Below are 115,343 nucleotides of genomic sequence, written 5' to 3' on the forward strand. Positions count from 1 at the left end.
GTCCGCCACTCGTCAGCGAAGCAGCAAGCTGCTTCCTGTTACCGTTCGACTTGCATGTGTTAGGCCTGCCGCCAGCGTTCAATCTGAGCCATGATCAAACTCTTCAATTTAAAAGTTTGATGCTCAATGAATTAAACTTCGTAATGAATTACGTGTTCACTCGTTGAGACTTGGTATTCATTTAGTGTCCGAAGACATTAAGAATCCATGTCACTTTGAGTGCCCACACAGATTGTCTGATAAATTGTTAAAGAGCAGTTGCGACGCGCTTCAGCGCTCTGTCGCGAGGTGGCGTATATTACGCTTTCCTCTTTCAGAGTCAACCCGTTATTTCAGGATTTTTTCTCTTCAACCGACCGGGTTGTTTGTGAAGTGATTCACATCCGCCGTGTCGATGGAGGCGCATTATAGGGAGCCGCCGAGGAATGACAAGCGGAAAAATGCATTTTTATTTCAACCGCTCACCTTTTCGCCAAAACGCCTATTTTTGGTGCTTTTTAATCTCTTTTGGCAGTTCTGCCAGACTAGTTATCACCCAGTCGGCTGCATTTTCTGCTTCTGTGGTGACCGGTTTACCGGTACGCACTAATACCTTGGTACCTACACCAGCCGCCGCTGCTGCCTGCATATCTTCCAGTTTATCGCCCACCATATAAGATGCGGCCATATCAATGTGCAGGAATTCCTGTGCAGAGATAAACATGCCCGGGTGTGGCTTACGGCAATCACAGGTCTGACGATACGCCTCTACACTTCCCTGCGGGTGATGCGGACAATAATAGATGCCATCAAGATCGACGCCACGATCGGCCAGAGACCAGTCCATCCATTCCGTCAGCGTCTCGAATTGCGCTTCGGTGAATTTACCCCGGGCGATACCGGACTGGTTAGTTACCACCACCAGCGCATAGCCCATCTCTTTCAACTGGCGCATGGCATCTATTACGCCCTCGATAAACTCGAACTTATCAATCTCATGGACGTAACCGTGATCCACATTAATAGTGCCGTCACGATCGAGAAAAATTGCGGGTACAGATTTTGCCACCGGTTTGCTCCTGAAAAAGGCTTGTTCAGCTAGTATCTCATGAATCGCAGCGCAATAAAGTGCTCATCGCACAGAGGTGGATTGATTTAGACGTCTGGATGCCTTAACATCCATTTTGTTTACGGTCATTCCCCGTATCTGGCAGAAGAAAATGCCACGGCTAACTTACTTACGATAAAAATAATCTAATGATTAAACTTTCCAATATCACCAAAGTGTTCCAGCAGGGGAACCGAACCATTCAGGCGCTGAACAACGTCAGCCTGCATGTGCCTGCTGGTCAGATTTATGGCGTCATTGGCGCATCGGGTGCGGGTAAAAGTACGCTGATCCGTTGTGTTAACCTGCTTGAGCGCCCAACCCAGGGCAGCGTAGAAGTTGGCGGCCAGGAGCTTACCGCTCTCTCAGAAAAAGAACTCACCAAAGCGCGTCGCCAGATTGGCATGATTTTCCAGCACTTTAACCTGCTGGCATCCCGCACCGTGTTCGGCAACGTTGCCCTGCCGCTTGAGCTGGATAACACGCCGAAAGAAGAAGTTACGCGTCGCGTCACCGAACTGCTCGACCTTGTTGGTCTGGGCGACAAGCATGATAGCTACCCGGCAAATCTGTCCGGTGGGCAAAAACAGCGTGTGGCCATTGCCCGCGCGCTGGCAAGCAATCCTAAGGTGCTGCTGTGCGATGAAGCCACCAGCGCGTTAGACCCGGCCACCACGCGCTCTATTCTGGAACTGTTAAAAGACATTAACCGTCGCCTGGGCCTGACGATTCTCCTTATTACGCATGAAATGGATGTAGTGAAACGCATCTGCGACTGCGTGGCGGTCATCAGCAACGGTGAGCTGATTGAGCAGGACACGGTGAGTGAAGTCTTCTCACACCCGAAAACGCCGCTGGCTCAGCAGTTCATTCAGTCCACACTGCATCTGGATATTCCGGAAGATTATCTGGAACGTTTAAAAACAGACGCAACGCCTGACAGCGTCCCGATGCTGCGCATGGAGTTCACGGGCCAGTCCGTTGACGCACCGCTGCTGTCCGAAACCGCGCGTCGCTTTAACGTGAATAACAACATTATTAGCGCGCAGATGGACTACGCCGGTGGCGTGAAGTTCGGCATTATGCTGACGGAAATGCACGGCACACAGGAAGAAACCCAGGCGGCAATTGCCTGGCTGCAAGAACATCACGTAAAAGTAGAGGTACTGGGTTATGTCTGAGCCGATGATGTGGCTACTGGTTCGCGGCGTTTGGGAAACGCTGGCAATGACCTTCGTATCGGGCTTCTTTGGTTTTGTGATTGGGCTGCCGGTCGGCGTGCTGCTGTACGTTACGCGCCCGGGTCAAATTATTGAAAACGCGAAGCTGTATCGTACGCTCTCTGCGCTGGTGAACATTTTCCGGTCTATTCCGTTCATTATTCTGCTGGTGTGGATGATTCCGTTTACGCGCGTGATCGTCGGGACGTCGATTGGTTTGCAGGCAGCTATTGTCCCGCTGACCGTAGGCGCGGCACCGTTTATCGCCCGTATGGTGGAAAACGCCCTGCTGGAAATCCCAACCGGCCTGATCGAAGCTTCCCGCGCTATGGGTGCGACGCCAATGCAGATCGTTCGCAAAGTTCTGCTGCCAGAGGCGCTGCCTGGGCTGGTGAACGCAGCAACCATCACGCTTATCACCCTGGTCGGTTATTCCGCAATGGGCGGCGCCGTAGGTGCTGGCGGTTTAGGCCAGATTGGATATCAGTACGGCTATATTGGCTATAACGCTACCGTAATGAATACCGTTCTGGTATTGCTGGTTGTGCTGGTTTACTTAATTCAATTCTCTGGCGATCGTATCGTCCGGGCTGTTACGCATAAATAACGTTACAAACAACACAAACTCGACGAGTTAAGGATATAACATGGCGTTTAAATTTAAGACCTTCGCAGCAGTAGGCGCACTGATTGGCTCGCTGGCACTGGTGGGTTGCGGTCAGGACGAAAAAGATCCAAACCACATCAAAGTAGGCGTTATCGTCGGTGCAGAACAGCAGGTTGCTGAGGCCGCGCAGAAAATCGCTAAAGAGAAATATGGCCTGGACGTTGAACTGGTGACTTTCAACGATTACGTTCTGCCGAACGAAGCGCTGAGCAAAGGCGACATTGACGCTAACGCCTTCCAGCATAAACCGTACCTGGATCAGCAGATCAAAGATCGCGGCTACAAACTGGTTGCTGTCGGTAACACCTTCGTTTACCCGATTGCCGGTTACTCCAAGAAAATTAAATCTCTGGATGAACTCCAGCCGGGTTCACAGGTTGCCGTCCCTAACGACCCAACCAACCTTGGCCGTTCCCTGCTTCTGCTACAGAAAGTGGGCCTGATTAAACTGAAAGAAGGCGTTGGCTTGTTACCGACCGTTCTGGACGTAACCGAAAACCCGAAAAATCTGAAAATTGTTGAGCTGGAAGCACCACAGCTGCCACGTTCTCTGGACGATGCGCAGATCGCCCTGGCCGTGATCAACACCACTTACGCCAGCCAGATCGGCCTGACCCCAGCGAAAGATGGCATCTTCGTTGAAGATAAAGATTCCCCGTACGTCAACCTGATCGTGACTCGCGAAGACAACAAAGACGCGGAGAATGTGAAGAAATTCATACAGGCATATCAGTCTGAAGAAGTGTACCAGGAAGCCAATAAGGTGTTTAACGGCGGCGCGGTTAAAGGCTGGTAATCTCCCGGCAGTGTAATATCATCAAGACGGGCATTTGCCCGTCTTGTCATTTGTGCGGTCAACTGCTTCAATATCTGACGTTTTGATTATCCACTGAGGAATTATTATGCGTGCTTTACCGATCTGTTTTTTAGCACTGATGCTGAGCGGCTGTTCTATGCTAAGCAGATCTCCTGTTGAACCTGTTCAAAGCACTGCAACCCCGCCAAAAGCGGAGCCAGCAAAACCGAAAGCGCCTCGCGCTGCGCCGGTACGTATTATTACCAAAGCCGACGAGCTGGTCGGTAAGCCATTCCGTGAACTGGGCGAAGTGAGCGGCGAATCCTGCCAGGCAACGAATCAGGACTCCCCACCCAATATTCCGACAGCCCGCAAGCGTATGCAAATCAACGCGTCGAAAATGAAAGCCAACGCGGTGCTGCTGCACAGCTGCGAAGTCACCAGCGGCACACCAGGTTGCTATCGCCAGGCGGTATGTATCGGTTCTGCGCTTAATATTACGGCGAAATGAGTTCATTTCAGTTCGAGCAGATAGGCGTTATTCGCTCCCCTTATAAAGAAAAGTTCGCCGTGCCGCGTCAGCCGGGTCTGGTCATTAACGGCGGCGGCGAGCTTCATCTTGTCGCGCCGTATAATCAGGCCGATGCAGTGCGCGGGCTTGAGGCGTTCAGCCATTTATGGGTGGTCTTTGTATTTCACCAGACCATGGAAGGCGGCTGGCGTCCCACCGTGCGTCCGCCTCGTCTGGGCGGAAATGCCAGAATGGGTGTCTTTGCCACCCGCTCAACCTTTCGTCCCAACCCCATCGGGATGTCGCTGGTCGAGCTGAAAGGCATACGTTGTCAGAAAGATCAGGTGATCCTGGAGTTAGGTAGCCTTGACCTGGTTGATGGCACGCCGGTCATAGATATTAAGCCTTACCTGCCCTTCGCCGAAGCGCTGCCGGATGCCCGGGCAAGCTATGCTCAGGACGCACCGCAGGCAGATATGGCGGTTCACTTCACGTCTGAAATTACAACGCAAATCAGCGAGCTGGAAAAGCGTTATCCTCGCCTGCGTGACTTTATCGTTGAAGTGCTGGCCCAGGACCCCCGTCCCGCCTACCGCAAAGAAGAGGAAGCCGGGAATACGTACGCCGTCTGGCTGCTGGACTTTAACGTGCGCTGGCGCGTGACTGCGGCGGGTTTTGAAGTGTTTGCCCTGGAACCCAGGTAATTTTGTTCTCCTCTCTTTTGGCATCTTTGCCACACTGGTAAACTAAACCACTTTTTTTGTGTCAGGCTGGTGTTTCAGCCTGTTCCAATCGTCGAAATGGAACCGTAACAACATGCGTACTAGCCAATATCTGCTCTCCACTCTGAAGGAGACACCTGCCGACGCCGAGGTGATCAGCCACCAGCTGATGCTGCGCGCCGGGATGATCCGCAAGCTGGCCTCCGGGTTATACACCTGGCTGCCGACCGGCGTGCGCGTCCTGAAAAAAGTCGAAAACATCGTGCGTGAAGAGATGAACAACGCCGGTGCTATCGAGGTGTTAATGCCGGTCGTTCAGCCCTCTGAACTGTGGCAGGAGAGCGGTCGCTGGGAGCAGTACGGTCCTGAACTGCTGCGTATTGCCGATCGTGGCGATCGTCCATTCGTTCTCGGTCCAACGCATGAAGAAGTGATCACCGATCTGATCCGTAACGAGCTGAGCTCTTACAAACAGCTGCCGCTGAACTTCTTCCAGATCCAGACTAAGTTCCGTGACGAAGTGCGTCCACGCTTTGGCGTCATGCGTTCTCGCGAGTTCCTGATGAAAGATGCTTACTCTTTCCATACTTCTCAGGAATCGCTGCAAGAGACCTACGACAAAATGTACGCGGCCTACAGCAAAATCTTCTCCCGCATGGGGCTGGATTTCCGTGCTGTACAGGCTGATACCGGTTCAATCGGCGGTAGCGCCTCCCATGAATTCCAGGTTCTGGCGCAGAGCGGCGAAGACGATGTGATCTTCTCTGACTCCTCTGATTACGCCGCGAACATCGAATTTGCAGAAGCGCTGGCACCAAAAGAACCACGCGGCGCGGCAACGCAAGAGATGACGCTGGTTGATACGCCAAACGCGAAAACTATCGCCGAGCTGGTTGAGCAGTTTACTCTGCCGATCGAAAAAACCGTGAAAACCCTGCTGGTGAAATCGGCTGAAGGTAGCGCTTATCCACTGGTTGCCCTGCTGGTACGAGGCGATCACGAGCTGAACGAAGTGAAAGCCGAGAAGCTGCCGCAGGTTGCCAGCCCGCTGACCTTCGCAACGGAAGCGGAGATCTGCGCCGTTGTGAATGCAGGTCCTGGTTCTCTGGGTCCGGTGAACATGCCTGTTCCGGTGGTCATTGACCGCACCGTTGCGGCGATGAGCGACTTCGCTGCGGGCGCAAACATCGACGGTAAACACTACTTCGGCATCAACTGGGATCGTGACGTGGCGACGCCGGAAGTGGCTGACATCCGTAACGTGGTCGCAGGCGATCCAAGCCCGGACGGCAAGGGTACCCTGATGATCAAACGCGGTATCGAAGTAGGCCACATCTTCCAGCTGGGCGATAAGTACTCGCGCGCAATGAACACTGCCGTTCAGGGCGAAGATGGCCGTAACCAGGTTCTGACCATGGGCTGCTACGGCATTGGCGTAACGCGCGTTGTTGCTGCCGCTATCGAGCAGAACTATGACGAACGCGGAATCGTCTGGCCGGATAACATCGCGCCGTTCCAGGTGGCGATCCTGCCAATGAACATGCACAAGTCTTACCGCGTGCAGGAGCTGGCTGAGAAACTCTACGCTGAGCTGAGCGCGAAAGGTATCGACGTGCTGATGGATGACCGTAAAGAGCGTCCTGGCGTGATGTTTGCTGACATGGAACTGATCGGTATTCCACACACCATCGTCATTGGCGACCGTAACCTCGACAGCGACGAGATTGAATACAAATACCGTCGCACCGGCGAAAAACAGATGATCAAGACGGGCGATATTCTTGATTACCTGGTGAAAGCCATCAAAGGTTAAGAAACAAAAAACCCCGCCAGTGCGGGGTTTTTTAATGGCTATATCTTATTTGCTTTCGCAGTCTTTCCCCGCAGCAAACTTCGCGTCTTTATCTGCCACCAGCGTTTTCACCAGCTCGCCGCTATCCGGGTTTGGCTCCAGCGTAAAGTGCCCTTCAACCGTCAGCAACACTGGCTTACTGTCGTTGCCGCGCGCGACGGCATAGTCTCGCTCCAGCTGGGCATTGTTCGCCACGCTGACTTTCTTCCCGGTTGCACAGTCAGTGAAGATCGCCGCATCCGCCATGTAGAAATACATCCCTCGCATCGCCATTGGGGTGGCTGGCAGGGTCGCTTTTACCGGGGCCAACGTGTAGTTGAACTGGGATTCAATCGGATTACCTTCGCGATCGAGCATCTCCATCCCCTCGCCTTTGGCGCGGAAGAAGGTTTTATCGCCCGTGGTATCCGTCAATACCAGCTTCTCAGCCGTACGCGCCCATGTTCCGTAAGATGCAAAAGAAGACGGTTCTTTCGCCCCCTGGTAACGCTGGTTCATGACCCAGGTGCCATCTTTTTGCAGAAACAGAGAGGTTTCGATGCCCTCGCAATCTGCACACGGTAATACGCCGCGCCAGCTTTGCTGCATCGGCTTTAATTCTTCATTTTGCGTTGGCTGTAGTACCTGCGTTTCTGAACGGTTATTACAGCCAAAAAGCGCGAACAGGCTTGTCACGGCCAGCGCTGATAATAATGCTTTTTTCACAATACTTTCCTTATGAAAAAGGGTATCCCTTTCGTCACATTATGGGTGACGGACTTTGCCACGCAGTGATTTTACGGTGGATTTCTGCGCCTTCGATGACAACCGACGTTCTTTCGATGCCCGCGTTGGACGTGTTGCCCGGCGACTTTTTTGTACAGCCGTCAGCTCTTTGATGACCGCGACCAGCCGGGCTATTGCCGCTTCCCGGTTAAGCTCCTGGCTGCGATACTCCTGCGCTTTAATCACCATCACACCCTCGCTGGTGATCAGGTGATGGCTGGCGGCAAGCAGGCTTTCTTTATAATACTCTGGCAGGCTGGAGGCCCGAATGTCAAAGCGCAAATGGATAGCCGTTGAGGCCTTGTTAACGTGCTGTCCCCCTGCTCCCTGGGCCCGGATGGCGGTGATCTCCAGCTCGTTATCAGGGATGCTGACGTTTCGGGACAATACAATCATGATGCGGGCTGCCAGGCTGTGAGATGAATTTCCAGATTATTCTGAGAATCGGAAAGCCAGATGGCGCCGTCCTGAATCGTCGCCTGTAGCGCCATCGTCCGGCTGGCGAACGCACTCAGCTGCGCCAGCTGTTCATCATCCAGATACCAGACGGTAAGATTTTTGAACAGCGCACATTTATTTTTATTTTGTTGCCACCAGATCTCCGCCGCTCGCTGGTTGTAGGCAAACAACGCCACTTCAGCAGACTGGGTGCAGGCCTTTTTGATCCGGCGTTCATCCGGCAGGCCAAGCTCAATCCATAAATCGATACCCAGATGATCGTTGCGCAGCCAGGCTTCCGGTTCATCTTCCGCGCTTAAACCACGGGTAAATTGCAGACGCTCGTCGGCATACTTAATCCACGCCAGCAGGCGCAGCATCATGCGCTCCTGGGTTTCAGAAGGATGACGCGCCAGCGTCAATGACGCATCCAGAAACTGGTTACGGTCAAGATCCGCCACATTGACCACAGCTTTATAAATTGTCGCTTTCAGCGCCATGAGAGAACTCCTTTCGAATCAGGCGTACATTGTAGCGAAAACCGCGGCAAAAGGCTGTTACGAGGTGGTGGCGCCCTCTTATCAAGGCGCTGATATTGCTTAAATGAGTATGGTATAGTCACCTTGCTAAACCGAGTTTAACTTCGTAGGCTTAATGATATCTCACAGTAAGTCAGTACGCTGGCAGGAGGTGATGTGAATAATTATTGTGAGTTGATTCGCAGACGGTATGCGGAGATCGCCAGCGGAGATCTGGGGTACATTCCGGATGCGTTGGGCTGTGTATTGAACGTGCTAAATGAAGTGGCCTCTGATGAGAGCCTTTCTGAATCGGTCAGGGAAAAAGCAGCGTATGCTGCGGCGAATTTACTGGTGAGCGATTATGTCGATGAATGATACCTATCAACCCATCAATTGTGATGACTATGACAACCTCGAACTCGCCTGCCAGCATCATTTAATACTGACGCTGGAGCTAAAAGATGGCGAAGTGCTAAAGGCAAAGGCCAGCGATCTGGTTTCCCGTAAAAATGTGGAATACCTGGTTGTGGAAGATGCAGGTGCAACGCGTGAGCTACGCCTCGACAAAATTGCCAGTTTCAGCCATCCGGAAATCGGCACCGTTGTGGTGAGCGAATCCTGATAACCAACGGGCAGCCAGGCTGCCCGTTACGCTTTCCATTCAAAATTAACTCCCGCTTCAGCCCACCCCTCTTCAGTGATGAAAACCCCTGCCGCCGCGATGAGCGTGTCGCCGTAAAACAGAAGCGGCGTGGTATCACGTCGCCAGGGCGGAACGTTCTGTTCCTGCCAGATTTTCTTCAGCTTACGCCCGCCGTTACGCCCGACGATATGCAGCATGCCGCTGGCCCTGAAGCGTATAGTGACGTTCTCGTCCGGCTCAGGTAGACGCACATTGCCCGAATGGCTTAACGCAACGACACCGGCATTCATCGGTAGCGTTAATGCTTTTTCCGGCGACGGCCAGTCGAGCACAACGTCAGCCAGCGACGGCACAGATTTTACCCACCAGAGTTGCCCTTTATAGCGCCTGACGTCATAACCATTCAGGTGTATACACGGGGCAGCATCTTCCCTCGCCTGTGCAACTTCCTCCCAGATACGGTTGAGCATCGCCCGGGACGGCATAACCGCACGGTGGTAAGCCAGCCAGCGACGAATCAGAGCAGCCCGGCGCACGGGGCTCATCACCTTCAACGGCGCAATGTTCAGGGCACCGTCAGCGGTAGTCAGCGTATCCAGCTCCTCGCTCAGCAACTCATCCAGCAAGCTTTCCTGTTCAGCACACAGCATGGCGCTTCTGGCCGCCGCTTCGGAAAAATGCGCCCAGCGCTCACTCAGCAGCGGTAAGACGCGCAGGCGCAGGAAGTTACGGTCGTAACTGTCGTCCTGATTGCTCTCGTCTTCAATCCAGAACAGATGATGCTGCTGCGCCCAGGCTTCCAGTGATGCGCGCGTCTCACCCAGCAGCGGGCGGATGAGCTCTGTTTCAGCAAAATCTGCGCGCTCAGGCATGGCAGATAACCCCGCAGGCCCGCTGCCCCTCTTGAGCGCCAGTAAAAACGTCTCGCACTGGTCGTCCAGATGCTGCGCGGTGACCAACGCTTCCCCTTGCTGTAATGCGCCAGAAAACGCGGCGTAGCGGGCTTTCCGCGCCTGCGCCTCAATACCCAGCCCCTCATCCTCAAGCGTGACGCGTTCAACGATCAGCGGGATTGCCCACCCTGAACACACCGCTTCGCAGTGCGCTACCCAGTCGTCGGCATGGGGGCTTAAGCCGTGATGGATATGCATCGCCCGCAGCTGGACGTCAGGCTCACGGTCGCGCCAGAGCTTAAGGCGGTGCAGCAAAACGGTGGAATCCAGGCCACCGCTGAACCCCACCAGCAGCTGGCGATAGGGTGAAACGGCGTGCGCGATAGCAGGTAAGGTCATAGGAAATTACACATAAAAAATGCCCGAACTGAACGGGCATTATCACACATGACGGCGATTACTGCTGGTAAAGCTCCAGCGGCAGGCCGTCCGGATCGTTGAAAAAAGTGAAACGTTTATCGGTAAAGGGATCGACACGAATCGCTTCGCAGGCCACGCCGTGGGCTTCCAGATGTTTTACCGCGCTGTCCAGGTCATCGACGCTGAAGGCCAGGTGGCGCAGGCCGCAGGCTTCCGGGCGTGAAGGACGCGCTGGCGGGAAAGGAAAAGAGAACAGTTCAATCACATATTGTCCGTTTAAAGCCAGATCGCCTTTCCAGGAGTCGCGCTCCTCACGGTAAGCCTCGCTCAACAGCGTAAAGCCGAGAACGTCGCAGTAGAATGCCTTACTTTTCGCGTAATCGGTGGCAATGATCGCAATATGATGAACCGCTTTTAAACCCAGCATAGTTTCTCCTTTTTATGATGCTCTGAACGTTACAACCGACAACCCGCCCCTGGCAAGCAGACCCTTTTATTTTAGGACTCTCACCCAGTACACGCCGTTATCATCGCGTTTCGCGCCATGAATGTCCGTTTCAAAGCCCGGATAGTGGCGCCCTACCGAACAGAGCATCAGCAGGAAATCGAGCACCGCCCGGCTCTCCTCGGTGATCATTTCACCCGGCATCAGCAGCGGCACGCCCGGCGGATAAGGCAGGATCATGTTGGCCGATACCCGCCCGACCAGGTTCTCCAGCTCAACGGTTTCAACCTCCCCTTTCACCTGGCGCTGCCACGCCCTGTGCGGCGTCAGCTTCATTTCAGGCAGAACATCAAATGCCTGCAACATCAGGCGCGGCAGATCGTGCTGGCGGATCAGCCTGTGGATCCCCTGGGCCAGATCCTGAATACGCATATTGCGATAGAAGTCAGGATCTTCCGCGTAGAGATCCGGCAGCATATTCTTCACCCGCAGGTTCAGATCATATGCACGCTTAAACTCCATCAGTCCGCGCAACAGCCCCATCGCGCGGGTTTTATCGATCCCGATGCTGAACAGGAACAGCAAATTATAGGGGCCGGTTTTCTCCACCACCACGCCGCGCTCATCAAGGAACTTCGCCACCAGCGCAGCCGGGATCCCTTCCTCACCCATCACACCCTGCTCATCCATGCCCGGCGTCAGGATCGTCACCTTAACCGGATCGAGGAACATGTGGTCCGCATCGGCATCCCGAAAACCGTGCCAGCTCTCCCCCGGCGCGACGGGCCAGCATTCTGCCTCATCAATCTCTTCCGGCTGCCAGATATCAAAGAACCAGCCGTCCGCTTCATCTTTAAGCCGCTGAACCTCTTTTCGGAAATGCAGCGCCCGTTCCACCGAACGATTGATCAGGCGTTTACCCGGATTACCGCGCAGCATCGCCGCCGCCGTTTCGATGGACGCCACCAGCGGGTAGCTCGGCGACGTGGTCGTGTGCATCATAAAGGCTTCGTTGAAGGTGTCCTCGTCGTACTCGCCCTTGATGTGAATGAGAGACGCCTGGGAAAACGCGGCCAGCATTTTGTGCGTCGACTGCGTTTCGAAGAACACCTTGCCCGGCACCCGCTCGCCGCTCATCCCACTTTTACCCGAGTAAATCGGGTGGAAATTGGTGTAAGGCACCCACGCGGAGTCAAAGTGGATCGACGGCACGTCGAGCGTCTGCTTGATCCAGTTCGTGTTGTAAAGCAGCCCGTCATAGGTGGAGTTGGTGATCACCGCGTGCACAGGCCAGCTTGCCTCGGGGATCGCCGCGATCTTATTTTCAATGGCTTCATGCGCGAACTCACGGCGAGGAATGCCGCCGAGAATACCCAGCGCATTACGCGTAGGCGACAGCCAGAGCGGCACCACGTCGCTCATCATCAGCAAATGCGCCAGTGATTTATGGCAGTTGCGGTCAATCAGCAGCGTACTGCCGGCAGGCGCGGCGTACATCCCGACGATTTTGTTCGAGGTTGAGGTACCGTTGGTCACCATGTAGCTTTGCTCGGCGCCAAAGGTCCGGGCGATGTACTCTTCGGCTTCCAGATGCGGGCCGGTATGATCCAGCAGAGAGCCTAACTCGGTGACCGAAATCGACACATCCGCCTTCAGCGTGTTACCGCCGAAGAAATCGTAGAACAGACATCCCACCGGGCTTTTTTGATAGGCTGTTCCCGCCATGTGGCCTGGCGTACAGAAGGTGTACTTCCCTTCATTCACATAGGTGAACAGCGCGCGCGTGAACGGCGGTGTGATGTTATCGAGGTATTCACCGGTGTACTGCTGAATGCGGGTCGCAATGTCCTCGGCAACGCCGAGTGAGTATTCGAAGAACCACAGCGCCATACGCATATCATGCGCGCTCACGTCCATGGTCGAGTGAGTGTTGATAAACGCGTACAGCGGAAGATATTCGTTGAGCTTATTGATATCGCTGCACAACTCCATGTCGTATTCGTCCCAGTCGAATATTACGCCACAGATGCGCGGATTGTGTTCGATAAATTTCAGCAGGTCGGCGCTGTTTTGCGGCCAGATCAGCTGGTATCCACGTGCTTTAAGGGCTTGCTCCAGCTCCTTGATGGGTTCGTCTTTATAAAAGACGCCATGTGGCCCCATGATGGCAATGATGTTCATGGTTTACCTCCTTGAAAAACATCAGATAAGCATAGTTAAGGTAAACGGCAGGTATAAAAAAAGCCGCAACAATGTGCGGCTTTTAGGATAATTGTGAGGCTTACGCGTAACCGTAGGTCATCAGACGCTGATAACGACGGTTGAGCAGATCTTCTGTGCTCAGCACGTCCAGGTCCGCCAGATCTGCCAGCAGCTGCGCTTTCAGGGAAGCAGCCATCACTTCCGGCTTACGATGCGCGCCACCCAGCGGTTCAGGGATAACGGTGTCGATCAGCTTCAGCTCTTTCAGACGTGGGGCAATGATGCCCATCGCTTCAGCAGCCAGCGGCGCTTTATCGGCACTTTTCCACAGAATGGAGGCACAGCCTTCCGGAGAGATAACGGAATAGGTACTGTACTGTAGCATATTCACTTTATCGCCCACGCCAATTGCCAGCGCACCGCCGGACCCACCTTCACCGATAACGGTACAGATGACCGGCACTTTCAGGCGAGACATCTCACGCAGGTTGCGTGCGATGGCTTCAGACTGACCGCGCTCTTCAGCGCCAACACCCGGGTAAGCACCCGGCGTGTCGATGAAGGTGATGATAGGCATATTGAAACGCTCAGCCATCTCCATCAGGCGCAGGGCCTTACGGTAGCCTTCTGGCGCTGGCATACCGAAGTTACGACGGATTTTCTCTTTGGTTTCACGGCCTTTCTGATGACCAATAATCATCACCGGACGTCCATCCAGACGCGCGATACCGCCGACGATAGCTTTATCGTCAGCGTATGCGCGGTCGCCTGCCAGTTCGTCAAATTCGTCAAACGCCAGGCGGACATAATCCAGGGTGTACGGACGCTGTGGATGACGCGCCAGCTGGGCGATCTGCCATGCGCCGAGATCGGCAAAGATTTTGCGCGTCAGTTCTACGCTTTTTTCGCGCAGACGATGCACTTCTTCGTCGATGTTAATATCCAGTTTTTCATCCTGACGGCTCACGGCTGTCAGAGAATCGATTTTCGCTTCCAGCTCTGCAATCGGCTGTTCGAAATCAAGGAAATTCAGACTCATAGTATTCCTGTATTAGTCAAACTCCAGTTCCACCTGCTCCGAACCAATGAGGCCACGGAGATCGTTCAGTAAACGATCGCTCGGAGAGACACGCCACGTTGCACCAAAGCGCAACCGCGCACGTGCATCCGCCCTCTGATAGTAGAGATGTACTGGAATGGTCCCCGAGCGGTGGGGTTCCAGAGACTGACGGAGTCGGTTTAAAAGCTGGTCATCAATTTGCCTGTCCGTCAGCGAGATAGCAAGCCCGCGAGCATATTTTTCCCGGGCTTCGTCAATGTCCATCACTTCGCGGGCGGTCATTTTAAGCCCCCCGCTGAAGTCATCAAAGCTGACCTGTCCGCTGACGATAAGTATGCGGTCTTTTTCCAGCAATTGCTGGTATTTATCCAGCGCGTCGGTGAACAACATCACCTCCAGACGCCCGGAACGGTCATCCAGGGTACAGATGCCGATACGATTGCCGCGCTTGGTGACCATTACCCTTGCAGCAATCACGAGCCCCGCAGCCGTGGTGATTTTACCACGTTCTGTCGGATGCATGTCTTTAAGCCTGTGGCCGCCGACATAGCGCTCAATTTCTTTCAGATACTGGTTGATCGGGTGCCCCGTCAGGTACAGGCCTAACGTTTCCCGCTCCCCATCCAGCACCACCTGTTCTGGCCAGGGCTGGCAGTTGGAATAAGACTGCTCAATCTGCTCTGGCTCTTCCGCCAGCACGCCGAACATATCTGCCTGGCCAATGGCTTCCGCTTTCGCGTGCTGATCGGCTGCTTTCAGCGCATCGGCGAGCGAGTTCATCAGCGCGGCGCGGTGTGGCCCCAGCCGATCAAACGCGCCGGACATGATCAGTTTTTCCAGCACCCGGCGGTTCAGTTTTTTGGTATCGGTGCGGGCACACAGATCGAACAGCTCGCGGAAATAGCCGCCGTTGTTACGCGCTTCGATGATCGCCTCGATCGGCCCCTCTCCTACGCCCTTGATCGCGCCGATCCCATAGACGATTTCCCCGTCATCGTTAACGTGGAAATGGTACAAGCCAGAGTTAATATCCGGCGGCAGGATCTTCAGCCCCATGCGCCAGCACTCGTCCACCAGGCCAACCACCTTCTCGGTGTTGTCCATATCGGCGGTCATTACCGCCGCCATAAACTCAGCGGGATAGTGAGCCTTCAGCCACAGCGTTTGATACGAAACCAAAGCATAGGCGGCGGAGTGGGATTTGTTAAATCCGTACCCGGCGAATTTCTCCACCAGGTCGAAGATTTTCATCGCCAGTTCGCCATCGACGCCGTTTTTCTTCGCCCCATCCTCAAAGATGGAACGCTGCTTGGCCATCTCTTCCGGCTTTTTCTTACCCATCGCACGACGCAGCATGTCTGCGCCGCCAAGGGTATAACCAGAAAGCACCTGGGCGATCTGCATGACCTGTTCCTGATACAGGATGATGCCATAGGTTGGCTCCAGTACCGGTTTCAGGCTTTCATGCTGCCACTGCACGTCCGGGTAGGAAATCTCTTCGCGCCCGTGTTTACGGTCGATAAAGTTATCTACCATCCCCGACTGCAACGGCCCCGGACGGAACAGGGCCACCAGCGCGATCATATCTTCGAAGCAGTCTGGTTGCAGACGCTTAATCAAATCTTTCATGCCGCGGGATTCAAGCTGGAAGACGGCTGTCGTCTCCGAGCGTTGCAGCATGTCGAAACTTTTCTTGTCATCAAGCGGGATAGCCGCGATATCCAGCGGAGGCTCGCCGTTCTTCTCGCGACGGGCGTTGATCATCTCCAGCGCCCAGTTGATGATGGTCAGCGTACGCAGGCCGAGGAAGTCGAACTTCACCAGCCCGGCGTATTCTACGTCGTTCTTGTCGAACTGGGTGACCGGATGCTGGCCCGCTTCGTCGCAGTACAGCGGCGCAAAGTCGGTGATTTTGGTCGGGGCGATAACCACACCCCCCGCATGCTTACCGGCGTTACGCGTGACGCCTTCCAGCTTGCGCGCCATGTCGATCAGCGCTTTGACCTCTTCGTCGGCTTCGTAGATTTCCGGCAGCTGAGGTTCAGCTTCAAAGGCTTTCGCCAGAGTCATGCCCGGATCGGGCGGCACCAGCTTAGAGATACGATCGACAAAACCGTACGGGTGGCCCAGAACGCGGCCCACGTCGCGGATAACCGCTTTCGCGGCCATCGTACCGAAGGTGATGATCTGCGAAACCGCATCACGACCGTACATATCGGCCACGTGCTCAATCACCTGGTCGCGTTTTTCCATGCAGAAGTCGACGTCAAAGTCGGGCATGGAGACACGTTCCGGGTTGAGGAAACGTTCGAACAGCAGGTCAAATTCCAGCGGATCGAGATCGGTGATTTTCAGGGCATACGCCACCAGCGAGCCGGCACCAGAACCACGGCCCGGACCTACCGGCACGCCGTTATCTTTCGACCACTGGATGAACTCCATCACGATCAGGAAGTAGCCTGGGAACCCCATCTGGTTGATCACCTGGAGTTCAATATCCAGGCGCTCGTCATATTCAGGACGTTTCTCTTTACGGACCGCTTCATCCGGGAAGAGGAATTCCAGACGCTCTTCCAGACCCTCTTTCGATTTCATGACCAGGAAATCTTCGGTGGTCATGTCGCCCGTCGGGAACTGCGGCAGGAAGTATTCGCCGAGACGCACGGTGACGTTACAGCGCTTGGCAATCTCTACGCTGTTTTCCAGCGCTTCCGGGATGTCCGAGAAGAGCTCACACATCTCCTCTTCGCTGCGCATGTACTGCTGCGATGAGTAGTTGCGCGGACGTTTCGGATCGTCGAGGGTGAAGCCGTCGTGGATGGCGACGCGAATTTCATGCGCGTCAAAATCACCCGCCTCAAGGAAGCGCACATCGTTGGTGGCCACCACAGGCAGGCCACGCGCTTCCGCCAGGGCGACGGCCGCATGCAGGTAGCTCTCTTCATCCGCACGCCCGGTACGGATCAGCTCCAGGTAATAACGATCCGGGAAATACTCTTCGTAGAACGAGACGCACTGATCCACCAGCGCGTTGTTACCGCGCAGCAGACATTTGCCGACATCCCCCATACGGCCACCGGAGATCAGCAGCAGACCTTCGTTCAGCTCCGCCAGCCAGTCGCGGTCAATCCATGGACCCAGTGCGCCGTAACCGCGTTGGTAGGCTTTTGAGATCAGCAGAGTGAGGTTCTGATAACCCGTGTTATTCATAGCTAACACGGAAATCTGCGTCATCTCATCGCCGAGCAGCTCGCTCTGCACATGAAAATCCGCGCCGACGATGGGCTTTAATCCTGCGCCATGCGCCGTTCCGTAGAACTTCACCAGGCCACACAGGTTGGTAAAATCGGTGATCGCCAGCGCAGGCATGCCAAGCGAGGCCGCCTTTTTTACCAGCGGCCCGGTCTTTGCCAGCCCATCGATCATGGAGTAGTCGCTATGCACCCGCAGGTGTACGAAACGTGGTTCAGCCATCTTCAGATCCCGCGTTACTTAATTGCTTGCGTCTTGATTCAGGACACCAGTCCCAGCGAGCGTTTCACCGGGCCAAAGCTGCGCCGATGATGTTCAGTTGCGCCATGTTCAGCCAGCTTTTCCAGATGGAAAGCCGTTGGATATCCCTTGTGCTGGGCGAAACCATACGCGGGATAAGTGAGGTCCAGCGCGGCCATTTCGGCATCGCGCGTCACTTTGGCAATGATTGACGCCGCACTGATTTCTGCGACGCGGCTATCGCCTTTAACAACAGCCATGGAAGGCATCGGCAGCGCCGGGCAACGGTTACCGTCGATCAGCACATACTCAGGCACAATCTTCAGGCCAGCAACGGCACGCTGCATCGCCAGCATGGTGGCGTGCAGAATGTTCAGATCGTCGATCTCATCCGGCTCTGCGCGCCCGAGACTCCAGGCCAGCGCCTTTTCTTTAATTTCATCGAACAGCGCCAGGCGACGCTTTTCACTCAGTTTTTTCGAGTCGTTCAGGCCAACGATCGGGCGGGCTGGATCGAGGATCACCGCCGCGGTCACAACGGCACCCACTAACGGGCCACGACCGACTTCATCCACACCTGCAACGAGGTGGGTATGGGGATAAATAAATTCCATCATTGTGCTAACTCCAGCACCGCATCGGCCGCCTGCTCATCAGCATTACAGCGGATCAGTTGATGCAGTTCACGGAAGGTATCATGCATCTGGTGGCTGGTTTTACCGTTGGCCAGCAGCGGCAGTAATGCATCAGCCAGTGCCTGCGGCTGGCATTCATCCTGCAAGAGCTCTTTCACCAGTTCGCGACCCGCAAGCAGGTTTGGCAGGGATACGTAATCTGTTTTTACCAGACGTTTTGCCAGCCAGAAGGTAAACGGCTTCATGCGATAACCGACCACCATTGGGCATTTTGCCAGCATACACTCCAGCGCAGCCGTGCCGGAAGCCAGTAGTGCGGCGTCGCTCGCAAACATGGCTTGCCGCCCTTTCCCGTCCAGCAGGCGGACGTGAAGATCCGGGGCGACGTCAGCTTTGATACGCTCAAACTGCTCGCGGCGTTTGGCATTCACCAGCGGCACGACCACTTCAAGATCGGGGTAAGTCTTGCGAAGAATTTGCGCCGTTTTCAGGAAATCGGCACTGAGCATTTCAACTTCCGCACCCCGGCTCCCTGGCAGCAGCGCCAGACAGTGCACATCATGCGGGATGCCCAGTTCGTCACGCGCCGCGTTTTTATCCGGATCCAGCGGCATGGCATCCGCCATGGTATGACCGATAAAACGGCACGGGACATTAAATCTGTCGTAAAACGCTTTTTCGAAAGGCAGAAAAGCCAGCACCAGATTAGTGGATCGTCCGATTTTGAAAACGCGTTTCTGTCGCCACGCCCACACGGACGGACTGACGTAATGGATAGTTTTGATCCCCTGCTTTTTCAGGTTCCCTTCAAGGGTAATATTGAAATCAGGCGCATCAATGCCGACAAATACATCGGGCTTAAGGTCGGTAAAGCGGCGGGTAAGGTCGGCGCGAATATGCAGCAGGCGACGCAAGCGCCCCAACACCTCGACGATGCCCATCACAGCCAGCTCTTCCATTTCATACCAGGCTTCACAGCCTTCGGCCTGCATCAGCGGCCCAGCCACGCCCACAAAGCGGGCATTGGGTACACGGGCTTTAAGCGCGCGGATAAGACCTGCACCAAGAATATCGCCGGAGGTTTCTCCGGCGACCAGGGCGATGGTAAGCGGACGACTGTCGACCATTAACGAATCAGACCACGGGTTGAACGTTCAAAGAATTCCATGAACGTTTTCACTTCAGGGTGCTTATTCGCCAGCTCGGCAATTTCCGGCTTAGCCTCTTCCAGCGTTTTACCGCTACGGTACAGCAGTTTGTACGCGTTGCGGATGGCAGTAATCGCTTCGCGACTAAAACCACGACGCTTGAGACCTTCGATGTTCACGCCAAACGGCGTGGCATGGTTGCCCTGCGCAATCACAAACGGTGGGACGTCCTGCGCCACACCGGAGCATCCGCCGACCATCACGTGTGCACCAATGATGCAGAACTGATGGACTGCGGTCATGCCGCCAATAATGGCGAAATCATCAACCGATACGTGTCCCGCCAGCGTTGCGTTGTTGGCGAGAATACAGCGGCTACCCACGGTACAGTCGTGCGCAATATGCGCATTAACCATAAACAGGTTGTCGCTGCCCACCTTCGTCAATCCACCGCCTTGCGTTGTACCACGATGAATGGTGACGCTTTCGCGAATGCGGTTACGATCGCCGATTTCCACGCGGGTCGGTTCGCCAGCATACTTAAGATCCTGGTTAACTTCGCCGATGGAGGCGAACTGATAGATCTCATTGTTGCAGCCAATGGTGGTATGACCATTCACGACAACGTGAGATTTCAGTACTGTACCCTCACCAATTTCGACATGGGGTCCAACAATACAAAACGGGCCAATGTGGACGTTGGCACCAATGATGGCACCCGTTTCCACAATGGCGGTAGGATGAATAAAGGCGGATTTATCAATCACGTATCAGGCCTCCCGGCTACGCGCACACATCATTGTCGCTTCGCAAACAACTTTGCCGTCAACCATAGCTACGCCTTTGAAGCGAGTCAGGCCGCGACGCGTTTTTTCAAAAGTGACTTCCATGATCATTTGATCACCAGGCACGACCGGACGCTTGAAGCGCGCTTCATCGATACCCGCGAAGTAATAGAGTTCACCCGGTTCCAGTTTACCTACGCTTTTAAACGCCAGAATACCGGTAGCCTGTGCCATCGCTTCCAGGATCAATACACCCGGGAAGATAGGCTTACCAGGGAAGTGCCCCTGGAAGAACGGCTCGTTAACGGAGACATTTTTCACTGCGCGCAGAAAACGACCTTCTTCAAAATCCAGCACACGGTCTACCAGTAAAAACGGATAGCGGTGCGGCAGAAGTTCTAAAATCTCTTCAATATGCAGAGTATGAGTGTCAGTAGTCAAAATACTCTTCCTGTCAAATGTACTAAGTAGCAATAATAACACGGCCTGCCGGTTTATAAACAAAGCCGACAGGCCGGGAAATTTAGCGTTAAACGGATGAACGCTTAGTCTTGTTGATCGATTTTGCGCTCAATCGCTTTGAGTCGCTTGCTCATATCATCAATATTCATCACCAGTGCAGCTGTTTTACGCCAGACCTTGTTCGGTTGCAGCGGAATACCGGAGGAATAAACGCCAGGCTCAGTGATTGGACGCATCACCATACCCATCCCCGTCACCGTGACTTTGTCGCATATTTCCATATGGCCATTGATCACGCTGGCACCGCCAATCATGCAGTAACGGCCAATTTTCAGGCTGCCTGCCATGATAACACCACCCGCAACTGCGGTATTGTCGCCAATCACAACGTTATGTGCAATCTGGCACTGGTTGTCTATGATAACACCGTTACCAATAATGGTGTCGTCAAGCGCACCGCGGTCGATAGTTGTGCAAGCGCCGATCTCCACACGATCGCCGATAATCACGCGACCCAGCTGAGGGATCTTAACCCAGTTACCCCGATCGTTGGCGTAACCAAATCCGTCAGAACCAATCACCGTGCTGGACTGAACGAGACAATTCTCGCCAATCTCAACCTCATGGTAGACAGAGACATTGGCCCACAGACGAGACCCTGCGCCAATTTTCGTATTTTTTCCAACAAAGCAGCCAGGGCCAATCACCACGTTATCACCCAAAACAACGCCGGATTCGATAACGGCGTTTGCGCCGACTGATACGTTGTTACCCAGCTGAGCCGTCGGATCAATCGCAGCACTGGCTGCAATGTTCTGTGCCGGCTGCGGCGTGGTATCAAGAATTTGGGCCATGCGCGCATAGGTCAGGTAGGGATTTTTCACTACCAGTGCAGCGCTAGTGGCAAACGGAAGATCGTCCTGCGTCAGCACAACGGCAGACGCCTGGCACTGGGCCAGGTGCTCACGGTACTTAGGGCTTACCATGAAGGTAATAGTGCCTGCTTTAGCAGATTGCATGGACGCAACAGCGGTGATGACGATATCGCCATCACCGTGTAATTCTGCATCCAACTGCTGAGCTAAATCAGCCAGTCGAATTGAAGGCATTACTTATTTAACCTGTTTCAGAACATCAGCGGTGATGTCTTTAACATCGCTGCTGTTGAATGCAACGGCGTTCGCATCAACAACCAGATCGATGCTCTGATCGGCTGCTACTGCTTTAACGGCAGACTGAATACGCGTCACCAGTTTGCCACGCTCTTCGTTAGAACGACGCTGACGATCCTGCTCGAAAGCCTGTGCTTTCTGAGAGAAGGTCTGGCGCTGAGACATGACGTCTTTTTCCAGTTTGCTGCGCTCGCTCGCTTTCATGGTAGAACCATCACGCTGAAGACGCTGCATCTTGGACTGAAGATCACCTTCCATACGTTGCAGTTCGCTCGCACGGCCTTTGAATTCGTTTTCCAGCGTTGCAGAAACACCGGTTTTCTGTGCAACCTGCTGGAACAAATTACCCATGTTGACGATTGCAATTTTATCCGCTGCCTGAGCAGAAGTTGCCATCGCTAAACCGAGACCTGCAGCTAATAACCACTTTTTCACAATTAACTCCTTACCATCCCATTGGCACCCGAGGGGTACCGTTCTTTGCGTGGCAAGGCGACCGTGTTACCGATCGCCGGTTGTCAGCGCTACACTGCCAACGCATTCCATTGCAGCGGATTATTACCAGGTTTTACCAATGTTAAACTGGAACTGCTCCGCTTTGTCTCCATCGTATTTCTTAAACGGCTGGGCGTAAGAGAAGACCAACGGCCCCAGCGGTGACATCCATTGTAATGCGATACCTGCGGACATGCGAATGTTGCTCGGATCGCTGTAGTCCGGAACCCCCGCCGCACGCATCTGGGCGGTGTTCTCCCAGTTGGTGTCCCACACCGTACCTGCATCCATAAAGAAGGAGGTACGCACGGAGTTCGCATACTTATCACTGATAAACGGCGTAGGCGTGATGAACTCGAGGCTCGCCACGGCCATAGCGTTACCACCTACTGCGTCATCAGAGCTACATACTTGCTTAGGATCACGGCTTGCGCAGTTATCTTCGTCATTACCGCCGTAATAAACCGCTTTCGGACCAATGTTATTGGACTGGAAGCCACGCACGGTGCTTGAACCACCGGCGTAGAAGTTTTCATAGAACGGCAGTTCTTTGCTTCCAATACCGTCACCATAACCCCAACGGGTACGACCCAGAACAACCCACTTGTGATCTTCATCAATTGGGAAGTAGGACGCCGTATCCAGCGTGACCTTGTAGAACTCGTTATCCGAGCCCGGGATAGTCACTTTACCGTTCAGGTTGACGCGTGAACCTTCCGTCGGGAAGTAGCCACGGTCAAGACGGTTGTAGGTCCAACCGTAGTTGAAGGTGAAGTCATCCGCGGCGAAACCGTTGTCATCGCTGGACGTACTCGCCGACTGACCGATGGAGTCCAGGTAACGCCACATCGCCACCTGCGGTTGCATGTTGGACAGGTCGTTATGCACGTACCCTAAACCTGCGCGCAAGGTGTTGTATTCGTTAACCGGGAAGCCAAGCGTACCATCCAGACCGTAACTCTTGTTGGTATACGAGGAGAGGTCCGCGTCGTCCGCTTTAAAGTCGTTATAGAAGATACGACCGCCCAGGCTTACACCGTCAACGGTGAAGTATGGGTTGGTAACGGAAAACTCAGAGTAGGTCTGGTAGTCGTTTTTCGTCCCGTTGATACCGACAGAGTAGCCCGTACCCAGCCAGTTATCCTGCTGAACACCGACCTGGAAGCTCACGCCACTTTCAGTACCGTAACCAATACCGAAGTTGAAGCTACCGGTATTACGTTCTTTAACTTTATAAACAACATCAACCTGATCCGGACGACCTGGTACACGCTGAGTATCGGTATCGACCGTTTCGAAGTAGCCCAGACGGTTCAGACGCTCTTTACCCTGATCTACCAGATCGCTTCCCAGCCATGCCCCTTCCATCTGGCGCATTTCACGGCGCAGAACGGAGTCTTTAGAGGTATCGTTACCTTCGAAGCGGATCTTACGCACGTAGAAGCGGTTGCCCGCATCAACGTTAACGTGCAGCTTAACGGTTTTATCCGTGTCGTTAATTTCCGGCTGCGTTTGCACACGCGGATACGCATAACCATAACGGCCGAGCAGCTTCTTAATGCTGTCTTCCATTTTGGTGACTTTAGATCCGCTGTACAGATCGCCCGGCTGAATTTTGGTCAGAGATTCAATTTCAGCTGAATGTCCTGCCAGATTGCCGCTGACTTCAACACCCGAAAGCGTGTACTTATCGCCTTCTGTGATGTTAACGGTAATGTAGATACCTTTCTTGTCCGGAGTCAGACTCACCTGAGTTGAATCGATGTTGAAACGGGCGTAACCGCGATCCAGATAGTAGCTGCGCAGGGTTTCAAGGTCACCCGCCAGTTTCTGTTTCTGGTATTTACGATCGCCTACCACGTTCCACCACGGCACTTCGTCACGCAGCTGGAAGTTGGAGATCAGTTCGTCGGTGCTGAACGCGTGGTTACCCACGATGTTGATCTGCTGGATCTTCGCAGAAACACCTTCCTGGAAGACCAGTTTCAGGTCAACACGGTTACGTGGCAGCGGTGTAACAACCGCTTTAACGCTCGCGCTGTATTTACCGACGCTGTAGTAGAAATCTTCCAGACCTTTTTCAATGTCTGCAAGGGTTGTGCGGTCCAGAGATTCCCCCACACGAACACCCGATGCCTCAAGGTTCTGCTTGAGCATGTCGTCTTTCACCGATTTGTTACCGGAGAAAGTGATGCTGGCAATCGTTGGACGTTCTTTTACCTGAACCACCAGCGTATCACCATCGCGCAGGACGCGGACATCCTCAAAGTTGCCAGTGGCAAACAGAGCACGGATGGTGTTACTGATATCTTCATCATTAACCGTATCGCCGGGGCGCACAGGCATACTGAGGAGGGCCGCACCAACGGCGACACGCTGAAGGCCTTCGAAATGAATATCTTTCACTACGAACCCGTCAGCACCGTATACGGTCGCGCTGCTAAACAGCAGCGACGCTATGAGCAACTTTTTCATCGCCATCGTTATTATGCGTTCTTCCTAACTAACTCTCTTACAACCGAGAGAAATCATTGAAAAGTGCAAGCCCCATTAACAGCACCAGCAAAATCGAGCCAATGCGATAACTAAAGTCTTGAACTCGCTCGGATACCGGTCCGCCTTTTAGCTTTTCAATCGCTAAAAACAGCAGATGGCCCCCATCTAATACGGGAAGCGGGAACAGGTTGATTATCCCCAGGTTCACGCTAATCAGCGCAAGGAACATGAGATAGTAAATCACCCCGAACTCCGCTGACATCCCAGCCCCCTGAGCAATCGAAATTGGCCCACTGAGGTTGTTCAGTTTCACATCACCGGTTATCAATTTCCCCAACATGTTGACCGTAAGCTTCATCAGCTGCCATGTTTTATCCGTGGCCTCAACGATGGCGCTAAACGGCCCATACTGGCGTATTGTCTTGTACTCATCTGGCAGTGGGATCACTTTCGGCACAACGCCTGCAAACCCTTCCGCCTTACCGCCGCCCGATTTGGTATCCGGGGTGAGAGTCAGTGAGAGCGAACTCCCCTGCCTTTCCACTTCCAGCGCGAGCGGCTTGCCTGGATTATCGCGCACCAGAGTAACAAAGGTCATCCATTGTGTTAATGGCTGACCATCGACTTTAACGATCCTGTCACCCGCTTGTAAACCTGCTTTACTCGCTGCCGATTTGGCCTGTACTTCGGCTAATACCGGCTCGATCTGCGCGCCGCGCGGTCGAATCCCGAGTGCGGCGACAGGGTCCTCTTTGTCTGGCTCAAAGCGCCAGTGGCGTAAATCCAGCACTTTTTCCTGCCGCTGGTCGGAACCAAATGGCGATACGCTGACGGTTGTCTGCTCATCACCAATTTTGGCAACCAGTTGTAACCTCACGGCATCCCAATCAGGGGTTTCGATACCATCAATCGCTTTAAGTTCCATTCCCGGTGTAATTTGCGCCGTTGCCGCAATAGAACCCGTAGTGATTTCGCCCACAACCGGGCGCACGCCAGGCACGCCGATGATAAACACCAGCCAGTAGGCGAAGATAGCGAAGATGAAATTGGCTACCGGGCCGGCAGCGATGATGGCAGCACGTTGTCCAACAGTTTTATTGTTAAACGCGCGATGGCGAAGTTCCGGGGCGACAGGCTCAACGCGTTCGTCGAGCATTTTGACATAGCCGCCCAGGGGAATCAGAGCAATGACAAACTCGGTGCCATGCTTATCGGTGCGCTTCCAGAGCGATTTGCCAAAGCCAATCGAGAATCGCTCCACCCGCACACCACAGCGCCGGGCAACCCAGAAATGGCCAAATTCATGCACGGTAATCAGTACACCCAGTGCAACAATGAACGCCGCCAGATTCCAGAGAATGCTCAGCATAAAACCTTCCGTTATATCGTCCCAAACACCAGTAAAAGCAGGCAAGCAAATACGGGAACAGCCGCGGTAAGGCTGTCAATGCGATCCAGTATTCCGCCATGTCCTGGAATCAGGTGACCACTGTCCTTAATCCCTGCTTCACGCTTAAACATACTCTCGGTTAAATCACCCAGCACCGATGCCAGCGCCGCGAAAATCGAACATACCAGCAGCGTCGAGGGGGCAACCTCAAGATTCGCCCAGACGCCATAGCCCCAGGAGATAATCGCTGCCGTAAACAGGCCGCCGATGAAGCCTTGCCAGGTTTTACCCGGAGAAACCTTTGGCGCCAGTTTATGTTTACCGAACAGTTTACCAAACATATAGGCCCCGGAGTCAGCCCCCCAGACGAGAATCATCACATAAAGCAGCCATATCGCGCCGCTGTAGTGGTTTTCGTCATAGTGCCAGGCGCGCAACGCAACCATCCCCCAGAAAAACGGAACAATCGTGAGCAGACCAAAAATAAGGCGCAACACTTTAGAGTTACGCCAGATCGCCGCAGAGCCCGGATAGAAAAGCACTAAAACAAGCGCAGCAATCCACCAGGCCAGCGATATCCATAAGGATCCGGCAACCAGCGGCTGGTGAACATCATGATGATATTCAGGCAAGGTATACAGCATCAGGGCCAGTAAAAAACCACAGAGTACCGCCAGCCATACCCGCTGAGTGCGCGAGGTAAAGCCGCTAAGCTGCCCCCATTCCCACGCGGCGAGCATACACACCACCAGCGTAACAATAGCGAATCCCACCGGAGGCAGTAAAAACAGCGCTGCGATGACGACGGGTATTAATACAAAAGCGGAAATCAGGCGATACTTCAGCAAAAGCTACCCCCATCAGGCGTTATCGCCACCAGGCTCGGTGCCGCCGAAACGACGCTCTCGATTGGCAAAGGCATGCAGCGCACCTTCAAAGTCTTGTTCATCAAAATCTGGCCAAAGAACATCCGTAAAGTAAAGTTCGGCGTAGGCAATTTGCCACAGCAAAAAGTTACTTATGCGATGTTCCCCCCCTGTCCTTATAACCAAATCCACGGGTGCCAGTTCATTCATGCAGATTTGCTGACTCAGCGCCTCTTCATCAATCTGGTCGGGTCTTAACAGCCCTTCCTGAACCTGCTCAGCCAAATGCCGAACCCCCTGGATAATATCCCAGCGTCCGCCGTAATTCGCCGCGATATTGAGCGTCAGGCCGGTATTATTTTCCGTCAGCGCTTCTGCTTTGCGAATCCGTTCCTGCAAACGTGAGTTAAAACGACTGGTTTCGCCAATAATACGCAAGCGGACGTTGTGGCGGTGCAGGCTTTTTACTTCACTATCGAGCGCCCACACGAACAGTTCCATCAACGCAGTCACTTCCTGCGCAGGTCGATTCCAGTTCTCACTGCTAAAAGCATAGAGCGTTAACGCATCAATGCCGTTATTGGCGGCAAAAGAGACGGCGCGGCGAACAGATTTCGCCCCAGCTTTATGCCCAAAGGCTCGTATCTTCCCTTGTCTTTTCGCCCAGCGGCCATTGCCATCCATGATGATTGCAACATGGCGACAGCCATGTGCTGGCAAGTTTTCGCTTATTGGTTGATTCGCAGACAACATAACGCGTTTTTAGTCCCTGAAAGGATTTAACGGTACACAGGAATACTGAAGCCTATACATAAAAAAGCCGTGTCAAACCACGGCTTACCTGACCACTTAAAGCCAAATACCTGCGATCAGGTGGCGCAGACTATATCACTGAAGCCCAACGCTAACAAATAGCACGACGACTAGTGCTTGCTTTATCACCAGCTTGCGAGACGTGTCACCTGTTTACGCGCAACAATGCGTGCCTGTTCATCCACGGCCAGCACCTCTTCGACGCTCTGCGGCTCACGCAAATCCATCATCTCCAGCACGGATAAATTCAACGCGGCGATGTCAGTAAAGCGGATCTGCTGATTCAGGAATGCTTCAACGGTCACTTCATTGGCTGCATTAAGCGCCGTTGTCGCCGCCTGCCCCTGATCGAAGGCCGTCATCGCCAGTTTCAGACAGGGATAACGGTCATAATCAGGCTCGCTAAACGTCAGTGAACTCAGCTTACAAAAATCGAGAGGCTTAACGCCCGATTTTACGCGGTTTGGCCACGCCATCGTATGAGCAATAGGCGTACGCATATCCGGTTCGCCCAGCTGGGCCAGCACGCTGCCGTCCTGATAGCGCACCATCGAGTGAATCACCGACTGCGGGTGGATCAGCACTTCCATCTGTTTCGCCGACGCATTGAACAGCCAGCGAGCTTCAATGTATTCCAGACCTTTGTTCATCATGGTGGCCGAATCGACGGAGATCTTACGCCCCATTGACCAGTTCGGATGACGACACGCCTGATCCGGCGTCATTGCGCTCAATTCAGACAGTGGCGTTTCACGGAACGGGCCACCAGACCCGGTAAGCAGAATCGACACAACGCCATTCTGCTCCAGGTCAGCGTACCCCAGGTTTTGTTGAAAAGGTTGAGGCAAACTCTGAAAAATCGCGTTGTGTTCGCTATCGACCGGCAAAAGACGTGCCCCACGCTGTTTTACCGCCTCCATAAAGAGGCGTCCGCAGGTGACCAGCGACTCTTTGTTCGCAAGCAGGACATCTTTACCCGCATCAATAGCGGCAAGCGTCGGCAGAAGACCCGCCGCCCCGACGATTGCCGCCATGACCTGATCAACTTCATCAAGCGCGGCCATATCGCACGCCGCCTGTTGCCCGCTGAGTACCTCGGTACGGCAGCCCTTCTCCTGCAACAGCGCTTTCACCTGGCGGGCGCTCTCTTCGTCATCCATCACCGCAAATCGGGGGGTAAACTCCAGGCACTGTTCGACCATTCGCTGCACGTTTTTTCCGGCCACAAGCGCGGCCACGGTGTAGCTGTCAGGATTATGACGTACAACGTCGAGAGTGCTGCAACCGATAGAGCCAGTCGAGCCGAGGAGAGTGAGATGCTTCATGAGATGCCCAAAAGTTAGACCAGATAAAAGCAAAACGCCGCCAGCAAGACTCAATGTCCTTCTGAACGGCGTTTATCAGTGTACAGCGAAAATCAGAACTGCATCAGTTCCGCTTCTTTTTCTGCCAGCGCCGCATCAATTTTCTTGATGGCCGCGTCGGTCATTTTCTGAATGTCGTCCTGAGAACGACGATCGTCGTCTTCGCTGATCTCTTTTTCTTTCAGCAGGGCTTTCACTTTATCGTTCGCATCGCGACGCACGTTACGTACGGAAACACGACCCTGCTCAGCTTCACCACGAACTACTTTGATCAGGTCTTTACGACGCTCTTCCGTCAGCGGAGGCAGTGGAACGCGAATATCCGCGCCGGCTGAGCTTGGGTTCAGACCCAGGTCGGATGCCATGATCGCTTTTTCAACGGCCGGGCTCATTGAGCGGTCGAACACGTTGATTTTCAGGGTACGGGTATCTTCTACCGTCACGCTCGCCAGCTGACGCAGAGGCGTTGGCGTACCGTAATATTCTACGATGATGCCATCCAGCAGGCTTGGGGAAGCACGGCCAGTACGGATTTTGCTGATTTGGTTTTTGAACGCTTCTACGCATTTTTCCATGCGTACTTCAGCATCTTTTCTGATGTCGTTAATCACGTTACGGATCCTTGAAAACTTGTCTCAGGCAGACTATCCGCCAGCACAGCGCTACAGGTGTGCTAAGTATAGTCGCGTTTAATTCATGACAACGCCAAAGGCGCGCCCGGGTAAGATACCACGTCGAAATAAAGCGGAATCTTACCTGTATTTATCGCCGACGGAAATTATTCCGTGATCAAAGTGCCTTCTTTTTCGCCCATAACAACGCGACGCAGCGCGCCAGGCTTGTTCATGTTGAAGACACGGATCGGTAGTTTGTGGTCACGAGCCAGCGTAAAGGCGGCAAGATCCATCACTTTCAGCTCTTTTTCCAGCACTTCGCTGTAGGTCAGCTGATCGTACATGGTCGCTGAAGGATCTTTTGCCGGGTCGGCAGTAAACACGCCATCTACTTTGGTCGCTTTCAGCACCACATCGGCTTCGATTTCGATACCGCGCAGACAGGCTGCGGAATCGGTGGTAAAGAACGGGTTACCCGTACCGGCGGAGAGGATCACCACGCGGTTGTTGCGCAGCAGGCTGATGGCCTCTGCCCAGCTGTAGTTATCGCATACGCCATTCAAAGGAATAGCGGACATCAGGCGAGCGTTCACATAGGCGCGATGAAGCGCATCACGCATCGCCAGGCCATTCATCACGGTTGCCAGCATACCCATGTGGTCGCCCACTACGCGGTTCATCCCCGCTTTCGCCAGACCAGCACCACGGAAAAGGTTGCCACCGCCAATGACCACGCCAACCTGAATACCCAGTTCGACCAGTTCTTTGATTTCCTGTGCCATGCGATCAAGGATGCTTGCGTCAATACCGAAGCCTTCCGATCCTTGCAGCGCTTCGCCACTCAGCTTAAGCAGAATGCGTTTGTACACGGGTTTTGCATTGGTAGCCATGTTTCTTTCCTGAGACTGTCAACGATTAAGATGGGGTTAATTCTGGCGACATGATATGTCGCAAATCAGCACAGCGATACTGGAGCCTGTCTGATTTCGTGAGACGGGTGACAAAAAGAAGCCGCCCTCAGGCGGCTCCTTTTCAATCATTAAGACTGCTTGGACATTGCAGCAACTTCTGCTGCGAAGTCAGTCTCAACTTTCTCGATGCCTTCGCCCACTTCGAAGCGGATGAAGCCAGTTACATCAGCGTTGTGCTCTTTCAGCAGCTGAGCAACAGACTTGCTTGGATCCATTACGAAAGGCTGGCCAGTCAGAGAAACTTCGCCGGTGAATTTCTTCATGCGGCCTTCAACCATTTTCTCTGCGATTTCTTTTGGCTTACCAGACTGCATCGCGATGTCCAGCTGAACCTGGTACTCTTTCTCTACCACTTCAGCAGACACGTCTTCTGGCTTAACGAATTCTGGTTTGCTTGCAGCGATGTGCATTGCCAGCTGTTTAACCAGCTCTTCGTCAGCGCCTTTAGCCGCAACCAGAACACCGATACGCGCGCCGTGCTGGTAAGAGCCCAGAACATCGCCTTCCAGGGAAGAAACGCGACGGATGTTGATGTTCTCACCGATTTTAGCAACCAGCGCTACACGCTCTTCTTCGAACTGTGCTTTCAGAATTTCAACGTCAGTGATTTTGCCTGCAACCGCTGCGTCCAGAACTTTGTTAGCAAATGCCTGGAAACCAGCATCTTTAGCAACGAAGTCAGTCTGGCAGTTAACTTCCAGAATGATGCCGTAGTTGCCGTCGATTTTGGTGATGATCACGCCGTCAGCAGCAACGTTGCCTGCTTTCTTAGCTGCTTTGATCGCACCGGATTTACGCATGTTTTCGATTGCCAGCTCGATGTCGCCGTTCGCTTCGGTCAGCGCTTTTTTGCAATCCATCATGCCTGCGCCAGTACGCTCACGCAGCTCTTTTACCAGGGATGCGGTAATTTCAGCCATTCTTAAATCCTCGGGAGATGTGAACTGCCCGGCCGGGAGCCAAACAGTATAAATTGAAAAAAGGGGCCGATAATGGGCCCCTATTCATACACGGTACTAATAAGGGGTAAAACCTTATTATTCAGCTTCTACGAAGCTTTCTTCCGCCTGAGAAGCCAGATCCTGGGAACGGCCTTCACGAACGGTAGCAGCTACAGCGCTCAGGTACAGGCTAACAGCACGGATTGCGTCGTCGTTACCCGGGATAACGAAGTCAACACCGTCCGGATCGGAGTTGGTATCAACGATAGCGAATACCGGGATACCCAGGTTGTTAGCTTCTTTGATTGCGATGTGCTCGTGGTCTGCATCGATTACGAACAGCGCGTCTGGCAGGCCGCCCATATCTTTGATACCGCCCAGGCTGTTTTCCAGCTTGTCCAGTTCACGAGTACGCATCAGCGCTTCTTTCTTAGTCAGCTTATCGAAAGTACCGTCCTGAGACTGGGTTTCCAGATCTTTCAGGCGCTTGATGGACTGACGAACAGTTTTCCAGTTGGTCAGCATGCCGCCCAACCAGCGATGGTTCACGAAGAACTGGTCGCAGCTGTTAGCAGCATCTTTCACAGCTTCGCTTGCAGCGCGCTTAGTACCAACGAACAGAATCTTACCTTTACGGGAAGAGATCTTGTTCAGCTCAGCCAGGGCTTCGTTGAACATTGGTACAGTCTTCTCAAGGTTAATGATGTGAACTTTGTTACGTGCGCCGAAGATGAAAGGCTTCATTTTCGGGTTCCAGTAACGGGTCTGGTGACCGAAGTGAACACCAGCCTTGAGCATGTCGCGCATGGAAACAGTTGCCATGTTTAAAACCTCTATATTGAAAGTTGGGGTTATGCCTCCACGTATCCCATATTACCGACCCCGAAGGGCACCCCGGAATATGTGCCGATACGTGTGTGTTGTTACACAAAGTGAGATTTGTCGCTCCCGTCCAGCCTGTGTATCTGAGATGGATCGGAAGTCCGGCGCGCTTTATATCACAAAACACGGCCAGAAACCAATAATTGTTGGCGGAGTGTGCTGTTAATGATTCTCAATTTGGCACGGGGTGCGCCTGACTGATACCATTGACAACACTTACACTAGTATTGTCGAAAAAATCGACACCGATGGACAGATTACATGGCTATCTCTATTAAGACACCTGAAGAAATTGAAAAGATGCGCGTCGCCGGTCGTCTGGCCGCGGACGTGCTGGAAATGATCGAGCCGTTTGTGAAACCGGGCGTCAGCACTGGCGAACTGGATCGCATCTGTAACGACTATATCGTCAACGAGCAGCACGCGGTCTCCGCCTGCCTTGGCTATCACGGTTTCCCGAAATCCGTCTGCATCTCTATTAATGAAGTGGTTTGCCACGGCATTCCGGATGACGAGAAGCTGCTGAAAGATGGCGACATCGTCAACATCGACGTGACCGTGATTAAAGACGAGTACCACGGCGACACTTCTAAGATGTTCATCGTTGGCAAGCCAACGATTCTGGGCGAGCGTCTGTGCAAAGTGACGCAAGAGAGCCTCTACCTGGCGCTGAAAATGGTGAAGCCGGGCATCCGCCTGCGCACCATCGGCGCCGCAATCCAGAAATTTGTGGAAGCGGAAGGTTTCTCCGTGGTGCGCGAATATTGCGGTCACGGTATTGGTCGTGTGTTCCATGAAGAACCGCAGGTTCTGCACTACGATGCAGACGACGGCGGCGTAGTGCTGCAAAAGGGCATGACCTTCACTATCGAACCAATGGTCAACGCGGGTGATTACCGCATCCGTACCATGAAAGATGGCTGGACGGTAAAAACCAAAGACAGAAGCTTGTCTGCCCAGTACGAGCATACTATTGTGGTTACAGACAACGGCTGCGAAATTATGACGTTGCGCAAGGATGACACCATCCCGGCGATACTGACGAACATTGAGTGATAAGAAGCCGGCGAATGCCGGCTTTTTTAATGGCGATAGCTTTTTCTTATGGGTGGCGCACGATGAGTAATCTCTTACCCGAACAGTATGCTAACACAGCACTTCCCACCCTCCCCGACCAGCCTGATAACCCGGGCGTCTGGCCACCGCATGAGCTGACCTGCGCGCATATCAAAGCCCACATGGAAGTTTTCCATCGCTGGCTGGGTAGCGCATTTGACGCAGGCGTTTCGGCCGAGCAGCTCATTGAAGCGCGCACCGAATTTATCGACCAGCTCCTGCAACGTCTGTGGATCGACTACGGTTTCGGCCAGGTGAGCGACGTCGCGCTGGTTGCGGTCGGCGGCTATGGCCGGGGTGAACTGCATCCGCTCTCTGATATCGACCTGCTGATCTTAAGCCGTAAAAAACTGCCGGACGATCGGGCGCAGAAAATCGGTGAACTGTTGACCCTGCTTTGGGACGTAAAGCTGGAAGTGGGCCACAGCGTACGCACGCTGGAAGAGTGTCTGCTGGAAGGGTTATCTGACCTGACCGTCGCCACCAACCTGATTGAAACCCGCCTGCTGATTGGCGACGTTGCGCTGTTCCTCGAACTGCAAAAGCACATCTTTAGCGACGGCTTCTGGCCTTCGGAAAAATTCTTCGCCGCGAAAGTCGAAGAACAAAACCAGCGCCACCAGCGTTATCACGGTACCAGCTATAATCTCGAACCGGATATTAAAAGCAGCCCCGGTGGCCTGCGCGATATCCACACGCTGCAATGGGTCGCCCGTCGACATTTTGGAGCAACATCACTGGACGAAATGGTCGGGTTTGGTTTTCTGACCGAAGCCGAACGTAACGAACTCAATGAGTGTCTGCATCTGCTGTGGCGCATCCGTTTTGCCCTGCACCTGGAAGTCACCCGCTACGATAACCGCCTGCTGTTTGACCGACAGCTCAGCGTGGCGCAGCGCCTGAATTACCAGGGCGAGGGCAACGAGCCGGTCGAGCAAATGATGAAGGATTTCTTCCGCGTCACCCGCCGCGTCTCTGAGCTAAACCAGATGCTGTTACAGCTGTTCGATGAGGCGATCCTCGCGCTGACGGCAGACGAAAAACCGCGTCCGATTGATGACGAATTTCAGCTGCGCGGCACGCTTATCGATCTGCGCGACGAAACGTTGTTCATTCGCGAACCGGAAGCGATCCTGCGAATGTTCTACACCATGGTGCGCAACAGCACGATCACCGGGATCTACTCCACCACCCTGCGTCATCTGCGCCATGCACGACGCCATCTGAAGCAGCCGCTGTGTTACATCCCGGAGGCGCGCTCGCTGTTCCTGAGCATGCTTCGTCATCCGGGCGCCGTCAGCCGCGGTCTGCTGCCGATGCACCGTCACAGCGTGCTGTGGGCCTATATGCCCCAGTGGTCGCATATTGTCGGGCAGATGCAGTTCGACCTGTTTCACGCCTATACGGTGGATGAGCACACGATCCGCGTCATGCTGAAGCTGGAAAGCTTCGCTAAAGAAGAGACGCGATCCCGCCATCCGCTGTGCGTTGATCTGTGGCCACGTCTGGCGCACCCGGAGCTGATCCTGATCGCCGCCCTGTTCCATGATATCGCCAAAGGTCGCGGCGGCGACCACTCCGTGCTCGGTGCCCAGGACGTGCTGAAATTTGCCGAGCTGCACGGCCTGAACTCGCGTGAAACGCAGCTTATCGCCTGGCTGGTTCGCCATCATCTGCTGATGTCAGTTACCGCTCAGCGTCGTGATATTCAGGATCCGGAAGTGATCAAGCAGTTCGCCGAGGAAGTGCAAACGGAGAACCGCCTGCGCTACCTGGTCTGCCTGACGGTAGCCGATATCTGCGCCACCAACGAAACCCTGTGGAACAGCTGGAAGCAGAGCCTGCTGCGCGAACTCTACTTCGCCACCGAAAAACAGCTGCGTCGCGGGATGCAGAACACCCCCGACATGCGTGAGCGTGTGCGCCACCATCAGTTGCAGGCGCTGGCTCTGCTGCGCATGGATAACATCAACGAAGAGGCGCTGCATCAGATTTGGGCGCGCTGTCGCGCCAACTACTTTGTGCGCCACAGCCCAAACCAGCTTGCCTGGCACGCCCGGCATCTGCTGAAGCACGACCTGACAAAACCGATGATTCTGCTCAGCCCGCAGGCCACGCGCGGCGGGACAGAAATTTTCATCTGGAGCCCGGACCGGCCTTATTTGTTTGCAGCGGTCTGTGCCGAGCTGGACAGGCGTAACCTGAGCGTTCACGACGCGCAGATTTTTACCACCCGCGACGGCATGGCGATGGACACCTTTATTGTGCTGGAGCCGGACGGCAGCCCGCTGTCGTCGGACAGGCATGAGGGGATACGCTTTGGCCTCGAGCAGGCGATTACGCAGCGCAGCTGGCAACCTCCGCAGCCGCGTCGTCAGGCGGCAAAACTGCGCCACTTTACCGTCGATACCGAGGTCAATTTCCTGCCGACCCATACCGACCGTAAATCGTTCCTTGAGCTGATTGCGCTCGACCAGCCAGGGCTGCTCGCCCGCGTCGGCCAGGTTTTTGCCGATCTGGGAATTTCGCTTCACGGCGCCCGAATTACAACCATTGGCGAACGAGTAGAAGATTTATTTATAATCGCGACGGCCGACCGGCGTGCCCTTAATAATGACCTGCAACTTGAAGTGCAACAACGGTTGACAGCAGCCCTCAATCCAAACGATAAAGGGTGACGTGTTTTTTAGTGAAATGGAAAGAGTAAACAATGCAGCAGTTACAGAACGTTATTGAGTCCGCTTTTGAGCGTCGCGCCGACATCACTCCGGCAAATGTGGATACCGTGACCCGTGAAGCGGTAAACCAGGTTATTTCCCTGCTGGATTCCGGCGCGCTGCGCGTGGCAGAAAAAATCGACGGTCAGTGGGTTACTCATCAATGGCTGAAGAAAGCTGTGCTGCTCTCTTTCCGTATCAACGATAACCAGGTTATCGACGGAGCAGAAAGCCGCTACTTCGATAAAGTGCCAATGAAATTTGCGGATTACGACGAAGCGCGCTTCCAGAAAGAGGGCTTCCGCGTAGTACCACCGGCGGCCGTTCGTCAGGGTGCCTTCATCGCACGCAACACCGTGCTGATGCCATCCTACGTGAACATCGGCGCCTACGTTGACGAAGGCACCATGGTGGACACCTGGGCTACCGTCGGCTCCTGCGCGCAGATCGGTAAAAACGTTCACCTGTCCGGCGGTGTGGGCATCGGTGGCGTTCTGGAGCCACTTCAGGCTAACCCAACCATCATCGAAGACAACTGCTTCATCGGCGCACGTTCCGAAGTGGTTGAAGGCGTGATCGTCGAAGAAGGTTCTGTGATCTCCATGGGCGTTTATATTGGCCAGAGCACCCGTATTTACGATCGCGAAACCGGTGAAATTCACTACGGCCGCGTTCCAGCCGGTTCCGTTGTGGTTTCCGGCAACCTGCCGTCTAAAGATGGCAAATACAGCCTGTATTGCGCGGTCATCGTGAAAAAAGTGGACGCGAAAACGCGCGGTAAAGTGGGCATCAATGAACTGCTGCGCACCATCGATTAATCGGGTATAACAAAAAGCGGGGGCAACCCCGCTTTTTTTATATCCGAAGGTGGCGAAAATAGATTTTTTCGTTAATTATTCATAGGTTATGTTGAGATCAAGGGTACCGCTATGTACGATAATCTGAAAAGTCTGGGCATTACCAATCCTGATGAAATTGATCGTTATAGTCTCCGCCAGGAAGCCAATAACGATATTTTGAAAATCTATTTTCACAAGGACAAAGGAGAGTTCTTCGCCAAAAGCGTGAAGTTTAAATACCCTCGCCAGCGTAAGACCGTTGTCGCTGACGGTATCGGTCAGGGATATAAAGAAGTACAGGAAATCAGCCCTAACCTGCGCTACGTGATCGACGAACTCGATCAAATCTGCCAGCGCGATCGCAGCGAAGTCGATCTGAAACGTAAGATCCTTGACGACCTGCGTCACCTGGAAAGCGTAGTCACCAATAAGATCAGCGAGATTGAAGCGGATCTTGAGAAATTGACGCGTAACAAATGAGCCGTTTTATTGCCCGGTGGCGCTTCGCTTACCGGGCCTACGAACGCATGTAGGCCGGGTAAGGCGAAGCCGCCACCCGGCAAACAGCATCATCTCTGTTCATCCAGCTGCAACGCCACATACAGCAGTAGCCGGTCGTCAAAATTCCCTAAATCCAGCCCCGTCAGTTCCGAGATCCGGTTAAGCCGATACTCCAGCGTATTACGGTGAATAAACAGCGCTTTTGACGTTGCCAGCGGCTGCACGTTATGCCGGAACCACGCCTGCAACGTGCGGCGCAGCAGCCCGTTGTTGTCCATCGCTTTCAGACGCACCAGCGGACGCGCCAGCTCGTTGGCCTGCCAGCCGCCGCGCAGGCTGTCGAGCAGGACCGGCAGCATCAGATCCTGATAGAAATAACTGCGGCTCTCCGGCATGCGCTGTTTACCCACCATCATGGTGGTGCGCGCCGTTCGCCATGAACGGGCAATACTTCCCGGCCCGGTAAAATAATTTCCCAGCGCGACGCGAAAACGGAGCTGTCCGTTCTCCTTCATACGCTCGATGAGCAGCTCAACGCGGCGACGATGATCTTCCGCGTCCCAGCGACCAAACTGATTAAGCGCAGGCTTGAGCACCACCATTTCCGTCAAAGAGACAATCGCCACCAGGTTGTTACGCTCCGGCGTCGCCAGCATGTTTTGCAGCTGCTGTAGCTCCACCATGGCGCTGTCCACACCAAGCTGGCCGCTATCCACCTCAATAACGGCGACTACGCGCGGCTGATTCAGGTCGATACCCAGACGCTGCGCCCATTCGCTCAGGGCAGGCGTGTGCTCCTCCGCCTGAATCAAATTCATCACCAGCTCTTCACGCAAGCGGCTGTCCTGGGCGAGCAGATGCATCAGACGCGACTGCTCCAGCATCATCTCCGCCGTCATGCAGACCAGCTCACCGTATTTACGCAGCGATTCAGGGTCGCCGGTCAGACCGATAACGCCAACAATCTCTCCTTCCAGACGCAGCGGCAGGTTGATCCCCTGATGGACCCCGTGCAGATGTTTCGCCACGGCGTCATCGATGTCGACCACGCGCCCCTGAGAGAGCACCAGCAACGCCCCTTCGTGCAATTCCCCAATACGCTCACGATCGCCGCTGCCGATAATGCGCCCGCGGGCATCCATTACGTTGATATTGGTATCAATGATGCGCATGGTTCGCGCCACGATATCCTGCGCCATTTTGGTATCAAGATGCCAGCCAGCCATATAACCCTCCCGTGAGCAGAGCTCAAGCATAGGGAAGTTCAGCTAAGGCTGCATTGTGCAGATGCCCAAAGGCAGAGAGAGATGTATGGAGTTGTGGGAAAGGTCACAGAAAAGAGAAAGCCCCTGCGAACAGGGGCTTAAGAAGATTACTGCATCAGGAGATAAATAGAGGTATCACCACGCTGAATATTCAGTGCCAGCACAGAAGGCTTGCTGTCGAGAATTTTGCGCAGTTCAGCGATGTTTTTCACCGGCTGCTGGTTAGCGCCCATGATCACATCACCTTTTTTCAGGCCGATACGGGCAGCAGGTGAGTTCGCTTTCACGTTGTTCACCACCACGCCTTTATCTGCCCCTTTGTTGCTCATCTCGGCACCTTCAATACCGCTGAAGATGGTGCTGGAATCGACCTGATTCTGACTGCTTTGTTGCAGTTCCAGGCTCACGTTAACCGGCTTACCTTCACGCAGCAGGCCGAGGGTCACTTTACTGCCGATTGGCATAGAACCCACTTCCGCACGCAGGGCGGCAAAGCTGCTGATCGGCTTACCGTTCAGAGAGGTGATCACGTCACCCGCTTTAATGCCGGCTTTCGCCGCCGAAGAGTTCGGCATGACCTGGCTTACGAATGCGCCGCGCTGAGCGTCCACTTTCATCGCTTTCGCCAGCTCGGAGTTCAGTTCGGTACCCATGATCCCCAGCTCACCGCGTTTCACCTGTCCATATTGCACCATCTGCGCAGTCAGGTTTTTCACCATATTGCTCGGGATAGCAAAGCCGATACCGATGTTGCCACCGTCCGGTGCCAGGATAGCGGTGTTGATACCGATCAGCTCACCGTTCAGGTTAACCAGCGCACCGCCGGAGTTACCACGGTTAATGGCCGCATCCGTCTGAATGAAGTTTTCATAGTTTTCCGCATTCAGGCCGCTACGTCCCAGCGCAGAGACGATACCCGAGGTCACGGTTTCGCCCAGACCAAATGGGTTACCGATGGCGACGGTGTAGTCACCCACGCGCAGCGCGTCAGAGTCGGCAAGCTTAATTGCCGTCAGGTTCTTCGGATCCTGAATCTGAATCAGCGCGATATCAGAGCGCGGATCTTTACCGACCACTTTGGCATCGAACTTACGGCCATCGCTCATCTGCACCTTAATGGTGTTAGCATTATCTACCACGTGGTTATTAGTCACCACGTAGCCTTTCGCTGCATCAATAATGACGCCCGAGCCAAGTGCCATGAATTTCTGCTGCTGGCCGCCGCCCTGACCGTCATCCCCTGCGCCGCCGCCCTGACAGAACGGAGAACTCTGGAATGGCGAGCCGTCCTGGCAGAATGGCGAATTATCGCCGAAGAACTGCTGGAAATTACGCGGCATACGCGGCGTATTGACGGTCGTGCTGCCCTCAACGTTAATACTCACCACCGATGGCATCACTTTTTCGAGCATCGGGGCCAGGCTTGGCATCTGCTGCGCAGTCGCTGCCGAGGAAGCTGTCTCGGCCGCCATCGCCAGAGGGGACAGCGCTAAACCTAAACTCAGAGCCAGTGCACTCATTGCTAATGTGGTTTTTTTCATGTTTCTCAATCTCGATTTACCAGATAACGCAAAATTGCTGTGTAACTCAGATTCGTTTTATACCGCTTAGTTCCGGGATTAAGTTTATGGAAAAAGTAAAAATTTATTGGTCGTCTTTACAAAACTCATGGCTTATTCAACGGCCATAAGCTTGCGGTATTCATCCCAGGCATACAAATCTGTCATCCCGCTGATATAGTCCTGGATAAGACGACAGCGATAATAATATTCCATGACTGGCCATTGGGAAGAATGGCGATCTATTTTACTGACGGCCTCAATGTATGCCAGCCGGTGGCGGGTTGAAAGCTTCTGATAGAGACGAGATTCAATCGGCAGGCGGCGAACACGTTCATTATCTGCCAGCTCACTGAACTCATCGACCGTCAGCTGGAGCAGCGGGCCATAAATCTCCAGCAACCCGCTGATAACCCGGTATCCTTGCAGCTCCAGCTGCTCGACATCTGGGTGGCTGAAAACATGGCGAACAGCCACGTTTTTATATAATTCAAGAAGCTGACTAAAACTGCTCTCATCTTCCAGCAGGGCGTGATTAAATTCCCCGCTAAATATCATCGGCAAATTATCAATGAAACGGGCGGCCGCATACGGCACCAGTTTATTCAGCGTGTTCACCCGCAAATACATAAAGAACTGATCTTCGGTACTGCGGCTCAGCGAATTTGAACGCGATTTATCCCAGGCATTCTCGACGACCTGCGCAAACAGAGAACCTTTTTCATGCTCTCCCCAGGCATCATGAAGATGCTGATACAGCTCCTCGACGCTGAATATTCTTTTTTCCACCGCGTCTTCCAGATCGGCCACGCAATAAGAAATGTCATCAGCCGCTTCCATAATCCATGTCAATGGAAAACGGCCATTAGGGGTCAGAGACAGTTCTTTACGCAACCGCGCGATGTATGCTTCTTCCGATAAGTAATAGCCCGGTTTTTTCATCAGGTAGCTATGCGTGGCGGGCGTTTCTCCGGTCCACCATGCGGGACGCGTGTATTTAAGAATACAGCCCACCTGGGCCCAGGTCAGATTCATCCGCATCAGGGAGTGCACCAGACGGATCCCCTGCGCGTTACCTTCGAAATGACACAGATCCTGGCGCACCTTACGGCGCAGATCGTTCAGGCTATCTTCGCCTTCACGCAGGCATAAATCGCGTACCACACAGCGGTCATCGCTGAGCGGCTGGCTTATGGCGTCAGAGGGAAAAAGCCGCTGTTTAAACCAGTCATTGATAGCGGCCTCGCCGAAATGACCAAAGGGAGGATTGCCGATATCGTGCATCAGGCAGGCCATCTCAACGATGCTTTCGAACGGCCCGGTCAGTTCATCCAGTCCGTAGGTTTCCAGCAGACGTTGCTCTTTAAGGCGGCTGAGGATCTCTTTCGCAATGTAGCGCCCCACCTGCTGCACTTCCATGGAGTGCGTTAACCGCGTACGCACCGCGGCGTTACGCTCCAGCGGGAACACCTGGGTTTTTTGCTGTAACCGACGGATGGCGGGCGAGTTGATGATGCGTCCGCGATCGCTTTCGAAAATGCGCAGGATCTCATGTTCGCTTTTATCGCCCTGTGGCGAACGGAAACGTCGGTGCCAGTTAATTTTGGTGCGAAAATCGATTGGTGCCATGTGCTCCCCCGCGTGAGAATGCGTTTCCCCTTAACCGCATGATAGACTATGCATCTTAACAAGGCACATCGCGAGTAAATCTATGAAAATCGGCATTATTGGTGCAATGGAAGAAGAAGTTACGCTGCTGCGTGACAAAATTGAGAACCGTCAGACCCTCTCCCTCGGTGGCTGTGAGATCTACACCGGCCAGCTGAACGGTGTTGACGTGGCTCTGCTGAAATCAGGCATCGGTAAAGTTGCAGCGGCACTGGGCGCGACCCTGCTGCTTGAACGCTGCAAGCCTGACGTTATCATTAATACGGGTTCTGCGGGCGGTCTGGCGCCGACGCTGAAAGTGGGCGATATCGTGGTTTCCGACGAAGCGCGTTACCACGATGCAGATGTCACCGCATTCGGCTACGAATATGGTCAGCTTCCAGGCTGCCCGGCCGGGTTTAAAGCGGATGATAAGCTGATTGCCGCCGCTGAAAGCTGCATTAACGAGCTGAACCTCAATGCGGTGCGTGGCCTGATCGTCAGCGGCGATGCCTTTATCAACGGCTCTGTCGGTCTGGCGAAAATCCGTCATAACTTCCCGCAGGCTGTGGCCGTTGAGATGGAAGCCACGGCCATCGCGCACGTATGCCATAACTTCAGCGTGCCGTTTGTGGTCGTTCGCGCGATCTCTGACGTGGCGGACCAGCAGTCCCACATCAGCTTCGACGAATTCCTGGCCGTTGCGGCCAAACAGTCCACCGTGATGGTGGAAACTCTGGTGCAGAAACTGGCGCGTGGGTAAGGTGTCATTCAGGGCGCTAGTCGCCCTGCTTCTGCTCGCTCCGGCCTGGCTCATCGCCGCGCCGCGGGTGATCACTCTCTCCCCTGCCAATACGGAACTGGCGTTTGCCGCCGGGATCACGCCCGTTGCGGTGAGCAGCTTTTCTGATTATCCACCGCAGGCCGCCCATATCGAACAGGTTGCCACCTGGCAGGGAATGAACCTGGAACGCATCGTGGCGCTGAAGCCCGATCTGGTCCTCGCCTGGCGCGGCGGTAATGCCGAACGGCAGGTGAACCAGCTCTCTTCGCTGGGAATAACGGTAAAATGGGTGGACGCGGTGAGCATCGAACAGGTGGCGCAAACCCTCCGTGACCTCGCGCCCTTCAGCCCTACCCCCCAACGCGCCGGGCAGGCTGCACAGCAGATGCTCAACGACTATGCCGCGCTAAAAGCCCGATACGGCACGCAACCGAAACAACGCGTTTTTCTGCAATTTGGCAGCCAGCCGCTGTTTACTACCGGTAAAGGCTCGATCCAGAACCAGGTGCTTGAAACCTGTGGAGGTGAAAATATCTTTGCCGAAAGCCGGGTTCCCTGGCCCCAGGTCAGTCGTGAGCAGGTTCTTGCGCGACAACCGCAGGCCATTGTGGTGGTCGGAAATGCGAGCGAGATTCCTAAAATAGAACAATTCTGGCATCGGCAGCTTAAAATTCCGGTTATCGCACTCAACAGCGACTGGTTTGAACGCGCCAGCCCGCGTATTATCCTCGCCGCAAAACAACTCTGCGCCGAACTGGCAGAGAGTCACTCAAACAGATAAATACCCCCTTCGAGGATTTAACGATGCTCGTGTATTGGCTGGATATTCTTGGCACAGCCGTTTTTGCTATCTCCGGCGTTTTGCTTGCCGGAAAACTACGCATGGATCCTTTTGGCGTACTGGTACTCGGCGTTGTTACGGCGGTGGGAGGCGGAACGATCCGCGATATGGCGCTGGCAAACGGCCCGGTATTCTGGGTAAAAGATCCCACGGATCTGGTGGTGGCGATGGTCACCTGCCTGTTAACCATCGTGCTGGTTCGTCAGCCTCGCAGACTGCCAAAATGGATATTGCCGGTGCTGGATGCCGTCGGTCTGGCGGTCTTTGTGGGAATAGGCGTGAATAAAGCCTTTATTGCCGGGACTGGCCCGCTGGTGGCGATCTGTATGGGCGTGTTAACCGGCGTGGGCGGGGGGATTATTCGCGACATACTGGCGCGAGAAGTCCCGATGATCCTGCGAACGGAAATCTACGCGACGGCCTGTATCATCGGGGGGATTGTTCACGCCACGGCGTATTACACCTTTGCTGTCCCGCTGGAGAATGCCGCGATGCTGGGAATGGTGGTCACGCTGGTGATCCGTTTAGCGGCGATACGCTGGCACCTGAAGCTGCCGACGTTTGCGCTGGATGAAAATTCAAGATAGGCGTCGTTTATAAGCCCGGTAGCGCTTCGCTTACCGGGCCTACAATCTGCATTCAGGCTTAAATACTGAACGAAGAACCACACCCGCAGGTGCTGGTCGCATTCGGGTTAGTCACCACAAAGCGCGAACCTTCCAGACCTTCAGTGTAGTCCACTGAACCGCCCACCAGATATTGCAGGCTCATCGGGTCAACCACCAGCGCGACGCCCTGTTTCTCGATAGTCATATCACCATCGTTAACCTGATCGTCAAAGGTAAAACCATACTGGAAGCCACTACAGCCGCCGCCGGTAATATAAACACGCAGTTTCAGATCCGGATTGTCCTCGTCGGCAATCAGGGTTTTCACTTTTTTCGCTGCTGCTTCGGTAAATTCCAGCGGCAACGCTACGTCATCACTCATCTTATGCTCCCATGAATACTGCGACTGCTATTGGGCAAAAATCACCCAATTCTTTTTGTCATTATCTAATACCCTGGTAATTCATTCAAGTATTCTGCTTCAGGGCCTGTTCAGCTTCCTGTTTCGCCAGGGTACGGGCAAGAATGGTGGAGTATAGCGGTTTTCCACCCAGGAATTGGGCTAATAGTGTCGCGCCGAGACAGGTAATGATCATTGGCAAAATGAGCTGGTAATTGTCGGTCATTTCCAGCACCAGTACGATCCCGGTCAGCGGCGCGCGCAGGGAGGCCGCCAGCAGCGCCCCCATTCCCGCAACCGCAAACGTCCCCGCATCCAGATGGTAGGCCGGGAAACCTGCCGCCGCCGCCATCCCGAACGCCGTACCCAGCAGCGTCCCCAGTGCCAGCATCGGAGCGAAAATGCCGCCCGGGGCGCCAGAGGAGAAGCACAATACCGTGGTGATGACGCGTGAAATAAACATAAACAGCAGCAGGCCTACGCTGAAATTCCCCGCCGCGGCAATGGGAATCAGGCCGAAACCGCCGCCCGCCGCATTCGGTTCGATGAAGCCGAGGATCCCGCACACGCCGCCAAGCAGGCCTCCCACCAGCACCCATTTCGTGGTATTTCCGCCATGGATGCGCTGAAACATATCCTGCGCCCGTAAAATCAGGGTGTTAAAAAGCGGGCCGACGACGCCAAAAATCATCCCAAGAACCAGATACAGCCATAAAGTATTGACCGGCGCATTGGTCAGCTTGCCAACTTCAATCACCGCTCCTTCGCCGTTAAAGACGCGAAAGACAATGCTCGACATAATCACGCCGGTAAACACCGCTTTAATGGAGATCAGGTTGTAGCGGAACTGGGCGCGCATCTCTTCGATGATAAACAGGATACCCGCCAGCGGCGCGTTAAACGCCGCAGACAGCCCCGCCGCCGCCCCCGTCGCCAGCAGCGTATGCCGAGCCTCGGCGCTGCGCATACGGAACAGATCGCCGACCATGCGCCCGACGTTACCGCCCAGCTGTACCGTTGGCCCTTCCCGACCGAGCACCATGCCCGCCCCGAGCGTTCCCATCCCGCCGATAAATTTCACCGGGAGCACCCGCCACCAGCGAACCGGGCGTAGCTCCTCCAGCGCTCCCTCAATTTCAGGGATCCCCGAGCCACCTGCTTCAGGTGCGAATTTACGCACCAGAAAATAGCCCACCATGGCAAACAGCGCCGAAAGGCCAAAGGCCCACACCCAGACCAGCCATTCCCGATCGGCAAAGCTGGCGACGGTACCTATGCGCCAGTTGAGCACCGCGTTGACCGCTTTCTCGAATGCGACCCCCACCAGCCCGGCCAGCGTACCGACCACGGCGGCTGCCAGCAGAATGGCTAACGGGGTTTTGTCACGGTTGAGCAGCCGCCGGATACTGACCCGGTGCTTCGCGCGCGTAAACTGTTGTTGTTCAAAAGAAGGTGTGTTCTCGTTCATTACCTGTTCTGTTTCGTCATACAAAAGGCCGCAGGGATTCTACCAGAGACAATCCCCTCGTCCCCTGAAAAATACTTAACAATTGTTAAGCCTTCTGAGGGGCAAAAATTTTATAACCTCTTCCGAATCACTTAGAATAGTTGCCTTAACTTATTTCTACGAACCAGGAACGACGCCATGAGCAAGTCTGAAAACCTCTACAGCGCAGCCCGCGAGCTTATCCCAGGCGGCGTAAACTCACCCGTGCGCGCCTTTACCGGCGTGGGTGGCACCCCGCTGTTTATCGAACGTGCGGATGGCGCATATCTGTATGATGTGGATGGTAAAGCCTATGTCGATTACGTCGGCTCCTGGGGCCCGATGGTACTGGGGCACAACCACCCGGCGATCCGCAATGCGGTGATTGAAGCCGCTCAGCGCGGCCTGAGCTTCGGCGCGCCAACCGAGATGGAAGTCAAAATGGCGGAGCTGGTCACCGAGCTGGTGCCAACGATGGACATGGTGCGTATGGTGAACTCCGGTACCGAAGCGACCATGAGCGCTATCCGTCTGGCGCGCGGTTTTACCGGTCGTGACAAGATCATCAAGTTCGAAGGTTGTTATCACGGCCACGCCGACTGCCTGCTGGTGAAAGCCGGTTCCGGCGCGCTGACCCTCGGCCAGCCAAACTCTCCGGGGGTGCCGGCTGATTTCGCGAAACATACGCTGACCTGCACCTATAACGATCTGAACACCGTTCGCGCCGCGTTCGAGCAGTATCCGCAGGAGATCGCCTGCATCATCGTTGAACCGGTGGCGGGCAACATGAACTGTATTCCACCGCAGCCGGATTTCCTGCCGGGCCTGCGCGCACTGTGCGATGAGTTCGGCGCGCTGCTGATCATCGACGAAGTGATGACCGGTTTCCGCGTCGCGCTGGCGGGAGCGCAGTCATACTACGGCGTAGAGCCGGATCTGACCTGCCTCGGCAAAATCATTGGCGGCGGCATGCCTGTCGGCGCGTTTGGCGGCCGTAAGGACGTGATGGACGCGCTGGCGCCAACCGGTCCTGTTTACCAGGCAGGTACGCTCTCCGGTAACCCGATTGCGATGGCTGCGGGCTTTGCCTGTTTGACCGAAGTGGCGCAGCCGGGTATCCACGAAACCCTGACGGACCGGACGACGCAGCTGGCAAACGGCCTGCTGGAAGCCGCAGAAGACGCGGGTATTCCGCTGGTGGTAAACCACGTCGGCGGGATGTTCGGGATTTTCTTCACCGATGCGAAAACCGTGACCTGCTATCAGGACGTGGTGAAATGCGACGTGGAACGCTTCAAACGCTTCTTCCACCTGATGCTGGAAGAAGGCGTGTATCTGGCCCCGTCAGCGTTTGAAGCGGGCTTTATGTCCGTGGCACACAGCGAAGAAGATATCAATAACACCATCGACGCAGCGCGTAAGGTGTTTGCGAAGCTCTAAGGGCATTGCCGGGTGGCGCTAACGCTTACCCGGCCTACGATGTTCTCCATCTTCCCTTGGGAGAGGGAGCAAACACTAAAACGGCAATCTAAAGATTGCCGTTTACTTTTATTACCGACTCTGCTTTCTCAACAGATATATAAAGTACGGCGCGCCGATAAAGGTCGACAGCAGGCCCGCCGGGATCTGATACGGGAACAGCACCATCCTTCCGCACCAGTCAGCAAAAACCAGGATCGCTCCGCCCGTCAGCGCAGAGATCACGATATGCTGCAAAGTCCTGCGGAAGCCCATCATACGGGCGATATGCGGCGCCATTAATCCGACAAAACTGAGCGGGCCGATAGTCATGGTGGCCGTCGCCGTCAGGCACGCGGCCAGCAGCAACAGAGCGATACGCGTTGGCGTCAGCGCCACCCCGACCGCGCGGGCGGTATCCCCACCCAGCGGCAGAATGGTCATCCAGCGACGGCACAGCGGCACAATCGCCAGCAGTACGATCATCACAATCCCGGTATGCACCACCTGACTGCCGGTGGCGTTGTACGTTGAACCGGAAATCCAGGTCAGGATCTGCGCCATGCGCGGATCGCCGCTCGCCTGCAACATCATCAGCAGCATAGTAAACGCGGTGCTGAGCGCCATCCCGGCCAGCAGCATGCGGTGAGGTGAGAACCCCCCTCGCCCGGAGGCGATCAGGATAATCATCAGCGTGACTGCCGCGCCGATACTCCCGGCAGGCATCAGCCAGCCGAACGCATTTCCCGGCACGAGGAACAACATCAACACTACGCCAAACGCGGCTCCGGAGCTGATCCCTAATACTTCCGGGCTTGCCATCGGGTTGCCGGTGAGACGCTGGATAATACAGCCGGCCACCGCCAGCATGACGCCCGCAATCAGCGCGGAGAAGATCCGCGGCCAGCGCCACTGCATGAGTTCATGCAGCAAATCCCCCGTCGCCCAGTGCCAGCCCGTGGCGTCGCGTCCCAGCGAGAGTGCGGCAAACGAGGCGATAACCAGCACCGCCAGCCCGGCAAGGCTGAACCACACCACCGACTGACGTTCGGCATGTACTTTATCGCCGGCATCCATTGCCGGGGCGCTAATGCTGCGCAGGCGCGGCAACAGCCACAGCAGCAGCGGCGCGCCGATCAGGGCCGTCACCGAGCCCGTGGAAACTTCCATCCAGACGCGCGCCAGCCAGAGAATGAGTTGATCGGAAAGCCAGAGGATCAGCGCGCCAATCAGCGGAGCCAGCATCAGCCGCGCCAGCAGACGGCGTGCGCCGAGCATTTTTGCCAGCAACGGCGCAAACAGGCCGATAAAACCGATGATGCCGACGGCGTTAACCAGTAACGCACTCAGCACAATCGCCAGGGTCAGGGCCGCCAGACGCGCCAGCGACAGCGCCAGCCCCAGATTGCGCGCCACGCCGTCATCGAGGCCCATCAACGTCAGCGGACGCAGCAGCAGCAGCGTCAGCACCACGCCGCCGAACAGCTGCGGCCACAGGCGCTGGACGATACTCCAGTCGGTCTGGGTGAGCGTGCCGGTACTCCACATAAACATGCTTTGCAGCTGGTCGTGGTGAAACAGCACCAGCAGCTGGTTGATCGCCCCACAGTAGAGGCTGACGACCAGCCCCGCGAGGATCAGCGTGACCGGCGAGAGACGTTTTCCCCAGGCCACGCCAAAGACAAGCGCACCGACCACACATGCGCCTGCCAGCGCGGCAAACTGCGAGGTTAACGCTCCCGGCAGGGTCCAGAGAGTGGTGATGGTGATCCCCAGCTGAGCCCCCGTCGCCACGCCCAGCGTGGTCGGCTCTGCCAGCGGGTTACGCAGCACCTGCTGAAACAGTACGCCCACCAGTCCCAGTCCCGCCCCGACCAGCAGGGAGATAGCCAGACGCGGCAGCAGGCTGTAGTGGAACAGCATTTGCTGAATATTATCGATATCCGGTGCGGCAAACGCGGCTGCCCACTGATCGCGCGGTAACGCCGTGGTCAGGTTAAAGCCGGTTAACACCAGGGCAGCCAGAAAAATGAGCGCTAACAGTAACATCGGGAAACGGGCCATACGCGTGCTCATGCCTTGCCTCCCAGTGCATTGTCCAGCACGCGGGCAAAATGCATTGCCGACAGCGTCGCGCCGTAGAACCATACCGCTGGCGCGCGCAGGAAGCGCTGCTCGCGGACGAACGGCATTGCCTGCCAGAGCGGGGTCGCCATCAGGGTTTGCATCTCGCGCTCGTTCCCGTGATCGAAGCACAGCACGTCCACATCACGAAACGCCGCCAGACGGTCAATACCCACGGCGGTACTGCCCCAGAACGTCATCTCGCCTTCCCAGGCATTGCGAATGCCAAAGCTGTCGAGCACTTCCTGGAACAGACAGTTATTTCCAAAGACCAGCATATGGCGGGCATCCAGCAGGGTTACCATCAGCAAAGGCCGATCGCCACGATGGGCAAAGCGCGGCTTGAGGGAATCAATCAGCGCATCAAATTCATCGAGATGTTTTTTCGCCTGAGCCTCACGGTTGAGAAACTGCGCCATCTCGTGGATGGAATTTTTTGCCATGGTCAGCGGCTTTTTGCCGTCGCTAAAGGAAAAGCCCCGTCCGGGCGCAATCTTCGCCATGGTCTCTTCCGACGGGCCATACCCCGCAGACCAGAATAAATAAGACGGTTTCATCTGGGTGAGAAGCTCAAGGTTCGGCTCCGTACGCAGGCCAATGTCGATGACGGAGTCCGGCAGTTTTGGCTCATTCACCCACAGGGTGTAGTTGGGAATATCGGCCACGCCGTAAGGCGTCACGCCAAGCGCCATCATCAGTTCGACGGGCAACCACTCCAGCGCCACGATGCGGTGCGGATCGATAGAGGCAGCGCGGGCCGGACCCATCTTTAACAGCAGCGGTGAGAGCGCCATGGCCGTCAGCAGGCGACGGCGGCTAATGAATGTTGGATCCAGCATCAGTAGACAAAGCTCACGGGTGCAGCACCGGCCGGGTGAGGCAGGATGCCCATAGGAATACCGTAGATATGTTCCAGCGTTTCGCTGCGCATCAGTTCGGCAGGCGTACCCTGAGCGATCATTTCACCGCCGCGCAGCGCTACCAGGTAGTCGCAATAGCGTGCCGCCATGTTGATATCATGCAGAACGGCAATCACCGTCAGGCCGCGCTGCTGACTTAAGCGATGCACCAGCGCCAGGACGTCAACCTGATGCGCAATGTCCAGCGCCGACGTGGGTTCGTCGAGCAGCAGGCAGCGGCTGTCCTGCGCCACCAGCATCGCGATCCATGCGCGCTGACGCTCGCCACCGGACAGGCTATCCACCAGACGGTGCGCCAGCGGTTTTAACCCAACCAGCGCGATCGCCTCTTCCACTTTCTCTCTGTCAGCGACGCCAAAACGCCCGAGCGCACCGTGCCACGGATAACGTCCAATCGCCACCAGCTCGCGCACCGTCATCCCCTCCGCCTGCGGCAACTGCTGCGGCAGATAGGCCACCTTGCGGGCAAAGGCCTTACTGCTCCAGCTCGCCAGCGGCTGGTCATCCAGCAATATGTCGCCCTCGGACGGCGGCTGATGACGACCCAGCATCTTCAGCAGCGTCGATTTACCGGAACCATTGTGCCCGATTAAACCGGTCACTTTACCTGCGGGAAACGTCAAAGAGAGCGGATGCAGCAAGGTGCGCCCGGGTACGCGAAAGGAGAGATTGTTAAGCGTGAAGGTGGAGTCGGATTGCGTTTTATTATCCTGCATGTCAGCCAACTTAAATAAAAAGGGCACGGCGAACCGTGCCCATAAAGAGGTTAGAAGCGGAAGGTCGCGGTGGCAACAACCTGGCGTTCAGCACCCCAGAAGCAGCCATAGGTGTTAAAGCAGCTGGCAACATACTCACGGTCGAACAAGTTGTTCACGTGAAGCGCAATGTTGGAACCTGCCATGCCCACGCGCGCCAGGTCGTATCTGACCAGGGCATCGACCAGGGTGTAGCTCCCCACGGTGAAGGAGTTCGCCGGGTCACCTTTACTGGAGCCGGTATATCGGACACCTGTACCCAGCGTCAGGCCAGACAGCGGGCCATCAAACATGGTGTAATCACCCCAGACGGATGCCATGTGCTTAGGCACCTGGGCTGGCGTGTTGCCTTTGTAGTTGGTATCAGTGGTGTATTCCGCATCAGTGTAGGTATAGGAACCCACAACGTTCACGCTCGCAGACAGTGCCGCTTTCGCTTCCAGTTCAACACCACGCGCACGGATTTCGCCGCCTTCAACCGAGAAGAATGAACCCGCAGGGTCAGCCATCAGGTTGTTGGTTTTGGTTAGCTGATACACCGCACCAGTAATGACGATAGGACGATCGTTCGGCACATATTTCACGCCCGCTTCGTACTGCTTGCCTTTAGACGGTGCAAAGACGTTGCCGTTCGCTCCGGTCTGAGAAGCCGGTTCAAACGACTCGCTATAGCTAAAGTACGGTGTAATACCGTTATCAAACAGGTAGTTAACACCGCCACGCCAGGTGAACTGAGTGTCATCACGCTCGGAGGTGGTGTTCAAAACTCGGTTGTATGATTCCTGATCGGCCCAGTCATAACGACCGCCCAGCGTCACCAGGACTTTATCCCACTCGATCTGATCCTGGGCATAAATACCGGTCTGCTTTTGTTTGTTCAGTACCTGATAAGCGCCTGACGGTCCAGGATGAGAACCGAAATCGAAGTCACTACGATCGAGGTTATAGATATCAGATGGTGCAACGGAGCCGGCATAGCCGAACCACGAGTCAATGTCATTACGCATGCGCATGAAATCAACGCCAGTTAGCAGAGTATGCTCGACAGAACCCGTCGCGAACTTGCTCTGCAACTGCGTGTCAACAGTGAAGTTTTCCAGCTTCTCGTTATCAATTACATACTGGCGAGTCAGCGTATGCCCCCACTGCGACTGAGGAACGCTCGCGCAAGGGCTGGATGCAGGATTACTCGAATAGAGCGGATCGGAACACATACCGTAGCCGTAAACGCTGTTTTGCGAGGTTTTGTTCTGCGCATAACGCAGGTTCTGGCGCACGGTAAAGGTATCGTTAAATTCGTGGTCGAAGCTGTATCCCACCATTTTCTGGTTACGGGAATAAGTATTATTCTTCGCGCCTTCGTTGAAGTTAGTTGGCAGACGATCGCCGTTCGGCAGCGGATCAACCGTTCCCTCTTTTGGCAGCCAGCCGTAGTAGCCCGTTTCAGGCTCGTTCTGGAAGTAAGAGAGGAACGTGAAAGTGGTTTTATCATCCGGACGCCATGAGAACGATGGTGCGATGGCATAACGCTGCTCGCCTTTATCCTCCTGCTGCGAATTGTTCGAACGCGCAACGCCCGTCAGACGGTACGAGTAAACGCCGTCATCGTCGATTGCATCGCTAAAATCAAAGCCGGTCTGGAACAGGCTATCGGTACCCACTTTGAACTGGATCTCTTTCAGCGGCTCGGTTGTTGGGCGCTTACTCACCATGTTCAGCAGGCCGCCAGGGCTGCTTTTTCCGTACAGAACGGAAACAGGACCACGCATGATTTCAGCGCGCTCCAGCATATAAGGGTCAATCACCGCGTCGTTATAGAAGTTGCCCTGCATCTTCATACCGTCGAGGTAGTTATTCTGGCTCTGACCATCGGCAGCAAAACCACGAATCACCAGATAGTCATAGGTGTTGGACGCTCCGCGCGTGCCTACCGCAACGCCCGGGGTGTAGCTCAGAGCTTCTTTCACCGAGCGAGGCTGATGCAGCGCCATCTCTTCGGCCGTTACCACAGAAATTGACTGTGGAACTTTCTGTATAGGGGTGTCAGTTTTTGTCCCGGTTGCGGATTGCCTTGCAGCAATCGTCGCCGCAGGCCCCCAGGCACTCTCCTGCGCAGCCGGTGCGGCAGTAACAGTAATGGTTTCTTCTTTTTTCGGGGTTTCGGCGGCATGAGCATAAGCAGACATGCCGGCAACCGCTGTGGCTACGACGACCGCGATTTTACGCAGCGACGTGTTAATTGGCTGAGCAGTATTGGAAAGCGCCATGATGGATCTCTGATGGAAAAGTGAATGATAACGTAAACGAGAATTATTATTATGACCGCAGAATAATATGCGAAACGTTGGCTGCATAGCAAGCAGTATGCGGCCCTACAAGATTTAAGGGTTTAAGAATTAACCAGATGAAAATAGAGGGTTAATGAAGTTAGCGAAATGATCGCTAAAGCCCGCCGAAACGGGCCGGTGGGCTTAACGATAGAAGAGTTCGAAAGTCGCGACGGCGTCGACTTTCCCGGCTTTAACCTCTCCCGTTTTGATGTAACGGGCTTTGAGTGGGATCTCAACCGGGACGTTGTCCTGGGTACGGGTTATTGCCGTGTAGCTCTGGTCGAACTGTAACACCGCATCGTTCTTGTCGAGGATTTGAATGCCTACGCCGCTTGCAGCGTTGTCTCCGGTAGCAATATTGAGGATATTGCCATCCGTTACGCCAGTCGACCCTGCACTGGTGAACTGATAATCAATTTTTGTCCCGGCGGCGCAGTCCGTAATATCAATCCTGAAACGACTGTCGGTCAGGATGTCAGAATACTGACCGTTAAAATCGTGCGCATTGACCGTTTCTAGCGGCACGTAGATGTTTTTATCCGCCAGGTTACAGGTGTTTGTCGTAATGTGCACACTGGTTGGTGAAAAGCGAATTTCGCCTATCACGTCGTTATCGTAAGTTTCATGTGAGGTTAACAGGGACGTATTAAGATCGCCCTCTTCGACTTCACCAATAACGATCAACTGAGCGGTAGCCCGGAAATTGTAATTCGTTGAAAAGCTTCTGATCGTGCCAAGATAAGTTTCCGGCCTGATAATGTCTTCTTCGGTATAGCTGGGGAACTGGGTTGTAGACGCTGCAACGCGAATGCCAATCCCGGCCACGTTGGTTTTATACACTCCGGGTAAAACATCTTCACGTGCATCAGCATCACTCAATGAGAGATAGCCTCTACGTACCCGAACGGAATCACCATCACATCTTTGCGCAATTTCACCTGATTCCACGCTGGCGTCATAAATAATGGTACCGACCTGAACGTCTGGCTCAAGCTGTATGACAGCGGGAATGTTGAAGGTAACAATTCCCCCGCTACTTCCGCCTCCCGTAAATGTACAAGTTGCGAAGGCCGGAGCTGAAAACAGCATGATTAGGCCAGCCATTGCGCTGATGAATAGTTCTTTGCTACGCCTCATTGGCAATTTACCGTCATTTTCAAAATAGTTGCTGAGCGCCCGGGAGGGAGATCCCCCGCCCACGCACACCGTTGATCGCGCCCGTCACCCCACTGCACATTCAGGGAAACCGCTTCATGCAGACCGGTAAGCCAGACTTCTCCTTCATCACCGACGATAGCCGTTGCACTTTCCTGCGTGACAATGGCGCCGAAAGGTACCGGCTTGCCGTGGAAAAGCAGCGTGATAAGCGCACGCTTCCCCACTCGTGCATCAAAATTCGCTGAGATGGCCGCGCCTTTTGTTGGGACAACATCCTGGGTAGCGGCGGCAATTTCAATATCTTCACGATCCTGGGTGTTGACCGTAATACCGTTTTTCCGGTAGGCCGTCAGGGAAGGGACAATCGCGTTACCAAAGCGATCGGTGTAGATCCCTCGCCCGTTCTGTACTTTGACGTTATCGCCATCTTTGATATGGACAATGGCAAAGGCGTCGCGGACGGATTGCCCCAGGGTTACTCCATGTTCATGCGCAACAATTGAACCCTGCGCGCTGTAGTTCCACTGTCGGTTATCGCCCCCGTAGTTATACCCCAGCCCGACATCACCGGCAGATCCCCGGTAGCGCCCGGATACGCTGCCGCCATAGCCAGTATCTTGACTGGCATAGGTCTGCTGGAGGTTATAGCTGAGGTTATTGTTCTCAAGTGCCGTGCCGCCGATCCCTACCTGATGCGAAACGAATCCACCGCTGGCAGTGTTGGCGCTGTAAGTTGACCATGCGTTCGCTAGCCAGCGTGAAAGAGGTACGTTGACCATCAACGCCATTTGCCGATCGGTATTGGCGTCCGGCGTACGCGTCAGGCTGTAGCTTACCGACCAGGTTATACCGCGCCAGCCGGAGCTTAGCCCCGCACTGACGCTGCGCTCGTGTCCCGCCATGTTCCAGTAATCCTGCTGATAGCCATTAAGGTAAGCCGATCCCCAGTCCGAAACGCGTTGGGAAAGATTAACCTGCATGCGGCTGCGCCGATTATTGGTTCGCCGATAGGTATAAATCCCATCGTCAATCTCGCTGTCACGCTGGTCGACAGCTTCCTGAAAGGTATAAAACCCTGAGGTGGAATAACGGTAGCTGGCAAGCGTCACGGTGGTGTCTGTATCCGGAATATCCCTGGAATACTGCGCACGCCATGACATCCCGCGGGCATCATCTCGTCCATCATCAAAAGCCGTACGGGCGGCGGTCACATCCACGGATGCCGATCCGAAACGGCCAAGATCGGCCCCTGTTCCCGCCAGCATAGCCTGATACGACGATGCAACGAGCGCGCCGGCGTATGTTGTTACGCCATAAGGCAGGCCGTAAATGACCGTCCCTTGCAGAAAAGGGGGCTCGTCCTCACCTTCATTACCGCGATAACGCCCTGCCGCCAGCGAATATTTAAATGCTCCTTCCCGCTGTAGCACCGGAACCGATGCACTGGCCTGGATGAAGCTGTGTTCGCTGCCGTCGGCCTCTTCCACCGTCACCTCCAGATCCGCGCCGGATGTGACCTGGCTTAAATCGCGGATCTCAAATGGCCCCGGGGAGACGTTGCTTTGATAAATGGTGTAGCCGTTTTGCCTGATGGTGACTTTTGCATCGCTATTTGCGATACCACGCACCACGGGGGCAAACCCCTGCTGGCTGGTGGGCAGCATGGAAGTATCCGTTTCCAGCTTCACGCCGGTCATTTGGACGCTGTCGAAAAGCTCGCCGTTAGTGTACGTCTGGCCTATCTCAAGCTGGCTTTGCAGGGTTTTGATATCACGTTGCAGCGTACTGGCGATTGCATCCCAACCGGCGTTGTCTCTCCAGGTGCTGTTGTTACGCAACCGCCACGCCCCGAGGTTGATCCCCGACTCCAGACCAAGCCATGCAGATGACGTTTCACCAGAACGGTAGTGCTGCTGAGAGCCGCTAAACTGGTAGCTTGTCCAGGCGGCGGGAGCACCGTCATCCCAGAATTTAGGCTCGATAGCCCCGGCCGCAGCCTGATCGCGGTATTTTTGCGGGATCACCAGCTTGAGGGTCTGATTATCCTGGTCGTAATCGTAGCGGGCATTATCAATAAAATGGGAGATGTCATCGATTATCACCGCATCATCCAGATCTTTCATATCCGGGATCGTGTCGACTTTTACCCCTAATGCACGCAGATCCGCTTTGGTCAGCTCCGGTAACAGGCGCTGCTTATCGTCAGACAAGATCCAACTCACCGTGCGTTTATCCAGAACATCCCGATCCCACATAATGGTCGTCAGAAAGTTTCCCGGCAGTAAGCCATTATCATTGATGAAATTTTTTAGCGTTGAGGTGTTTTCCAGCGGAGTGTCCATCTCGAGGATCCGCAGGTTAAATTCGTCATCTGCACTCACAGGCTGGATCATCGCGAGCAGCGCTAACGCGATTCCCTTCAGAATCTGTTTGTAGAGTGGAGATGACGACATAGGGTACCAGCATTGTGTGTTTAAAGAGCCTGCTTGCGCTGGGAGGTTTGCGCGCCGAAATCGCTAATAGCAGTCCACGTCACGGGCCCGTTTGCAGATTGAGGCACAGAAAAATATTGCTCGCTGAAAGGTGCGACCATCATTGAAATTGCCCCCGGCGTGGTTTTTGTGTCAGTCACAGGGACACTTTTCCCGCCCACGGCCAGCTCGCCAAAGGAGACGTAAAACGGCGTTGGGTTTTTCGCAATGAGCTTGTTCCCCTGGCGGCGGAAGGTGATTTTTTCATAGGCTTGTAGCGCATCGGTTTCTTTCAAATCAGCAGGAGGCCAGAACAGCTTCAGACGCGTTTTCATCGCGAATTGCAGCGTATTCTTGTCTTTTAAGTCAGGTGATAACGCCGAGACGGATTTCACATTCGCCAGAAATAAAGATTCGCGATCTGCGGGCAGATTTTTTTTATCGCCGGTAAAAATGATGTGCAAAAGGGTCTGACGATTTTCCTGTAATTTATAGACAGGCGGCGTAATGATGAAAGGTGCTTTTGCATCATTGGGGTAACTCACCCAGCTTTGCACCAGATATCGAGTATGAGGGTCTTTATTTTTTAGTGCTATTTGTACTTCGGATTTATTCGATGGATAAATAATTCGCGTGCCACCGAGAACCACACTTGCCTGTACTGAACAGCAAGAGATAATCAAACATCCACCTAACAATTTTAATAAATAATTCATACTACGTTCCAGAAGGCAGCCCTTTCAGGCTGCCAAAATAGATTTAGCGATAAACAACCTCGAACGTTGCAGATGAGGAGTAGTGACCTGCTGTTGGTTTGTTATCACCAACCTGAATAACTTTCGCGGTGTAATTAAAGACAGATGCTGTGGCGCCAGTGGCATCGTTCGCAACATCGGTACCGGCTTCCGGTTCTGATCCGTTGAAAACCACGTCCCCCTTAGTCCCATTTTCATTACTGACAATGATGCCAACGTTGGTCGCATTGCCAGCGCCGGAAAGATCGTTCTTCAGGCGCTTGTATTCCGCATCCGTTGTGGTGCCGCTGAACTTGAGGTTCAGTTTGGCAACCAGCGGATCACATTTTTTCACTTCAATCTTAAAGGCCTTCGACGTCCCGACCTGACCGTCAGTACCAAAATCAGAAGGATAAGTATCTGCAAATGTGACGGTGGAAGTATTGGACCCCGAGCCATCAACATCAATTTCACAGGTATCCGCCACAATTTTTCCGGCGAAATTTACCGTACCAGAATCATTCGCTGCAAATACCGGCAGAGAAAGTGCAGCCATAAACGTGCTGGCCAGCACCGTTGAAACAACATATTTACTCATAACAATATCCTTATATGTGATGATGAAGATATCCATTCTTGATATATACAAAAATGTTGGGAAGTCCTCTAAGGAATATCCTGTGAGGTCAGTAAATTTCTGGGGAGGATTTAATCAGATTATTCTTCATCACGTCTAGATCGCAAAATGATAATGCCCGAATAATCGGACACAACTTTCTGTTTTAGATGAAAAAAAGCAAAAATTAATAATTCTACATTTTAAATTTAATAATTTTAAATATAAATGAATGTAAACATAAAAAAAGGCCGCTTAACCATTAAGCGGCCTTTTATTCAGGAAACTAATTAGTTTCCGCCAAACATGTCCTTGATCCAGCCGGCGACACCGTCGCTGTCTTTCTTCTCATTCTGCTGCTGCGGCTGTTGCTGCTGCGGCTGCTGGGGTTGAGAAGACTGATCGAACGGGTTACCTGTCGGTTCTTCTGGCTGACTTTGCTGACACAGCGCATCCGGGTTAGTCGTCCAGACCGGCAGCGTACGCATCCCGCCACCGCAAATAAAGTTGCCCGATGCGTCCACGCCCATATCAACGATATCTTCCGGGGCAACCAGGTTCAGCGGCACCGGAGACTGGTTGGCCAGGTAGCGCTGGTAAATCGACATCGCACCGCTCGCGCCATACAGTTTGGTCGGCTGGTTGTTATCGCGCCCCACCCAGGTGATGACCACTTCACGACCATCAATACCGGCGAACCAGGTATCGACGTTGTTGTTGGTGGTCCCGGTTTTACCCGCCAGATGCAGGCCCGGATACTTCGCTCCCAGCTGACGGCCTGTACCGCGCTGGACAACCTGCTGCATGGTCCACAGCGTCATATAGGCCGCCTGCGCCGGAACTGCACGTTCTGCCTGCGGGAAGCTCTGATACAGCACGGAGCCATCTTCGGCAATCACCGAACGCAGAGCGGAAAGCGGAGCACGGTTACCGCCGCTGGCGATGGTCTGGAACGCCTGCGCCACTTCGATTGGCGTCAGGTTAAGCGCCCCCAGAATCATCGCTGGCACCGGGTGCAGCTGATCTTTCGGTACCCCCAGCTTCTGCCAGGTGTCGGTAATGGCCGGCAGGCCCAGCGCCATTCCGAGGTTAACCGTTGGCACGTTCATCGAGCGGGTTAACGCATCCACCAGCATGACCTGGCCGCTGAACTGTCTGTCATCGTTCTGCGGTGACCAAACCTGGCCGTTAGGCTGGCGCAGGGAAATTGGCGCATCGGCAATCCAGGTATTCAGGCGATAAAGATTCGGCTGGCTCAGCGCGGTCAGATAGGTCGCCGGTTTTGCCAGTGAACCAATTGAACGACGCGCCTGCATGGCACGGTTATAGCCCGCAAACTGCGGCTCAGCACCGCCCACCATGGCACGAACTTCGCCGGTGTTACGGTCAACCACTACCATCGCGGTTTCCAGATCGCTCAGCTTACGCTGCTTTTTCAGCGCCGGAATACCTTCTACCGCCGCTTTTTCTGCGGCGTCCTGTGCCACGGAGTCAAAGGTGGTAAAGATCTTCACGCCGGAGAGATCTTTCACTTTATCCCCGAGCTTAGACTGCAACTCCTGACGCACCATCTGCATAAAGGCAGGCTGCGGAGAGATCACCCCACCGCGCGGCTGAACGCCCAGCGGACGCGCGCTCAGCATGTCGTACAGCTCCTGGTCAATCACCTGCTGTTGTTGCAGCAGACGCAGCACCAGGTTACGTCGCTCCAGCGCCAGTTTCGGGTTACGCCACGGGTTGTAGATCGACGCGCCTTTCACCATGCCCACCAGCAGCGCCTGCTGGTCAAGGCTCAGCTCTTCTACCGGACGACCAAAGTAGTACAGGCTCGCCAGCGGGAAGCCGCGGATCTCGTTGTCACCGCTCTGACCGAGGTACACCTCGTTCATGTACAGCTCAAGAATACGATCCTTGCTGTAGCGCGCATCCATCAGCACGGCCATGTACGCTTCGTTGGCTTTACGCCAGTAAGAGCGCTCGCTGGAGAGGAACAGGTTTTTCACCAGCTGCTGGGTCAGGGTACTTGCCCCCTGCACCGTACGCCCGGCAGTCAGGTTCGCCAGTACCGCACGACCAATGGAGTAAAGGCTAATACCGTCGTGCTCGTAGAAGTGGCGGTCTTCGGTTGCCAGCAGGGTATCTACCAGCAGATCCGGGAAGCCATTACGCGCCACGAACAGGCGCTGTTCGCCGTTTGCGGACGACAGCATGGTGATGAGACGCGGATCGAGACGGAAGAAACCGAACTGGCGATCGTTATCCATGTTCTCAATGGTTTCCAGACGATCGCCGTCAAAGGTCAGACGCGCGCGCACCTGCCCTTCTTTACTGTCCGGGAAGTCGAACGGACGGCGGATCATCTCAATGCTTTTCGCCTGGACGGTAAATTCACCCGGACGGGTCATTTTCGTGACCTGACGATACTGCGTGGCTTGCAGCAGCTTCACCATCTCGTTCTTGCTGATGGACATGTCCGGCTCAAGGTTCACCATGCGGCCGTACACTGCCGCAGGCAATTGCCAGACTTTCCCGTCGATACGGCTGCGGATCTTCTGATCCAGATAAACGCCGTAAATCGCGATCAGGACAACAAAAACAATGAACAGCTTCAGCAGCAACCAGAACCAGCCGCGCTTACCACGAGGCTTACGCCCTTTGCCTTTCCCTTTACGTGGCATCGGTTCTTCATCCTCATAATCGTCTACATAGTCATCGTCATACTCCTCATCTCTGAGGCGACGACGGCTTACCTTTTCTTTCGCCGGACGCGTCGGCTTTCCCTTACGTCCTATTGGCTCGCGGTCATTCCCCGCCATGCTTTTTCTCCGCAACATTCAGGCGCAAAGGCCAGATTTTCTTATCTTGCACAGGTCAGTGAAAGAAGAAATCTCTCAAAGTTTGTTTCTCCCTTTCCCCGTGGGAGAGGGCCGGGGTGAGGGCATCAGGCCGCACTCCCCTTTTCGATCCATTACGAATATTTCTTCGTGCGCCGTGTCGGCGCGGTATTCGCCGGATCGTCCGGCCAGACGTGTTTGGGATATCGCCCTTTCATCTCTTTCTGCACTTCACGATAGCTCCCCGCCCAGAACGCCCCCAGATCGCGGGTGATCTGCAAGGGACGATGCGCAGGCGAAAGCAGCTCAAGCACTAACGGCACGCGCCCTTCAGCGATGGACGGCGTGGTGGCCTCACCAAACATCTCCTGCATCCGAACCGCCAGCGCCGGCGGATTATCCTCATGATAACGAATGGCAATCCGGCTCCCGGTTGGCACAGTGTAATGCCCAGGCAGTTCACTATCCAGACGTTGACGTAACGACCAGTCCAGTAAATTCTGTAACGCTGACTTAACATCAAGCGCCTTCAGGGCGCGCAGCGAGTGTACGCCGTTCATCTGCGGCAACAGCCACTGTTCAAGCGTCGCGAGCAGCGTCTCATCATCCACCGCTGGCCACCCCTGTTCCGGCAGCCACTTCGCGGCGCAATGCAGGCGAATGCGATACTGTTCGGCCTCCGGCGTCCAGTTCAGTACGCTCAGCCCTTTTTCCCGAATGCCGTTCAGCATCGCCTGGTGTAACTCTTCCTCCGACGGCTTCGCCAGCGGTTTCGTCCCGAGCGTCAGTTTGCCAATCTGGCTACGACGGAACGCCTTCAGCGTGCCCTGGGCATCATCCCATTCCAAGATGTCAGATTGCTGAAGCAGCTGCGGGCAGGCACGCGTCAGCGCGTCAATATCCACGGCAACCGCCTGTAAAATACGCGCGTCCGGGGAGTGGCTGCCCTGGAGCAAGAGCGGCGCGATCAGCCATTCGTGACGCGTCAGGGCGTCATCGCTGTCCAGCATCGCGCCCATCCCATTTGCCAGCTGATAGCGACCATCCAGCCCGCGACGGCGAGCGATCCTGTCCGGGAAGGCCTGGGCCAGCAGAGGGATAACTTTATCGCTGTCAGGCGAACCGCCCCGGCAATTCAGGCGTTTACACAGCTGCTGCGCGCGTTGTTGCCAGTTTCCCTGATGGCGAGAAAAGGCCTGTCCCAGATCGCTGCTGCCACCGCGCGGCGGCTCCTCAAGAATAGCCGCCAGTTTTGCCGCCGTGGCAATTTCATCGTCGCCCTGTGCTGCCACCAGCATTGCCGCCAGACGCGGATCGTTGCCCAGCGCCGCCATTTTCTGGCCGCGCGCCGTCAGTCGCTCGCCTTCCAGCGCGCCAAGCTGGGTCAGCAGGCTGCGCGCAGCGGAAAGGTTCACGACAGGCGGAGGATTAAGCCAGGTGAGCTGGTCAGGGTCCGGGCAGCCCCACTGCATCAGATCCATCACCAGCCCGGAGAGATCGCTTTGTAAAATCTCAGGCGTGCTCTGCAATGCCGCACGCTCCGCCTGCTCGGCGCTGGTTAAATGCAGGCAAATACCCGGCTCAAGACGCCCTGCTCGCCCTGCGCGCTGCACCATTGAGGCCTGGCTGATGCGCTGCGTCAGTAGCCTGGTCAGCCCGGTACGCGGATCAAAACTGGCCACCCTCTCCTGCGTACTGTCCACCACCAGGCGAATGCCTTCGATGGTCAAACTGGTTTCCGCGATATTGGTTGCCAGCACCACTTTGCGCTGCCCTGCCGGTGCGGGAAGGATCGCCTTGCGCTGGTCAGCCAACGGCAGCGCGCCGTAGAGCGGGCACAGCATAACGTCACCGTTCACCCGGGATGCCAGCTGCTCCTGTACGCGCTGGATTTCGCCTACGCCGGGTAAAAACAGCAGCAGCGAGCCGGGTTCCTGACGGAGCAATTCGGCGGTGGCGATGGCAACCGCTTCGTCAAAACGCTGATGGGCAGGCAGCGGCTGATAGCGGCGCTCGACCGGGAACGCACGCCCTTCAGAGGAGACCATCGGCGCGTCAGGGAGCGTCTGCCGGAGCCGCTCGTTATCCAGCGTCGCCGACATAATCAGCAGCCGAAGGTCGTCGCGCAGCCCCTGCTGAACGTCGAGCAGCAGCGCAAGGGCCAGATCGGCCTGGAGGCTGCGCTCGTGAAATTCATCAAGGATCACCAGCCCGACGCCGGTCAGCTCCGGATCGTTTTGCAGCATACGGGTGAGAATACCCTCGGTGACCACCTCCAGCCGCGTGGACGGTCCAACGCAGGTTTCGGCGCGCATCCGGTACCCTACCGTCTCGCCCGGTTTTTCATTCAGCAGTTCCGCCAGGCGCTGCGCCACATTGCGCGCGGCCAGCCTGCGTGGCTCCAGCAGGATAATTTTCCCGCTGATGCTCCCCTCGCGCAGAATTTGCAGGGGCAGCCAGGTGGATTTACCCGCTCCGGTGGGCGCGCTGAGCAAAACCTGTGGCGCATGTTCTAAGGCTGCGAGAAGCTCAGGAAGGACGACGGCAACGGGCAAAGAGGACACTTACGGCTCCAGAGGGTTAACATTAATCGGCGTACATTGTAGCATCGGCGCATATCATTACCGAGTCTTGCGCATGTCTGAGTCAAAACGGCTATTCTTCGCCATTGAATTACCCACCACGCTTCAACGGCAGATTGTTCGCTGGCGCGCCAGCCACTTCCCCGCGGAAGCGGGCCGCCCCGTCGTCGCCGCCAATATGCACCTGACGTTAGCCTTTCTTGGTGAAGTAAGCGCTGAAAAGCAGCGCGCGTTAAGCGCAATGGCCGGACGCATTTCGCAGCCGGGATTTACGCTGCATCTTGACGATGCCGGGCAATGGCTGCGCTCTCGGGTGGTCTGGCTGGGGACGCGGCAGCCCCCTCGCGGACTGCTACAGCTCGCCAACATGCTGCGGGCGCAGGCCGCGCGAAGCGGCTGTTATCAGAGCCCACAGCCGTTTCATCCCCACATTACCCTGCTGCGCGATGCGGGTCAGGCCGTTGCCATCCCGCCACCGGGCTTTCACTGGTCCTTTCAGGTGAATGAATTTGCGCTGTACGAATCTGCCTTTGTACAAGGACGCACCCGCTATACTCCGCTTCAGCGCTGGACGCTGGGCGACACGTTAAGGAATCCTGATGAAGTTTAGCCCTGCACTCCAGCCCGCCACGCTGATCCAGCGTTACAAACGCTTTCTCGCTGACGTGATCACCCCTGAGGGCGAAACGCTCACGCTGCACTGCCCTAACACCGGCGCCATGACCGGTTGCGCCACGCCGGGTGACACGGTCTGGTATTCCACATCAGAAAATACTAAACGCAAATATCCTCATACCTGGGAAATGACCGAGACGCAAAGCGGGGCATTTATTTGCGTGAATACCCTGCGCGCAAATCAGCTGGTTAAGGAAGCCCTGACAAATGGAATGCTTCCTGAACTGGTGGGTTACGGCACGCAAAAAAGCGAAGTGAAATATGGCGATGAAGGCAGCAGAATTGATTTTATGTTACAGGCGGAAGACCGCCCTGAGTGCTATATTGAAGTAAAATCAGTGACGTTAGCGGAACAGGAAAACGGCTTCTTTCCGGATGCGGTAACGCTACGTGGCCAGAAGCATCTGCGAGAGCTAATGAGTGTAGCGGCGGCGGGCAAGCGCGCCGTGTTGCTGTTTGCGGTTCTGCATTCAGCCATTGAACGGTTTTCCCCGGCCCGTCATATTGATCCTAAATACGCGCAATTGTTGAATGAGGCACAAAAGCAGGGGGTAGAGATTTTCGCTTATAAAGCGGAACTTTCTGCCGATAATATGACTCTGAGATCCTCTCTTCCCATTGTCTTATAAGGGATTAGACGATTGACTAATAAGTGTTCTGGCCGCGTGCGCAAATACGCTTTTCCTCACAGGGTTGTCAAGTGTTACGTTTAGATAATTGCCATACGGAAAAGCATCTGCTATTTATAGCGACCTGATTTTTCCCCCAACACGGGGATCGATAGTGCGTGTTAAGGAGAAGCAACATGCAAGAAGGGCAAAACCGTAAAACATCGTCCCTGAGTATTCTCGCCATCGCTGGGGTGGAGCCGTATCAAGAGAAGCCGGGCGAAGAGTATATGAACGAAGCCCAGCTGTCGCACTTCAAGCGTATTCTTGAAGCATGGCGTAATCAACTCAGGGATGAAGTCGATCGCACCGTTACACATATGCAGGATGAAGCTGCTAACTTCCCGGACCCGGTCGACCGTGCCGCTCAGGAAGAAGAGTTCAGCCTCGAACTGCGTAACCGTGACCGCGAGCGCAAACTGATCAAAAAGATCGAAAAAACGCTGAAGAAGGTCGAGGACGAAGATTTTGGCTACTGCGAATCCTGCGGTGTTGAAATCGGTATTCGTCGCCTGGAAGCGCGTCCAACAGCCGATCTGTGCATCGACTGTAAAACGCTGGCAGAAATCCGCGAAAAACAGATGGCCGGCTAACGCCTGCCCTCTCACTACTCAGCTAAGGCGGGAGTCTCTCCCGCCTTGTTACCGTTGATATGTCTGAATCTCACTATATCGGGCGCTTTGCGCCATCTCCCTCCGGTGAATTACACTTCGGCTCATTAATTGCCGCGCTCGGCAGCTACCTACAGGCTCGCGCCCGCCAGGGTCAATGGCTGGTCCGCATTGAAGATATCGATCCTCCACGTGAAGTTCCCGGTGCAGCAGAAACTATTCTGCGTCAGCTGGAACATTACGGTCTTCACTGGGACGACGACGTACTCTGGCAGTCTCAACGCCATGATGCCTACCGTGAACGTCTGGCGTGGCTTGCTGAACAGGGCCTTTCCTATAACTGCACCTGCACGCGGGCGCGTATTCAGAGCGTAGGTGGCGTTTATGACGGCCACTGCCGTACGCGGCACAACGGTCCTGAGAATGCCGCCGTGCGGCTGATACAGCGTACTCCGGTGACGCAGTTTACCGACGTACTCTCAGGAACAATTCAGGCGGATGAACGCCTGGCGCGTGAAGATTTTATTATTCACCGTCGTGATGGTTTGTTTGCCTATAACCTGGCGGTGGTTATCGATGACCATTTCCAGGGCGTTACGGAAATCGTGCGCGGGGCGGATCTGGTTGAGCCTACCGTGCGGCAAATATCGCTTTACCAGCAGTTTGGCTGGGCGGTGCCGGATTACATCCATCTGCCGCTGGCAGTCAATGAACAGGGAAATAAGCTATCGAAACAGAATCATGCCCCGGCGCTGCCTGACGGCGATCCGCGCCCGGTTTTGATCGACGCGCTGCGATTTCTCAACCAGAATGTAACGCAGGAATGGCAGGATCTGAGTCTGGATGAATTGCTGAAAACGGCCATTGCTGACTGGACGCTTATGGCCGTGCCAAAAATCCAGCATTCTCAAATGCGTTGCGCTGAGCTATGATTAGCCGCTTTTTTGATAACAAAACACACTACGAGGTGTACTATTTTTACCCGAGTCGCTAATTTTTGCCGTAAAGTGCTGAGCCGCGAAGAGAGCATGGCGAACGACGCTATTGCACAGCCACACATGTCGGTCATTCCGCGTGAGCAGCACAATATTTCCCGCAAAGATATCAGTGAAAATGCCCTCAAGGTGCTCTATCGTCTGAATAAAGCAGGCTACGAGGCCTATCTCGTCGGCGGCGGGGTGCGCGATTTACTGCTGGGCAAAAAACCAAAAGATTTCGACGTGACGACCAGCGCCACGCCTGAGCAGGTGCGTAAATTATTCCGCAACTGCCGTCTGGTTGGCCGCCGTTTCCGTCTGGCGCACGTGATGTTTGGACCGGAAATTATTGAAGTGGCGACCTTCCGCGGTCACCACGAAGCGGGCGTTAACGATCGCACGACTTCCCAGCGCGGCCAAAACGGCATGCTGCTGCGTGACAACATCTTCGGCTCTATTGAAGAAGATGCTCAGCGTCGCGATTTCACCATCAACAGCCTTTACTACAGCGTGGCGGATTTTACCGTGCGCGATTACGTCGGCGGTATGCAGGATCTGAAAGACGGCCTGATTCGCCTGATCGGCACGCCGGAAACGCGCTATCGCGAAGATCCGGTCCGAATGCTGCGCGCCGTGCGTTTCGCCGCCAAGCTGAACATGCGTATCAGCCCGGAAACCGCAGAGCCGATCCCGCGTCTGGCAACGCTGATCAACGACGTGCCCCCTGCCCGTCTGTTTGAGGAGTCGTTAAAGCTGCTCCAGGCAGGCTACGGGTTTGAAACCTACAACCTGCTGCGTGAATACAACCTGTTCCAGCCGCTGTTCCCGACCATTACCCGCTACTTCACCGAAAACGGTGACAGCGCAATGGAGCGGATAATTGCGCAGGTGCTGAAGAACACCGATACCCGTATTCATAACGATATGCGCGTGAATCCGGCGTTCCTGTTCGCGGCCATGTTCTGGTATCCGCTGCTGGAAACGGCGCAGCGCATTACCCAGGAGAGCGGTCTCGCCTATTATGATGCGTTCGCGCTGGCGGCAAACGACGTGCTGGACGAAGGCTGTCGCACGCTGGCGATCCCGAAACGTATTACCACGCTGGTGCGTGATATCTGGCAGCTTCAGCTGCGTATGTCCCGCCGTCAGGGTAAACGCGCCTGGAAGCTGATGGAGCATCCTAAGTTCCGCGCCGCGTTCGATCTGCTCTCTCTGCGTGCTGAAGTTGAAAGGAACCCGGAACTACAGCGCCTGGCGCAGTGGTGGGGCGAGTTTCAGGTTTCTGCGCCACCGGAGCAAAAAGATATGCTTACGGATCTGGATGATGAACCGGCACCGCGCCGTCGTCACCGTCGCCCGCGCAAACGCGCACCGCGTCGTGAAGGCACGGCATGACCCTTGCGTATATCGCCATCGGCAGCAATCTGGCCTCTCCGCTGGAGCAGGTTAACGCTGCCGTGCAGGCTCTGGGAGAGATCCCCCAAAGCCGCATCGTCGCGCTGTCCTCATTTTACCGTACGCCGCCGCTTGGCCCGCAGGATCAGCCTGATTATCTGAACGCCGCCGTGGTGCTGGAAACGACCCTTGACGCAGAAACGCTGCTGGATAATACCCAGCGTATTGAGCTACAGCAGGGTCGCGTCCGCAAAGCCGAACGCTGGGGACCGCGCACGCTCGATCTCGATATTATGCTTTTCGGTCACGAGGTGATTAACACCGAACGCCTCACCGTTCCGCATTACGACATGAAAAACCGTGGGTTTATGCTCTGGCCGCTGTTTGAAGTCGCGCCCGATCTCACCTTCCCTGACGGCTCCTCACTGCAAGCCGTTCTGCAAAATCTCAACGCGGATAAACCGGCCCGCTGGTAATCCCGCCTCCGCATCGATTAACCATTCCTTATTTGCGGTTAATCGATTGCCTAAAATCATTGTTCCCTCAAATGTTACTGTTAGAATGCGCAAAGATTCGCTTTTGGGCCATCAGGAAACAGTATGAAACCAACCACCATCTCCTTATTGCAGAAATGCAAACAGGAAAAAAAACGCTTCGCCACTATCACCGCGTATGACTACAGCTTCGCAAAACTGTTTGCCGAAGAAGGGATCAACGTCATGCTGGTCGGAGACTCGTTAGGGATGACGGTACAAGGACATGATTCCACTCTGCCGGTCACGGTCGAGGATATTGCTTACCATACCCGCGCCGTGCGCCGGGGTGCCCCCGCCTGCCTGCTGCTTTCCGATCTGCCGTTTATGGCGTATGCCACCCCGGAGCAGGCCTTCGAAAATGCGGCGACAGTGATGCGCGCCGGCGCCAATATGGTCAAAATCGAAGGCGGCGCCTGGCTGGTCGATACGGTGAAAATGCTCACCGACCGCGCCGTGCCGGTTTGTGGTCATTTGGGGCTGACGCCGCAGTCGGTCAACATCTTTGGCGGATATAAGGTGCAGGGCCGAGGCGATGCGGCGCAGACGCTGTTTGATGATGCCGTGGCGCTGGAAGCCGCGGGCGCGCAGCTGCTGGTGCTGGAGTGTGTGCCGGTTGAGCTGGCTAAGCGTATCACTGAGGCGCTGTCGATTCCGGTGATCGGCATCGGCGCGGGTAACGTCACCGATGGCCAGATTCTGGTCATGCACGACGCCTTTGGGATCACCGGCGGCCATATTCCAAAATTTGCTAAAAATTTCCTGTCAGAAGCAGGCGACATGCGTGCTGCTGTGCGGCAGTATATTGCCGAGGTTGAGTCCGGCGTTTATCCGGGCGAAGAACACAGTTTCCATTAAGGAGTCCAGGTGTGCTAATCATAGAAACCCTGCCGCTGCTGCGTCAGCATATTCGTCGGGCGCGTCAGGAAGGTAAACGTATCGCCCTTGTCCCAACCATGGGCAACCTGCACGATGGCCATATGAAGCTGGTCGATGAAGCGAGAGCCCGGACAGATATCGTGGTAGTTAGTATCTTCGTTAACCCGATGCAGTTCGATCGCGAAGACGATCTGGCGCGCTACCCACGTACCTTGCAGGAAGATTGCGAGAAGCTCAAAAAACGTCATGCGGATATCGTCTTCGCACCGGCACCCGCAGATGTGTATCCCCAGGGTACCACTGAATCGACCTACGTCGACGTGCCGGGTATTTCGACCATGCTGGAGGGCGCCAGCCGCCCGGGCCATTTCCGTGGCGTCTCCACCATCGTCAGCAAGCTGTTTAACCTTGTGCAGCCGGACATCGCCTGCTTTGGCGAGAAAGATTTCCAGCAGTTGGCGCTGATCCGCAAAATGGTTGCCGACATGGGCTACGACATCGAGATCGTCGGCGTGCCGATTGTACGCGCGAAAGATGGCCTGGCGCTCAGTTCCCGTAACGGCTATCTGACCGCCGAACAGCGTAAAATTGCGCCGGGCTTAAGCAAAGTCATGAATACCATGGCAGAGCAACTGCTGGCAAAAGAGTTAACAGCAGAAGAGATCATCGCCCTGGCTGAACAGGCGCTGAACGAGAAAGGTCTTCGTGCTGACGACGTTCAAATTCGGGATGCCGATACGCTTCTGGCACTTACAGAGACCAGCAAACGTGCGGTAATTCTGGTGGCGGCATGGCTCGGCCAGGCCCGCCTTATCGATAACAAAGTGGTTGAGCTGGCGTAGTTTTTCTACCCGGAAGATGAAAGGTAAACGTAATGATTCGCAAAATGCTGCAAGGTAAACTTCATCGTGTGAAAGTCACTCAGGCCGACCTGCATTATGAAGGCTCCTGCGCGATCGACCAGGATTTTCTCGACGCGGCGGGTATTCTCGAAAACGAAGCCATTGATATCTGGAACGTAAATAACGGCAAACGCTTCTCTACCTACGCCATTGCCGCTGAGCGCGGGTCCAAAATCATCTCCGTCAACGGGGCGGCGGCGCACTGCGCGGACGTAGGCGATATCGTGATTATCGCCAGCTTTGTCATGATGTCTGACGAAGAAGCGCGTCGCTGGCAGCCAAAAGTAGCCTACTTTGAAGGCGACAATGAGATGAAACGTACCGCGAAGGCGATTCCGGTACAGGTTGCCTGATAATATTTATCCCACGACCCATTCCTGCGCATTTATTAAATGAATGGGTCTTTAAAAAGCATTTATAGAATTAATATTCAAACTCTCCCCGCACAACCAGACAATCCCATCACATTGATAACAAATAATTTTAAATTTACTAAACTATTCATTTAGTTTAAATCACGCACAACATCTATATTTCATTGAGATTAACAATATAATTCGCCACGAAATTTAATTTCAAATAAAAGACTTACGGGCACTTATTATTCACTCAACGAATATGGATATTTAAATGATTTCTAAAAAATATGGTTTGGCAATTGCTATGGCAAGCGTATTGGCTGCGGGTTCAGCGGTAGCAGCAGATCCTGACACCGGCACTATTACTTTCCACGGCATGGTTTCTAACAATACTTGCCAGGTCTCCCTTGACCAGAAAATCGATCAGAACGGTAACGATTTTGACGTGACTCTGGACACTGTATTTGTGCGTGATTTCGCAAACGCACTGGGTAGCACCAGCACCCTGGGTGAAAAGAAATTCAGCCTTACACTGACCGGTTGTGATACCGCAACTGTGAAGAAAGCATCTGCACAGTTCTCTTCCTGGGCTGGCTCCTCTTCTACCGAAGGCGGTCTGCTGGTTCCACCAAGCAATGCTCAGGGTTCAGCTAAGAACGTTAACCTGGTGCTGTCAAACGACGGTAACTCAGCTGTCGATCAGATCAAAATTGACCAGACTAACAACTCCCAGAAAGCAACCATCGATGAAACTTCTGGCGCAGGAAACCTGTACTACCGCGTAGCGTACACCCAGGGTCAGGGTTGGGATGCAACAAGTAATCCAGTTTCTGCTGGTACCGTGCAGGCACAGGTTGCCTTCACCATGATTTACGAATAAGAGATTCGTAAACTTTAAATTAAGCAATCCTTCATGATGAATGAGGGATTGCTTGTGTAATTCCAAAAGGAAGTGGAAAAAATGTCTCATTCAGTCTTCATTAAAAGTTTTCAAGCCGTATTGCTCGCAACTGCCGTTTTGGCCACATCGAATGCAAGTGCGGATATTGTTATTTCCGGCACCCGTATTATCTATCCACAGTCATCGAAGGATGTTGTTGTTAATCTCGATAACCATGGAACCAAACCGCTTTTGGTTCAAACCTGGCTTGATGATGGGCGTGATGGCGTAAATCCGGAAGAGTTAAAGCTTCCTTTTATCATTACCCCTCCAGTATCCCGTATTGACCCGAAAAAAGGCCAATCCGTACGTATTACCTACACAGGTACACCTTTACCACAGGATCGTGAATCGCTTTTCTGGTTCAATGTCCTGGAGATTCCACCAAAATCAAAAGCTGCGGATAAAGAGAATCTTAACCAGCTTCAGCTGGCATTCAGAACACGTATAAAATTCTTTTACCGTCCTGACGGGTTAAAAGGCTCGGCAGGTGAAGCAGCTGAGCATTTGACATGGACGCAGAAAAAAGAAGGAAACGCGGTTAAGCTTGTTGCCCATAATAATTCACCGTATAACGTCTCCGTTTCGGCGGTAACCATTAAAGCCAGTCAAAAAACATACGACGTTGATCATAAGGCCGTTCCACCGTTCAGTGATACCACAATGACGGTTAAAGGTTTAGCTTCTGCCGTAAATGGTAAAGTAGAGTTTGATTCTATTAATGACTATGGCGGCACAGACCATCACGAAGCGGGACTAAAATAGAGCACCCTTTAATACATATAATAATTAATAGCATTAACTCTGTGGAGAGCACCCTCTCTGCACTGATTAAGTGGATGTGCCATGTTATTTAAACGTTCTCTTTTATGTCTTACGATAAGTGCAGCATTGCCTTTTTATGCCTGTGCAGAAAATATCACGCCAGCAAAAGATCTGCCTGATAATGAAGAAGAGGTCGAGTTTAACGATCAATTTCTTTTAAATGGCAGCGCTAATATTGATATTAATCGTTTTTCACATGGCAACCCGGTTTTACCGGGGACCTATCGCACTAAGATCAACCTGAACGGTAAACTGAAGTCCACCGTGGAGGTCACGTTTAAAGATAACGGAACACCTCGTGCGACCCCGTGCATAACAAAACTGCTGCTGTCACAATCGGGTGTCGACACCAGCACATTGCCTGACGGACCGGAAGACGATGAAACCTGCGTCGATATTAAAAAATCTTTCGCTGGCGCTACGGTTAGCTATGACAGTGGCAAGCAGGCTATGGATTTAAATTTTCCCCAGATTTATGTGCGAAACGCCCGGCGGGCTATGTCGATCCATCGTTGTGGGATAACGGGATTCCTGCCGCTCTGCTCTCTTATGACATGAACGGCTGGCGTAGCGAGAACAACGGCAGTACATCAGAAAGTGCATATGTAGGGTTACGCTATGGCCTGAATATGGGGCCATGGCGCCTGCGCTCGCGTGGCAATTTTAACTGGGACAAAGATAGCGGCACAAAATACTCCAGTCAGGATGTCTATTTGCAGCGCGATATCACACCGTTGAGTGCCCAGTTTGTCATCGGCGACTCTTACACGCGTGGCGAGGCATTTAACTCTATGAGCCTGCGCGGCGCACGCATGTACAGTGACGATCGCATGCTGCCAATGGGGTCCACAGGCTACGCGCCTGTCATTCGGGGTGTCGCGAACAGTAACGCGAAGGTCAGCGTCACGCAGAGCGGCAATAAGATTTATGAAACCTCGGTGCCACCAGGCGCGTTTGAAATAAACGACCTGAGTACCACAGGTTACGGAAATGATTTACTGGTAACGATTGAAGAAGCTGATGGCAGCAAACGCTCCTTTACCGTACCCTTTTCATCCGTCACGCAGATGCTCCGTCCGGGAGCCTCTCGCTGGGACGTCGGTTTAGGTGAGTTAAATGATGAGTCACTTATTGATGCGCCTAAAGTGGGTTACGGTACGCTTTACTATGGCCTGAATAATACGTTCACGGGTTATATTGGCGCGCAATATACCGACATGGATTTTTATGCCGGTATTCTCGGCGTGGCAATGAACACCCCTGTTGGTGCGTTTGCATTCGACGTTACGCAATCTTATGCAGATATTGAGGGGCTGGATAAATTAAGCGGGCAAAGTTATCGTTTAACCTACAGCAAAATGATTGAGTCGACGAATACTTCCTTTAACGTTGCGGCTTATCGTTTCTCGACGGAAGACTACCTGACGCTTAACGATGCGGCGCAACTTCAGGACAGTATTAGGCACCAGAAGTACTCAAACCGTAGCTATGACTCAAACGAAGCGTTATATGCAGACTATCAGCGCACCAAAAACCAGGTGCAAATTAGTCTTAACCAACCGCTGACCTCCGGAGAAGACAATTTTGGCTCCCTGTATGTAAGCGGCACCTGGCAGGATTACTGGAACGCGACGGGCTCTACTTCCAATTACAATATTGGGTATAACAATAGCTTCACCTACGGCAGCTACAGCTTGTCAATACAGCGAACCTATGATCAGAACGGCAAGAAAGACGACAGCGTTTATTTAAGCCTAAGCATTCCATTAAGTGTATTCTCAAAAGATAGAGGGAATGCCGGTGGATTCTCGAACATCAATATGGGATTACGTTCCGACCTTAAAGGCGGCACAAGTTTTAACACGTCCGCGGGTGGAAATACGCAAGATAATAAGGTGAGTTATTCCGTTAGCGCCTCGTCAAACAGTGGTAATTATGGTGACCTGAATCAGATAAGCGGCTACGGGTCCTATAACAGTGAATATGGCCCGCTGGGGTTATCTGCCTCTTTTGGTGATGACAACAGTAAACAATATTCTGCCTCCTATAACGGTGGCATGGTCATCCATTCAGGAGGTATTGCATTTGCGCCAGGGAGTATTGGTGACAACGATGCGCTGGCACTGGTCAAAGCGAGTGGTGCGAAAGGCGCCGGTATCGGCTTTGGTAACAGCGAAATAGGCAGTTCCGGCTATGGCATTCTGCCTTATATGTCTGCCTACCGTGAAAACCGCGTATACCTTGATATCAGCACGCTGGAAAACGACGTTGAAATTAAAAACACCAGTGAAATTACGGTTCCCCGCAGTGGTTCCGTTGTGCTGGTTGATTTTGCAACCGATGAAGGTCGTTCATTAATTTTAGAACTTAAGCGCACCGATAACGGATTTATTCCTTTAGGCGCTGATGTTTTAAATGAAAAAAATGAATCTATTGGCACCGTGGGACAGGCGGGGCAAGCCTATGTCCGCGGCGTTGAGGATGAAGGCACGCTTCATGTTGTCTGGGGAAGCGATAAAGACAGTAAATGTGACGTGCATTATAACGTCTCATCACATGCTCAAAAAGTAGGACTTACAACGGTGCTCAGCAATCAAGTGTGCCAGATGTAATTATTCGGGAAAATAGACGAGAGTTTGTATGAAAAAAAATCTTTATAGCCTGTCAGTCGTTGCCGTAACGATGCTGGCGTTATCAGGTTCGGCGCTCGCCGAGGGCACGAATCTCGATGTTAACTTTACGGCCAATATCCGTGAAACCACTTGTGATATGAAACTGATGGGCGGTACGGGTTCCGATACGGATCAAACACTGCTCATTGGTAACGGCGGCCAGGTGCGTCTCGACGATGTCAAAGCTGGCACCGCAAATGCCAATTTCAAAATTGTGATTGTTGAATGCCCGGCCTCTCTGACCTCACTGAAAGCCACGGTAAAAGGAAGCCAATCGGGTTATTTGCTTAGCGGCCTTGTTAATCAAAAACCAAAAGCCGATGGAGGCGCAGATTTCTCTGCTGTTGAAATTGCCAGAGCCAGCGCACCGGAGGCCCCTTTTATCATCAACTCTGACGATGATGCTAAGCGACTGGTCTGGAGTGCAACAGAAATCCAGAATAAAGAAGTTCCTTTAGTAGCCACAATACGTGAAACCAAAGTTAATAGCATGACAGTTGGTGATTTTGAGGCTACTGCGACTTTTGAATTTAGCTACGAGTAATTGGTGCAGGAAAACGGAGCAACATTATGAAATTTAAATCTACTTTTATCGCCCTGTCCGTTTCTGCACTTCTGTATTCGGGAATGGCAAACGCAGCAATTACAGGTACTGACAGTGTTAAATTAACGATAAAATCAAAAATAGTCTCGGGCACGTGTACAGCAAAAGTGCTTAACGGTGCAGGAACTGCGTCCACTGAAATTGCGTTTGGCGACGTATATAAAACCGATCTGGTAAATAAGACTCGTGTCGAGCCGTTAAAAATTGCCTTTACAAACTGCTCTGGTGTAACTAAGGCAACGGTAGCCGCAGCGAGTGGTGCAGGTGGGGGATGCTCGGGTCCGAAAACGGACGGAGATTCTTATTCTGCTGGGTTAGCAACAGGCTTCGAAATCTGGTCAGGAGTTGTAGATACTGGCGTAATGTTGAGTTGCAAAAGGCCTCCGGCGGCACAGGAGGTCACCATTGCTGACGGTGTAGGGGAATTCCCGATGAACTCACGCATTGTGATTGCGAAAGACAGAAATATTGCCGATGTTGGCACAGGTGCCGTTACTGCGCCAGTAACCTTCACAGTCACCTATCAATAATTCCAGGAACCATTATGCAACAATCACCGTTTAATTTACACCAGCCCGGTCTTGTGTTGCTTATCGGTCTGGCTGGTAGCACTCTGCCTGGCGTAAGCCAGGCAGGTTCAGGTATGGATGTAAACCTGACAGCAAACATCGTTAATAATACCTGTCGGCTAAGCGTCGAAAACGGCGGAGAGATCACTTTGCCGACCGTGTCACGAGACTGGTTTTATAACAGCGACAAGAGCGATCGTTTATCGCCAAACGATGATGAAGCTGGAACGCCTTTTACCATCCACGTAGATGACTGCTATGCGAGCAGTACAGAAGGCGCAACGATTAACAAACTAAAATTTAGTTTTGCTCCGCAAAATGGTTTCTGGAGTAATCACAACCAGGTGTTTAAAAACGATGCCACAGCCGGTGCGGCTGAAAATGTGGGTATCGTTATTTTTTCAGATACGTTCAAAACTAACGTCCTGAACAGCGACGGGACATCAAACGTTATTTACGATGTCAGTGGAAGTAGTGAGAACTATATAAAGGATTATGGCTTTTACGCACGTTATCAGAATATTGGAACGATCACCAGCGGCGCTGTGATAAGTAATGTTCTGGTTAATGTCAGCTACGAATAAAGGGATTTAGGATGAAAAAATACCTCACTATATTAGCGTTCGCAGCGTTCGGGCTGTCTGGCGCAGCACGGGCTAATTTCGAGGAGTGCAAATTTTACGGTAATGATGACTTGCAGATTATGTCTCCAGGTGCACAACCAGTTATCACTCCTCTGCCTGTGGGCACAGTAACAACTCCCATACAGATCAGTAATACGATCATTATGGAAACAACGCCTGCGTTAAAATCTCACTGTGCTGGGGGAAATGACGGTGAAAACACCTATCAGATTACCGACAACTCAATGCTGGCAGGCTACATAGATAACAAAGCCACCTTCCGGACGAATATTCCGGGTATTGTCTATACCCTGGCGATGTATCCCGATGGTAACGGCGTCACCGCGTGGTTCCCGCCCAACGCAGGGTCCTGGTATATGACCGCACCTAATGACGATCACGAAGAGTTGCTTGACGAAAAAACCTGGCATGTGCGCATGGAAATCTATCAAACCAATGGATTTCAGGGTGTTCCTTCGGATGTTAATTTTTTAACGGCCGGTGCAGGCCCGATTGGTCAGATCATTCTGGGTGATCCAAGCGATCCGAAGACATCCGATCACCCTCGTCCCCATGTGAACATGAGCGAGATGTCATTTAGCATGCCTTTAAATCGCCCGACCTGTGTCTTACGTGCGCCCACAACGGTAAATCTTGGTGACTGGTATCCCGCAGAAGTCGAAAACGGGAATACCAGCAAAGTCGAGTTCCATGTTACGGGTACATGTGTAAATACAACCGCTGTTTACTATACGTTATCCTCCACACATACCACCGCAGATAAAAAATATTTTACCAATACCGTCGAGAATACTGGTGGTGTTACTGCGGCAGGAGGCGTCGGCGTCATGATTACGGATTCTGAAAATGATCATTACCCCGTGCCGGCAGACAGTTACCAACGTGTCATTGCTATAGGAGAGGTTGTTGGGGATCCTGTTAGTATTATTGACAGATCACTTTGGGCCAGGTTGGTCAAAACCGGTAGCGATCCGGTAACCGTCGGTGTTTTCGGTACCACCGTGACCATTCAGACCACGTACGAATAACCTACCCCTGCGGCTGATTGCTGATCAGCCGCGACATTGTCTCCAGCGAATCCGTTCTCAGAATATACAGTCGCTTCAGTAAGAACGGATTATCCCCCGGCTTCACCTTCCCCTTCACCGTTGTCACTGCCAGATGAAAACCGGCATCATTCGCGGCTTTAATCGCTTTATTGTCATACCCGCCAAACGGGTACGAAACATACAGCACGCGCGGGTTGAACTGCGCCAGTGCACGCCGTGAGCGTTCAAAATCGAACAGGATCACGTGATAGCTGCGGCTCAATAAGATGGGGTGTTTATACCCATCTACGCGATGCAGGAAGTGGGTGTGAGACTGAATGTCGAACACATCCTGAATAGCCTTAATTTCCTGAACGCTCATAAACTGTAGCGATCGGGGATCCCACTTCTGAGGGTGACCTTTGATTCGGGATGAAATAATAAACGCCGTCGCGTTGAAGCCATACTCTTTCAGCACCGGATACGCGTAGCGGCTCACCGATTTCAGGCCATCATCAAAAGTGATCACCACCGCTTTCGCGGGGAGGTTCATCTTGTTACGCACGTACCCTTCAAGCTGGTACATTGTCAGCGTGGTATAGCCTTGATCGCGTAACCAGGCCATCTGATTATTAAACGCACGTACGCTGGTTGTCGTGGAGGTATGTCGAAAACGGGTGTTCTCTTCATCACGCAGGATATGGTGGTAGGTCAGAACCGGCAGTCCGTTATCTTCCTGTGCATCCAGGCTGCTGATCCACGCCAGACGATTGCCGATGCGAATTTGAAACCAGGTCTGGTTCAGGCGATCTTTCAGCTTATTCAGAATCGGATAGCGAAGATTGGCGCTTAAGGTGCCAAAGGGCGCGCTTCCGCTGCTGGGGGCGTTATACACCGGCGTGTCTTTCCAGGTGATGAGGTTTTGATTGCTGAGCGGCTTGTTCAGATCGCCCAGGCTGTCCTCAACGCGTTGCTTACCCTGCACTTTTTCCAGGTGCTCTTTATCAATAAACCCCGTACCGAATCCGAAACGAAATTCATAGTAATCCGCCGCGGCCGGAAAGACGGCGAGGATCTGCCCGGCGCGGACATTGCCCACGTTCACGACGGCATTTCCCACCTGCGCCCAGATGGCCGCATCTTCGGTGGTTTGCATATATTGGGCAGGAAGGCCTTGCTGACTGGTCAGGCTGGCAGACGCACCACCGGAGACCAGTAGCAGAAGGATAAAGATAACGCGCATGAACATGGGATATAAATCGATACGGATAATCAGTCGCCATTGTACCAAAAGCGACATCAATACCAATGTTTAATGCTTATACAGATCGTGAAGCAGAACGAAAGGCGGATTCTTCTGCTGCTGGTGCCACAGGCTGCTCACGCCCGGCGAGCCCTGCGCCACAATGGCGTGACGAAACTCAGCGCTGCTCAACGTTGCGCGCAGCGGATACATCGCTTCGAGTAAAGGCAGGCTGATACCGGAGATCACTTCACAGTTATCATGCTTATGGCTCATTAACGCCGCTGAACCGTAAGGCGCCGCGCCCGATCTGTCGGTGAGAAAAATCACGCCATCACCGGTGTCGGTTTCATGCAGCGCGTCGCACATCATCCGGCTTAGCATATTGGTGCTCAGCCCTCGCCAGTAATTTACCGCACGACATTGCGCCAGAGGGCCAAATCGGGCCTCCAGCTTCAGGTGCATTTCCTGTGCCTCTTCATCGTGGCAGGTGATAACCCATCCCAGCATAACGTCTCTCCTTAGCAGGCGAGTAGTTTATCCAGGTGAAGGTTAGTTTACGGTGATAACTGTCAAAGAAAGTGCCCGGCAAACAGAACGTCGCCGGGCAGAAGATTAGCTACGCAGCCCACGTCCACGCTGGATCAGATACCAGCACAGCAGATAGAACGCCACGATAAATACCGCCAGCACCACAACGGTGGTGAACAGCGGGACATCGGTAATGCCGAGGAAACCAAAGCGGAAGCCGCTGATCATATAGACAATCGGGTTCAGGTGCGACAGCGCCTGCCAGAACGGCGGCAGCAGCGTCAGGGAGTAGAACACCCCGCCCAGATAGGTTAGCGGCGTCAGCACGAAGGTCGGGATCAGGCTGATGTCATCGAACGTTTTGGCGAACACGGCGTTCAGCAAGCCAGCCAGTGAGAACAGGATCGCCGTCAGCAATAGCGTGAGCGCCACGAACAGCCACGAGTGCACCTGGAACGGCACGAAGAACAGCGAAATCGCCGTCACCAGAATACCCACGCACAGCCCGCGCGCCACGCCGCCGCCCACGTAACCGGCGATAATGACGTGCGTCGGCACTGGCGCCACCAGCAGCTCTTCAATGTTGCGCTGGAACTTGGCGCTGAAGAATGAGGATGCCACGTTCGCGTAAGCGTTGGTGATCACTGCCATCATGATCAGGCCCGGCACGATAAACTGCATATAGGTAAAGCCGTGCATCTCACCAATGCGGGAGCCAATCAGGTTGCCGAAAATGATGAAGTAGAGCGTCATGGTGATCACCGGCGGCACCAGGGTTTGCACCCAGATACGCATAAAGCGGTTAATCTCTTTCGCCCAGATGCTTTTCAGCGCGACCCAGTAAAGATGCGTCATGCCTTGTCTCCTTGTTTATCGTGCACCAGAGAGACAAACAGCTCTTCCAGTCGGTTCGCTTTGTTACGCATGCTTAATACCTGAACGCCCTGCGCGCTCAGCTGGGAGAACACGCTGTTGATGCCCTGCTCTCGCAGCACTTCTACCTCCAGCGTCGAGGTATCGACCAGGCGATAGTTATACCCCTCCAGCTTCGGCAGGGCACTTTTCGCCGCCAGATCGAGGATAAAGGTCTCTGATTTTAGCTTGGAGAGCAGGTTCTTCATCGAGGTGTTTTCCACCAGCTCGCCGTGCTGAATGATGCCGATGTTGCGGCACAGCATCTCTGCCTCTTCCAGGTAGTGTGTGGTCAGGATGATGGTGGTGCCTTTGTCGTTCAGATCTTTCAGGAAGCCCCACATGGAACGACGCAGTTCAATATCCACGCCAGCGGTCGGTTCATCAAGAATGAGCAGCTTTGGCTCGTGCATCAGCGCGCGAGCAATCATCAGGCGGCGCTTCATCCCCCCGGACAACATCCGCGCGCGCTCGTTACGCTTCTCCCACAGGTCAAGCTGTTTGAGATACTTTTCGCTGCGCTCCAGCGCTTCTTTGCGCTCAACACCATAGTAACCCGCCTGGTTAACAACAATCTGCTGTACCGTCTCAAACGGGTTGAAGTTGAACTCCTGCGGCACCAGCCCCAGCTGGCGCTTGGCGTTGACCACGTCTTTTTGCAGGTCGTAGCCAAACACGCTGACGCGGCCCGAGGTTTTATTGACCAGCGAGCTGATAATCCCGATGGTGGTCGATTTTCCCGCCCCGTTCGGCCCCAGAAGCGCGTAGAAATCTCCCGCTTCGACTTTAAGATCTATCCCGCGCAGCGCCTGGACGCCCCCCGGGTAGGTTTTTTTGAGCTGTTCAAGCTCCAGTGCAATCGCCATGAATTCAACTTACCTTAAGTTCTGACACACGTTGTGTGGTTTCATTAAAAGTCGGGTTACCCTATAGTAGCGCAACGCAATCACTTGGTTACAGGTCGCTAACCTCCATGAACGACATAGATACACTCATCAGCAACAATGCACTATGGTCAAAAATGCTGGTGGAGGAAGACCCCGGATTTTTTGGAAAACTGGCACAGGCGCAGAACCCGCGCTTTCTCTGGATTGGATGTTCCGACAGCCGCGTCCCCGCCGAACGTCTGACCGGTCTTGAACCGGGCGAACTGTTTGTTCACCGCAATGTTGCTAACCTCGTTATTCATACCGATCTCAACTGCCTTTCGGTTGTTCAGTATGCCGTTGACGTTCTGGAGGTTGAGCACATCATTATTTGTGGCCACTACGGCTGCGGCGGCGTACAGGCGGCGGTCGAAAATACAGAGCTGGGGTTAATCGATAACTGGCTGCTGCACATCCGTGATATCTGGTTCAAACATAGCTCACTGCTGGGCGAAATGCCGCAGGAGCGCCGTCTCGACACGCTGTGTGAACTGAACGTGATGGAGCAGGTCTATAACCTGGGCCACTCGACGATTATGCAGTCTGCCTGGAAACGCGGACAGAAGGTGTCCATCCACGGCTGGGCGTACGGTATTCACGACGGTCTGCTGCGCAATCTGGAAGTGACCGCCACCAACCGCGAAACGCTGGAACAGCGTTACCGCTCGGGAATTGCCAACCTCAAGCTTAAGCACGTTAACCATAAATAACAAAGCCGGGGGTTTTCACCCTCTCCCTGTGGGAGAGGGCTGGGGTGAGGGCATCAGCCCGCAATTATTCGTCCAGAATCACTACCTTCCCAACATACGGCAGATGGCGATAACGCTGCGCGTAATCAATGCCGTAACCCACCACGAATTCGTCCGGGATGGAGAAACCAACGAACTCCACCGGCACCTGCACTTCACGGCGCTCAGGCTTATCCAGCAGAGTACAAATCGCCAGTGATTTTGGTTCACGCAGGCTCAGGATCTCACGCACTTTAGAGAGCGTGTTGCCGGAGTCGATGATGTCCTCAACAATCAACACATCTTTGCCACGAATATCTTCATCCAGATCTTTCAGGATTTTCACATCACGGGTTGTGGACATGCCGCTGCCGTAGCTGGAGGCGGTCATAAAATCGACCTCGTGCGGCACCTGCACTTCACGGCACAGGTCTGCCATGAACATGAAAGAGCCACGCAACAGACCGACCAGCACCATTTCGCTGCCGCTGTCCTTGTAATGTTCGGTGATTTGACGACCCAGTTCGGCGATACGCGCTTTGATCTCGGCTTCCGGGATCATCACTTCAACAGTATGTTTCATATTACTAACCAAATGATTTTAGTGAAAATCTCTCAATGCGGATGACTCTCGCTCCGGCATCGATACGCAAGCCAGCCATTATACCAGTAAATGGATAAGCCTGGCGTATGAGTTATAAAAAGCAATATTTGTGATTCCGATCACAGTTGTTAATACCTATAATTAATTGCTAGCAAATAATTAACAAAACTGACGAGTACTTTTCTATGGCTGAAACAAAAACTAAACAGCCGCGTCTACTGGTGACATTAACAGCCGCGTTTGCCGCATTCTGCGCGCTGTATTTGTTAATCGGTGGCGTATGGCTGGTCGCGATTGGCGGCTCCTGGTACTACCCGATTGCGGGTCTGGTTATGGTTGGCGTAACCGTCCTGCTTTTACGCAGAAAACAATCTGCTCTGTGGCTGTACGCAGCGTTACTGCTCGCAACCATGATCTGGGGCGTCTGGGAAGTCGGGTTCGACTTCTGGGCGTTGACGCCGCGCAGCGACATTCTGGTCTTCTTCGGTATCTGGCTGATCCTGCCGTTTGTCTGGCGTCGTCTGATCGTCCCTTCCAGTGGCGCCGTGGCCGGTCTGGTCGTTGCCCTGCTGATTAGTGGCGGCATCCTGACCTGGGCCGGTTTTAACGACCCGCAGGAGATCAACGGTACGCTGAACGCGGAATCCACGCCGGCTGCGGCTATTTCGCAGGTGGCGGACGGTGACTGGCCTGCTTATGGTCGTAACCAGGAAGGTCAACGCTACTCCCCGCTGAAGCAGATCAACGCGGACAACGTGAAAAACCTGAAGGAAGCCTGGGTATTCCGTACCGGCGACCTGAAGATGCCAAACGATCCGGGTGAGCTGACCAACGAAGTGACCCCGATTAAAGTGGGCAACATGCTCTACCTGTGTACGGCGCACCAGCGTCTGTTCGCGCTCGACGCGGCTACCGGTAAAGAGAAATGGCACTTTGATCCACAGCTGAACTCCAACCCGTCGTTCCAGCACATTACCTGCCGCGGCGTCTCTTACCACGAAGCGCGCGCCGATAATGCCAGCCCGGAAGTCATTGCCGACTGTCCTCGCCGCATTATGCTGCCGGTGAACGATGGCCGCCTGTTTGCCATTAACGCTGAGACCGGCAAGCTGTGCGAAACCTTCGCCAATAAAGGCATTCTGAATCTTCAGACCAACATGCCGGACACCACGCCGGGCCTGTATGAACCGACCTCCCCGCCAATCATCACCGATAAAACCATCGTGATTGCCGGTTCGGTAACGGATAACTTCTCCACCCGTGAAACCTCCGGCGTTATCCGTGGTTTCGACGTGAACACCGGTAAACTGCTGTGGGCCTTCGACCCGGGCGCGAAAGATCCTAACGCGATCCCATCGGATGAACACACCTTTACCTTTAACTCACCGAACTCCTGGGCACCGGCAGCGTATGACGCGAAGCTGGACCTGGTCTACCTGCCGATGGGCGTGACCACGCCGGATATCTGGGGCGGTAACCGTACGCCGGAGCAGGAACGTTACGCCAGCTCCATCGTGGCGCTGAACGCAACGACCGGTAAACTGGCATGGAGCTACCAGACCGTTCACCACGATCTGTGGGATATGGATATGCCGTCCCAGCCGACGCTGGCGGACATTACCGTTAACGGTAAAACCGTACCGGTGATTTACGCCCCGGCGAAAACCGGTAACATCTTCGTGCTTGATCGTAGCAACGGTAAGCTGGTTGTTCTTGCGCCGGAAAAACCGGTTCCGCAGGGTGCGGCCAAAGGCGACTACGTCACCAAAACGCAGCCGTTCTCTGACCTGAGCTTCCGTCCGAAGAAAGATCTCAGCGGTGCAGACATGTGGGGTGCCACCATGTTTGACCAGCTGGTATGCCGCGTGATGTTCCACCAGCTGCGCTACGAAGGGATTTTCACCCCGCCGTCAGAGCAGGGTACGCTGGTCTTCCCGGGTAACCTGGGGATGTTCGAATGGGGTGGGATCTCCGTTGACCCTAACCGTCAGGTCGCCATCGCTAACCCAATGGCGCTACCGTTCGTTTCCCGCCTGATCCCTCGTGGTCCGGGTAACCCAATGGAGCAGCCGAAAGATGCGAAAGGCAGCGGTACCGAAGCCGGTATCCAGCCACAGTATGGCGTTCCTTATGGTGTGACCCTGAATCCGTTCCTGTCTCCGTTTGGTCTGCCGTGTAAACAGCCTGCCTGGGGTTACATCTCCGGTCTGGATCTGAAGACCAACAAGATCGTCTGGAAGAAACGTATTGGTACGCCACAGGACAGCATGCCGTTCCCGATGCCTGTTCCAGTGCCTTTCAATATGGGTATGCCAATGCTGGGTGGCCCAATCTCCACCGCCGGTAACGTGCTGTTCATCGCGGCAACCGCAGATAACTACCTGCGCGCGTACAACATGACCAACGGTGAGAAACTGTGGCAAGGCCGTCTGCCAGCCGGTGGACAGGCAACGCCGATGACCTATGAAGTGAATGGCAAGCAGTACGTTGTCATCTCTGCGGGTGGTCACGGTTCGTTTGGCACGAAGATGGGCGACTATATTGTCGCGTATGCACTGCCTGACGACGCTAAGTAACGAAAAAGCCCGGTGGCGCTAACGCTTACCGGGCCTACGGGTGCCCTATGTAGGCCGGGTAAGGCGAAGCCGCCACCCGGCTTTTTTTATACGGTAAAACCGAGCATCATCCCCGTATCTTCATGCTCCAGCAGATGACAGTGGGCCATATAGGCAAACTCTTTCGGCGCCTCGTGGTCGAACTTCACCAGCACCTCGCTGACGCCGCCTTCCACCCTCACCGTATCTTTCCAGCCCGCACGATGCGCCTCCGGCGCTTTACCATTTTCAGACAGAATACGGAACTGCGTGCCGTGGATATGGAACGGGTGCAGCATCATGTCGCCTTCGCCTGAAATCACCCAGCGTTCAAACTGCCCTTTCGTGGCGGCGAACATGGGCGTGTTCATATCGAACGCTTTGCCGTTGATGCGGTTGGCGTTGTGGAAATCGAAACCATGGCCGCCGTGATCCATGCCGCCCATTTTACCGTGGTCCATATTCATATGGCCCATCATCTGGCCGTGATGCATTCCCGCCATGGCCTGATTGCCGTACTTCTTCATCAGCGCCTGCATGCCCATCATGTCTAGCATCGGATCCATAGAAAGCTGAAGTTTACGCTGCGTAAGCCCGTCCAGCGACGGGAGTGCTGGCAGCGTGGTGAGGGTCTCCGGCAGCGTACCGGAGGCGGTGATCTGTAGCGGCTGAATGCGCAGGACCGGATGCGGCTTATCAAACGGCGCAACGGCCATCCCCATCTGGCTGACCGGCAGGGTCACCAGGTCAAACGCTTTGCCATCGCTGATGTCCACCAGCACCTCGAAGCGCTCCCCCATCAGCATCGGCAGCTCGCTCACCTTCACCGGCTCCGGCAGCAGGCCGCCGTCGCTTGCCACCACGTAAAGCGGGCGTTTATCGCTGGTGGCGAAGTTCAGCGAGCGGGCGTTACAGCCGTTAAGCAGACGTAAGCGCAGCCAGCCTTTTGGCGCGGCATGCTGCGGGTAGATCGCGCCGTTGGTCAGGAGTGTATCGCCAAACCAGCCTACCGCCGCGCTCATTACGTCCAGCTGATAGTCAATTTGCCCGTCAGCGTTGAATTTTTTGTCCTGCACAATCACCGGGACATCGTCGATTCCCCACTGTTTTGGCAGGCGCAGCAGGCGGCTTTCATCGTCTTCAATCAGCACCAGGCCGGCCAGCCCCATCGCCACCTGATGGCCCGTTTTGCCATGCTGATGCGGGTGGAACCAGCAGGTCGCCGCGCGTTGTTCCGGAGTAAAGGTTACGCTGCGTTTACCACCAGACCTGATAATGCCCTGAGGCCCTCCATCCACTTCGCCCGGGACTTCCAGCCCGTGCCAGTGCAGCGTGGTCTCTTCCGCAAGCGTGTTATGAATATCTACCGTCACCGCCTTCCCTTTGCGTAACTGCAACGCCGGGCCGAGCAGATTGCCGTTATAGCCCCACGTCGTGGCGGCGTGCTGACCGAACGTGGTTTTACCGGCCTGCACCACAAGCTGAATGCGGCTGCGGGCATCTGCGGCGAGTAATTCAGGAATGGGTAAAGCCGGTCTGTCGGCGGCAAAAACGGCGCGGCTCCAGAGAGGTAACGCGCTGGCAACCCCCAGTGCGGCAGAAAATTTTAAAAAATCACGACGTTGCATGTGCATTTCCTTATTTCCAGCAGGCGATCTTTTGAGCATAAACCCTCCCCTTACCGGAAGGTCAAGCACGGCGGCAATAATAAAGATCGTCGGCCTGGCATCAAGTATGCTAACGTTAATTTTCCGTGATGCAGTGGTAAAGGCAATGAAGACGTTTTTCAGAACAATTTTGTTCGCCAGCCTGATGGCGATGTGTGCGAACAGTTACGCGCTAAGTGAAAACGAAGCGGAAGATATGGCCGATCTGACGGCAGTTTTTGTTTTTCTGAAAAACGATTGTGGTTACCAGAATTTACCCAATGGGCAAATTCGTCGCGCACTGGTCTTTTTTGCCCAGCAGAACCAATGGGACCTCAGCAACTACGACAGCTTCGACATGAAGGCGCTCGGTGAAGACAGCTACCGTGATTTAAGCGGTATTGGCATTCCCACTGCTAAAAAATGCAAAGCGCTGGCTCGCGATTCACTCAGCCTGCTCGCCTACGTGAAGTAACCTTCCCGACGCCCCTTGTTGACCCGTTAACCGCCTCACGGCGGTGTTGTGTTGCGCCCATCTGCCGGATGTAATGGATGTTAACGAAGGAGGTGCTCCCCATGACCGAAAAAACGGTATGGCAAGAAACGCTGCATGACCAGTTTGGTCAGTATTTTGCCGTGGATAACGTGCTCTATCATGAGAAAACCGATCATCAGGATTTGATAATCTTCGAAAACGCCGCCTTTGGCCGCGTGATGGCGCTGGACGGCGTGGTGCAAACCACCGAGCGCGACGAGTTTATCTATCACGAAATGATGACCCACGTCCCGCTGCTGGCCCACGGCCACGCGAAGGACGTGCTGATTATCGGCGGCGGCGACGGCGCGATGCTGCGTGAAGTCTCTCGCCATCAGAATGTCGAAACCATCACCATGGTGGAAATCGACGCCGGTGTGGTGTCGTTCTGCCGCCAGTATCTGCCCAACCATAATGCTGGCAGCTATGACGATCCGCGGTTTAATCTGGTTATCGATGATGGCGTCAATTTTGTTAACCAGACCACGCAAACGTTTGATGTCATTATCTCTGACTGTACCGACCCTATCGGTCCGGGCGCGTCGCTGTTTACCTCGTCGTTTTACGAAGGCTGCAAGCGATGCCTGAAGCCTGGCGGAATTTTTGTGGCGCAAAACGGTGTTTGCTTCCTGCAACAGGATGAAGCACTTGATAGCCACCGTAAGCTGAGCACCTATTTTGCTGACGTCAGCTTCTACCAGGCGGCGATCCCCACTTACTACGGCGGGATCATGACCTTTGCCTGGGCGACGGATAACGACGTTCTGCGCCATCTCTCTACCGAGATCGTGCAGGCCCGCTTCCACCAGGCCGGACTCCAGTGCCGGTACTACAACCCGGCGATCCACACCGCAGCCTTTGCGTTGCCTCAATATCTGCAAGACGCGCTGTCCTCAAAGGAGGTGAACTAATTGAAAAAGCTTAAACTGCATGGCTTTAACAATCTGACCAAAAGCCTGAGTTTTTGTATTTACGATATCTGCTACGCCAAAACAGCAGAAGAGCGCGATGGTTACATCGCCTATATCGATGAACTCTACAACGCCAACCGTCTGACCGAGATCCTGACAGAGACCTGCTCGATTATCGGCGCGAACATCCTGAATATCGCGCGCCAGGATTATGAGCCTCAGGGTGCGAGCGTCACCATTCTGGTGAGTGAAGAGCCGGTTGACCCGAAGCTTATCGACAAAACCGAGCACCCCGGCCCGCTGCCGGAAGTGGTAGTCGCCCACCTGGATAAAAGCCACATCTGCGTGCACACCTACCCGGAAAGCCACCCGGAAGGCGGGCTGTGTACCTTCCGCGCGGATATTGAAGTGTCAACCTGCGGCGTGATTTCACCGCTGAATGCGTTGAATTATTTAATCCACCAGCTGGAATCCGATATCGTCACTATTGATTATCGCGTGCGCGGTTTTACCCGTGATATCAACGGCATGAAGCACTTCATTGATCATGAGATCAACTCCATTCAGAACTTCATGTCCGAGGACATGAAGTCGCTGTACGACATGATGGATGTGAACGTCTATCAGGAGAATATCTTCCACACCAAAATGTTACTTAAGGAATTCGACCTTAAGCACTACATGTTCCACACCAGGCCGGAAGATTTAAGTGAAGAAGAGCGCAAGGTCATTACCGACCTGCTCTGGAAAGAGATGCGCGAAATTTACTACGGCCGTAACATTCCGACCGTGTAAACGTAACCCGGAGCAGGGACGCTTCGGGGAATTACTTCTGTTTCATAAAATCGCGATAGGCGTTCAACACGCTCAGGAAGTCTTCCACGCCGCACAGCGACAGGCTCTCTTCGTCGTAGTAGCTCATCCCCTCTTCCATTTCATCACCTGAGAACTCAAGCTGGTTCGCGCGCACCATCACCTCTTCGCCATCCATCCATAGCGTGTATTCGTGCCCGGCGCGTTGCCAGGAGCGTTCACTGCCTTTCACCGTTTCCGCCGCCTGTTCGACTTCATCCAACAGCGCGAGGTTCTCTTTCACCTCTTCGTTAAACCAGTGTCCAACGGCTTCGTGCCCCATCGACATTCGCACTTTCACCACGCCGGTGATGTCGCGCAAAAATTCGTAATCCATAGCGTTTTCCTCTGCAAAGCCATTAGGTTAATTATCGCAGCAGAGAGGAAGAAAAAAAGCGGGAGAGGCGGGAGGAATGAAAATAAAAAACCCACCGACGTTGCGATGGGTTTTGTAGGCCCGGTAAGCGTAGCGCCACCGGGCAATGGGTCAGGTGCGGAGCGGTCTGGTGCCCTCACCTCCAGCCCCTCTCCCACGGGAGAGGGTAGCATTTATACTGCGGTCTGGAAGATCACCCCGTCAGCCTTCTCGGTGTACTGAGAGAGCTGGTCGAAGTTCAGATAACGATAAGTATCCACCGCCGTCTTATCTACCTGAGCCACAAAGGTCTGGTACTCTTCCGGCGTTGGCAGTTTGCCAATCAGCGCCGCAACCGCCGCCAGCTCCGCAGAGGCCAGGTAAACGTTCGCCCCGGTTCCTAAACGGTTAGGGAAGTTACGGGTTGAGGTGGAAACCACCGTCGCACCGTCGGCCACGCGCGCCTGGTTGCCCATACACAGGGAACAGCCAGGGATTTCGATACGCGCCCCGCTCTTACCAAACACGCTGTAGTAGCCCTCTTCGGTCAGCTGCGCCGCATCCATACGGGTTGGCGGCGCCACCCACAGACGGGTCGGCAGCTGGCCTTTGTGGGTATCCAGCAGCTTACCGGCAGCACGGAAGTGGCCGATGTTGGTCATACAGGAGCCGATGAACACTTCGTCGATCTTATCGCCCTGTACGTCAGAGAGCAGACGCGCATCGTCCGGATCGTTAGGCGCACACAGGATTGGCTCTTTGATATCCGCCAGATCGATCTCAATCACCGCCGCGTACTCTGCGTCTGCATCGGCTTCCAGCAGCTGCGGATCCGCCAGCCATTTTTCCATGCCCTGAATACGACGCTCCAGCGTACGACGGTCGCCGTAGCCTTCCGCTATCATCCACTTCAGCAGCACGATGTTGGAGGTCAGATACTCAATAATCGGCTCTTTGTTCAGCTTGATGGTACAGCCCGCCGCAGAACGCTCGGCTGAGGCATCGGTCAGCTCGAACGCCTGCTCCACTTTCAGATCCGGCAGACCTTCAATTTCCAGAATTCGGCCAGAGAAGATGTTTTTCTTGCCTTTCTTCTCGACGGTCAGCAGACCCTGTTTAATGGCATACAGCGGGATCGCGTGCACCAGATCGCGCAGGGTAATGCCCGGCTGCATTTTACCTTTGAAGCGCACCAGCACCGATTCCGGCATATCCAGCGGCATCACGCCGGTCGCTGCGGCAAACGCCACCAGACCGGAACCCGCCGGGAAGGAGATCCCGATTGGGAAACGGGTATGGGAGTCACCGCCGGTACCGACGGTATCCGGCAGCAGCATGCGGTTCAGCCAGGAGTGGATAACGCCGTCGCCCGGACGCAGGGAGACACCGCCACGGTTCATAATGAAGTCTGGCAGCGTGTGGTGCGTGGTTACGTCAACCGGCTTCGGATACGCCGCGGTGTGGCAGAAGGATTGCATCACCAGATCGGAAGAGAAGCCCAGGCACGCCAGGTCTTTCAGTTCATCACGGGTCATTGGGCCAGTGGTGTCCTGAGACCCCACGGAGGTCATTTTCGGTTCGCAGTACGCGCCAGGACGGATACCAGTGACGCCGCAGGCGCGACCCACCATTTTCTGCGCCAGAGAGTAACCGCGGTTGCTCTCGGCCACGTCTTTCGCCTGACGGAATACGTCACTGTGCGGCAGACCCAGCGCTTCACGCGCTTTGGTGGTCAGGCCACGGCCAATGATCAGCGGGATACGGCCACCGGCACGCACTTCGTCGATCAGCACGTCGGTTTTCAGTTCGAAGCTGGCCAGCAGTTCGTTGGTTTCGTGGTTGCGCACTTCGCCTTTATACGGGTAAACGTCAATCACGTCGCCCATGTTCAGGTTGCTCACGTCCACTTCAATTGGCAGCGCGCCCGCATCTTCCATGGTGTTGAAGAAGATTGGCGCAATTTTGCCGCCGAGACACAGGCCGCCGCCGCGCTTGTTCGGCACGTGCGGAATGTCGTCGCCCATGAACCACAGCACGGAGTTGGTGGCGGATTTACGGGAAGAACCGGTACCAACCACGTCACCGACGTAAGCCAGCGGGAAACCTTTTTGTTGCAGGGCTTCGATCTGTTTGATCGGACCAACCACGCCAGGCTGATCCGGCTCAATGCCTTCACGGGCGTTTTTCAGCATCGCCAGGGCGTGCAGGGGGATATCCGGGCGAGACCATGCATCCGGCGCCGGAGAAAGGTCATCGGTGTTGGTTTCACCTGTCACTTTAAAGACGGTTACGGTAATTTTTTCAGCAAGCTGAGGGCGGTTCAGGAACCATTCGGCATCGGCCCAGGACTGCATCACCTGCTTCGCGTAAACGTTGCCTGCTTTGGCTTTTTCTTCCACATCGTAGAAGTTATCGAACATCAGCAGCGTTGAAGAGAGCGCTTTGGCAGCAATCGGCGCCAGCTTGTCGTTATCCAGCGCGTCAATCAGCGGATGAATGTTATAGCCGCCCTGCATGGTGCCGAGCAGTTCAATCGCTTTTTCAGGAGTAACCAGTGGGGAGGTGGCTTCGCCTTTGGCAACGGCGGCAAGGAATCCGGCTTTTACGTAGGCAGCTTCATCTACGCCAGGCGGTACACGGTTGATCAGCAGATCTAACAGGAATTCTTCTTCGCCCTCAGGCGGGTTCTTCAGCAGCTCGACGAGCGCGGCCATTTGGGTTGCATCTAACGGTTTGGGTACAATTCCCTCGGCGGCACGTTCTGCTACGTGCTTACGGTATTCTTCTAGCACGACGGTTCTCCTCGCTCTCATTGTCATATGCGGCGGGCGTTCTCTTCACGCTCCTGTGAGACAGCAGTTTGTAGGGTAAATGCCCGATACCGCGTCGGGCAGCATAGCAGGATTTCTGCACAGTGTTAATCTGTTTACAAAAAAGCAACATTAAAAAATTTGCTGAATCGTTAAGCATGGTATAGCACCCCGTCACCGGGCCCGAAAGCAGTTCCGTAAGTTTGTCGCCACCCCGGCAACTAGCTGCTGGCCGCTCGCAAGAGCGGCGTTCTGAATGTCCGTCGCCTGCTCAGCCATCCGATATAATTGTGTAATAAATACTCACACTCTTTATCCGGATGCTTCGGAGGTTTTCCCAACAAAAGTCAAAACTGTAAAACACGGGTGAATGATACTCGCGGCAACAGCAACGCCTCACGGCACTGCACTCGTCTCGTTGGAGTCAATCTATGAAGTTGCCTTTTAAACCACATCTTCTTGTTCTGCTTTGCAGTGCGGGGCTGTTTGCCGCCTCGGGCGTCATGTTCGTTAAAAGCCGCGCAACGGAACCCGCTCCCGCACCTGCGCCGGTAGCCCCGCAGCTCCCCGCACCAACAGCACAGCCTGCCCCGGTGGCGACTCCGGCCTATACCGTCGCGCAGATCGATCAGTGGACCGCGCCCATTGCGCTCTATCCCGACGCGCTGCTGTCGCAAATTCTGATGGCCTCAACCTATCCGGCGAGCGTGATTCAGGCCGCCCAGTGGTCAAAGGACAACCCTAAAATGCAGGGCGATACCGCCATTCAGGCGGTCAGCGGGCAGCCATGGGATGCCAGCGTGAAATCGCTGGTCGCCTTTCCGCAGTTAATGTCGTTGATGGGAGAAAACCCGTCGTGGGTACAGAGCCTCGGCGACGCCTTTCTGGCCCAGCCAAAGGATGTGATGGATTCCGTGCAGCGTCTGCGCCTGCTGGCGCAGCAGACAGGCACGTTGCAATCCACCCCGCAGCAGACCGTCACCACCGTGAAAAAATCTGCGCCAGCCTCCGCCAGTACAGCCGCGACGTCAACGTCGGCTAGTCCGACGGTGATTAAAATTGAGCCAGCCGATCCACAGGTGGTTTATGTCCCTACCTACAACCCTTCCACCGTTTACGGCACGTGGCCAAACGCCAGCTATCCGCCTGTGTATCTGCCCCCGTCTCCCGGCCAGCAGTTTACCAATAGTTTCGTCAGAGGCTTTGGCTATAGCCTCGGCGTAGCCACTACCTATGCGCTGTTCAGTAACATAGACTGGGACGATGACGACGAACATCATCACGATCATGATGACGATCACCACGGCGGTTATTCGCATAACGGCGATAACATTAATATTAATGTTAATAACTTCAATAAGATCACCGGCGAGCACCGTACCGATAATCATCAGGTCTGGCAGCATAATCCGGCCTACCGCAACGGCGTGCCCTACGCCAATAGCCAGCTTGCCAGCCGCTATCATCAGACTTCAGTGCCGGGAGGGCTGAGCGCTACCCGGCAGCAGACGGTCAACCGCGATAGCCAGCGGCAGGCTGCGATGGCGCAGATACAGCAGTCGACGGGCAAAACCCTCACACAGCTACAGCATGGCGACGCGCATTTCCCGCAACATTCAGCGTCCGCGCAGCAGCTGAAGCAGCTCTCTCAGCGCAGCAACTATCGCGGCTACGACAGCGCGCGGCCCCACGCACAACGGATGAATAATACTCTTGCGCAAACCAGACGCCCGACGCAGGTTCAGCATCAGCCGCTGCGGGCAAACGCCCTGAGCGGCAACGACAGCCGTTCGGCCAGCTGGCAGGCCCAGCACCAGCGCGGGCTGCAAAGCCGTCAGCACGCGTCGCTGAACAGTGAGCAGCGTGCCAGCTTCCGCCAGCAGCTGTCCGAGCACCATACCGAACACCGTGAATTCCACCGTCGTTAAGGGAGCCGCTATGAACATGAAACCGATCGGTGGAATGCTGTTGTTGATGGTATCCACCTTCGCCTGCGCCCAGCAATCTTTCTCCACGCCTGAGCAGGCGGCCAATGCCCTGACGAAGGCCATCAGCGAGCAGAATGAGAGCGCGATGGCCGACCTGCTGGGGGATAACTGGCGCGACTATCTGCCACCTGAAGGGGTTGATCCGGAGGCGGTAGCTCGATTCCTGCGTGACTGGAAGATTAACCATCGTACCGAAATCAGCGGCGATATTGCCCATCTGTCAGTTGGCGATAACGGCTGGCAACTCCCCATACCGGTAGTGAAGAAAAAAGAGGGCTGGCAATTTGATATGCAGAAAGCGGCTGATGAGATCCTGACCCGCGAAATCGGCCGCAACGAACTCGCGGCTATCGAAGCGCTGCACGCCTACGTCGACGCACAGCAGAGCTACTACGCCATGAACCACCGCTATGCGCAGAAGATTGTCAGCACGCCAGGGCTAAAAGACGGCCTGTACTGGCCCATCTCGCCGGGCGAAGCGCCAAGCCCGCTGGGTCCCGCCTTCAGCCCGCCGGAGCCGGGTATGGGCTATCACGGCTATCGGTTCCGCATTCTGCCGGATAAAAATGGCTTTGCGATGGTTGCCTGGCCCGTGAGCTATGGTCAGACGGGGGTAATGAGCTTTGTCGTTAACCAGGATGACAAGGTGCATCAGGCAAATCTCGGCAACGATTCGGCACAAAAAGCGCAGGCGCTCGCTGCATACCACCCGGATAAAACCTGGCAGCCTGTCACCCCCTGAACGCGGCGCATAAAAAAAGCGGCCTCAGGCCGCTTTTTTCATCTGAAGAAACTTATTTCTTCTTCGCTTTCGCGTTTGGCAGGTCCGTAATGCTACCTTCAAACACTTCTGCCGCCAGGCCCACGGACTCGTGCAGAGTCGGGTGAGCGTGGATGGTCAGCGCGATGTCTTCCGCGTCACAGCCCATTTCGATAGCCAGACCGATTTCACCCAGCAGCTCGCCGCCGTTGGTACCGACAATCGCACCACCGATCACGCGGTGAGTCTCTTTGTCGAAGATCAGTTTGGTCATACCGTCTGCGCAGTCGGAAGCGATAGCACGGCCAGAAGCAGCCCACGGGAAGGTGGCGGTTTCGTAGCTGATGCCTTTCTCTTTCGCTTCTTTCTCAGTCAGACCGACCCATGCAACTTCTGGCTCGGTGTACGCGATAGATGGGATCACTTTCGGATCGAAGTAGTGCTTCATGCCGGCGATAACTTCAGCGGCAACGTGACCTTCGTGAACACCTTTGTGCGCCAGCATTGGCTGACCGACGATATCGCCGATAGCAAAGATGTGCGGCACGTTGGTGCGAAGCTGTTTATCAACGCGGATGAAGCCACGGTCGTCCACTTCCACGCCAGCTTTGCCCGCGTCGAGGTTTTTACCGTTCGGCACACGACCGATAGCCACCAGCACGGCGTCGTAACGCTGTGGTTCGGATGGGGCTTTTTTGCCTTCCATGGAAACGTAAATACCGTCTTCTTTCGCTTCAACGGCAGTCACTTTGGTTTCCAGCATCAGGTTGAATTTCTTGCTGATGCGTTTGGTGAAGACTTTAACGATGTCTTTGTCGGCAGCCGGGATAACCTGGTCGAACATTTCAACCACGTCGATCTCTGAACCCAGCGCATGGTACACGGTACCCATTTCCAGACCGATGATACCGCCGCCCATAACCAGCAGGCGCTTAGGAACGGTTTTCAGCTCCAGCGCATCGGTGGAATCCCACACGCGTGGATCTTCATGTGGAATGAATGGCAGTTCGATTGGGCGAGAGCCTGCCGCGATGATCGCGTTGTCGAAGTTAATCGCGGTTTTACCGTTTTCGCCTTCCACTTCCAGGGTGTTCGCACCGGTGAATTTACCCAGACCGTTTACCACTTTCACTTTACGGCCTTTGGCCATACCCGCCAGACCGCCGGTCAGCTGAGTGATAACTTTCTCTTTCCAGGTACGAATTTTGTCGATGTCGGTTTTCGGCTCGCCGAAGACGATACCGTGTTCAGCCAGCGCTTTGGCTTCTTCGATAACTTTCGCTACGTGCAGCAGCGCTTTAGAAGGGATACAGCCGACGTTCAGACAAACACCGCCGAGGGTGCTGTAACGTTCTACGATGACGGTTTCCAGACCTAAATCCGCGGCGCGAAATGCTGCGGAGTAACCTGCCGGGCCTGCCCCAAGTACTACGACCTGAGTTTTGATTTCTGTGCTCATCATGACCTCTTAATGTATACCCGTCGTCCACCGGGTCGTTCTATCCGCCCGTATTTTACAAAATTGTTAACAATTTTGAAACAACAAACGGCTCACGAATTATCGCTTTCACCAATAACCTCAAAAACCCCATGAGATTATCAGAAAAAAGCCGGCCGACTGGCCGGCTTTTCGATTACATCACCAGGCGGCGAATGTCGCTCAGCATGTTGTTGATGATGGTGATGAAACGCGCACCATCAGCCCCGTCGATCACGCGGTGGTCGAAGGACAGAGAGATTGGCATCATCAGACGCGGCACGAACTCTTTGCCATTCCATACCGGCTCCATCGCGGACTTGGACACACCGAGGATAGCCACTTCCGGCGCGTTCACAATCGGCGCGAAGTGGGTGGTACCCAGGCCGCCGATGCTGGAGATAGTGAAGCAGCCGCCCTGCATTTCGCCGGCAGTCAGCTTACCATCACGCGCTTTTTTGGAGATGGTGGTCAGTTCACGGGACAGCTCAGTGACGCTCTTCTTGTTCACGTCTTTGAAGACCGGAACAACCAGACCATTTGGCGTATCAACCGCAACACCGATGTTGATGTATTTCTTCAGCGTCAGCTTCTGGCCGTCTTCGGACAGGGAGCTGTTGAAGCGAGGCATCTGCTCAAGGGCAGCGGCAACCGCTTTCATGATGAAGACCACTGGAGTGAACTTCACGTCCAGCTTACGCTTCTCAGCTTCGGCGTTCTGCTGTTTACGGAACGCTTCCAGATCGGTGATATCGGTCTTATCGAAGTGGGTAACGTGCGGGATCATTACCCAGTTACGGCTCAGGTTCGCACCCGAGATTTTCTGGATACGGCCCAGTTCCACTTCTTCGATTTCACCGAACTTGCTGAAGTCCACTTTCGGCCATGGCAGCATGCCCGGGATACCGCCACCGGCAGCAGCAGGTGCAGCTTCGGCGCGTTTCACCGCATCTTTCACGTAAGCCTGAACGTCTTCGCGCAGGATACGGCCTTTACGACCAGTGCCCTTCACTTTCGCCAGGTTCACACCGAATTCGCGCGCCAGGCGACGAATCAGCGGAGTCGCGTGGACGTAAGCGTCGTTTTCAGCGAACTCAGATTTTTCTGCTTTAGCAGCAGGGGCAGCAGCCGGTTTAGCAGCCTGAGCCGGTGCAGCAGCCGGTGCCGGAGCAGCCGCGGCAGCTGGAGCGGCGGCAGGTGCTGCGCCTTCCACTTCGAAGACCATGATCAGAGAGCCGGTAGATACTTTGTCGCCGGTGTTGATTTTGATCTCTTTAACGGTACCGGCGAACGGCGCAGGCACTTCCATAGAAGCTTTGTCGCCTTCAACGGTGATCAGTGACTGTTCAGCGGCAACTTTGTCGCCCACTTTTACCATCACTTCGGTCACTTCAACTTCGTCACCGCCGATGTCCGGTACGTTAACGTCTTTCACGCCGCCAGCAGCCGCTGGTGCAGCAGCCGGAGCCGGAGCAGCTTCCGCTTTCGCTGGAGCCGCAGCGCCTTCAGCGCCCGCCACTTCGAAAATCATGATCAGGGAACCCGTAGACACTTTGTCGCCGGTGTTGATCTTGATCTCTTTAACGGTACCCGCGAACGGTGCCGGCACTTCCATAGAGGCTTTGTCGCCTTCTACGGTGATCAGTGACTGCTCGGCCGCAACGGTATCGCCCACTTTCACCAGGATTTCAGTGACTTCAACTTCGTCACCGCCGATGTCAGGCACGTTCACTTCTTTCGCTGCCGCGGCCGCTGCTGGAGCAGCAGCAGGAGCGGCTTCTTTCTTCTCTTCCTGCGCAGGTGCAGCTGCTGCTGCACCGTCGGCGGAATCGAAAATCATGATCAGTTTACCGGTCTCGGTTTTATCGCCAACAGAGACTTTGATCTCTTTAACGATGCCAGCCTGAGGAGACGGGACTTCCATAGAAGCTTTGTCGCCTTCTACGGTGATCAGCGACTGTTCAGCTTCAACTTTGTCGCCCACTTTGACCAGGATCTCGGTGATTTCAACTTCATCAGCCCCGATGTCCGGTACATTGATTTCGATAGCCATTATTCTTTTACCTCTTACGCCAGACGCGGGTTAACTTTATCTGCATCGATGTTGAATTTGGTGATTGCGTCTGCAACCACTTTCTTATCGATTTCGCCACGTTTAGCCAGTTCGCCCAGTGCTGCTACTACCACGTAGGAAGCATCAACTTCGAAGTGGTGACGCAGGTTTTCGCGGCTGTCAGAACGACCGAAGCCGTCAGTACCCAGTACGCGATAATCATCAGCTGGAACGTAAGTACGAACCTGCTCAGCGAACAGTTTCATATAGTCAGTAGACGCCACCGCTGGCGCGTCGTTCATCACCTGAGCGATGTACGGAACGCGTGGGGTTTCCATTGGGTGCAGCATGTTCCAGCGCTCACAATCCTGGCCATCACGCGCCAGTTCAGTGAAGGAGGTAACAGAGTACACATCGGAACCCACACCGTAGTCTTTCGCCAGGATCTGCGCTGCTTCACGAACGTGACGCAGGATAGAACCGGAGCCCAGCAGCTGAACTTTACCTTTGCTACCTTCGATGGTTTCGAGTTTGTAGATACCTTTACGGATACCTTCCTCGGCACCTGCTGGCATTGCCGGCATGTGGTAGTTTTCGTTCAGGGTGGTGATGTAGTAGTAAATATTCTCTTGCGCTTCACCGTACATGCGCTGCAAGCCGTCATGCATGATGACTGCCACTTCGTACGCGTAAGACGGGTCGTAAGAGATACAGTTAGGGATAGTCAGAGACTGAATGTGGCTGTGACCATCTTCGTGCTGTAGACCTTCACCGTTCAGGGTCGTACGACCAGAAGTACCACCGATCAGGAAGCCGCGAGCCTGCTGGTCGCCTGCCTGCCAGCACAGGTCACCGATACGCTGGAACCCGAACATGGAGTAGTAGATGTAGAACGGGATCATCGGCAGGTTGTTGGTGCTGTAAGAAGTCGCAGCAGCCAGCCAGGATGCGCCTGCACCCAGTTCGTTGATACCTTCCTGAAGGATCTGACCTTTCTCGTCTTCTTTGTAGTATGCAACCTGCTCACGGTCCTGCGGGGTGTACTGCTGACCGTTCGGGCTGTAGATACCGATCTGACGGAACAGACCTTCCATACCGAAAGTACGCGCTTCGTCGGCGATGATTGGAACCAGACGATCTTTGATCGACTTGTTCTTCAGCATCACGTTCAGGGCACGAACGAAAGCGATAGTGGTAGAGATCTCTTTGTTCTGCTCTTCCAGCAGCTGAGAGAAATCTTCCAGCGCTGGCAGTTCCAGCTTCTCGGTGAAGTTAGGCTGACGAGCAGGCAGGTAGCCTTTCAGCGCCTGACGACGTTCGTGCAGGTACTTGTGCTCTTCAGAACCTTCCGGGAAGGTGATGTAAGACAGTTTTTCTACCTGCTCATCGGTCACTGGAACGTTGAAACGGTCGCGGATATAACGCACGCCGTCCATGTTCATTTTCTTAACCTGGTGAGCGATGTTTTTACCTTCTGCGGTATCACCCATGCCGTAACCTTTGATGGTGTGGGCCAGGATCACAGTCGCTTTACCTTTGGTTTCACGCGCTTTTTTCAGTGCAGCGTAAACTTTCTTCGGATCGTGACCACCGCGGTTCAGCGCCCAGATCTGCTCGTCAGTCCAGTCTGCAACCAGGGCTGCGGTTTCAGGATATTTGCCGAAGAAGTGCTCACGAACGTAGGCACCGTCTTTGGATTTGAAGGTCTGGTAGTCGCCGTCAACGGTTTCGTTCATCAGCTGGATCAGTTTACCGCTGGTGTCTTTACGCAGCAGCTCATCCCAACGACCGCCCCACATCACTTTGATCACGTTCCAGCCAGCACCTGCGAAGATGCCTTCCAGTTCGTTGATGATCTTGCCGTTACCGGTTACCGGACCATCCAGACGTTGCAGGTTACAGTTGATGATGAAGCACAGGTTGTCCAGCTTCTCACGGGTCGCGATGGTGATCGCGCCTTTAGATTCTGGCTCATCCATTTCACCGTCGCCCAGGAAGGCGTAAACGGTCTGCTCAGAGGTGTCTTTCAGACCACGGTGTTCCAGGTACTTCAGGAATTTAGCCTGATAGATCGCACCGATTGGACCCAGACCCATAGATACGGTCGGGAACTGCCAGAACTCAGGCATCAGTTTAGGGTGCGGGTAAGAAGACAGACCCTTACCGTGAACTTCCTGACGGAAGTTGTTCATCTGCTCTTCAGTCAGACGACCTTCCAGGAAGGCACGTGCATAGATGCCCGGAGAGATGTGGCCCTGGAAGTACACCAGATCGCCGCCATCTTTCTCGTTAGCTGCACGGAAGAAGTGGTTGAAGCACACTTCGTAAATGGTCGCAGAAGACTGGAAGGACGCCATGTGGCCACCCAGTTCCAGGTCCTTCTTGGATGCGCGCAGAACGGTCATGATGGCGTTCCAGCGGATAGCAGAACGGATACGGCGTTCCAGATCCAGATTGCCCGGGTATTCCGGTTCGTCTTCGACGGCAATCGTGTTTACGTAGTTGCTAGCCCCTGCACCTGAAGCCACTTTCACGCCGCCTTTGCGTGCTTCTGAAAGCAGCTGATCAATCAGATACTGAGCGCGCTCAACACCTTCTTCACGGATGACCGATTCGATCGCCTGTAGCCAGTCGCGAGTTTCGATCGGATCCACGTCATTTTGGAGACGTTCTGACATGGGGGTATTCCTTATCTATCTAATACGTTGATTTGTCTGGAACCTGTCCCATTGTATTTTCGCCAGAAAACACAATAAGACAGGTTCTGCGTTTAGTTGCCGCGCTCTAAAAGTACCTGGCGCTTAATCCTTTCGTTGCTGTATGCGGCGTAATGAACGTTCGCGACGCGATTGTTCACGGCTGCGGTCCAGCAAGATTTCCTCAATGAAAGCCAGATGGCGGTGCGACGCTTCGCGCGCCTGCTCCGGTTCCCCGGCCATTATCGCCTCGAATACTCGGGTGCGATGGTTGCTTACCAGCGGGAGCATCTCCCGACGGGCATACAACAATTCAAAATTCTGACGAACGTTCTGGGCCAGCATCGGCTCCATGCAGCGTAGCAGATGGAGGAGCACCACGTTGTGCGCCGCTTCGGTGACGGCAATTTGATACTGGACGACGGCATTGGACTCGGCGTCTAAATCGCCGGACTGCTGTGCCCGTTCAATGGCCTGATGCAGCTCGCGAATACGTACGCGGTCTTCATCAGTGCTGCGAAGGGCGGCGTAATAAGCCGCGATACCTTCCAGCGCGTGACGGGTCTCAAGCAGATCAAACTGGGATTCTGGGTGGTCAGAGAGAAGTTCTACCAGCGGGTCGCTGAAGCTCTGCCACAGGCTGTTTTGCACAAAGGTTCCGCCACCCTGGCGACGGAGCAACAGGCCCTTTGCTTCGAGACGTTGAATCGCCTCACGCAGAGAGGGGCGTGAAACGTCGAACTGTTTTGCCAGCTCGCGTTCTGGCGGGAGTTTCTCGCCCGGGCGCAGTGTCCCTTCGAGAATCAAAAACTCCAGCTGCTGCTCAATCACATCGGAAAGTTTTGGTTGGCGAATTTTGCTGTAGGCCATATTCCCTGTCTTACGCCTTTTTGCCCGGAGTCAATTGGTCTTACCAATTTCATGTTCGTATCGCTAAAGTAACAAAGTATTCACCTTCTGTCCATATTGGTTTTGATTGAAATCAGTAAACCCGGCACATTTTAACAACCTTACAGAACTAACGTTTCAGGAATGTAACTTTGCACAAATGAAATGGTTACTACCAAAGAGGCAGTTTTAACCATAATGAAACGAGGGTTTTTGCAATCTGAAGCGATTCAACAAAGCAAAAAATGAAAATTCGCCCTCTTCTGACGCATTTCTATTCTATAGGTTGGGGTATGAGGGGTTAACGTACCGATTTACAATTGGTTTCTTTTTATTCAAGTCGTCTTCATCCCTTCATAAAGCAGGTGCATTCGCTGGCGCTTACCACTATTCTTGCGCTAACGGAAGCCATCTCCGCTTTTTTCGGTATCGTTAACCGTAAAGAAATAAATACAGAATATGGACTTTCATAATTACACACGCACAGCGTGAACATAACAACCACACACGAGGTTTCAAATGGAAGCTCAACAGCATGGCGATCAGCTAAAGCGCGGCCTTAAAAACCGCCATATACAGCTCATCGCCCTGGGCGGTGCTATTGGTACTGGCCTGTTTCTGGGCAGTGCATCGGTTATCCAGTCGGCCGGTCCGGGCATTATTCTGGGGTACGCGATTGCGGGTTTTATTGCATTTCTGATTATGCGCCAGTTAGGTGAAATGGTTGTTGAGGAGCCGGTCGCAGGCTCATTCAGCCACTTCGCCTATAAATACTGGGGCAGCTTCGCAGGTTTCGCCTCGGGGTGGAACTACTGGGTTCTGTACGTTCTGGTTGCCATGGCCGAGCTGACCGCCGTTGGGAAATACATTCAGTTCTGGTACCCGGAGATCCCCACCTGGGCGTCTGCGGCGGCCTTCTTCGTCATTATCAATGCCATTAACCTGACCAACGTAAAAGTGTTTGGTGAGATGGAGTTCTGGTTTGCCATCATCAAAGTGATTGCCGTTGTAGCGATGATCATCTTCGGCGGCTGGCTGCTGTTCAGCGGCAACGGCGGTCCGCAGGCCACCGTGCGCAACCTTTGGGAGCAAGGCGGGTTCCTGCCGCACGGCATGACCGGTCTGGTGATGATGATGGCAATTATCATGTTCTCCTTCGGCGGTCTGGAGCTGGTGGGCATCACCGCCGCGGAAGCCGACAACCCGGAGCAGAGCATCCCGAAAGCCACTAACCAGGTTATCTACCGTATTCTGATCTTCTATGTGGGCTCCCTGGCGGTCCTGCTCTCCCTGCTGCCATGGACGCGCGTGACGGCGGATACCAGCCCGTTTGTGCTCATCTTCCACGAGCTGGGCGACACCTTCGTGGCGAACGCGCTCAACGTCGTGGTGCTGACCGCCGCGCTCTCCGTTTATAACAGCTGCGTTTACTGCAACAGCCGTATGCTGTTCGGCCTGGCGCAACAGGGCAACGCACCGAAAGCGCTGCTTACCGTTGATAAGCGTGGCGTACCGGTTAATACCATCATCGTGTCGGCGGTCGTGACGGCGCTGTGCGTTCTGATTAACTACCTGGCACCGGAATCTGCCTTCGGTCTGCTGATGGCGCTGGTGGTTTCCGCGCTGGTGATTAACTGGGCGATGATTAGCCTCGCGCACATCAAGTTCCGCCGCGCCAAGCACCAGCAGGGCGTAACCACGCGCTTCCCTGCCCTGCTCTATCCGCTGGGGAACTGGGTTTGCCTGCTGTTCATGGCAGCTGTGCTGGTCATCATGCTCATCACCCCAGGCATGGCGATTTCCGTCTACCTGATCCCGGTCTGGATTGCGATCCTCGGCGTGGGTTATATGGTGAAACAGAAAAATGCCAAAACGGTGAAAGCGCACTAAGTGTTTTCTCGCTGTACTCGCGGTTGCGGGTACAGCGTCTTGTTACCTTCCTCACAAATTCGCGCCTACAGCAAAATCCTCCATATCACCGCCTTTATATTGCAACGCATATATTCGTTTGCCAGCGAATAATTCTCTCCATACCGAAACCCGGAGAGCTGTCGATGAATAACAACAAACTGTCAGTAAAAGAAAAGATCGGCTATGGCATGGGTGACGCCGGATGCAACATTATCTTTGGCGCCATCATGTTATTTGTTAACTACTTTTATACGGATATTTTTGGTCTGGCTCCTGCACTGGTTGGCGTTTTACTCCTGTCCGTACGCGTCATTGATGCCATCACGGACCCAATTATGGGCGCGATTGCCGACCGTACCCGCAGCAAATATGGCCGGTTTCGTCCATGGCTGCTGTGGATTGCCTTCCCCTATGCGCTGTTCAGCATTCTGATGTTCACCACGCCGGAGTGGAGCTATAACAGCAAAGTTATCTATGCCTTTGTCACCTACTTCCTGCTGTCGCTGACCTATACCGCCATCAACATTCCCTACTGCTCGCTGGGCGGCGTGATCACCAACGATCCGAAAGAGCGCGTTGCCTGCCAGTCCTACCGTTTTGTTATGGTTGGTATCGCCACTCTGCTGCTGTCGCTAACGCTCCTGCCGATGGCCGACTGGTTCGGTGGGGATAACAAAGCCAAAGGCTACCAGATGGCGATGACCGTGCTGGCGCTGATTGGTACCTGCATGTTCCTGTTCTGCTTCGCCACGGTGCGCGAGCGCGTGCGTCCGGCAGTGCAAACCCATGACGAACTGAAAAACGACCTGAAAGACGTGTGGAAGAATGACCAGTGGGTGCGGATCCTGCTGTTAACCCTGTGCAACGTCTGCCCTGGCTTTATCCGCATGGCGGCCACCATGTATTACGTCACCTGGGTCATGGGGCAAAGCACCCATTTCGCCACGCTGTTTATCAGCCTGGGCGTGGTCGGCATGATGTTCGGCAGTATGCTGGCGAAAGTGCTGACCGACCGCTGGTGTAAGCTGAAGGTCTTCTTCTGGACCAACATCGTGCTGGCGATTTTCTCCTGCGCCTTTTACTTCTTCGACCCGAAAGCGACGACAACCATTGTCGTGCTCTACTTCCTGCTGAACATTCTGCACCAGATCCCGTCACCGCTGCACTGGTCGCTGATGGCCGACGTGGACGACTACGGTGAATGGAAAACCGGGAAACGCATCACCGGGATCAGCTTCTCCGGCAACATCTTCTTCCTGAAGCTGGGTCTGGCGATTGCCGGGGCAATGGTCGGCTTCCTGCTCTCCTGGTACGGCTACGACGCGGGCGCAAAAGCGCAGAGCGCGGACGCCATCAACGGGATCGTGCTGCTGTTTACCGTCATTCCCGGCATTGGATACTTAATTACCGCGGGCGTAGTACGTCTGCTGAAAGTGGACCGTGAGACCATGAAGCAGATCCAGTCCGATCTGGAAAAGCGTCGCACCAACTATCGCGAGCTGAACGATTATCAGGAACTCAAAGCCGCTGAGACTAAATAAGGAAAGCCGAATGCAAACCTGGCCAAACCCGTTTATTGAACAACGCGCCGACCCGTATATCCTGCGTCACGATGGGCAATATTACTTTATCGCCTCCGTACCGGAGTACGATCGGCTGGCGATCCGCCGCGCGGACTCGCTGGAAGGTTTACGCGATGCCGAAGAGGTGATTGTCTGGCGCAAGCCCGACACCGGCCCGATGAGCCAGCTGATCTGGGCGCCGGAGCTGCATCATATCGACGGCAGGTGGTACATCTATTTTGCCGCCACGCATACCCAGGCGCTTGATCAGCTCGGGATGTTCCAGCATCGCATGTTCGCCATTGAATGCGCAGATCGCGATCCGCTCACCGGTACGTGGGTGGAAAAAGGGCAAATCAAAACCCCGTTTGACACCTTCGCGCTGGATGCCACCACCTTTGTTCATCAGGGTAAACGCTGGTATCTGTGGGCACAAAAAGCCCCGGATATTTCCGGTAACTCCAATCTTTACCTGTGTGAAATGGAAAATCCGTGGACGCTGAAAGGCGAGCCGGTGATGCTCAGTAAACCGGAATATGACTGGGAGTGCCGTGGGTTCTGGGTCAACGAAGGCCCGGCGGTGCTGTTCCATGGCGATAAGCTGTTTATCAGCTATTCCGCCAGCGCCACCGACGAGAACTACTGCATGGGATTACTGTGGGCAGACCTGAATGCCGATCCGCAAAACCCGGCTAACTGGCATAAATCCCCACGCCCGGTGTTCGTCACCAGCTACGAAAACCGTCAGTATGGGCCAGGCCATAACAGCTTTACGCAGACGCCGGAAGGCGAAGATGTGCTGGTCTACCACGCGCGAAACTACACTGAAATTGAAGGCGATCCACTTTACGATCCCAATCGCCATACTCGCCTGAAACTCGTCCGCTGGAACGAGAACGGGATGCCTGATTTCGGCATCCCGCCCGTGGACACGCCGTAACAGCTTCGGCGCGCTGGCTTAGACCAGCGTGCCGTAAATCGTCAGCAGCGCCACAATCACCACCACCACAAAGGATGTTTTCTTCGCCATCGAGACGGCAGCTTTTGGCGTTGCGACTTTGTCCGTGTGCGGCTCACGCGCCAGCGAGAACTGTGCCAGTCGGGTTAAAACCTGATACTGCGAGGTATGGCGGTCTGCAAGGGAGACAAACCACGCGGGCAGCGCCTTTTCACCGTGACCGATGAGGGCATAGACCACGCCTACCAGACGCACCGGAAGCCAGTCGAGCACGTGCAGGATGGCATCAATGCCGGACTGTAGACGTTCATGCGGCGTAAGATAGCGGGCAAGCCAGGTCTGCCAGGCGCGCAGGAACGCATAACCCATCAGCAGTACCGGCCCCCAGGGTCCGCCCACCACGAACCAGAACAGCGGAGCCAGGTAGTAACGGAAGTTAATCCACAGCAGCGCGTTTTGCAGCTCCCGCAGAAACTCGCGTTCATCGCAATCCGGCGGTACGCCGTGGATCATCGTCAACTCGCTCGCCATCGCGCCGCGCGCGTGGGCATCGTCCCGGGAAGCGGCTTTCAGATACGCGTGATAGTGCAAACGCACCTTGCCCGCGCCAATACACAGCACGCCGAGCAGGATCCACACCACCAGCAGCGGCACGTTGAAAAAAAGGCCGTAAAGCGAGCGCAGCAACAGGAACGTAATCGCCATCACGCCTGCCGCCATCAGCAGCGTGCGCAGCATGGAAAAATGCCTGATGCGGCGGAATAACACCTCCAGCCGGTGATCCAGATGCCAGTGCTCGCCGAGCTTAAACAGGCGTTCAGCGATCATAACCAGCAGCATGGTAAACAACGTCATGTTATCTCCTTATCTGACGACGTGGTAAGCATGGCGTGAAACCGGGACCAGTCAAACGCCGGGCCGGGGTCGGTTTTTCTTTCCGGGGCGATGTCGCTGTGCCCTGTAATATTGTCTGCAATGGCGGGATAGCGCCCGATTAACGTTTGCGTTACAGCAACCAGTTTCTCATATTGCGCATCGGTGTAAGGCGTGGTGTCCGTTCCTTCCAGTTCAATTCCAATAGAGAAATCATTGCACCGCTCGCGCCCCTGATACATCGACACGCCAGCATGCCAGGCTCGCTTATCAAAAGGAACACACTGAACCACTTCGCCATCACGACGGATCAGACAGTGCGCCGATACGCGCAGATGCGCAATCTCAGCAAAGAAGGGGTGGGCATCGGGATCTATCGTTCCAGTGAATAACGCATCGATCCACGGACCGCCAAACTCACCCGGCGGGAGACTAATATTGTGAACCACCAGCAGTGTGGGCTTTTTATCCTCCGGGCGGCAGTCGTGATGCGGCGACGGTACATGCCGCGCGTCCACCAGCCATCCGTTTTCTAACAACATGCTGGAACTCCTTATCTATGGTGCTGTTACTCGGTTCAGAGTAGCATGTTTCAATATTATGATTCGTTACCAATTTGGAGTTTTATCATGCCGCCTCGCCGCTATAACCCCGACCACCGACGTGACGCGCTTCTGGAACGTATTAATAGTGATATCCCGGCAAGCGTTGCCCATGCCCTGAAAGAAGATCTCGGCGGCGACGTCAGCGCCGATAACGATATTACCGCCCAATTGTTGCCAAAAGAGACACGCTCGCATGCGGTGATCATCACCCGCGAAGCGGGGGTTTTCTGCGGCAAACGCTGGGTTGAGGAGGTCTTTACCCAGCTGGCAGGCGACGAGGTGCAGGTAACATGGCACGTTGAAGACGGTGATGCGGTCACGGCGAATCAGCCACTGTTCGAGCTGGACGGCCCGTCCCGCGTCTTGCTGACCGGTGAACGCACCGCGCTCAATTTTGTGCAAACGCTCTCTGGCGTTGCCAGTGAAGTACGCCGCTACGTTGACCTGCTGGCAGGCACCCGCACGCAGTTGCTGGATACCCGTAAAACCCTGCCGGGCCTGCGCACCGCGCTGAAATACGCGGTACTCTGCGGTGGCGGTGCCAACCATCGTCTGGGGCTATCCGATGCCTTCCTGATCAAAGAGAACCACATTATTGCCTCTGGCTCGGTGCGTCAGGCCGTGGAAAAAGCCTTCTGGCTACATCCGGATGTGCCGGTCGAAGTGGAAGTGGAAACGCTGGAGGAGCTGGACGAGGCCATTAAAGCGGGGGCTGACATCATCATGCTCGATAACTTCGACACGGAGCAGATGCGTGAAGCGGTCAAACGCACAAACGGCCAGGCGCAGCTTGAGGTGTCCGGCAACGTGACGTTCGACACCATCCGCGAATTTGCTGAAACCGGCGTCGATTACATCTCCGTTGGCGCCCTGACCAAGCACGTCCGCGCCCTCGACCTCTCGATGCGCTTCAAATAAATTATCCTCCCCTCTCCGCCCGGAGAGGGGAAATACGAAACCGCTCGCAATTACGCTGTCCTTCTCTGCAACACTGAATCATTTCCCTGAAAGCCCCTTCACGTTCACGCTTTTGTCCCTCGTTTCTGCATGCTGGCACTGCCACAGTAGCGCCACTTAACGTAAGGAGCAGACATGAACAGACAACAAGGATTTACCCTGATTGAGCTAATGGTGGTCATTGGCATTATTGCCATCCTGAGCGCCATTGGCGTTCCGGCCTATCAGAACTACCTGCGAAAAGCGGCGCTCACCGATATGCTGCAAACGTTCATCCCCTACCGCACCGCCATTGAGCTTTGCGCCCTGGATCGTGGTGGTGTGGATAGCTGCGACGCAGGCACCAATGGCATCCCCTCCCCGACAACCACACGTTACGTTTCAGCGATGAGCGTGGCAAAGGGGGCCGTATCGTTAACAGGGCAGGAAAGCCTTAACGGACTTGAAGTGCTCATGACACCGATCTGGAGCGACGGTAACGGTATGACGGGCTGGACGCGTGACTGCAAAATTGCGTCCGACACGGCGCTCAGACAAGCCTGTGAAGATGTTTTCCGCTTCGACAACAACTGACAGGAGTGGACAATGAATACCGAACAGCTAATGACGCTCTGTCAGCGCCATCACGCACTGCTACTCGCAAGCGACACCGATATGATCAGCATTGCGGTGGTGGGTAATCCTGCCTCTGAGCTGATGGAAGCGTTACGCTTCGCCACGCAGAAGCGTATTGATATTGAGTGCTGGACGGCAGAACGGATGGAAAAACGGCTTCAGTCCGTCTCATCATCACACCTGCCGGGCATAGCGCCAAACTCAGCCGCTGACGTGCTCAGTACAACCTTGCAGCAGGCAGTAAACCAGCGGGCTTCTGACATCCATATTGAACCGACGGAGCACGGCTACCAGATCCGTTTGCGAATCGACGGTGTTCTCTACCCGCAACTGCCGATCTCTGCCGCCCTCGGGACGACGCTTGCCGCACGCCTGAAGGTGCTGGGCCAACTGGATATTGCGGAGCGCCGCCTGCCGCAGGACGGCCAGTTTACGGTGGAGCTGGCAAGCGTCCCCGTCTCTTTTCGTATCGCAACCCTTCCCTGTAGTGGTGGAGAAAAAATCGTGCTTCGTCTGCTTCACCAGGTACAGCAGGCACTGGAGCTTGAACAGCTGGGGATGAGCGCAGACCAGCAGGCCCGTTTTGCCGGGGCGCTTAACAGCCCTCAGGGGTTGATTCTGGTCACCGGCCCGACCGGTAGCGGGAAAACGGTGACGCTGTACAGCGCGTTACAGGCGCGAAATACCCCTGACGTCAATATTTGCAGCGTGGAAGATCCCGTTGAAATCCCGCTTGCAGGCTTAAACCAGACGCAGATTAATCCGCGTGCGGGGCTGACCTTCCAGAGCGTGCTGCGTGCCCTGCTCAGGCAGGATCCTGACATCATTATGGGGGGTGAAATTCGTGACGGCGAAACGGCAGAAATTGCCATTAAGGCGGCGCAAACCGGACATCTGGTGCTGTCCACCCTCCATACTAACTCGACGACTGAAACGCTGGTACGGCTGCAACAGATGGGCGTCGCGCGCTGGATGATCTCTTCGGCGCTCTCGATGGTGATTGCCCAGCGACTGGTGCGCCGTTTATGTCCGTACTGCCGACAGGAAGCCAGCCGCCACACCGAATTACCCCGCACGCTGTGGCCCCGGCCGCTTCCTCGCTGGCAACCCACCGGCTGCGATCGCTGCTACCACGGTTTTTATGGTCGCGTAGCCATTTTTGAAGTGCTCGTCATCGACGACACGCTGCGGCAGGCCATCGCCAGCGGAGCAAGCACGGAGGTGATTGGGTCCAGCGCTCGTCAGGCGGGAATGACCTCTTTGTTTGAGCATGGCTGCATGGCCGTAGAGCAAGGGCTGACCACGCTCGAAGAGCTGTTGCGCGTCCTGGGAATGCCCGATGGCTGCTAATTCGCTCTGGCGCTGGCGTGCCCTGAACACCGAGGGGGAGGTGCAAACCGGCACCCTCTGGGCCATCGACCGTGGCGCAGCTTACACGGCTCTGGTGCTTAAACAACTGCACCCGCTGGCGCTGAAACGCTGCCAGCAACGCCACCGATGGCAAGTGCAGCACTGCTACGATATTTTTCGCCAGCTCGCCACGCTGCTACAGGCTGGACTCACGCTATCCCAAAGCCTGCACATGCTGGCGGAACAGCATCCTTTGCAGCACTGGCAGGCGCTGCTGCACAGTCTTGCTGATGACCTGAGCGAAGGTTGCGCCCTGTCAGAGACCATGAAGAAATGGCCAGAGGTGTTTAGCCCTCTTTATGTCTCAATGGTGAAGACGGGTGAGCTGACGGGTAAGCTCGAAGCCTGCTGCCGTCAGCTTGCGCAGCAACAAAAATCCCAGCAGCAGCTCAGTGCGAAGGTGAAGAAAGCGCTGCGCTATCCGCTGATCATCCTGACGCTGGCCGTTTTCGTGGTGCTGGCGATGGTCACGCTGGTTTTGCCTGAGTTTGCTGCAATCTACAAAACGTTCAACACCCCGCTCCCTTTGCTCACGCAGGCAGTCATGGGGCTGGCGGCCTTGGTTCAGGCGCATATCCTCACCCTTTTGGCCCTGCTCGTGGCAATGGTTGTCATCGCCTGTAAGCTGCGGCGGCATCCACGCTGGCAGTATGTCTTGTTACACGTACCGGTGATGGGCACGCTGACGCGCGGGCAAAAACTGGGGCAGATTTTTACCGTGCTGTCATTAACCCAGCAGGCCGGAATTGCCTTTTTACAAGGACTGGAGAGTGTGGAGGAGACCGTTGAGAGGGGCTACTGGCAGGAGAAACTCCGTGAGATACGCAGCGATATCGAACAGGGGATGCCCGTGTGGTCCTCCTTCCAGAAGGCCTCTGTTTTTACGCCACTGTGTATTCAGCTCATTCGCACCGGAGAAGTGTCGGGTTCACTGGATGTGATGCTGATGAATCTGGCCCGCCACCATACGGAACAGACATTTCAGCAGGCAGACAATCTGGCAGCGCTTCTTGAGCCTTTGCTACTGGTCGTGACGGGTCTGATTATTGGCACGCTGGTGGTGGCAATGTATTTGCCGATTTTCCATCTGGGGGATGCAATGAGCGCGGGGTAATGCTGGCGCACGGACGCGCGCCAGCCGTAGCCGTCAGAGGCTATTGAATACGCGGTTTTCCTGCTCCTGAACGCGGATAAACGTCGTGCGTTTCGTCAGCTCTTTCAGGCGGGAAGCACCAACGTAGGTGCAGGCAGAACGCAGACCGCCGAGGATATCGCGCGCCGTGTTTTCGACCGGACCACGCAGTGGCAGCTTAACGGTTTTGCCTTCCGCCGCACGGTATTTCGCGACACCGCCCACGTGACGGGTCATCGCGGATTCAGAGCTCATTCCGTAGAACAGCATGAACTTCTCACCGTTTTCTTCCACCACGGTACCGCCGCTCTCTTCGTGGCCAGCCAGCATGCCGCCGAGCATCACGAAATCCGCGCCGCCGCCGAAGGCTTTCGCGACATCGCCTGGCATGGTGCAGCCACCGTCGCTGATGATCTGGCCGCCCAGACCGTGCGCAGCGTCAGCGCATTCAATTACCGCAGACAGCTGCGGATAACCCACACCGGTTTTCACGCGCGTGGTGCAAACGGACCCCGGGCCAATGCCAACTTTTACAATGTCGGCCCCGGAGAGGATCAGCTCTTCACACATTTCACCGGTCACCACGTTGCCCGCGATGATGGTTTTGGTTGGCCAGGCCTCACGTGCCTTGCTGACGAACTGAACGAAATGCTCGGAATAACCATTTGCCACGTCAATGCAGACAAAATTCAGCGCTGGATTGGCGTTCAGGATCTGTTTGGTTTTCTCGAAATCTGCATCAGACGTACCGGTCGAGACCATCACATGCTTCACCACGTCAGCCGAGGCGGAGGCGACAAACGCATCCCACTCTTCAGCGCTGTAATGTTTGTGTACCGCAGTAAGGATGTCGAATTGCGCCAGTGCGGTCGCCATCTCAAAGGTCCCGACGGTGTCCATGTTGGCCGCGATAATCGGCACGCCAGACCATGTCTGACCGGAATGCTTAAAGGTGAATTGACGTTCGAGTTCAACGTCTGAGCGACTTTTCAGTGTAGAGCGTTTAGGGCGGATAAGAACGTCTTTGAAACCTAACTTCAGATCTTCTTCGATACGCATGTGCGGATTCCTGGGGTTAGAGGCAAATATATTAAAAGCACAACTCCAGTGACGCTATCATACGCACTAATACCTGCTCCGCAAGACTGCGAAATTCTCTTTTTTTACGCTACAATCCTATAAATTTACCTGGTAAAAAGCGGGTAAAGAGAGCTAAACATTGGCTGTTGTAAGTTTGAATTTTAAGCAACTGATTTTAAAACTGAATAATTCCCAGGATCTGATTTAATGGGGTATATCGTCGCATTAACCGGCGGCATCGGTAGTGGTAAAAGCACCGTTGCGCACGCGTTTGCTCGTCTCGGCATCACGATTATCGACGCCGATATCATTGCCCGTCAGGTGGTAGAACCCAATACACCCGCCTTAAACGCCATCGAAGCGCATTTTGGTCGCCGTGTGATACAGGCTGACGGCACCCTGAATCGTCGGCAACTGCGTGAGTGCATATTTTCTGATTCTTCGGAAAAAGCCTGGCTTAATGCCCTGCTCCACCCCATTATCCACCAGGAAACTCAGCGTCAGATTGCCGCAGCCCGTTCGCCCTATGTGTTGTGGGTAGTCCCGTTACTGGTGGAAAATCAGCTTCAGCATAAAGCAGACAGAACGCTGGTGATTGACGTTTCCCGCGAAACGCAAATCCAGAGAACCATGGCGCGTGACCATGTTTCACGCGAGCATGCTGAACAAATTCTTGCCGCACAGGCCACGCGCGAAGCGCGCCTCGCCGTTGCGGATGATGTTATTGATAATAACGGCGCACCAGATGCCATTGCATCGGATGTTGCTCGTCTGCACGCGCAGTATCTGACCTTCGCCGCGCAGGCCGTTGCACAGGAAAAACCATAATGTCGACTCATATCCTTTTTGAGCACCCGCTTAACGAAAAAATGCGTACCTGGCTACGCATAGAATTTCTTATTCAACAGCTTTCACAACATCTGCCTGTCAACGATCA

101 protein-coding genes and 1 pseudogene (1 of these 102 running past the window's edge) are annotated in these 115,343 nt (G+C 54.5%); 48 read left to right on the plus strand and 54 right to left on the minus strand.

Going from position 1 to position 115,343, the window contains the following annotated elements; translation table 11 throughout:
- Positions 1–481: 481 nt before the first annotated feature.
- Complete coding sequence (gmhB, locus tag SK62_RS16775) at positions 482–1,048, minus strand: D-glycero-beta-D-manno-heptose 1,7-bisphosphate 7-phosphatase (protein WP_047718794.1); 567 nt, start codon at positions 1,046–1,048, stop codon at positions 482–484.
- 188 nt (positions 1,049–1,236) lie between these two features.
- Here gmhB and metN point away from each other — a divergent pair, with 188 nt between their 5' ends.
- From metN to proS, 6 genes are all read left to right on the plus strand, one after another.
- Positions 1,237–2,268, plus strand: a complete 1,032-nt coding sequence (metN, locus tag SK62_RS16780) for a methionine ABC transporter ATP-binding protein MetN (protein ID WP_006810022.1) — start codon at positions 1,237–1,239, stop codon at positions 2,266–2,268.
- The gene (locus SK62_RS16785; RefSeq protein ID WP_003856130.1) at positions 2,261–2,914 is read left to right on the plus strand and encodes a methionine ABC transporter permease MetI; all 654 of its coding nucleotides are present in this window, start codon (positions 2,261–2,263) and stop codon (positions 2,912–2,914) included. Before metN ends, SK62_RS16785 begins: the two co-directional genes overlap by 8 nt.
- 40 nt (positions 2,915–2,954) lie before the next feature.
- The gene (gene metQ, locus SK62_RS16790) at positions 2,955–3,770 is read left to right on the plus strand and encodes a methionine ABC transporter substrate-binding lipoprotein MetQ (protein WP_003856132.1); all 816 of its coding nucleotides are present in this window, start codon (positions 2,955–2,957) and stop codon (positions 3,768–3,770) included.
- A 106-nt stretch (positions 3,771–3,876) separates the two neighbouring features.
- Positions 3,877–4,281 carry an Rcs stress response system protein RcsF gene (gene rcsF, locus SK62_RS16795; protein ID WP_015572735.1) on the plus strand — a complete coding sequence of 135 codons (405 nt, stop codon included), beginning with the start codon at positions 3,877–3,879 and terminating at the stop codon, positions 4,279–4,281.
- Positions 4,278–4,985 carry a tRNA (N6-threonylcarbamoyladenosine(37)-N6)-methyltransferase TrmO gene (tsaA, locus tag SK62_RS16800; RefSeq protein ID WP_017694476.1) on the plus strand — a complete coding sequence of 236 codons (708 nt, stop codon included), beginning with the start codon at positions 4,278–4,280 and terminating at the stop codon, positions 4,983–4,985. The genes rcsF and tsaA overlap by 4 nt, the downstream gene beginning before the upstream one ends.
- 112 nt (positions 4,986–5,097) lie before the next feature.
- Entirely contained in the window at positions 5,098–6,816 is a 1,719-nt protein-coding gene (gene proS / locus SK62_RS16805) for a proline--tRNA ligase (protein ID WP_047718795.1), read from the plus strand.
- Positions 6,817–6,861: 45 nt separating this feature from the next.
- Here the strand turns inward: proS and nlpE are convergent, their stop codons facing one another.
- From nlpE to SK62_RS16820, 3 genes are read right to left on the minus strand one after another with little or no spacing between them, the layout of a single operon-like run.
- The gene (nlpE, locus tag SK62_RS16810; RefSeq protein ID WP_017383734.1) at positions 6,862–7,560 is read right to left on the minus strand and encodes an envelope stress response activation lipoprotein NlpE; all 699 of its coding nucleotides are present in this window, start codon (positions 7,558–7,560) and stop codon (positions 6,862–6,864) included.
- A 39-nt stretch (positions 7,561–7,599) separates the two neighbouring features.
- Positions 7,600–8,016 carry an alternative ribosome rescue aminoacyl-tRNA hydrolase ArfB gene (arfB, locus tag SK62_RS16815; protein ID WP_006810027.1) on the minus strand — a complete coding sequence of 139 codons (417 nt, stop codon included), beginning with the start codon at positions 8,014–8,016 and terminating at the stop codon, positions 7,600–7,602.
- A complete protein-coding gene (locus SK62_RS16820; protein WP_015572732.1) occupies positions 8,013–8,558 on the minus strand; it encodes a YaeQ family protein in 546 nt (181 codons plus the stop codon). The genes arfB and SK62_RS16820 overlap by 4 nt, the downstream gene beginning before the upstream one ends.
- 195 nt (positions 8,559–8,753) lie before the next feature.
- Here SK62_RS16820 and SK62_RS16825 point away from each other — a divergent pair, with 195 nt between their 5' ends.
- Together SK62_RS16825 and rof are read left to right on the plus strand one after the other, a co-directional pair.
- A complete protein-coding gene (locus SK62_RS16825) occupies positions 8,754–8,954 on the plus strand; it encodes a YaeP family protein (protein WP_003856146.1) in 201 nt (66 codons plus the stop codon).
- Complete coding sequence (gene rof / locus SK62_RS16830; RefSeq protein WP_003856148.1) at positions 8,941–9,201, plus strand: Rho-binding antiterminator; 261 nt, start codon at positions 8,941–8,943, stop codon at positions 9,199–9,201. The genes SK62_RS16825 and rof overlap by 14 nt, the downstream gene beginning before the upstream one ends.
- 26 nt (positions 9,202–9,227) lie before the next feature.
- On the opposite strand, the gene tilS is transcribed toward rof, so the two are convergent.
- From tilS to rpsB, 20 genes are all read right to left on the minus strand, one after another.
- Positions 9,228–10,514 (minus strand): tRNA lysidine(34) synthetase TilS, encoded by a 1,287-nt coding sequence (gene tilS / locus SK62_RS16835; RefSeq protein ID WP_032670530.1) that lies wholly within the window; start codon positions 10,512–10,514, stop codon positions 9,228–9,230.
- A 58-nt stretch (positions 10,515–10,572) separates the two neighbouring features.
- Entirely contained in the window at positions 10,573–10,962 is a 390-nt protein-coding gene (locus SK62_RS16840) for a VOC family protein (RefSeq protein WP_003856151.1), read from the minus strand.
- A gap of 66 nt (positions 10,963–11,028) precedes the next feature.
- Entirely contained in the window at positions 11,029–13,161 is a 2,133-nt protein-coding gene (locus SK62_RS16845) for a lysine decarboxylase LdcC (RefSeq protein WP_015572729.1), read from the minus strand.
- Positions 13,162–13,261: 100 nt separating this feature from the next.
- Entirely contained in the window at positions 13,262–14,221 is a 960-nt protein-coding gene (accA, locus tag SK62_RS16850; RefSeq protein ID WP_003856154.1) for an acetyl-CoA carboxylase carboxyl transferase subunit alpha, read from the minus strand.
- A gap of 12 nt (positions 14,222–14,233) precedes the next feature.
- On the minus strand, positions 14,234–17,716 hold the full coding sequence (dnaE, locus tag SK62_RS16855) for a DNA polymerase III subunit alpha (RefSeq protein ID WP_047718796.1): 3,483 nt from the start codon (positions 17,714–17,716) through the stop codon (positions 14,234–14,236).
- Positions 17,717–17,754: 38 nt separating this feature from the next.
- Positions 17,755–18,351 carry a ribonuclease HII gene (gene rnhB, locus SK62_RS16860; protein WP_023295950.1) on the minus strand — a complete coding sequence of 199 codons (597 nt, stop codon included), beginning with the start codon at positions 18,349–18,351 and terminating at the stop codon, positions 17,755–17,757.
- The gene (gene lpxB, locus SK62_RS16865) at positions 18,348–19,496 is read right to left on the minus strand and encodes a lipid-A-disaccharide synthase (protein ID WP_003856161.1); all 1,149 of its coding nucleotides are present in this window, start codon (positions 19,494–19,496) and stop codon (positions 18,348–18,350) included. Before lpxB ends, rnhB begins: the two co-directional genes overlap by 4 nt.
- A complete protein-coding gene (gene lpxA / locus SK62_RS16870; RefSeq protein WP_003856164.1) occupies positions 19,496–20,284 on the minus strand; it encodes an acyl-ACP--UDP-N-acetylglucosamine O-acyltransferase in 789 nt (262 codons plus the stop codon). Before lpxA ends, lpxB begins: the two co-directional genes overlap by 1 nt.
- Positions 20,285–20,287: 3 nt before the next feature.
- Complete coding sequence (gene fabZ / locus SK62_RS16875; protein ID WP_003856165.1) at positions 20,288–20,743, minus strand: 3-hydroxyacyl-ACP dehydratase FabZ; 456 nt, start codon at positions 20,741–20,743, stop codon at positions 20,288–20,290.
- 104 nt (positions 20,744–20,847) lie between these two features.
- Positions 20,848–21,873 carry a UDP-3-O-(3-hydroxymyristoyl)glucosamine N-acyltransferase gene (gene lpxD, locus SK62_RS16880; RefSeq protein ID WP_015572726.1) on the minus strand — a complete coding sequence of 342 codons (1,026 nt, stop codon included), beginning with the start codon at positions 21,871–21,873 and terminating at the stop codon, positions 20,848–20,850.
- 3 nt (positions 21,874–21,876) lie between these two features.
- Positions 21,877–22,371 (minus strand): molecular chaperone Skp, encoded by a 495-nt coding sequence (gene skp, locus SK62_RS16885; protein ID WP_006810039.1) that lies wholly within the window; start codon positions 22,369–22,371, stop codon positions 21,877–21,879.
- A gap of 123 nt (positions 22,372–22,494) precedes the next feature.
- Entirely contained in the window at positions 22,495–24,912 is a 2,418-nt protein-coding gene (bamA, locus tag SK62_RS16890) for an outer membrane protein assembly factor BamA (protein ID WP_003856172.1), read from the minus strand.
- Between the two features lie 31 nt (positions 24,913–24,943).
- Entirely contained in the window at positions 24,944–26,296 is a 1,353-nt protein-coding gene (gene rseP, locus SK62_RS16895; protein ID WP_003856174.1) for a sigma E protease regulator RseP, read from the minus strand.
- 11 nt (positions 26,297–26,307) lie between these two features.
- A complete protein-coding gene (gene cdsA / locus SK62_RS16900; RefSeq protein WP_003856175.1) occupies positions 26,308–27,165 on the minus strand; it encodes a phosphatidate cytidylyltransferase in 858 nt (285 codons plus the stop codon).
- A gap of 12 nt (positions 27,166–27,177) precedes the next feature.
- Entirely contained in the window at positions 27,178–27,936 is a 759-nt protein-coding gene (ispU, locus tag SK62_RS16905) for a (2E,6E)-farnesyl-diphosphate-specific ditrans,polycis-undecaprenyl-diphosphate synthase (RefSeq protein ID WP_003856176.1), read from the minus strand.
- A gap of 185 nt (positions 27,937–28,121) precedes the next feature.
- Positions 28,122–29,321, minus strand: coding sequence for a 1-deoxy-D-xylulose-5-phosphate reductoisomerase (gene ispC / locus SK62_RS16910; RefSeq protein ID WP_023315432.1), 1,200 nt, complete (start codon positions 29,319–29,321; stop codon positions 28,122–28,124).
- 92 nt (positions 29,322–29,413) lie between these two features.
- A complete protein-coding gene (frr, locus tag SK62_RS16915; protein WP_017383739.1) occupies positions 29,414–29,971 on the minus strand; it encodes a ribosome recycling factor in 558 nt (185 codons plus the stop codon).
- Between the two features lie 167 nt (positions 29,972–30,138).
- Entirely contained in the window at positions 30,139–30,864 is a 726-nt protein-coding gene (gene pyrH, locus SK62_RS16920) for a UMP kinase (protein WP_002889306.1), read from the minus strand.
- A gap of 149 nt (positions 30,865–31,013) precedes the next feature.
- Complete coding sequence (gene tsf, locus SK62_RS16925; RefSeq protein WP_023303106.1) at positions 31,014–31,865, minus strand: translation elongation factor Ts; 852 nt, start codon at positions 31,863–31,865, stop codon at positions 31,014–31,016.
- A 117-nt stretch (positions 31,866–31,982) separates the two neighbouring features.
- Positions 31,983–32,708: a 30S ribosomal protein S2 gene (gene rpsB, locus SK62_RS16930; protein ID WP_003856207.1), complete on the minus strand. Its 726-nt coding sequence runs from the start codon at positions 32,706–32,708 to the stop codon at positions 31,983–31,985.
- Between the two features lie 321 nt (positions 32,709–33,029).
- On the opposite strand from rpsB, the gene map reads away from it, so the two are divergent.
- From map to SK62_RS16950, 4 genes are all read left to right on the plus strand, one after another.
- Entirely contained in the window at positions 33,030–33,824 is a 795-nt protein-coding gene (gene map, locus SK62_RS16935; RefSeq protein WP_015572721.1) for a type I methionyl aminopeptidase, read from the plus strand.
- Between the two features lie 62 nt (positions 33,825–33,886).
- Positions 33,887–36,562 (plus strand): bifunctional uridylyltransferase/uridylyl-removing protein GlnD, encoded by a 2,676-nt coding sequence (gene glnD / locus SK62_RS16940; RefSeq protein WP_003856210.1) that lies wholly within the window; start codon positions 33,887–33,889, stop codon positions 36,560–36,562.
- Between the two features lie 32 nt (positions 36,563–36,594).
- Positions 36,595–37,419: a 2,3,4,5-tetrahydropyridine-2,6-dicarboxylate N-succinyltransferase gene (gene dapD, locus SK62_RS16945; protein ID WP_003856214.1), complete on the plus strand. Its 825-nt coding sequence runs from the start codon at positions 36,595–36,597 to the stop codon at positions 37,417–37,419.
- 111 nt (positions 37,420–37,530) lie between these two features.
- Positions 37,531–37,920 carry a DUF3461 family protein gene (locus SK62_RS16950; RefSeq protein ID WP_015572719.1) on the plus strand — a complete coding sequence of 130 codons (390 nt, stop codon included), beginning with the start codon at positions 37,531–37,533 and terminating at the stop codon, positions 37,918–37,920.
- An 89-nt stretch (positions 37,921–38,009) separates the two neighbouring features.
- On the opposite strand, the gene SK62_RS16955 is transcribed toward SK62_RS16950, so the two are convergent.
- The 3 genes from SK62_RS16955 to dgt all read right to left on the minus strand — a co-directional run bounded on the left by SK62_RS16955 (position 38,010) and on the right by dgt (position 42,394).
- Positions 38,010–39,167, minus strand: coding sequence for a CdaR family transcriptional regulator (locus SK62_RS16955; RefSeq protein WP_048249746.1), 1,158 nt, complete (start codon positions 39,165–39,167; stop codon positions 38,010–38,012).
- A 146-nt stretch (positions 39,168–39,313) separates the two neighbouring features.
- Positions 39,314–40,747, minus strand: a complete 1,434-nt coding sequence (degP, locus tag SK62_RS16960; protein WP_015572718.1) for a serine endoprotease DegP — start codon at positions 40,745–40,747, stop codon at positions 39,314–39,316.
- Between the two features lie 132 nt (positions 40,748–40,879).
- Positions 40,880–42,394 (minus strand): dGTPase, encoded by a 1,515-nt coding sequence (dgt, locus tag SK62_RS16965; RefSeq protein WP_039271665.1) that lies wholly within the window; start codon positions 42,392–42,394, stop codon positions 40,880–40,882.
- An 82-nt stretch (positions 42,395–42,476) separates the two neighbouring features.
- Here dgt and mtnN point away from each other — a divergent pair, with 82 nt between their 5' ends.
- Genes mtnN through SK62_RS16980 form a run of 3 tightly spaced genes read left to right on the plus strand, consistent with a single transcriptional unit; the run spans position 42,477 to position 44,624 of the window.
- Positions 42,477–43,175 carry a 5'-methylthioadenosine/S-adenosylhomocysteine nucleosidase gene (mtnN, locus tag SK62_RS16970; protein ID WP_003856223.1) on the plus strand — a complete coding sequence of 233 codons (699 nt, stop codon included), beginning with the start codon at positions 42,477–42,479 and terminating at the stop codon, positions 43,173–43,175.
- Positions 43,168–43,977 (plus strand): vitamin B12 ABC transporter substrate-binding protein BtuF, encoded by an 810-nt coding sequence (gene btuF / locus SK62_RS16975; RefSeq protein WP_017383741.1) that lies wholly within the window; start codon positions 43,168–43,170, stop codon positions 43,975–43,977. The genes mtnN and btuF overlap by 8 nt, the downstream gene beginning before the upstream one ends.
- A 23-nt stretch (positions 43,978–44,000) precedes the next feature.
- Complete coding sequence (locus tag SK62_RS16980) at positions 44,001–44,624, plus strand: TRIC cation channel family protein (protein WP_003856227.1); 624 nt, start codon at positions 44,001–44,003, stop codon at positions 44,622–44,624.
- 58 nt (positions 44,625–44,682) lie between these two features.
- Here the strand turns inward: SK62_RS16980 and erpA are convergent, their stop codons facing one another.
- Positions 44,683–45,027 (minus strand): iron-sulfur cluster insertion protein ErpA, encoded by a 345-nt coding sequence (erpA, locus tag SK62_RS16985; RefSeq protein ID WP_003856230.1) that lies wholly within the window; start codon positions 45,025–45,027, stop codon positions 44,683–44,685.
- Positions 45,028–45,112: 85 nt separating this feature from the next.
- On the minus strand, positions 45,113–46,513 hold the full coding sequence (clcA, locus tag SK62_RS16990; RefSeq protein WP_017383743.1) for a H(+)/Cl(-) exchange transporter ClcA: 1,401 nt from the start codon (positions 46,511–46,513) through the stop codon (positions 45,113–45,115).
- A 177-nt stretch (positions 46,514–46,690) separates the two neighbouring features.
- On the opposite strand from clcA, the gene hemL reads away from it, so the two are divergent.
- Positions 46,691–47,971, plus strand: coding sequence for a glutamate-1-semialdehyde 2,1-aminomutase (gene hemL, locus SK62_RS16995; protein WP_015572714.1), 1,281 nt, complete (start codon positions 46,691–46,693; stop codon positions 47,969–47,971).
- Positions 47,972–48,082: 111 nt separating this feature from the next.
- Here hemL and fhuB read toward each other — a convergent pair whose 3' ends face one another.
- The 10 genes from fhuB to hrpB form a co-directional block, all read right to left on the minus strand.
- Entirely contained in the window at positions 48,083–50,065 is a 1,983-nt protein-coding gene (fhuB, locus tag SK62_RS17000; RefSeq protein WP_047718798.1) for a Fe(3+)-hydroxamate ABC transporter permease FhuB, read from the minus strand.
- A complete protein-coding gene (gene fhuD, locus SK62_RS17005) occupies positions 50,062–50,952 on the minus strand; it encodes a Fe(3+)-hydroxamate ABC transporter substrate-binding protein FhuD (protein WP_045344477.1) in 891 nt (296 codons plus the stop codon). Before fhuD ends, fhuB begins: the two co-directional genes overlap by 4 nt.
- Positions 50,952–51,749, minus strand: coding sequence for a Fe3+-hydroxamate ABC transporter ATP-binding protein FhuC (fhuC, locus tag SK62_RS17010; RefSeq protein ID WP_003856242.1), 798 nt, complete (start codon positions 51,747–51,749; stop codon positions 50,952–50,954). The genes fhuD and fhuC overlap by 1 nt, the downstream gene beginning before the upstream one ends.
- A gap of 50 nt (positions 51,750–51,799) precedes the next feature.
- Positions 51,800–54,055 carry a ferrichrome porin FhuA gene (gene fhuA / locus SK62_RS17015; protein ID WP_033486478.1) on the minus strand — a complete coding sequence of 752 codons (2,256 nt, stop codon included), beginning with the start codon at positions 54,053–54,055 and terminating at the stop codon, positions 51,800–51,802.
- A gap of 204 nt (positions 54,056–54,259) precedes the next feature.
- Positions 54,260–55,207, minus strand: a complete 948-nt coding sequence (locus SK62_RS17020; protein ID WP_223259294.1) for a fimbrial protein — start codon at positions 55,205–55,207, stop codon at positions 54,260–54,262.
- Positions 55,208–55,251: 44 nt separating this feature from the next.
- Complete coding sequence (locus SK62_RS17025; protein WP_047718800.1) at positions 55,252–57,729, minus strand: fimbria/pilus outer membrane usher protein; 2,478 nt, start codon at positions 57,727–57,729, stop codon at positions 55,252–55,254.
- Positions 57,730–57,749: 20 nt separating this feature from the next.
- Positions 57,750–58,463: a fimbrial biogenesis chaperone gene (locus SK62_RS17030; protein ID WP_047718801.1), complete on the minus strand. Its 714-nt coding sequence runs from the start codon at positions 58,461–58,463 to the stop codon at positions 57,750–57,752.
- Between the two features lie 43 nt (positions 58,464–58,506).
- Entirely contained in the window at positions 58,507–59,115 is a 609-nt protein-coding gene (locus SK62_RS17035) for a fimbrial protein (protein ID WP_017383750.1), read from the minus strand.
- A gap of 272 nt (positions 59,116–59,387) precedes the next feature.
- Positions 59,388–61,913 (minus strand): bifunctional glycosyl transferase/transpeptidase, encoded by a 2,526-nt coding sequence (mrcB, locus tag SK62_RS17040; protein ID WP_047718802.1) that lies wholly within the window; start codon positions 61,911–61,913, stop codon positions 59,388–59,390.
- Between the two features lie 152 nt (positions 61,914–62,065).
- Complete coding sequence (hrpB, locus tag SK62_RS17045) at positions 62,066–64,495, minus strand: ATP-dependent helicase HrpB (RefSeq protein WP_047718803.1); 2,430 nt, start codon at positions 64,493–64,495, stop codon at positions 62,066–62,068.
- Positions 64,496–64,568: 73 nt separating this feature from the next.
- Here hrpB and thpR point away from each other — a divergent pair, with 73 nt between their 5' ends.
- From thpR to SK62_RS17125, 16 genes and pseudogenes are all read left to right on the plus strand, one after another.
- The gene (gene thpR / locus SK62_RS17050) at positions 64,569–65,123 is read left to right on the plus strand and encodes an RNA 2',3'-cyclic phosphodiesterase (protein ID WP_003856249.1); all 555 of its coding nucleotides are present in this window, start codon (positions 64,569–64,571) and stop codon (positions 65,121–65,123) included.
- Positions 65,113–65,817, plus strand: coding sequence for a DNA/RNA nuclease SfsA (gene sfsA, locus SK62_RS17055; RefSeq protein WP_017694492.1), 705 nt, complete (start codon positions 65,113–65,115; stop codon positions 65,815–65,817). Before thpR ends, sfsA begins: the two co-directional genes overlap by 11 nt.
- Before the next feature lie 176 nt (positions 65,818–65,993).
- Positions 65,994–66,449, plus strand: coding sequence for an RNA polymerase-binding protein DksA (gene dksA / locus SK62_RS17060; protein WP_001155232.1), 456 nt, complete (start codon positions 65,994–65,996; stop codon positions 66,447–66,449).
- A gap of 59 nt (positions 66,450–66,508) precedes the next feature.
- Positions 66,509–67,399: a tRNA glutamyl-Q(34) synthetase GluQRS gene (gene gluQRS / locus SK62_RS17065; protein WP_047718804.1), complete on the plus strand. Its 891-nt coding sequence runs from the start codon at positions 66,509–66,511 to the stop codon at positions 67,397–67,399.
- 42 nt (positions 67,400–67,441) lie between these two features.
- Positions 67,442–68,839: a polynucleotide adenylyltransferase PcnB gene (gene pcnB, locus SK62_RS17070; RefSeq protein WP_026080645.1), complete on the plus strand. Its 1,398-nt coding sequence runs from the start codon at positions 67,442–67,444 to the stop codon at positions 68,837–68,839.
- The gene (gene folK, locus SK62_RS17075) at positions 68,836–69,315 is read left to right on the plus strand and encodes a 2-amino-4-hydroxy-6-hydroxymethyldihydropteridine diphosphokinase (protein WP_015572706.1); all 480 of its coding nucleotides are present in this window, start codon (positions 68,836–68,838) and stop codon (positions 69,313–69,315) included. Before pcnB ends, folK begins: the two co-directional genes overlap by 4 nt.
- A gap of 123 nt (positions 69,316–69,438) precedes the next feature.
- Entirely contained in the window at positions 69,439–70,230 is a 792-nt protein-coding gene (panB, locus tag SK62_RS17080; RefSeq protein ID WP_015572705.1) for a 3-methyl-2-oxobutanoate hydroxymethyltransferase, read from the plus strand.
- 11 nt (positions 70,231–70,241) lie between these two features.
- The gene (panC, locus tag SK62_RS17085; protein ID WP_047718807.1) at positions 70,242–71,093 is read left to right on the plus strand and encodes a pantoate--beta-alanine ligase; all 852 of its coding nucleotides are present in this window, start codon (positions 70,242–70,244) and stop codon (positions 71,091–71,093) included.
- A 32-nt stretch (positions 71,094–71,125) separates the two neighbouring features.
- Positions 71,126–71,506 carry an aspartate 1-decarboxylase gene (gene panD / locus SK62_RS17090; protein WP_003856284.1) on the plus strand — a complete coding sequence of 127 codons (381 nt, stop codon included), beginning with the start codon at positions 71,126–71,128 and terminating at the stop codon, positions 71,504–71,506.
- Between the two features lie 277 nt (positions 71,507–71,783).
- A complete protein-coding gene (locus tag SK62_RS17095; RefSeq protein ID WP_032103200.1) occupies positions 71,784–72,392 on the plus strand; it encodes a fimbrial protein in 609 nt (202 codons plus the stop codon).
- An 81-nt stretch (positions 72,393–72,473) separates the two neighbouring features.
- Positions 72,474–73,217 (plus strand): fimbrial chaperone, encoded by a 744-nt coding sequence (locus SK62_RS17100; protein WP_015572704.1) that lies wholly within the window; start codon positions 72,474–72,476, stop codon positions 73,215–73,217.
- An 81-nt stretch (positions 73,218–73,298) separates the two neighbouring features.
- A pseudogene (locus SK62_RS17105) lies at positions 73,299–75,889 on the plus strand (outer membrane usher protein).
- A gap of 28 nt (positions 75,890–75,917) precedes the next feature.
- Positions 75,918–76,493 (plus strand): fimbrial protein, encoded by a 576-nt coding sequence (locus SK62_RS17110; protein WP_015572703.1) that lies wholly within the window; start codon positions 75,918–75,920, stop codon positions 76,491–76,493.
- 26 nt (positions 76,494–76,519) lie between these two features.
- Complete coding sequence (locus SK62_RS17115; RefSeq protein WP_015572702.1) at positions 76,520–77,083, plus strand: fimbrial protein; 564 nt, start codon at positions 76,520–76,522, stop codon at positions 77,081–77,083.
- A gap of 14 nt (positions 77,084–77,097) precedes the next feature.
- Entirely contained in the window at positions 77,098–77,706 is a 609-nt protein-coding gene (locus SK62_RS17120) for a fimbrial-like protein (RefSeq protein WP_032103196.1), read from the plus strand.
- An 11-nt stretch (positions 77,707–77,717) separates the two neighbouring features.
- The gene (locus tag SK62_RS17125) at positions 77,718–78,794 is read left to right on the plus strand and encodes a fimbrial protein StkG (protein WP_045350060.1); all 1,077 of its coding nucleotides are present in this window, start codon (positions 77,718–77,720) and stop codon (positions 78,792–78,794) included.
- A gap of 1 nt (position 78,795) precedes the next feature.
- On the opposite strand, the gene SK62_RS17130 is transcribed toward SK62_RS17125, so the two are convergent.
- The 4 genes from SK62_RS17130 to SK62_RS17145 all read right to left on the minus strand — a co-directional run bounded on the left by SK62_RS17130 (position 78,796) and on the right by SK62_RS17145 (position 82,346).
- Entirely contained in the window at positions 78,796–80,043 is a 1,248-nt protein-coding gene (locus SK62_RS17130) for a polysaccharide deacetylase family protein (protein ID WP_032103194.1), read from the minus strand.
- Positions 80,044–80,106: 63 nt separating this feature from the next.
- Positions 80,107–80,547: a PTS sugar transporter subunit IIA gene (locus SK62_RS17135; protein WP_047718809.1), complete on the minus strand. Its 441-nt coding sequence runs from the start codon at positions 80,545–80,547 to the stop codon at positions 80,107–80,109.
- 105 nt (positions 80,548–80,652) lie between these two features.
- Entirely contained in the window at positions 80,653–81,423 is a 771-nt protein-coding gene (locus SK62_RS17140) for an ABC transporter permease (protein ID WP_006810078.1), read from the minus strand.
- Positions 81,420–82,346: an ABC transporter ATP-binding protein gene (locus SK62_RS17145; RefSeq protein WP_017383763.1), complete on the minus strand. Its 927-nt coding sequence runs from the start codon at positions 82,344–82,346 to the stop codon at positions 81,420–81,422. Before SK62_RS17145 ends, SK62_RS17140 begins: the two co-directional genes overlap by 4 nt.
- Before the next feature lie 107 nt (positions 82,347–82,453).
- Between SK62_RS17145 and can the strand changes: the two genes are divergently transcribed.
- Complete coding sequence (can, locus tag SK62_RS17150; RefSeq protein ID WP_003856301.1) at positions 82,454–83,116, plus strand: carbonate dehydratase; 663 nt, start codon at positions 82,454–82,456, stop codon at positions 83,114–83,116.
- Between the two features lie 64 nt (positions 83,117–83,180).
- Here can and hpt read toward each other — a convergent pair whose 3' ends face one another.
- Positions 83,181–83,717 carry a hypoxanthine phosphoribosyltransferase gene (gene hpt / locus SK62_RS17155; RefSeq protein WP_003856303.1) on the minus strand — a complete coding sequence of 179 codons (537 nt, stop codon included), beginning with the start codon at positions 83,715–83,717 and terminating at the stop codon, positions 83,181–83,183.
- 206 nt (positions 83,718–83,923) lie between these two features.
- Between hpt and SK62_RS17160 the strand changes: the two genes are divergently transcribed.
- Complete coding sequence (locus tag SK62_RS17160) at positions 83,924–86,314, plus strand: glucose/quinate/shikimate family membrane-bound PQQ-dependent dehydrogenase (protein ID WP_047718810.1); 2,391 nt, start codon at positions 83,924–83,926, stop codon at positions 86,312–86,314.
- Between the two features lie 86 nt (positions 86,315–86,400).
- On the opposite strand, the gene cueO is transcribed toward SK62_RS17160, so the two are convergent.
- Positions 86,401–87,960 (minus strand): multicopper oxidase CueO, encoded by a 1,560-nt coding sequence (gene cueO, locus SK62_RS17165; RefSeq protein WP_045333711.1) that lies wholly within the window; start codon positions 87,958–87,960, stop codon positions 86,401–86,403.
- 145 nt (positions 87,961–88,105) lie between these two features.
- Between cueO and SK62_RS17170 the strand changes: the two genes are divergently transcribed.
- The 3 genes from SK62_RS17170 (at position 88,106) to speD (ending at position 90,219) form a co-directional block, all read left to right on the plus strand.
- The gene (locus tag SK62_RS17170; RefSeq protein ID WP_003856306.1) at positions 88,106–88,453 is read left to right on the plus strand and encodes a YacC family pilotin-like protein; all 348 of its coding nucleotides are present in this window, start codon (positions 88,106–88,108) and stop codon (positions 88,451–88,453) included.
- A 101-nt stretch (positions 88,454–88,554) separates the two neighbouring features.
- Entirely contained in the window at positions 88,555–89,424 is an 870-nt protein-coding gene (gene speE, locus SK62_RS17175) for a polyamine aminopropyltransferase (protein WP_015572694.1), read from the plus strand.
- The gene (gene speD, locus SK62_RS17180) at positions 89,425–90,219 is read left to right on the plus strand and encodes an adenosylmethionine decarboxylase (RefSeq protein WP_045333712.1); all 795 of its coding nucleotides are present in this window, start codon (positions 89,425–89,427) and stop codon (positions 90,217–90,219) included.
- A 31-nt stretch (positions 90,220–90,250) separates the two neighbouring features.
- Here speD and yacL read toward each other — a convergent pair whose 3' ends face one another.
- Together yacL and acnB are read right to left on the minus strand one after the other, a co-directional pair.
- A complete protein-coding gene (yacL, locus tag SK62_RS17185; protein WP_017694501.1) occupies positions 90,251–90,613 on the minus strand; it encodes a protein YacL in 363 nt (120 codons plus the stop codon).
- Between the two features lie 212 nt (positions 90,614–90,825).
- Positions 90,826–93,423 (minus strand): bifunctional aconitate hydratase 2/2-methylisocitrate dehydratase, encoded by a 2,598-nt coding sequence (gene acnB / locus SK62_RS17190; protein ID WP_017383766.1) that lies wholly within the window; start codon positions 93,421–93,423, stop codon positions 90,826–90,828.
- A 449-nt stretch (positions 93,424–93,872) separates the two neighbouring features.
- Here acnB and SK62_RS17195 point away from each other — a divergent pair, with 449 nt between their 5' ends.
- Together SK62_RS17195 and SK62_RS17200 are read left to right on the plus strand one after the other, a co-directional pair.
- Positions 93,873–95,369: a DUF3300 domain-containing protein gene (locus SK62_RS17195; RefSeq protein ID WP_047718812.1), complete on the plus strand. Its 1,497-nt coding sequence runs from the start codon at positions 93,873–93,875 to the stop codon at positions 95,367–95,369.
- A gap of 10 nt (positions 95,370–95,379) precedes the next feature.
- Entirely contained in the window at positions 95,380–96,171 is a 792-nt protein-coding gene (locus SK62_RS17200; protein WP_040117221.1) for a DUF2950 family protein, read from the plus strand.
- 52 nt (positions 96,172–96,223) lie between these two features.
- Here SK62_RS17200 and lpdA read toward each other — a convergent pair whose 3' ends face one another.
- The 4 genes from lpdA to pdhR form a co-directional block, all read right to left on the minus strand.
- Positions 96,224–97,648, minus strand: a complete 1,425-nt coding sequence (lpdA, locus tag SK62_RS17205; protein WP_048249756.1) for a dihydrolipoyl dehydrogenase — start codon at positions 97,646–97,648, stop codon at positions 96,224–96,226.
- Positions 97,649–97,823: 175 nt separating this feature from the next.
- Complete coding sequence (gene aceF, locus SK62_RS17210; protein ID WP_017694504.1) at positions 97,824–99,719, minus strand: pyruvate dehydrogenase complex dihydrolipoyllysine-residue acetyltransferase; 1,896 nt, start codon at positions 99,717–99,719, stop codon at positions 97,824–97,826.
- Positions 99,720–99,733: 14 nt separating this feature from the next.
- Positions 99,734–102,397: a pyruvate dehydrogenase (acetyl-transferring), homodimeric type gene (aceE, locus tag SK62_RS17215; RefSeq protein WP_003856315.1), complete on the minus strand. Its 2,664-nt coding sequence runs from the start codon at positions 102,395–102,397 to the stop codon at positions 99,734–99,736.
- 123 nt (positions 102,398–102,520) lie between these two features.
- The gene (pdhR, locus tag SK62_RS17220; RefSeq protein ID WP_015572686.1) at positions 102,521–103,285 is read right to left on the minus strand and encodes a pyruvate dehydrogenase complex transcriptional repressor PdhR; all 765 of its coding nucleotides are present in this window, start codon (positions 103,283–103,285) and stop codon (positions 102,521–102,523) included.
- 537 nt (positions 103,286–103,822) lie between these two features.
- On the opposite strand from pdhR, the gene aroP reads away from it, so the two are divergent.
- From aroP to SK62_RS17240, 3 genes are all read left to right on the plus strand, one after another.
- On the plus strand, positions 103,823–105,193 hold the full coding sequence (gene aroP, locus SK62_RS17230; protein WP_015572685.1) for an aromatic amino acid transporter AroP: 1,371 nt from the start codon (positions 103,823–103,825) through the stop codon (positions 105,191–105,193).
- Between the two features lie 164 nt (positions 105,194–105,357).
- Positions 105,358–106,755 carry a glycoside-pentoside-hexuronide (GPH):cation symporter gene (locus tag SK62_RS17235; protein WP_047718814.1) on the plus strand — a complete coding sequence of 466 codons (1,398 nt, stop codon included), beginning with the start codon at positions 105,358–105,360 and terminating at the stop codon, positions 106,753–106,755.
- Between the two features lie 10 nt (positions 106,756–106,765).
- On the plus strand, positions 106,766–107,716 hold the full coding sequence (locus SK62_RS17240) for a glycoside hydrolase family 43 protein (protein WP_045339675.1): 951 nt from the start codon (positions 106,766–106,768) through the stop codon (positions 107,714–107,716).
- Positions 107,717–107,734: 18 nt separating this feature from the next.
- Here SK62_RS17240 and ampE read toward each other — a convergent pair whose 3' ends face one another.
- Entirely contained in the window at positions 107,735–108,589 is an 855-nt protein-coding gene (gene ampE / locus SK62_RS17245; RefSeq protein ID WP_003856320.1) for a beta-lactamase regulator AmpE, read from the minus strand.
- A complete protein-coding gene (gene ampD / locus SK62_RS17250; RefSeq protein ID WP_048249759.1) occupies positions 108,586–109,149 on the minus strand; it encodes a 1,6-anhydro-N-acetylmuramyl-L-alanine amidase AmpD in 564 nt (187 codons plus the stop codon). The genes ampE and ampD overlap by 4 nt, the downstream gene beginning before the upstream one ends.
- A gap of 87 nt (positions 109,150–109,236) precedes the next feature.
- Between ampD and nadC the strand changes: the two genes are divergently transcribed.
- The 4 genes from nadC (at position 109,237) to hofC (ending at position 113,308) form a co-directional block, all read left to right on the plus strand.
- Positions 109,237–110,130 (plus strand): carboxylating nicotinate-nucleotide diphosphorylase, encoded by an 894-nt coding sequence (gene nadC / locus SK62_RS17255; RefSeq protein WP_015572681.1) that lies wholly within the window; start codon positions 109,237–109,239, stop codon positions 110,128–110,130.
- Between the two features lie 174 nt (positions 110,131–110,304).
- Complete coding sequence (gene ppdD / locus SK62_RS17260; protein WP_015572680.1) at positions 110,305–110,742, plus strand: prepilin peptidase-dependent pilin; 438 nt, start codon at positions 110,305–110,307, stop codon at positions 110,740–110,742.
- A gap of 12 nt (positions 110,743–110,754) precedes the next feature.
- Complete coding sequence (gene gspE, locus SK62_RS17265; protein ID WP_048249760.1) at positions 110,755–112,134, plus strand: type II secretion system protein GspE; 1,380 nt, start codon at positions 110,755–110,757, stop codon at positions 112,132–112,134.
- Complete coding sequence (hofC, locus tag SK62_RS17270) at positions 112,124–113,308, plus strand: protein transport protein HofC (protein ID WP_045339671.1); 1,185 nt, start codon at positions 112,124–112,126, stop codon at positions 113,306–113,308. Before gspE ends, hofC begins: the two co-directional genes overlap by 11 nt.
- A 33-nt stretch (positions 113,309–113,341) precedes the next feature.
- Here hofC and SK62_RS17275 read toward each other — a convergent pair whose 3' ends face one another.
- Entirely contained in the window at positions 113,342–114,385 is a 1,044-nt protein-coding gene (locus SK62_RS17275) for a GMP reductase (RefSeq protein ID WP_017383777.1), read from the minus strand.
- Positions 114,386–114,613: 228 nt separating this feature from the next.
- Between SK62_RS17275 and coaE the strand changes: the two genes are divergently transcribed.
- Positions 114,614–115,234: a dephospho-CoA kinase gene (coaE, locus tag SK62_RS17280; RefSeq protein ID WP_017694512.1), complete on the plus strand. Its 621-nt coding sequence runs from the start codon at positions 114,614–114,616 to the stop codon at positions 115,232–115,234.
- On the plus strand, positions 115,234–115,343 hold the 5' portion of the coding sequence (zapD, locus tag SK62_RS17285) for a cell division protein ZapD (RefSeq protein ID WP_015572676.1). It continues 634 nt past the right edge of the window; only the first 110 of its 744 coding nucleotides appear in the window; it begins with the start codon at positions 115,234–115,236; its stop codon lies off the right edge, out of view. The genes coaE and zapD overlap by 1 nt, the downstream gene beginning before the upstream one ends.

It is taken from the genome of Enterobacter sp. BIDMC109 (assembly GCF_001037885.1).
Classification (GTDB): Bacteria; Pseudomonadota; Gammaproteobacteria; order Enterobacterales; family Enterobacteriaceae; genus Enterobacter; species Enterobacter hormaechei_C.

What these genes read in the sequence shown, in the direction of transcription:
- proS (WP_047718795.1), top strand. Translation starts at nt 5,098, where the DNA reads ATGCGTACTAGCCAATATCTGCTCTCCACTCTGAAGGAGACACCTGCC.
- rcsF (WP_015572735.1), top strand. Translation starts at nt 3,877, where the DNA reads ATGCGTGCTTTACCGATCTGTTTTTTAGCACTGATGCTGAGCGGCTGT.
- SK62_RS17200 (WP_040117221.1), top strand. Translation starts at nt 95,380, where the DNA reads ATGAACATGAAACCGATCGGTGGAATGCTGTTGTTGATGGTATCCACC.
- SK62_RS17195 (WP_047718812.1), top strand. Translation starts at nt 93,873, where the DNA reads ATGAAGTTGCCTTTTAAACCACATCTTCTTGTTCTGCTTTGCAGTGCG.
- folK (WP_015572706.1), top strand. Translation starts at nt 68,836, where the DNA reads ATGACCCTTGCGTATATCGCCATCGGCAGCAATCTGGCCTCTCCGCTG.
- fhuD (WP_045344477.1), bottom strand. Translation starts at nt 50,952, where the DNA reads ATGCTGGATCCAACATTCATTAGCCGCCGTCGCCTGCTGACGGCCATG.
- aceE (WP_003856315.1), bottom strand. Translation starts at nt 102,397, where the DNA reads ATGTCAGAACGTCTCCAAAATGACGTGGATCCGATCGAAACTCGCGAC.
- SK62_RS17030 (WP_047718801.1), bottom strand. Translation starts at nt 58,463, where the DNA reads ATGAATTATTTATTAAAATTGTTAGGTGGATGTTTGATTATCTCTTGC.
- SK62_RS17235 (WP_047718814.1), top strand. Translation starts at nt 105,358, where the DNA reads ATGAATAACAACAAACTGTCAGTAAAAGAAAAGATCGGCTATGGCATG.
- map (WP_015572721.1), top strand. Translation starts at nt 33,030, where the DNA reads ATGGCTATCTCTATTAAGACACCTGAAGAAATTGAAAAGATGCGCGTC.
- pdhR (WP_015572686.1), bottom strand. Translation starts at nt 103,285, where the DNA reads ATGGCCTACAGCAAAATTCGCCAACCAAAACTTTCCGATGTGATTGAG.
- SK62_RS17140 (WP_006810078.1), bottom strand. Translation starts at nt 81,423, where the DNA reads ATGACGCATCTTTACTGGGTCGCGCTGAAAAGCATCTGGGCGAAAGAG.
- SK62_RS17100 (WP_015572704.1), top strand. Translation starts at nt 72,474, where the DNA reads ATGTCTCATTCAGTCTTCATTAAAAGTTTTCAAGCCGTATTGCTCGCA.
- SK62_RS17120 (WP_032103196.1), top strand. Translation starts at nt 77,098, where the DNA reads ATGCAACAATCACCGTTTAATTTACACCAGCCCGGTCTTGTGTTGCTT.
- fhuC (WP_003856242.1), bottom strand. Translation starts at nt 51,749, where the DNA reads ATGCAGGATAATAAAACGCAATCCGACTCCACCTTCACGCTTAACAAT.
- rnhB (WP_023295950.1), bottom strand. Translation starts at nt 18,351, where the DNA reads ATGATGGAATTTATTTATCCCCATACCCACCTCGTTGCAGGTGTGGAT.
- rof (WP_003856148.1), top strand. Translation starts at nt 8,941, where the DNA reads ATGTCGATGAATGATACCTATCAACCCATCAATTGTGATGACTATGAC.
- mtnN (WP_003856223.1), top strand. Translation starts at nt 42,477, where the DNA reads ATGAAAATCGGCATTATTGGTGCAATGGAAGAAGAAGTTACGCTGCTG.
- SK62_RS17145 (WP_017383763.1), bottom strand. Translation starts at nt 82,346, where the DNA reads ATGGCGATTGCACTGGAGCTTGAACAGCTCAAAAAAACCTACCCGGGG.
- hemL (WP_015572714.1), top strand. Translation starts at nt 46,691, where the DNA reads ATGAGCAAGTCTGAAAACCTCTACAGCGCAGCCCGCGAGCTTATCCCA.
- SK62_RS16785 (WP_003856130.1), top strand. Translation starts at nt 2,261, where the DNA reads ATGTCTGAGCCGATGATGTGGCTACTGGTTCGCGGCGTTTGGGAAACG.
- tsaA (WP_017694476.1), top strand. Translation starts at nt 4,278, where the DNA reads ATGAGTTCATTTCAGTTCGAGCAGATAGGCGTTATTCGCTCCCCTTAT.
- SK62_RS17110 (WP_015572703.1), top strand. Translation starts at nt 75,918, where the DNA reads ATGAAAAAAAATCTTTATAGCCTGTCAGTCGTTGCCGTAACGATGCTG.
- rpsB (WP_003856207.1), bottom strand. Translation starts at nt 32,708, where the DNA reads ATGGCAACTGTTTCCATGCGCGACATGCTCAAGGCTGGTGTTCACTTC.
- dgt (WP_039271665.1), bottom strand. Translation starts at nt 42,394, where the DNA reads ATGGCACCAATCGATTTTCGCACCAAAATTAACTGGCACCGACGTTTC.
- arfB (WP_006810027.1), bottom strand. Translation starts at nt 8,016, where the DNA reads ATGATTGTATTGTCCCGAAACGTCAGCATCCCTGATAACGAGCTGGAG.
- SK62_RS17025 (WP_047718800.1), bottom strand. Translation starts at nt 57,729, where the DNA reads ATGTCGTCATCTCCACTCTACAAACAGATTCTGAAGGGAATCGCGTTA.
- clcA (WP_017383743.1), bottom strand. Translation starts at nt 46,513, where the DNA reads ATGAACGAGAACACACCTTCTTTTGAACAACAACAGTTTACGCGCGCG.
- fhuB (WP_047718798.1), bottom strand. Translation starts at nt 50,065, where the DNA reads ATGAGCACGCGTATGGCCCGTTTCCCGATGTTACTGTTAGCGCTCATT.
- SK62_RS17275 (WP_017383777.1), bottom strand. Translation starts at nt 114,385, where the DNA reads ATGCGTATCGAAGAAGATCTGAAGTTAGGTTTCAAAGACGTTCTTATC.
- SK62_RS17160 (WP_047718810.1), top strand. Translation starts at nt 83,924, where the DNA reads ATGGCTGAAACAAAAACTAAACAGCCGCGTCTACTGGTGACATTAACA.
- coaE (WP_017694512.1), top strand. Translation starts at nt 114,614, where the DNA reads ATGGGGTATATCGTCGCATTAACCGGCGGCATCGGTAGTGGTAAAAGC.
- lpxD (WP_015572726.1), bottom strand. Translation starts at nt 21,873, where the DNA reads ATGCCTTCAATTCGACTGGCTGATTTAGCTCAGCAGTTGGATGCAGAA.
- lpxB (WP_003856161.1), bottom strand. Translation starts at nt 19,496, where the DNA reads ATGGTCGACAGTCGTCCGCTTACCATCGCCCTGGTCGCCGGAGAAACC.
- hofC (WP_045339671.1), top strand. Translation starts at nt 112,124, where the DNA reads ATGGCTGCTAATTCGCTCTGGCGCTGGCGTGCCCTGAACACCGAGGGG.
- aroP (WP_015572685.1), top strand. Translation starts at nt 103,823, where the DNA reads ATGGAAGCTCAACAGCATGGCGATCAGCTAAAGCGCGGCCTTAAAAAC.
- accA (WP_003856154.1), bottom strand. Translation starts at nt 14,221, where the DNA reads ATGAGTCTGAATTTCCTTGATTTCGAACAGCCGATTGCAGAGCTGGAA.
- sfsA (WP_017694492.1), top strand. Translation starts at nt 65,113, where the DNA reads ATGAAGTTTAGCCCTGCACTCCAGCCCGCCACGCTGATCCAGCGTTAC.
- SK62_RS17020 (WP_223259294.1), bottom strand. Translation starts at nt 55,207, where the DNA reads ATGCTGTTTTCAGCTCCGGCCTTCGCAACTTGTACATTTACGGGAGGC.
- ampE (WP_003856320.1), bottom strand. Translation starts at nt 108,589, where the DNA reads ATGACGTTGTTTACCATGCTGCTGGTTATGATCGCTGAACGCCTGTTT.
- aceF (WP_017694504.1), bottom strand. Translation starts at nt 99,719, where the DNA reads ATGGCTATCGAAATCAATGTACCGGACATCGGGGCTGATGAAGTTGAA.
- SK62_RS16845 (WP_015572729.1), bottom strand. Translation starts at nt 13,161, where the DNA reads ATGAACATCATTGCCATCATGGGGCCACATGGCGTCTTTTATAAAGAC.
- SK62_RS16955 (WP_048249746.1), bottom strand. Translation starts at nt 39,167, where the DNA reads ATGGCTGGCTGGCATCTTGATACCAAAATGGCGCAGGATATCGTGGCG.
- speE (WP_015572694.1), top strand. Translation starts at nt 88,555, where the DNA reads ATGACCGAAAAAACGGTATGGCAAGAAACGCTGCATGACCAGTTTGGT.
- SK62_RS16950 (WP_015572719.1), top strand. Translation starts at nt 37,531, where the DNA reads ATGTACGATAATCTGAAAAGTCTGGGCATTACCAATCCTGATGAAATT.
- ispC (WP_023315432.1), bottom strand. Translation starts at nt 29,321, where the DNA reads ATGAAGCATCTCACTCTCCTCGGCTCGACTGGCTCTATCGGTTGCAGC.
- mrcB (WP_047718802.1), bottom strand. Translation starts at nt 61,913, where the DNA reads ATGGCGGGGAATGACCGCGAGCCAATAGGACGTAAGGGAAAGCCGACG.
- erpA (WP_003856230.1), bottom strand. Translation starts at nt 45,027, where the DNA reads ATGAGTGATGACGTAGCGTTGCCGCTGGAATTTACCGAAGCAGCAGCG.
- SK62_RS16840 (WP_003856151.1), bottom strand. Translation starts at nt 10,962, where the DNA reads ATGCTGGGTTTAAAAGCGGTTCATCATATTGCGATCATTGCCACCGAT.
- tsf (WP_023303106.1), bottom strand. Translation starts at nt 31,865, where the DNA reads ATGGCTGAAATTACCGCATCCCTGGTAAAAGAGCTGCGTGAGCGTACT.
- hpt (WP_003856303.1), bottom strand. Translation starts at nt 83,717, where the DNA reads ATGAAACATACTGTTGAAGTGATGATCCCGGAAGCCGAGATCAAAGCG.
- SK62_RS17240 (WP_045339675.1), top strand. Translation starts at nt 106,766, where the DNA reads ATGCAAACCTGGCCAAACCCGTTTATTGAACAACGCGCCGACCCGTAT.
- ppdD (WP_015572680.1), top strand. Translation starts at nt 110,305, where the DNA reads ATGAACAGACAACAAGGATTTACCCTGATTGAGCTAATGGTGGTCATT.
- fhuA (WP_033486478.1), bottom strand. Translation starts at nt 54,055, where the DNA reads ATGGCGCTTTCCAATACTGCTCAGCCAATTAACACGTCGCTGCGTAAA.
- SK62_RS17115 (WP_015572702.1), top strand. Translation starts at nt 76,520, where the DNA reads ATGAAATTTAAATCTACTTTTATCGCCCTGTCCGTTTCTGCACTTCTG.
- glnD (WP_003856210.1), top strand. Translation starts at nt 33,887, where the DNA reads ATGAGTAATCTCTTACCCGAACAGTATGCTAACACAGCACTTCCCACC.
- SK62_RS17125 (WP_045350060.1), top strand. Translation starts at nt 77,718, where the DNA reads ATGAAAAAATACCTCACTATATTAGCGTTCGCAGCGTTCGGGCTGTCT.
- panB (WP_015572705.1), top strand. Translation starts at nt 69,439, where the DNA reads ATGAAACCAACCACCATCTCCTTATTGCAGAAATGCAAACAGGAAAAA.
- cueO (WP_045333711.1), bottom strand. Translation starts at nt 87,960, where the DNA reads ATGCAACGTCGTGATTTTTTAAAATTTTCTGCCGCACTGGGGGTTGCC.
- dnaE (WP_047718796.1), bottom strand. Translation starts at nt 17,716, where the DNA reads ATGGCTGAACCACGTTTCGTACACCTGCGGGTGCATAGCGACTACTCC.
- nadC (WP_015572681.1), top strand. Translation starts at nt 109,237, where the DNA reads ATGCCGCCTCGCCGCTATAACCCCGACCACCGACGTGACGCGCTTCTG.
- SK62_RS17035 (WP_017383750.1), bottom strand. Translation starts at nt 59,115, where the DNA reads ATGGATATCTTCATCATCACATATAAGGATATTGTTATGAGTAAATAT.
- ispU (WP_003856176.1), bottom strand. Translation starts at nt 27,936, where the DNA reads ATGTTGTCTGCGAATCAACCAATAAGCGAAAACTTGCCAGCACATGGC.
- dapD (WP_003856214.1), top strand. Translation starts at nt 36,595, where the DNA reads ATGCAGCAGTTACAGAACGTTATTGAGTCCGCTTTTGAGCGTCGCGCC.
- SK62_RS16980 (WP_003856227.1), top strand. Translation starts at nt 44,001, where the DNA reads ATGCTCGTGTATTGGCTGGATATTCTTGGCACAGCCGTTTTTGCTATC.
- SK62_RS17135 (WP_047718809.1), bottom strand. Translation starts at nt 80,547, where the DNA reads ATGCTGGGATGGGTTATCACCTGCCACGATGAAGAGGCACAGGAAATG.
- bamA (WP_003856172.1), bottom strand. Translation starts at nt 24,912, where the DNA reads ATGGCGATGAAAAAGTTGCTCATAGCGTCGCTGCTGTTTAGCAGCGCG.
- can (WP_003856301.1), top strand. Translation starts at nt 82,454, where the DNA reads ATGAACGACATAGATACACTCATCAGCAACAATGCACTATGGTCAAAA.
- thpR (WP_003856249.1), top strand. Translation starts at nt 64,569, where the DNA reads ATGTCTGAGTCAAAACGGCTATTCTTCGCCATTGAATTACCCACCACG.
- SK62_RS16820 (WP_015572732.1), bottom strand. Translation starts at nt 8,558, where the DNA reads ATGGCGCTGAAAGCGACAATTTATAAAGCTGTGGTCAATGTGGCGGAT.
- rseP (WP_003856174.1), bottom strand. Translation starts at nt 26,296, where the DNA reads ATGCTGAGCATTCTCTGGAATCTGGCGGCGTTCATTGTTGCACTGGGT.
- panD (WP_003856284.1), top strand. Translation starts at nt 71,126, where the DNA reads ATGATTCGCAAAATGCTGCAAGGTAAACTTCATCGTGTGAAAGTCACT.
- gluQRS (WP_047718804.1), top strand. Translation starts at nt 66,509, where the DNA reads ATGTCTGAATCTCACTATATCGGGCGCTTTGCGCCATCTCCCTCCGGT.
- tilS (WP_032670530.1), bottom strand. Translation starts at nt 10,514, where the DNA reads ATGACCTTACCTGCTATCGCGCACGCCGTTTCACCCTATCGCCAGCTG.
- gspE (WP_048249760.1), top strand. Translation starts at nt 110,755, where the DNA reads ATGAATACCGAACAGCTAATGACGCTCTGTCAGCGCCATCACGCACTG.
- ampD (WP_048249759.1), bottom strand. Translation starts at nt 109,149, where the DNA reads ATGTTGTTAGAAAACGGATGGCTGGTGGACGCGCGGCATGTACCGTCG.
- pyrH (WP_002889306.1), bottom strand. Translation starts at nt 30,864, where the DNA reads ATGGCTACCAATGCAAAACCCGTGTACAAACGCATTCTGCTTAAGCTG.
- SK62_RS17130 (WP_032103194.1), bottom strand. Translation starts at nt 80,043, where the DNA reads ATGTTCATGCGCGTTATCTTTATCCTTCTGCTACTGGTCTCCGGTGGT.
- metN (WP_006810022.1), top strand. Translation starts at nt 1,237, where the DNA reads ATGATTAAACTTTCCAATATCACCAAAGTGTTCCAGCAGGGGAACCGA.
- metQ (WP_003856132.1), top strand. Translation starts at nt 2,955, where the DNA reads ATGGCGTTTAAATTTAAGACCTTCGCAGCAGTAGGCGCACTGATTGGC.
- SK62_RS17170 (WP_003856306.1), top strand. Translation starts at nt 88,106, where the DNA reads ATGAAGACGTTTTTCAGAACAATTTTGTTCGCCAGCCTGATGGCGATG.
- dksA (WP_001155232.1), top strand. Translation starts at nt 65,994, where the DNA reads ATGCAAGAAGGGCAAAACCGTAAAACATCGTCCCTGAGTATTCTCGCC.
- yacL (WP_017694501.1), bottom strand. Translation starts at nt 90,613, where the DNA reads ATGGATTACGAATTTTTGCGCGACATCACCGGCGTGGTGAAAGTGCGA.
- degP (WP_015572718.1), bottom strand. Translation starts at nt 40,747, where the DNA reads ATGAAAAAAACCACATTAGCAATGAGTGCACTGGCTCTGAGTTTAGGT.
- lpdA (WP_048249756.1), bottom strand. Translation starts at nt 97,648, where the DNA reads ATGAGCACAGAAATCAAAACTCAGGTCGTAGTACTTGGGGCAGGCCCG.
- SK62_RS17095 (WP_032103200.1), top strand. Translation starts at nt 71,784, where the DNA reads ATGATTTCTAAAAAATATGGTTTGGCAATTGCTATGGCAAGCGTATTG.